This is a genomic window from Microvirga sp. GN3 (assembly GCF_055792825.1).
Genome location: NZ_JBVVAK010000003.1, coordinates 1 through 111,809 on the forward strand (window position 1 = coordinate 1; position 111,809 = coordinate 111,809).

General features: G+C 58.0%; 113 protein-coding genes and 4 pseudogenes (1 of these 117 running past the window's edge). 48 read left to right on the forward strand and 69 right to left on the reverse strand.

Annotated elements, in window-relative coordinates; all coding sequences use genetic code 11:
- Positions 1-118: 118 nt before the first annotated feature.
- Together ACS5Q1_RS02110 and ACS5Q1_RS02115 are read right to left on the reverse strand one after the other, a co-directional pair.
- Positions 119-397: a hypothetical protein gene (locus ACS5Q1_RS02110; RefSeq protein WP_473096640.1), complete on the reverse strand. Its 279-nt coding sequence runs from the start codon at positions 395-397 to the stop codon at positions 119-121.
- Positions 394-738 (reverse strand): hypothetical protein, encoded by a 345-nt coding sequence (locus ACS5Q1_RS02115; protein WP_473096641.1) that lies wholly within the window; start codon positions 736-738, stop codon positions 394-396. The genes ACS5Q1_RS02110 and ACS5Q1_RS02115 overlap by 4 nt, the downstream gene beginning before the upstream one ends.
- 63 nt (positions 739-801) lie before the next feature.
- On the opposite strand from ACS5Q1_RS02115, the pseudogene ACS5Q1_RS02120 reads away from it, so the two are divergent.
- Positions 802-1,185: pseudogene (locus ACS5Q1_RS02120) on the forward strand (IS66 family transposase); the annotation flags it as partial.
- 392 nt (positions 1,186-1,577) lie between these two features.
- On the forward strand, positions 1,578-2,495 hold the full coding sequence (locus tag ACS5Q1_RS02125) for a recombinase family protein (protein WP_473096642.1): 918 nt from the start codon (positions 1,578-1,580) through the stop codon (positions 2,493-2,495).
- A 763-nt stretch (positions 2,496-3,258) separates the two neighbouring features.
- Here ACS5Q1_RS02125 and accD read toward each other — a convergent pair.
- Positions 3,259-4,201 (reverse strand): annotated as a pseudogene (accD, locus tag ACS5Q1_RS02130) (acetyl-CoA carboxylase, carboxyltransferase subunit beta).
- 206 nt (positions 4,202-4,407) lie between these two features.
- Between accD and ACS5Q1_RS02135 the strand changes: the two are divergent.
- From ACS5Q1_RS02135 to repB, 3 genes are all read left to right on the forward strand, one after another.
- A complete protein-coding gene (locus tag ACS5Q1_RS02135) occupies positions 4,408-4,755 on the forward strand; it encodes a hypothetical protein (RefSeq protein ID WP_473096643.1) in 348 nt (115 codons plus the stop codon).
- Positions 4,756-5,632: 877 nt separating this feature from the next.
- A complete protein-coding gene (gene repA / locus ACS5Q1_RS02140; protein WP_473096644.1) occupies positions 5,633-6,856 on the forward strand; it encodes a plasmid partitioning protein RepA in 1,224 nt (407 codons plus the stop codon).
- Positions 6,856-7,980: a plasmid partitioning protein RepB gene (repB, locus tag ACS5Q1_RS02145; RefSeq protein ID WP_473096645.1), complete on the forward strand. Its 1,125-nt coding sequence runs from the start codon at positions 6,856-6,858 to the stop codon at positions 7,978-7,980. Before repA ends, repB begins: the two co-directional genes overlap by 1 nt.
- A gap of 18 nt (positions 7,981-7,998) precedes the next feature.
- On the opposite strand, the pseudogene ACS5Q1_RS02150 reads toward repB, so the two are convergent.
- A pseudogene (locus ACS5Q1_RS02150) lies at positions 7,999-8,106 on the reverse strand (SOS response-associated peptidase); the annotation flags it as partial.
- A 465-nt stretch (positions 8,107-8,571) separates the two neighbouring features.
- Here ACS5Q1_RS02150 and ACS5Q1_RS02155 point away from each other — a divergent pair.
- From ACS5Q1_RS02155 to ACS5Q1_RS02190, 8 genes are all read left to right on the forward strand, one after another.
- Complete coding sequence (locus ACS5Q1_RS02155; RefSeq protein WP_473096646.1) at positions 8,572-9,717, forward strand: RHE_PE00001 family protein; 1,146 nt, start codon at positions 8,572-8,574, stop codon at positions 9,715-9,717.
- A 184-nt stretch (positions 9,718-9,901) separates the two neighbouring features.
- Complete coding sequence (locus ACS5Q1_RS02160) at positions 9,902-10,747, forward strand: hypothetical protein (protein WP_473096647.1); 846 nt, start codon at positions 9,902-9,904, stop codon at positions 10,745-10,747.
- A 60-nt stretch (positions 10,748-10,807) separates the two neighbouring features.
- Positions 10,808-12,547, forward strand: coding sequence for an EAL domain-containing protein (locus ACS5Q1_RS02165; protein ID WP_473096648.1), 1,740 nt, complete (start codon positions 10,808-10,810; stop codon positions 12,545-12,547).
- A 408-nt stretch (positions 12,548-12,955) separates the two neighbouring features.
- On the forward strand, positions 12,956-13,474 hold the full coding sequence (locus tag ACS5Q1_RS02170) for a hypothetical protein (protein ID WP_473096649.1): 519 nt from the start codon (positions 12,956-12,958) through the stop codon (positions 13,472-13,474).
- Positions 13,475-13,686: 212 nt separating this feature from the next.
- On the forward strand, positions 13,687-14,517 hold the full coding sequence (locus ACS5Q1_RS02175; RefSeq protein ID WP_473096650.1) for a GAF domain-containing protein: 831 nt from the start codon (positions 13,687-13,689) through the stop codon (positions 14,515-14,517).
- Positions 14,518-15,287: 770 nt separating this feature from the next.
- Positions 15,288-15,473 (forward strand): NepR family anti-sigma factor, encoded by a 186-nt coding sequence (locus ACS5Q1_RS02180; RefSeq protein WP_473096651.1) that lies wholly within the window; start codon positions 15,288-15,290, stop codon positions 15,471-15,473.
- Positions 15,474-15,517: 44 nt separating this feature from the next.
- The gene (locus ACS5Q1_RS02185; protein WP_473096652.1) at positions 15,518-15,817 is read left to right on the forward strand and encodes an integration host factor subunit alpha; all 300 of its coding nucleotides are present in this window, start codon (positions 15,518-15,520) and stop codon (positions 15,815-15,817) included.
- Positions 15,818-15,855: 38 nt separating this feature from the next.
- Positions 15,856-16,668 carry a hypothetical protein gene (locus tag ACS5Q1_RS02190; RefSeq protein ID WP_473096653.1) on the forward strand — a complete coding sequence of 271 codons (813 nt, stop codon included), beginning with the start codon at positions 15,856-15,858 and terminating at the stop codon, positions 16,666-16,668.
- Positions 16,669-16,742: 74 nt separating this feature from the next.
- On the opposite strand, the gene ACS5Q1_RS02195 is transcribed toward ACS5Q1_RS02190, so the two are convergent.
- Complete coding sequence (locus ACS5Q1_RS02195) at positions 16,743-18,317, reverse strand: hypothetical protein (protein ID WP_473096654.1); 1,575 nt, start codon at positions 18,315-18,317, stop codon at positions 16,743-16,745.
- Positions 18,318-18,888: 571 nt separating this feature from the next.
- Between ACS5Q1_RS02195 and ACS5Q1_RS02200 the strand changes: the two genes are divergently transcribed.
- Positions 18,889-19,362 carry a sigma factor-like helix-turn-helix DNA-binding protein gene (locus tag ACS5Q1_RS02200; RefSeq protein ID WP_473096822.1) on the forward strand — a complete coding sequence of 158 codons (474 nt, stop codon included), beginning with the start codon at positions 18,889-18,891 and terminating at the stop codon, positions 19,360-19,362.
- A gap of 13 nt (positions 19,363-19,375) precedes the next feature.
- Here the strand turns inward: ACS5Q1_RS02200 and ACS5Q1_RS02205 are convergent, their stop codons facing one another.
- The 4 genes from ACS5Q1_RS02205 to ACS5Q1_RS02220 all read right to left on the reverse strand — a co-directional run bounded on the left by ACS5Q1_RS02205 (position 19,376) and on the right by ACS5Q1_RS02220 (position 21,213).
- Positions 19,376-20,167: a restriction endonuclease gene (locus ACS5Q1_RS02205; protein WP_473096655.1), complete on the reverse strand. Its 792-nt coding sequence runs from the start codon at positions 20,165-20,167 to the stop codon at positions 19,376-19,378.
- 123 nt (positions 20,168-20,290) lie between these two features.
- Positions 20,291-20,518 carry a hypothetical protein gene (locus ACS5Q1_RS02210; RefSeq protein WP_473096656.1) on the reverse strand — a complete coding sequence of 76 codons (228 nt, stop codon included), beginning with the start codon at positions 20,516-20,518 and terminating at the stop codon, positions 20,291-20,293.
- Positions 20,519-20,604: 86 nt separating this feature from the next.
- Positions 20,605-20,910: a hypothetical protein gene (locus ACS5Q1_RS02215; protein WP_473096657.1), complete on the reverse strand. Its 306-nt coding sequence runs from the start codon at positions 20,908-20,910 to the stop codon at positions 20,605-20,607.
- A gap of 93 nt (positions 20,911-21,003) precedes the next feature.
- On the reverse strand, positions 21,004-21,213 hold the full coding sequence (locus ACS5Q1_RS02220; protein ID WP_152717194.1) for a cold-shock protein: 210 nt from the start codon (positions 21,211-21,213) through the stop codon (positions 21,004-21,006).
- A 282-nt stretch (positions 21,214-21,495) separates the two neighbouring features.
- On the opposite strand from ACS5Q1_RS02220, the gene ACS5Q1_RS02225 reads away from it, so the two are divergent.
- Positions 21,496-22,296 (forward strand): phosphatidylinositol-specific phospholipase C/glycerophosphodiester phosphodiesterase family protein, encoded by an 801-nt coding sequence (locus tag ACS5Q1_RS02225; protein ID WP_473096658.1) that lies wholly within the window; start codon positions 21,496-21,498, stop codon positions 22,294-22,296.
- A gap of 310 nt (positions 22,297-22,606) precedes the next feature.
- Here ACS5Q1_RS02225 and ACS5Q1_RS02230 read toward each other — a convergent pair whose 3' ends face one another.
- The 11 genes from ACS5Q1_RS02230 to ACS5Q1_RS02280 all read right to left on the reverse strand — a co-directional run bounded on the left by ACS5Q1_RS02230 (position 22,607) and on the right by ACS5Q1_RS02280 (position 29,099).
- Positions 22,607-23,098 carry a hypothetical protein gene (locus ACS5Q1_RS02230; RefSeq protein ID WP_473096659.1) on the reverse strand — a complete coding sequence of 164 codons (492 nt, stop codon included), beginning with the start codon at positions 23,096-23,098 and terminating at the stop codon, positions 22,607-22,609.
- Positions 23,099-23,275: 177 nt separating this feature from the next.
- Entirely contained in the window at positions 23,276-24,091 is an 816-nt protein-coding gene (locus ACS5Q1_RS02235) for a hypothetical protein (protein ID WP_473096660.1), read from the reverse strand.
- A 31-nt stretch (positions 24,092-24,122) separates the two neighbouring features.
- A complete protein-coding gene (locus tag ACS5Q1_RS02240) occupies positions 24,123-25,379 on the reverse strand; it encodes a hypothetical protein (RefSeq protein WP_473096661.1) in 1,257 nt (418 codons plus the stop codon).
- Between the two features lie 38 nt (positions 25,380-25,417).
- Positions 25,418-26,059, reverse strand: a complete 642-nt coding sequence (locus ACS5Q1_RS02245) for a hypothetical protein (protein WP_473096662.1) — start codon at positions 26,057-26,059, stop codon at positions 25,418-25,420.
- A 27-nt stretch (positions 26,060-26,086) separates the two neighbouring features.
- The gene (locus ACS5Q1_RS02250) at positions 26,087-26,371 is read right to left on the reverse strand and encodes a hypothetical protein (protein ID WP_473096663.1); all 285 of its coding nucleotides are present in this window, start codon (positions 26,369-26,371) and stop codon (positions 26,087-26,089) included.
- A 34-nt stretch (positions 26,372-26,405) separates the two neighbouring features.
- Positions 26,406-26,723 (reverse strand): DUF5983 family protein, encoded by a 318-nt coding sequence (locus ACS5Q1_RS02255; RefSeq protein ID WP_473096664.1) that lies wholly within the window; start codon positions 26,721-26,723, stop codon positions 26,406-26,408.
- 178 nt (positions 26,724-26,901) lie between these two features.
- A complete protein-coding gene (locus ACS5Q1_RS02260; RefSeq protein WP_473096665.1) occupies positions 26,902-27,399 on the reverse strand; it encodes a hypothetical protein in 498 nt (165 codons plus the stop codon).
- Between the two features lie 51 nt (positions 27,400-27,450).
- Positions 27,451-28,077 carry a hypothetical protein gene (locus ACS5Q1_RS02265; protein WP_473096666.1) on the reverse strand — a complete coding sequence of 209 codons (627 nt, stop codon included), beginning with the start codon at positions 28,075-28,077 and terminating at the stop codon, positions 27,451-27,453.
- Positions 28,070-28,375, reverse strand: coding sequence for a hypothetical protein (locus tag ACS5Q1_RS02270; RefSeq protein ID WP_473096667.1), 306 nt, complete (start codon positions 28,373-28,375; stop codon positions 28,070-28,072). The genes ACS5Q1_RS02265 and ACS5Q1_RS02270 overlap by 8 nt, the downstream gene beginning before the upstream one ends.
- Positions 28,372-28,650 (reverse strand): hypothetical protein, encoded by a 279-nt coding sequence (locus tag ACS5Q1_RS02275; RefSeq protein ID WP_473096668.1) that lies wholly within the window; start codon positions 28,648-28,650, stop codon positions 28,372-28,374. Before ACS5Q1_RS02275 ends, ACS5Q1_RS02270 begins: the two co-directional genes overlap by 4 nt.
- Positions 28,647-29,099, reverse strand: a complete 453-nt coding sequence (locus ACS5Q1_RS02280) for a hypothetical protein (RefSeq protein ID WP_473096669.1) — start codon at positions 29,097-29,099, stop codon at positions 28,647-28,649. Before ACS5Q1_RS02280 ends, ACS5Q1_RS02275 begins: the two co-directional genes overlap by 4 nt.
- Positions 29,100-29,315: 216 nt before the next feature.
- Here ACS5Q1_RS02280 and ACS5Q1_RS02285 point away from each other — a divergent pair, with 216 nt between their 5' ends.
- Together ACS5Q1_RS02285 and ACS5Q1_RS02290 are read left to right on the forward strand one after the other, a co-directional pair.
- Positions 29,316-30,122, forward strand: coding sequence for an outer membrane protein (locus ACS5Q1_RS02285; protein ID WP_473096670.1), 807 nt, complete (start codon positions 29,316-29,318; stop codon positions 30,120-30,122).
- A 94-nt stretch (positions 30,123-30,216) separates the two neighbouring features.
- Positions 30,217-32,448: a spermidine synthase gene (locus ACS5Q1_RS02290; RefSeq protein WP_473096671.1), complete on the forward strand. Its 2,232-nt coding sequence runs from the start codon at positions 30,217-30,219 to the stop codon at positions 32,446-32,448.
- A gap of 98 nt (positions 32,449-32,546) precedes the next feature.
- On the opposite strand, the gene ACS5Q1_RS02295 is transcribed toward ACS5Q1_RS02290, so the two are convergent.
- Positions 32,547-33,251 carry a hypothetical protein gene (locus ACS5Q1_RS02295; RefSeq protein WP_473096672.1) on the reverse strand — a complete coding sequence of 235 codons (705 nt, stop codon included), beginning with the start codon at positions 33,249-33,251 and terminating at the stop codon, positions 32,547-32,549.
- 91 nt (positions 33,252-33,342) lie between these two features.
- On the opposite strand from ACS5Q1_RS02295, the gene ACS5Q1_RS02300 reads away from it, so the two are divergent.
- The 3 genes from ACS5Q1_RS02300 to ligD all read left to right on the forward strand — a co-directional run bounded on the left by ACS5Q1_RS02300 (position 33,343) and on the right by ligD (position 35,600).
- On the forward strand, positions 33,343-33,879 hold the full coding sequence (locus ACS5Q1_RS02300) for a hypothetical protein (protein WP_473096673.1): 537 nt from the start codon (positions 33,343-33,345) through the stop codon (positions 33,877-33,879).
- A gap of 160 nt (positions 33,880-34,039) precedes the next feature.
- On the forward strand, positions 34,040-34,474 hold the full coding sequence (locus ACS5Q1_RS02305) for a hypothetical protein (protein WP_473096674.1): 435 nt from the start codon (positions 34,040-34,042) through the stop codon (positions 34,472-34,474).
- Between the two features lie 7 nt (positions 34,475-34,481).
- Complete coding sequence (ligD, locus tag ACS5Q1_RS02310) at positions 34,482-35,600, forward strand: non-homologous end-joining DNA ligase (RefSeq protein WP_473096675.1); 1,119 nt, start codon at positions 34,482-34,484, stop codon at positions 35,598-35,600.
- A 5-nt stretch (positions 35,601-35,605) separates the two neighbouring features.
- On the opposite strand, the gene ACS5Q1_RS02315 is transcribed toward ligD, so the two are convergent.
- The 12 genes from ACS5Q1_RS02315 to ACS5Q1_RS02370 form a co-directional block, all read right to left on the reverse strand.
- On the reverse strand, positions 35,606-35,923 hold the full coding sequence (locus ACS5Q1_RS02315) for a hypothetical protein (protein ID WP_473096676.1): 318 nt from the start codon (positions 35,921-35,923) through the stop codon (positions 35,606-35,608).
- Between the two features lie 10 nt (positions 35,924-35,933).
- Positions 35,934-36,833, reverse strand: a complete 900-nt coding sequence (locus tag ACS5Q1_RS02320; RefSeq protein WP_473096677.1) for a hypothetical protein — start codon at positions 36,831-36,833, stop codon at positions 35,934-35,936.
- A 39-nt stretch (positions 36,834-36,872) separates the two neighbouring features.
- The gene (locus tag ACS5Q1_RS02325) at positions 36,873-37,910 is read right to left on the reverse strand and encodes a hypothetical protein (protein ID WP_473096678.1); all 1,038 of its coding nucleotides are present in this window, start codon (positions 37,908-37,910) and stop codon (positions 36,873-36,875) included.
- Positions 37,911-38,043: 133 nt separating this feature from the next.
- Positions 38,044-38,199 carry a sunset domain-containing protein gene (locus ACS5Q1_RS02330; RefSeq protein ID WP_473096679.1) on the reverse strand — a complete coding sequence of 52 codons (156 nt, stop codon included), beginning with the start codon at positions 38,197-38,199 and terminating at the stop codon, positions 38,044-38,046.
- 51 nt (positions 38,200-38,250) lie between these two features.
- On the reverse strand, positions 38,251-38,739 hold the full coding sequence (locus ACS5Q1_RS02335; RefSeq protein WP_473096680.1) for a thermonuclease family protein: 489 nt from the start codon (positions 38,737-38,739) through the stop codon (positions 38,251-38,253).
- Positions 38,740-38,838: 99 nt separating this feature from the next.
- Positions 38,839-39,084 carry a hypothetical protein gene (locus tag ACS5Q1_RS02340; RefSeq protein WP_473096681.1) on the reverse strand — a complete coding sequence of 82 codons (246 nt, stop codon included), beginning with the start codon at positions 39,082-39,084 and terminating at the stop codon, positions 38,839-38,841.
- 96 nt (positions 39,085-39,180) lie between these two features.
- Complete coding sequence (locus ACS5Q1_RS02345) at positions 39,181-39,891, reverse strand: XF1762 family protein (RefSeq protein ID WP_473096682.1); 711 nt, start codon at positions 39,889-39,891, stop codon at positions 39,181-39,183.
- Entirely contained in the window at positions 39,857-40,324 is a 468-nt protein-coding gene (locus ACS5Q1_RS02350) for a hypothetical protein (RefSeq protein WP_473096683.1), read from the reverse strand. Before ACS5Q1_RS02350 ends, ACS5Q1_RS02345 begins: the two co-directional genes overlap by 35 nt.
- Positions 40,325-40,326: 2 nt before the next feature.
- Positions 40,327-40,887: a hypothetical protein gene (locus ACS5Q1_RS02355; protein ID WP_473096684.1), complete on the reverse strand. Its 561-nt coding sequence runs from the start codon at positions 40,885-40,887 to the stop codon at positions 40,327-40,329.
- A gap of 265 nt (positions 40,888-41,152) precedes the next feature.
- Positions 41,153-41,917: an SAM-dependent DNA methyltransferase gene (locus ACS5Q1_RS02360; protein WP_473096685.1), complete on the reverse strand. Its 765-nt coding sequence runs from the start codon at positions 41,915-41,917 to the stop codon at positions 41,153-41,155.
- 793 nt (positions 41,918-42,710) lie between these two features.
- A complete protein-coding gene (locus ACS5Q1_RS02365; protein WP_473096686.1) occupies positions 42,711-43,865 on the reverse strand; it encodes a M50 family metallopeptidase in 1,155 nt (384 codons plus the stop codon).
- Between the two features lie 119 nt (positions 43,866-43,984).
- Positions 43,985-44,272: a hypothetical protein gene (locus tag ACS5Q1_RS02370; RefSeq protein WP_473096687.1), complete on the reverse strand. Its 288-nt coding sequence runs from the start codon at positions 44,270-44,272 to the stop codon at positions 43,985-43,987.
- Between the two features lie 123 nt (positions 44,273-44,395).
- On the opposite strand from ACS5Q1_RS02370, the gene ACS5Q1_RS02375 reads away from it, so the two are divergent.
- Complete coding sequence (locus tag ACS5Q1_RS02375; RefSeq protein ID WP_473096688.1) at positions 44,396-45,286, forward strand: M10 family metallopeptidase C-terminal domain-containing protein; 891 nt, start codon at positions 44,396-44,398, stop codon at positions 45,284-45,286.
- A 144-nt stretch (positions 45,287-45,430) separates the two neighbouring features.
- Here ACS5Q1_RS02375 and ACS5Q1_RS02380 read toward each other — a convergent pair whose 3' ends face one another.
- From ACS5Q1_RS02380 to ACS5Q1_RS02435, 12 genes are all read right to left on the reverse strand, one after another.
- Positions 45,431-46,006 (reverse strand): hypothetical protein, encoded by a 576-nt coding sequence (locus ACS5Q1_RS02380; RefSeq protein ID WP_473096689.1) that lies wholly within the window; start codon positions 46,004-46,006, stop codon positions 45,431-45,433.
- Between the two features lie 264 nt (positions 46,007-46,270).
- Positions 46,271-46,582 (reverse strand): hypothetical protein, encoded by a 312-nt coding sequence (locus ACS5Q1_RS02385; protein WP_473096690.1) that lies wholly within the window; start codon positions 46,580-46,582, stop codon positions 46,271-46,273.
- A 662-nt stretch (positions 46,583-47,244) separates the two neighbouring features.
- A complete protein-coding gene (locus ACS5Q1_RS02390; RefSeq protein WP_473096691.1) occupies positions 47,245-47,631 on the reverse strand; it encodes a hypothetical protein in 387 nt (128 codons plus the stop codon).
- An 87-nt stretch (positions 47,632-47,718) separates the two neighbouring features.
- A complete protein-coding gene (locus ACS5Q1_RS02395) occupies positions 47,719-48,054 on the reverse strand; it encodes a hypothetical protein (RefSeq protein ID WP_473096692.1) in 336 nt (111 codons plus the stop codon).
- A gap of 318 nt (positions 48,055-48,372) precedes the next feature.
- Positions 48,373-50,061 carry a DNA methyltransferase gene (locus tag ACS5Q1_RS02400; protein WP_473096693.1) on the reverse strand — a complete coding sequence of 563 codons (1,689 nt, stop codon included), beginning with the start codon at positions 50,059-50,061 and terminating at the stop codon, positions 48,373-48,375.
- 27 nt (positions 50,062-50,088) lie between these two features.
- Positions 50,089-51,360, reverse strand: coding sequence for a hypothetical protein (locus ACS5Q1_RS02405; RefSeq protein ID WP_473096694.1), 1,272 nt, complete (start codon positions 51,358-51,360; stop codon positions 50,089-50,091).
- A gap of 43 nt (positions 51,361-51,403) precedes the next feature.
- Positions 51,404-52,723 carry a DNA methyltransferase gene (locus tag ACS5Q1_RS02410; protein ID WP_473096695.1) on the reverse strand — a complete coding sequence of 440 codons (1,320 nt, stop codon included), beginning with the start codon at positions 52,721-52,723 and terminating at the stop codon, positions 51,404-51,406.
- A 100-nt stretch (positions 52,724-52,823) separates the two neighbouring features.
- Positions 52,824-53,237 (reverse strand): single-stranded DNA-binding protein, encoded by a 414-nt coding sequence (gene ssb, locus ACS5Q1_RS02415; RefSeq protein ID WP_473096696.1) that lies wholly within the window; start codon positions 53,235-53,237, stop codon positions 52,824-52,826.
- Positions 53,238-53,332: 95 nt separating this feature from the next.
- Positions 53,333-54,292, reverse strand: coding sequence for a GcrA family cell cycle regulator (locus ACS5Q1_RS02420; protein ID WP_473096697.1), 960 nt, complete (start codon positions 54,290-54,292; stop codon positions 53,333-53,335).
- 400 nt (positions 54,293-54,692) lie between these two features.
- Positions 54,693-56,576, reverse strand: a complete 1,884-nt coding sequence (locus ACS5Q1_RS02425; RefSeq protein WP_473096698.1) for an AAA family ATPase — start codon at positions 56,574-56,576, stop codon at positions 54,693-54,695.
- 119 nt (positions 56,577-56,695) lie between these two features.
- Positions 56,696-58,048 carry a DUF192 domain-containing protein gene (locus ACS5Q1_RS02430; RefSeq protein WP_473096699.1) on the reverse strand — a complete coding sequence of 451 codons (1,353 nt, stop codon included), beginning with the start codon at positions 58,046-58,048 and terminating at the stop codon, positions 56,696-56,698.
- Positions 58,049-58,052: 4 nt separating this feature from the next.
- Positions 58,053-58,808 (reverse strand): tetratricopeptide repeat protein, encoded by a 756-nt coding sequence (locus ACS5Q1_RS02435; RefSeq protein ID WP_473096700.1) that lies wholly within the window; start codon positions 58,806-58,808, stop codon positions 58,053-58,055.
- Between ACS5Q1_RS02435 and ACS5Q1_RS02440 the strand changes: the two genes are divergently transcribed.
- A complete protein-coding gene (locus ACS5Q1_RS02440; protein WP_473096701.1) occupies positions 58,800-59,069 on the forward strand; it encodes a hypothetical protein in 270 nt (89 codons plus the stop codon). The two genes, ACS5Q1_RS02435 and ACS5Q1_RS02440, sit on opposite strands and share 9 nt — an antisense overlap.
- An 854-nt stretch (positions 59,070-59,923) precedes the next feature.
- Here the strand turns inward: ACS5Q1_RS02440 and repC are convergent.
- A complete protein-coding gene (repC, locus tag ACS5Q1_RS02445; protein ID WP_473096702.1) occupies positions 59,924-61,225 on the reverse strand; it encodes a plasmid replication protein RepC in 1,302 nt (433 codons plus the stop codon).
- Between the two features lie 731 nt (positions 61,226-61,956).
- Here repC and ACS5Q1_RS02450 point away from each other — a divergent pair.
- Positions 61,957-62,868, forward strand: coding sequence for a helix-turn-helix domain-containing protein (locus ACS5Q1_RS02450; protein WP_473096703.1), 912 nt, complete (start codon positions 61,957-61,959; stop codon positions 62,866-62,868).
- 70 nt (positions 62,869-62,938) lie between these two features.
- On the opposite strand, the gene ACS5Q1_RS02455 is transcribed toward ACS5Q1_RS02450, so the two are convergent.
- Positions 62,939-63,181: a hypothetical protein gene (locus ACS5Q1_RS02455; RefSeq protein ID WP_473096704.1), complete on the reverse strand. Its 243-nt coding sequence runs from the start codon at positions 63,179-63,181 to the stop codon at positions 62,939-62,941.
- Positions 63,182-64,149: 968 nt separating this feature from the next.
- Between ACS5Q1_RS02455 and ACS5Q1_RS02460 the strand changes: the two genes are divergently transcribed.
- From ACS5Q1_RS02460 to ACS5Q1_RS02470, 3 genes are all read left to right on the forward strand, one after another.
- Positions 64,150-64,461: a hypothetical protein gene (locus tag ACS5Q1_RS02460; protein ID WP_473096705.1), complete on the forward strand. Its 312-nt coding sequence runs from the start codon at positions 64,150-64,152 to the stop codon at positions 64,459-64,461.
- Between the two features lie 187 nt (positions 64,462-64,648).
- Positions 64,649-67,591 (forward strand): hypothetical protein, encoded by a 2,943-nt coding sequence (locus ACS5Q1_RS02465; protein WP_473096706.1) that lies wholly within the window; start codon positions 64,649-64,651, stop codon positions 67,589-67,591.
- Between the two features lie 521 nt (positions 67,592-68,112).
- Complete coding sequence (locus ACS5Q1_RS02470; RefSeq protein WP_473096707.1) at positions 68,113-68,706, forward strand: hypothetical protein; 594 nt, start codon at positions 68,113-68,115, stop codon at positions 68,704-68,706.
- Between the two features lie 74 nt (positions 68,707-68,780).
- Here the strand turns inward: ACS5Q1_RS02470 and ACS5Q1_RS02475 are convergent, their stop codons facing one another.
- Positions 68,781-69,083, reverse strand: coding sequence for a hypothetical protein (locus ACS5Q1_RS02475; RefSeq protein WP_473096708.1), 303 nt, complete (start codon positions 69,081-69,083; stop codon positions 68,781-68,783).
- 172 nt (positions 69,084-69,255) lie between these two features.
- On the opposite strand from ACS5Q1_RS02475, the gene ACS5Q1_RS02480 reads away from it, so the two are divergent.
- The 4 genes from ACS5Q1_RS02480 to ACS5Q1_RS02495 are packed head-to-tail and all read left to right on the forward strand — an operon-like array spanning position 69,256 to position 71,540.
- Complete coding sequence (locus ACS5Q1_RS02480) at positions 69,256-69,672, forward strand: hypothetical protein (protein ID WP_473096709.1); 417 nt, start codon at positions 69,256-69,258, stop codon at positions 69,670-69,672.
- Entirely contained in the window at positions 69,669-70,070 is a 402-nt protein-coding gene (locus ACS5Q1_RS02485) for a hypothetical protein (protein ID WP_473096710.1), read from the forward strand. Before ACS5Q1_RS02480 ends, ACS5Q1_RS02485 begins: the two co-directional genes overlap by 4 nt.
- A gap of 44 nt (positions 70,071-70,114) precedes the next feature.
- Positions 70,115-70,990: a hypothetical protein gene (locus ACS5Q1_RS02490; protein ID WP_473096711.1), complete on the forward strand. Its 876-nt coding sequence runs from the start codon at positions 70,115-70,117 to the stop codon at positions 70,988-70,990.
- A gap of 16 nt (positions 70,991-71,006) precedes the next feature.
- The gene (locus ACS5Q1_RS02495; RefSeq protein WP_473096712.1) at positions 71,007-71,540 is read left to right on the forward strand and encodes a hypothetical protein; all 534 of its coding nucleotides are present in this window, start codon (positions 71,007-71,009) and stop codon (positions 71,538-71,540) included.
- A gap of 22 nt (positions 71,541-71,562) precedes the next feature.
- On the opposite strand, the gene ACS5Q1_RS02500 is transcribed toward ACS5Q1_RS02495, so the two are convergent.
- Positions 71,563-72,717 carry a ribosome modulation factor gene (locus tag ACS5Q1_RS02500; RefSeq protein ID WP_473096713.1) on the reverse strand — a complete coding sequence of 385 codons (1,155 nt, stop codon included), beginning with the start codon at positions 72,715-72,717 and terminating at the stop codon, positions 71,563-71,565.
- Between the two features lie 630 nt (positions 72,718-73,347).
- Here ACS5Q1_RS02500 and ACS5Q1_RS02505 point away from each other — a divergent pair.
- Complete coding sequence (locus ACS5Q1_RS02505; protein WP_473096714.1) at positions 73,348-74,100, forward strand: hypothetical protein; 753 nt, start codon at positions 73,348-73,350, stop codon at positions 74,098-74,100.
- A 35-nt stretch (positions 74,101-74,135) separates the two neighbouring features.
- Here the strand turns inward: ACS5Q1_RS02505 and ACS5Q1_RS02510 are convergent, their stop codons facing one another.
- The gene (locus ACS5Q1_RS02510) at positions 74,136-74,903 is read right to left on the reverse strand and encodes a hypothetical protein (protein ID WP_473096715.1); all 768 of its coding nucleotides are present in this window, start codon (positions 74,901-74,903) and stop codon (positions 74,136-74,138) included.
- A 647-nt stretch (positions 74,904-75,550) separates the two neighbouring features.
- On the opposite strand from ACS5Q1_RS02510, the gene ACS5Q1_RS02515 reads away from it, so the two are divergent.
- Both ACS5Q1_RS02515 and ACS5Q1_RS02520 read left to right on the forward strand, forming a co-directional pair.
- Positions 75,551-75,814, forward strand: a complete 264-nt coding sequence (locus ACS5Q1_RS02515; RefSeq protein ID WP_473096716.1) for a DUF6894 family protein — start codon at positions 75,551-75,553, stop codon at positions 75,812-75,814.
- Positions 75,815-76,234: 420 nt separating this feature from the next.
- Positions 76,235-77,466 (forward strand): annotated as a pseudogene (locus ACS5Q1_RS02520) (IS3 family transposase).
- Positions 77,467-77,482: 16 nt separating this feature from the next.
- Here ACS5Q1_RS02520 and ACS5Q1_RS02525 read toward each other — a convergent pair.
- Positions 77,483-77,872, reverse strand: a complete 390-nt coding sequence (locus ACS5Q1_RS02525) for a hypothetical protein (protein WP_473096717.1) — start codon at positions 77,870-77,872, stop codon at positions 77,483-77,485.
- 621 nt (positions 77,873-78,493) lie between these two features.
- On the opposite strand from ACS5Q1_RS02525, the gene ACS5Q1_RS02530 reads away from it, so the two are divergent.
- Positions 78,494-78,832, forward strand: coding sequence for a hypothetical protein (locus ACS5Q1_RS02530; protein WP_473096718.1), 339 nt, complete (start codon positions 78,494-78,496; stop codon positions 78,830-78,832).
- A gap of 69 nt (positions 78,833-78,901) precedes the next feature.
- Here the strand turns inward: ACS5Q1_RS02530 and ACS5Q1_RS02535 are convergent, their stop codons facing one another.
- Entirely contained in the window at positions 78,902-79,594 is a 693-nt protein-coding gene (locus ACS5Q1_RS02535) for a hypothetical protein (RefSeq protein WP_473096719.1), read from the reverse strand.
- Between the two features lie 144 nt (positions 79,595-79,738).
- Between ACS5Q1_RS02535 and ACS5Q1_RS02540 the strand changes: the two genes are divergently transcribed.
- Positions 79,739-80,779 carry a hypothetical protein gene (locus ACS5Q1_RS02540; protein ID WP_473096720.1) on the forward strand — a complete coding sequence of 347 codons (1,041 nt, stop codon included), beginning with the start codon at positions 79,739-79,741 and terminating at the stop codon, positions 80,777-80,779.
- Between the two features lie 16 nt (positions 80,780-80,795).
- Positions 80,796-81,131, forward strand: coding sequence for a Rap1a/Tai family immunity protein (locus tag ACS5Q1_RS02545; protein WP_473096721.1), 336 nt, complete (start codon positions 80,796-80,798; stop codon positions 81,129-81,131).
- Positions 81,132-81,727: 596 nt separating this feature from the next.
- On the opposite strand, the gene ACS5Q1_RS02550 is transcribed toward ACS5Q1_RS02545, so the two are convergent.
- Positions 81,728-81,934 (reverse strand): hypothetical protein, encoded by a 207-nt coding sequence (locus ACS5Q1_RS02550; RefSeq protein ID WP_473096722.1) that lies wholly within the window; start codon positions 81,932-81,934, stop codon positions 81,728-81,730.
- Positions 81,935-82,175: 241 nt separating this feature from the next.
- On the opposite strand from ACS5Q1_RS02550, the gene ACS5Q1_RS02555 reads away from it, so the two are divergent.
- From ACS5Q1_RS02555 to ACS5Q1_RS02565, 3 genes are all read left to right on the forward strand, one after another.
- On the forward strand, positions 82,176-83,531 hold the full coding sequence (locus ACS5Q1_RS02555; RefSeq protein ID WP_473096723.1) for an IS1380 family transposase: 1,356 nt from the start codon (positions 82,176-82,178) through the stop codon (positions 83,529-83,531).
- Between the two features lie 240 nt (positions 83,532-83,771).
- Positions 83,772-84,734: an NADPH:quinone reductase gene (locus ACS5Q1_RS02560; RefSeq protein WP_473096724.1), complete on the forward strand. Its 963-nt coding sequence runs from the start codon at positions 83,772-83,774 to the stop codon at positions 84,732-84,734.
- A 3-nt stretch (positions 84,735-84,737) separates the two neighbouring features.
- Entirely contained in the window at positions 84,738-85,001 is a 264-nt protein-coding gene (locus ACS5Q1_RS02565) for a hypothetical protein (RefSeq protein WP_473096725.1), read from the forward strand.
- 175 nt (positions 85,002-85,176) lie between these two features.
- Here the strand turns inward: ACS5Q1_RS02565 and ACS5Q1_RS02570 are convergent, their stop codons facing one another.
- Both ACS5Q1_RS02570 and ACS5Q1_RS02575 read right to left on the reverse strand, forming a co-directional pair.
- A complete protein-coding gene (locus tag ACS5Q1_RS02570) occupies positions 85,177-85,869 on the reverse strand; it encodes a YcbK family protein (protein WP_473096726.1) in 693 nt (230 codons plus the stop codon).
- A gap of 91 nt (positions 85,870-85,960) precedes the next feature.
- Complete coding sequence (locus ACS5Q1_RS02575) at positions 85,961-88,264, reverse strand: DEAD/DEAH box helicase (RefSeq protein WP_473096727.1); 2,304 nt, start codon at positions 88,262-88,264, stop codon at positions 85,961-85,963.
- A 351-nt stretch (positions 88,265-88,615) separates the two neighbouring features.
- Between ACS5Q1_RS02575 and ACS5Q1_RS02580 the strand changes: the two genes are divergently transcribed.
- Positions 88,616-90,253 (forward strand): TrbL/VirB6 family protein, encoded by a 1,638-nt coding sequence (locus ACS5Q1_RS02580; RefSeq protein WP_473096728.1) that lies wholly within the window; start codon positions 88,616-88,618, stop codon positions 90,251-90,253.
- 9 nt (positions 90,254-90,262) lie between these two features.
- A complete protein-coding gene (locus ACS5Q1_RS02585) occupies positions 90,263-91,039 on the forward strand; it encodes a hypothetical protein (RefSeq protein WP_473096729.1) in 777 nt (258 codons plus the stop codon).
- Between the two features lie 11 nt (positions 91,040-91,050).
- Here the strand turns inward: ACS5Q1_RS02585 and ACS5Q1_RS02590 are convergent, their stop codons facing one another.
- Complete coding sequence (locus tag ACS5Q1_RS02590) at positions 91,051-91,281, reverse strand: hypothetical protein (RefSeq protein ID WP_473096730.1); 231 nt, start codon at positions 91,279-91,281, stop codon at positions 91,051-91,053.
- Between the two features lie 35 nt (positions 91,282-91,316).
- The gene (locus ACS5Q1_RS02595; protein ID WP_473096731.1) at positions 91,317-91,637 is read right to left on the reverse strand and encodes a hypothetical protein; all 321 of its coding nucleotides are present in this window, start codon (positions 91,635-91,637) and stop codon (positions 91,317-91,319) included.
- 271 nt (positions 91,638-91,908) lie between these two features.
- Between ACS5Q1_RS02595 and ACS5Q1_RS02600 the strand changes: the two genes are divergently transcribed.
- From ACS5Q1_RS02600 to ACS5Q1_RS02610, 3 genes are all read left to right on the forward strand, one after another.
- The gene (locus ACS5Q1_RS02600) at positions 91,909-92,385 is read left to right on the forward strand and encodes a PH domain-containing protein (RefSeq protein WP_473096732.1); all 477 of its coding nucleotides are present in this window, start codon (positions 91,909-91,911) and stop codon (positions 92,383-92,385) included.
- A 711-nt stretch (positions 92,386-93,096) separates the two neighbouring features.
- Positions 93,097-93,837, forward strand: a complete 741-nt coding sequence (locus tag ACS5Q1_RS02605) for a hypothetical protein (protein WP_473096733.1) — start codon at positions 93,097-93,099, stop codon at positions 93,835-93,837.
- On the forward strand, positions 93,834-94,640 hold the full coding sequence (locus ACS5Q1_RS02610) for a hypothetical protein (protein WP_473096734.1): 807 nt from the start codon (positions 93,834-93,836) through the stop codon (positions 94,638-94,640). Before ACS5Q1_RS02605 ends, ACS5Q1_RS02610 begins: the two co-directional genes overlap by 4 nt.
- 133 nt (positions 94,641-94,773) lie before the next feature.
- Here the strand turns inward: ACS5Q1_RS02610 and ACS5Q1_RS02615 are convergent, their stop codons facing one another.
- Both ACS5Q1_RS02615 and ACS5Q1_RS02620 read right to left on the reverse strand, forming a co-directional pair.
- Positions 94,774-95,259, reverse strand: coding sequence for an A24 family peptidase (locus ACS5Q1_RS02615; protein WP_473096735.1), 486 nt, complete (start codon positions 95,257-95,259; stop codon positions 94,774-94,776).
- A gap of 115 nt (positions 95,260-95,374) precedes the next feature.
- Entirely contained in the window at positions 95,375-95,587 is a 213-nt protein-coding gene (locus tag ACS5Q1_RS02620; RefSeq protein ID WP_473096736.1) for a Flp family type IVb pilin, read from the reverse strand.
- A gap of 311 nt (positions 95,588-95,898) precedes the next feature.
- Between ACS5Q1_RS02620 and ACS5Q1_RS02625 the strand changes: the two genes are divergently transcribed.
- The 3 genes from ACS5Q1_RS02625 to ACS5Q1_RS02635 are packed head-to-tail and all read left to right on the forward strand — an operon-like array spanning position 95,899 to position 99,404.
- The gene (locus ACS5Q1_RS02625; RefSeq protein WP_473096737.1) at positions 95,899-96,570 is read left to right on the forward strand and encodes a pilus assembly protein N-terminal domain-containing protein; all 672 of its coding nucleotides are present in this window, start codon (positions 95,899-95,901) and stop codon (positions 96,568-96,570) included.
- A 37-nt stretch (positions 96,571-96,607) separates the two neighbouring features.
- Positions 96,608-97,195, forward strand: coding sequence for a TadE/TadG family type IV pilus assembly protein (locus tag ACS5Q1_RS02630; protein WP_473096738.1), 588 nt, complete (start codon positions 96,608-96,610; stop codon positions 97,193-97,195).
- 28 nt (positions 97,196-97,223) lie between these two features.
- Complete coding sequence (locus ACS5Q1_RS02635; RefSeq protein ID WP_473096739.1) at positions 97,224-99,404, forward strand: TadE/TadG family type IV pilus assembly protein; 2,181 nt, start codon at positions 97,224-97,226, stop codon at positions 99,402-99,404.
- Positions 99,405-99,745: 341 nt separating this feature from the next.
- Here ACS5Q1_RS02635 and ACS5Q1_RS02640 read toward each other — a convergent pair whose 3' ends face one another.
- The 9 genes from ACS5Q1_RS02640 to ACS5Q1_RS02680 form a co-directional block, all read right to left on the reverse strand.
- Positions 99,746-101,692 (reverse strand): TadE/TadG family type IV pilus assembly protein, encoded by a 1,947-nt coding sequence (locus tag ACS5Q1_RS02640; RefSeq protein ID WP_473096740.1) that lies wholly within the window; start codon positions 101,690-101,692, stop codon positions 99,746-99,748.
- Positions 101,693-101,876: 184 nt separating this feature from the next.
- On the reverse strand, positions 101,877-102,881 hold the full coding sequence (locus ACS5Q1_RS02645) for a type II secretion system F family protein (RefSeq protein WP_473096741.1): 1,005 nt from the start codon (positions 102,879-102,881) through the stop codon (positions 101,877-101,879).
- Positions 102,827-103,786, reverse strand: coding sequence for a type II secretion system F family protein (locus ACS5Q1_RS02650; RefSeq protein WP_473096742.1), 960 nt, complete (start codon positions 103,784-103,786; stop codon positions 102,827-102,829). The genes ACS5Q1_RS02645 and ACS5Q1_RS02650 overlap by 55 nt, the downstream gene beginning before the upstream one ends.
- Positions 103,787-103,813: 27 nt before the next feature.
- Positions 103,814-105,178: a CpaF family protein gene (locus ACS5Q1_RS02655; RefSeq protein ID WP_473096743.1), complete on the reverse strand. Its 1,365-nt coding sequence runs from the start codon at positions 105,176-105,178 to the stop codon at positions 103,814-103,816.
- Between the two features lie 188 nt (positions 105,179-105,366).
- Entirely contained in the window at positions 105,367-106,653 is a 1,287-nt protein-coding gene (locus tag ACS5Q1_RS02660; RefSeq protein ID WP_473096744.1) for a CpaE/TadZ family protein, read from the reverse strand.
- Positions 106,654-106,672: 19 nt separating this feature from the next.
- Complete coding sequence (locus tag ACS5Q1_RS02665; protein WP_473096745.1) at positions 106,673-107,392, reverse strand: CpaD family pilus assembly protein; 720 nt, start codon at positions 107,390-107,392, stop codon at positions 106,673-106,675.
- A gap of 30 nt (positions 107,393-107,422) precedes the next feature.
- Entirely contained in the window at positions 107,423-108,949 is a 1,527-nt protein-coding gene (locus tag ACS5Q1_RS02670; RefSeq protein ID WP_473096746.1) for a type II and III secretion system protein family protein, read from the reverse strand.
- Positions 108,950-108,980: 31 nt separating this feature from the next.
- Positions 108,981-109,793, reverse strand: coding sequence for a Flp pilus assembly protein CpaB (gene cpaB / locus ACS5Q1_RS02675; protein ID WP_473096747.1), 813 nt, complete (start codon positions 109,791-109,793; stop codon positions 108,981-108,983).
- A gap of 112 nt (positions 109,794-109,905) precedes the next feature.
- A complete protein-coding gene (locus ACS5Q1_RS02680) occupies positions 109,906-110,835 on the reverse strand; it encodes a hypothetical protein (protein WP_473096748.1) in 930 nt (309 codons plus the stop codon).
- Positions 110,836-110,956: 121 nt separating this feature from the next.
- On the opposite strand from ACS5Q1_RS02680, the gene ACS5Q1_RS02685 reads away from it, so the two are divergent.
- Positions 110,957-111,355: a hypothetical protein gene (locus ACS5Q1_RS02685; protein WP_473096749.1), complete on the forward strand. Its 399-nt coding sequence runs from the start codon at positions 110,957-110,959 to the stop codon at positions 111,353-111,355.
- A 54-nt stretch (positions 111,356-111,409) separates the two neighbouring features.
- On the opposite strand, the gene ACS5Q1_RS02690 is transcribed toward ACS5Q1_RS02685, so the two are convergent.
- A protein-coding gene (locus ACS5Q1_RS02690; RefSeq protein ID WP_473096750.1) for a type IA DNA topoisomerase crosses the window boundary here: on the reverse strand, positions 111,410-111,809 show its end. The gene runs 1,958 nt beyond the window's last position; only the last 400 of its 2,358 coding nucleotides appear in the window; its start codon lies off the right edge, out of view — the gene reads right to left on this strand; it ends in the stop codon at positions 111,410-111,412.

The window sequence follows — 111,809 nt, forward strand, 5'->3', positions numbered from 1 at the left end:
CGGCTATATCGAGAGCTACTATAATCGGCAGCGCATTCACTCAGCCCTCGGGTATCTCACACCCGAACAAGCCGAGCGGAAAATGAACTAACCCGGTGTCCGCGCAATCGGGGGAAGATCAGGAGATCACAAGACCGATCCCGTTCAGAAGATCGGTCAGCCGCTCAGAGGTCACCTGGCCTTGCATGTGCAGGGCAAGGCAGAACCGCCGCACGCCGGGCCCGAACCCGCCAGTGAGACCGGCCGGCAATGGTGCAATGATGGTCCGGCCCTGCGGCGTCACCCAGCGCTCCCGCTTGTAGCGCACCACCTCGGCGGCCAGAACCAGATCCCGTTGCACCACCGTCTTGTAGCCTTTGAAGCGCGAGCCGGCCGGAACCTCTGCCCGGATCGTCACCTCGCGGGCACCCGATCCCGTTTGGCGCCGCGCCCAGGGCGTCGGCCCGGACCGGCGGGCCGCCTCTGGGTGGCCTTCTCCATGCCGGACGGCTTGAACGGCGGGCGCGGCGGCAGGTTCTTGAGCCGGGCGATCTCGTCCTTCAAGGCCTGGTTGCTGGCGTGCAGGGTGCCGTTGTCGAGGCGCAGTTGCTCGACCTCCTGCTGCAGAGCCTGATTGTGGGTTCGCAGGTCTGAGAGTTCCTGCTCCAGTCTCTCGATCTTACCGACCAGATCCGAGACCAGCAGGCGCAGGGCTTTCTGAGACAGGGGCTTGGCGACGTTAGAGGGCGGCACCGTCATGCATGAAGTGAATCACGAAAGCCGGTCCGGAGGAATCCCTCGCCCCCTAATCTGCCCCGCTTACCTGCACCGGGCGGGGAGAGGGTGTTTCGGCAGCAATTCGACAAGATCTTTGGCCTGCGCACGGGATACAAGGACCTCGACGCCTTGCTGGCCCGCCTGGCGCGGCGCAAGGACGAGCTGCTGCGGGTGCTCGAGCGGCCGGAGATCCCGCTGCACACCAATGCGTCCGAGAACGACCTGCGCGCCTGGGTGATCAAGCGCAAGATCTCCGGCAGCACGATGAGTGCGGAGGGCCGCGTAGCCCGCGACGTGATGCTGGGGCTTTCAAAGACCTGCCGCAAGCTCGGGCTGTCGTTCTTCGCCTATCTCGGGGATCGGCTCGGGCTGAACCCGGATCAGCCGAAAATCCCGCCACTCGCCGACCTCGTGCCCCAAGTAGCCTAGGGTCATCGCCCCCTAATCTGCCCCGCTTACCCCGAAAGCCACGCTTGTATCCTCAAGCTAAGTTATTGATGCTACGAGCTATAGCTTAGCCAGAAGAAGCAAAGCAAGGCCTCGCTACGATGGAAGCATAGGCGATCCGCGACACGCCAAAGCAGCGTCAGTCTGGATCGAGCACGGTGCGGTCGGCGAGCGGTTCCGGCTCGTTTCCTGATGGCTGTTGAAGTGCTGAAGGGCCGGGGAAGCCCTGATTTTAAGCCATTTTGGCGGGCTCGTGGAAAGCCCTCCCCTCTCCGGCTGGTTAACAAAATGGCTTGAGGAACGTCTGCAATCGATCCTTTCCTCGTGATCGCAAAGTATGTACAAAGGGCTGAGATTTCTCCTGAGATTGGCACATGGCTCCCTCCCCTGCTCGACAGCGCCTGATTGGATACGCCCGCGTCTCGACCGAGGAGCAGGCAACAGACGCCCAGCTAGACGAGCTCAAGGCCGCCGGCTGCGAGGTCATCCACCAGGAACACGGATCCGGCGCCTCCCGGACTCGGCCGGTTCTCTCCCGGCTGATCCGCGAGATCTCGAAGGGTGAAGTCCTCGTGGTCGTTCGGCTCGATCGATTAGCCCGGTCGGTCAGCCATCTGCTCGAAGTTATCGAGACGCTCGAGGAGAAAGGTGCCCACTTCAAATCCCTCAGAGATCCGATCGATACGTCGACCCCGCAAGGCATGTTCTCTCTGCAGGTCCTGGGCGCCGTCGCTCAGCTGGAGCGATCACTCATCTCGGAGCGCACGAAGGCTGGCGTGAAGGCGGCGGTGGCTAAGGGTAAGAGGCCGGGGAACCCCGGTTTGCGTGAGGGACGGCCGGAGGCGATCCACAAGACTGCCCTCGCCCGGGACAAGGTATATCTCGGCGACCTGCTGAACGCGGCCGATGACTTTCTACCGACCGTCCGGCAGATGCGGCCGCAGCATTCCTGGGAAGATGTCGTGCAGGTCCTTAACCGTCGGGGTCAGCGGTGGACAGATCAGAGCCTCCGCCGGGCCGTTAAACGGTTAGTCGCGGAGAAACTGGCAGATCCGATCTTCCTGAAGAAAGCTGGTCGCCGTCCGCCAGACGACAGGCTGCTGACCCTGATTGCCGGGATCGCAATTGGCAATCCCGCTCTCAGCTTACGGGAGATCGGCGCTCAGCTGGAAGGCATGCGGGAACGGACGCCACGAGGCGGGCGGACTTGGACAGCATCGAGTGTCCGGTTCCAACTTGAGAGAGCCCGCAAAATCGGGCTCGCCATCCCTATTCGGAGTGATGTCGCCTAATTTTGCGTCCCAAGTGGGACACTTCGATAGCTTGTGCCACCCGCGATAGATCACGATGACCTGACGTCAGGTCGCCAGTAGGTCGCGGATAGGTCGCCAGTAGATCAAAACGGTCTACACACCTCTGAGCTGATAGCCACGCCGACGCTTCCGCTGGAGCCACTTTTCAAGGGATTCGACCGCCCTGCCCTGATCTTCGTGAATTTCTACCCGTCGGCGGCCGGCCCGTGCCGCCTCAATGGTTATTGTCTGTCCCCAGTCGCTCACCACGTCTCGCCCGGGTCCTCAAACTCCATCAGCTCGCCGGCGATCCGACGAAGGGCATCATCAAGCGGCGACTTTCCTCTGTTGGCTCCTATTGGCCGAAGCCCCCTCCCCTGCGCTCGAGGGAGCCTTCGTTTCACAAGCCGGGTGGCCTCAACCGCCAGATAGGCCAGTTCCTGATCCGGCAGGCCATCCAGAAACTCGTCGATCTCAGGCTTTGTTACCCTTTGACTCACTTTGCCCAACGACAATGGCTCTGGTGCCAAGGTTTCCTCACACGCCAGCTTCGGCGGAGAAGTTCGACGAGCGGGTTTAGCGGGTAGCGGAGGTGTACCAAACAGGTCACCCTGTCGCTCATCGCGAACTGGGTTTCGTGCCATTCCACCTCCAGCCTATTCAATCCTCGTTAACCATATTGTTGGCCTCGGCCTATCCGTTCAATCTAAACGGTGCGAGCTTTTCTGGTTGCATAATGTGAGGATGACCCCTCCCCCTACGGCTACGGGGTCTCGATTGTCTCGGAGGCTGGAGTATTCACCTGATCGAGCTCCGGCTCGGTCTTTGGACGGACTTGGGCAGCTGAGGCTGCTTCATTCGTTGGAAGTCGCATCAGGAGACTGCAGAGGCGAGCCAAGGTGGGGCGCAACTCGTGGCGGTGAACCACCATATCGATCATGCCGTGGTTCTTCAGGAACTCGGCCCTCTGAAACCCATCGGGCAACTGCTCACGAATGGTCTGCTCGATCACCCGGGGACCGGCAAAACCGATAAGGGCTCCTGGCTCGGCGATATGGACATCGCCCAACATTGCATAAGACGCGGTGACACCGCCTGTGGTCGGATTGGTCAGAACCACGATGTAGGGTAGCTTTCGCTCGCGCAGGCGCTGCACCAGAACCGTGGTTCGAGCCATCTGTATCAGGGACAGGATACCCTCCTGCATCCGAGCTCCGCCCGAGGCGGTGAACACGACATAAGGCGTTGCCCGTTCAATGGCCGTTTCGGCGCCCGTGATGAAGGCCGTCCCGGCGGCCACGCCGACAGAGCCTCCGATGAAATCAGGATCGTGGGCCGCAATCGTCATCGACAAGCCCTCCACCGTGCCGGCGCCAACTTTGATGGCATCCGGCAGTCCGGTTTTGGTTCGGGCCTCTTTCAGGCGGTCGGTATAGCGCTTGGTGTCCCGGAACTTCAGCGGATCGGCTTCTACATCAGGCAGAGGAATGTCGGTCCATTGGCCTTGATCGAAGGTCAGCTTCAGCCGTTGGACGGCCGATAGGCGCATATGGTGGTCCGAGCCGGGGATCACACTGGTTGGCCTCGACGTCCTTTTGGAAGACCACTTGCCCGGAGTCCGGACACTTAATCCAGAGGCTCTCTGGCGTCTCTCGCTTGAAGAATGTCTTGATCTTCGGTGGGACGACATCGTTGATCCAACTCACGCTGCATTCCTTCCCTCGCTGACGGCACGGCACGGGCGCCAACACCCTTTGCGCCCTCGCCTCCAATCTCGCCTATTTTCGAGGCTTGGCCCCACGCCGCGACCGGACGTCCGCTCCCCTGGCCGGCTGACACGAAACTCGTCCTAAATTTCATTGTTCATCTCATATGGGATCCGGACCAGAGGCCCGTTGATCTGGCCCATAACATGCCTGATGACGTGATCGAGGACCTGTGCGGCCGAAAGATTCTAAAGGTCAGAGGACCCGATACTCCCAAGATGGTGTCTCAGCGCCTGACCAATTGGTCGCCCCTTCACCTGTGGAAAGGTGTTGAAGCGCCGTTCGACGATCCGAGCATCAGAAAGGCTGTGCGTTTGGCGATGAAAGCATCGGGATGCGCATCCCAACGCATAAGTCGCAAGTCCGTCACCCGCGAGGTTCTCGACCTTCTCTTGGCAACCCGCAGCGGATCAAGAGCCATTGACCTACGCGACCGGGCAATGCTCCTGATGGCATTCGCCGCCGATGGGCGGCGCAGCAAGGTCGAATTTTAGGCACTCCCAAATCAGTGTGGTCGATCCGATCAGGCTTCTGGCCAGTCGATCTCACATCTCCAACTGTGCCGTGCATCCGCATTTCGGTCGGGCGCCCAAAAACGACCACGGCAGGGAAGGGCGCCATTGTCTTTGCCGCAGGACGGGCTGCTGTCGCCCTGCATGGATGGATGCGTTCGGCAAGATCACATCCGGACCGATCCTTCGAGAGGTTCGCAAGGACTGCTCCAGTGGCGACACCCCACTGACCCCGCAAGCGGTCAACCTCATCCTGAAGAAGCGCTGCGGGATGGCAGGACTGGTCCGGCAGAGTTCAGCTCCCACGGCCGCACTTAGGATTCATGGCTAAGGCCGGACGCGACGGGATCCCGCTCGTGGAAACCATGCGCCAGTCTACTCACAAGTCAGCCCTGCAGGCGGCCGGATCTTATAATGAGCAGGACCACGCCAAAGCTTGTCTGTCAGAATAACAGGCGAGCAAGATCATCTGTCTACCGCGAAGCAGGCTGAATAGTTCGCAGCTGCGAATATTTTTTAGGAAGGGTTAGGGGCTCAGCCCTTGAGCCTTGGAGATAGCAGGTCGAACCGGGGAGGAGCTAGCCGCGTTCGCAGCTGCGACCATTGGGCATGTCTCTATTGGTGACTATCGGCAATGCGCCTCGAATCATTCGTGACGTCTGACTTAAGCTTAAATTCGTTGTCCCACTATACCTGTTGGTAGACAGAATGTTCGCAGCTGCGAACATGCGAAATTGCCAAAAATAGCTAATCGCCCCAACTTAGCCCCCCTTCTGTTAACCAATTTTAAGGGATTTTGCGTGCTTTCTAACGGTGAACACCGCTCAAAAGAGCGGTTTGCCGTGAGAAGGAGGCATTAATGGCCCTGCCGCAGATCAAGGAATCTGAACCCGCCAAAGCTCAGCCTACGATTAACTTCGAGACCATGCGGGCCCATGCTGATGGCCTTTCTCAGCGGCTCGATGGGATGCGGAGGAAGCAGTATCCGCCCGATGCTCAGCGCAGCCTTCGAAAGTTCACGTCTGGAGAGGCGGCTAAGTTGATTGGCGTCGATGACAGCTACCTGCGCCAACTCTCTTTGGAAGGGAAGGGACCCCAAGTTGAGGTTCTTCCGAACAGCCGTCGCCTTTATTCCATTCAAGATATTAATCAGATTCGAGAATACCTCGACCGGAACGGAAAGGGTGGTCGGAAGTACGTTAAGCATCGCTCAGGCCATGAGCACTTGCAGGTAATCTCGTGCGTAAATTTTAAGGGCGGCTCAGCAAAGACCACTACCTCCGCTCACCTTGCACAGTATCTCGCTTTAAACGGATATCGAGTTCTCACTGTCGACCTTGATCCCCAAGCGAGCTTGACCGCATTACACGGTCTTCAACCCGAATTTGATATTCAGGACAATCAAACACTCTACGGCTCAATCCGTTACGACGATCAGCTGCAACATCCATCGCAGATCATCCGTAAAACTTACATTCCTGGCCTAGACATCATTCCGGCAAATCTGGAGCTAATGGAATTCGAGCACGAAACTCCTAAGGCCCTTATGCATCGTAAGCCGAACGATGCTTTGTTCTTCCAGCGCATCGCCTTAGTCCTCAACGAGGTCTCGAACGAATACGACGTTGTTGTGATCGATTGCCCGCCTCAGCTCGGGTTCCTGACCCTCGCGGCCCTCAGCGCGTCAACATCCATGGTCATCACCGTCCATCCCCAGATGCTGGACTTGATGTCCATGAGCCAATTCCTCTCTATGGCTTCGAACCTCCTTCGAGTTGTCAATGAAAGTGGAGGCAAGGCTCAGTTCGACTGGATGCGTTACCTCGTAACTCGGTTCGAGCCAGGCGATATTCCGCAAGCTCAGATGGTCGACTTCATGCGGGAAATGTTCGCCGACAATGTCTGCCAGCATCCGATGGTTAAGAGCACTGCCATCTCGGACGCAGGTCTCACGAAGCAAACCATTTATGAAGTCCCGCGGGACCGCTTTTCTAAATCGACGTTTGAACGCGCCATGGATGCGATGAATAACGTCAATTCAGAAATTGAAGATCTTATCAAATCTGCTTGGGGGAGAATCTGATGTCTAAGGCAAACAAGCTGAAACAGTTGCTGGCCTCCGACGCCGTTCCGCATCCTGCCCATCGCATTGACCTCGTCACTAACCCGGCTGCCGGTGCGCCCCAACTGGTAGAGGCGAAGAACGAGGACATTCATGCTGCCAAAGAGTTTCAAGCTGAAGATCCGAAGCCGCGGTCCGCTGCTCCATCATGGTCGCTCAATGTCTCGGGAGGTGCTATCGGAGCAGTTGGTGCCAGCATCAGCAAGGCTCAGCAAGAACAGGTCACCATCATTGACAGTCTCAAGCAGCAGCTTGCGGCCGGCGAAACCATTGTCGAGATTGACCCGACAAACATCGATAGCTCATTCGTAAGCGACCGCATGGATATCTCTGATGAGGAGACGTCCATTCTCGCCCAACAAATCAAGGAGCAAGGGCAGATCGTCCCAATCCTTGTTCGCCCTCACCCAAACAATGAAGGGCAATTCCAAGTAGCATACGGACACCGCCGCGTTCGTGCCGCCACGATGCTCGGCATCAAGGTCCGTGCCGTTGTACGGGAGTTGTCTGATGAAGAACTGGTCGTAGCGCAGGGCCAAGAGAACAACGCACGACAGGACCTGAGCTTTATCGAGAAAGCTGTCTTTGCAGTGAAGCTCGAGGAACGCGGCTTCGACAGGAAGGTTATCTGCTCGGCGCTAGCGGTATCAAGGAGCGACTGCTCGACTCTCATTAAGATCGGATCTCGTATCCCTCGTGCTATCATCGAAGCAATTGGAAAGGCACCTGGCATAGGACGTCCTCGTTGGAACGAGATGTTCGACAAGGTCCAAGAAAAGGGCAATGCCGATCGTTCCGTCGCAATTGTGTCTGATCCAAAGTTCTTGTCTCTTGGGTCTGATGAACGGTTTGCGTTTCTTTTCCAGAAATTATCAAAGAAGGAGGATGCGTCCGGTACTCCGCGTGATCAGACGTTCTGGAGTGATCCTAAAGGCCGCCGTTTGGCCGTCATCCAAATGACCGATGTTAGATGCACCCTTCAGATCGATCGCAGAGACGATCCGGAGTTTGCAAAGTTCGTAATCGACAGGCTAAGTGACCTCTACCGAGATTACGAAGCCTCGAAGTCTGAAGTAGGATCATAGTTCGGCGACCTATCCTAGTTATTCACCCTCCGATATCTCATCCGGAAGAGGTCTCTGAAGTTTCAGAGCTTCTTCCGGTGGTGCGTTCAGCCAAACGTCATATTCCGCAGTCGTAGTCAGGATCACCCTTACGGGACTTGATGACCGGAGCCATCTGTCTTGGGAGAATTGCGAGTAGGGGAGAATGGTTGCCGGTGCTGTCCTGCGAGATGTTTAGTAACTGCCGAGTGGTTGCTAAGAAGGCCTACGTGGGGACTAGACAAGATCTGCTCTGCAAGACCTCGTCGCTGTAGATTTGTACAAAGCCAGAAAATGCCATCAACCGAACGGTTGATGTCGCCGCCAGAAGCTTGTTGGAGTTGTTTTTCGGTCGTACTTTCTTAGGCAATTGGGCGAAATGTGCTCTCTGAGCCGGCCGGGATGGGCCAAAATAGGCCCCAAGCGTCCAAACAGGCGCTGAACAGGCAAAAACCCTCCATTTTGGGTCGTCGGCCGCACATACATCAGGTCGTAGTAAATCGCCGGAACACTTCCGTTGTAGTAGGATGCTTCTTTGTTTAGAGTAGCTTACGAAAATAAGGGAGCGCGAACTTGCAACGAAATTGGGGCGAGGAGGGGTTTGAACGGCCAGCCATTACGCTTCCCGAATTACCGTGGGAGACAATCGTTGGCCGACTTGAGCAAATCGCAATTGCTATCCTCCGCTTTGACGCGCGCTTAGAGGCGTCTGGGCTCTCGGCTGGCTGGCAGTCTCGTTGCGATATGATTGAAGCGGTTCGAGCTCTCATGCTCGACGGCCATCTGGTCGATGTGGGCGATCTGGTGCTGCATGACGCCGGAATGGACGTGCGCAGCCCTACCCATGAACTCACCCGGGCGGCGGCCGCCCTCAGGGCGCGGCGCACTGCGATGGCCCGAAAAGCTCCCTGGCCAGTGTCGTACGATGGACTGGCCGCCCTGAGAGGTGTCGGCGGAGTTGGCTTTGAAGGACCTGCAGGGTCAAGGATCAAGAGGCCAGATCCGGACGATGACGAGGCCTATCCGGCGTACGCCAATGATGCAGACCCGTGGAAGGCACACTTCGCCGAGATCGACGCGCTGTTGGACCGTACCACCAGGGTACTGGCAGGTGAAACGCCGCTGCCCAAGAGCCGCTCGCACCTGGTCTATGACCCGGATCAGGACGAGGCCGAAGCGGAAGACCAGTGGCTGGATTTTGTCAAACGTACAGACCACTGGCCTGCTGTCGCCGCGGCGGCAGTCGCTTGGAATGCCTGGCTCGACCTGAATCTCTATACCCGCTTGCCATGGCTGGGGCTCACGATGGCAGCTTCTATCCTGAGGGCCCGAGGCCTTACTAACCATCTGCTGCCGCTGGCGGCAGGCTTCAAGAAATCGAAGTTCCGCCCGCAGGGCAGGGAAGGGGCCAAGGAGAAACTGGATGGCTTTTGTAGTGTCATCGAGGAGGCGCTTGAGATCGCCAACAAGGATCTGGAGAGGCTGATCCTGGCCCGTGAGCTGATGGGGCGGGTGACATCCAAAACCCGCTCTAACTCCAAACTGCCAGAGCTCGTCGATCTGTTCCTGTCGCGCCCTCTGATGACGGTGCCGCTCGGCGCAAAGCTGCTGAAGGTCACGCCTAAAGCAGTGGACCTGATGCTGGTGCAACTCGGAGGCGCGCTTCCCCGGGAGCTTACTGGCCGTACTCGTTATCGCGCATGGGGCATTGTGAGCTGAGGCAAGGCGGACAGCCAGGGCGCTCCCTTGGGCCTTTATGGCGCATGATAATTTACCGAGTTTCGTTTGTTGAATGGATTTCCGAAAGCTTCTCTGGCTTACTCCAATCGGGACCGGATCGTGCCCGGTAATGTATAAGTCCTGATGAAGTCCCGCCTAAAGAGTTTCTCCAAGAAGTAGCCTCGTGACCTCCATCTCCTGGTCTAAGAACCTGCATGCTCGCAATCCGGTATTGAACGTCTTGGTTCTGGCCGCGATCTTCAACTTGTTTTGCGCGGCCCTGGTTTACGATGAAAGGAAGAACGCGCTCGACCAAGCCAAGGCGTCATCGAGCAATCTTGTTGCTGCCGTGAGCCGGGACCTTTCCCGCAACATCGAGATCATCGATCTGACCATCCAGAAGCTGATTGAACGGATCAATCAGCCCGGCTTCACTCAACTGAGTCCCGAGCTTCAGCGGCAACTGCTGTTCGATCAGGTTGCCATGGCACAATATTTTGCAGCCCTCGCGGTGGTCGATGAGAGCGGGCGGCTAAGACATCACTCCCGCTTCACTGATCTGGATATCATCAACGTTGCAAAGCAACAGTATTTTACCGTACACCGCGATCGCCCCGACGTAGGCCTTTATGTTTCGCTCCCCATCAAGAGCCCGGTCGGGCTTGGATGGGGCCTTGTGTTCAGTCGGCGGCTCTCTCATCCGGATGGCCGGTTCGCCGGGATCGCTTATGTAGGTTTGGGCCTGGACTACTTCACGGATCTGTTCGGCAGAATGGACCTTGGACCGAAGGGCTCTATGTCGCTGATGCGAACGGACAAGAAGCTTCTCGTGCGAGTGCCTTTCAACGAGAAACAGCTTGGTGCCGATGTGAGCGCAGCGGAGCTCTATCGCTACTATCCTGCACAGCGTTCAGGATCCTACGAGGCGACCACGTCTCCGCTCGACGGGGTCCCAAGGCTCTATACCTTCACCCAGGTCAGCGACTTCCCTATGACGATCAGCGTCGGACGCTCCCTGCAGGACGTGTAAGCCGCCTGGTGGCGCCGGGCCCTGACGATCGCGGGCATCGTTTTGGCCCTGACTGGAGCCATGATCGCTCTGGCCCTCAGCCTACGGCGGGAGTTTCGGCGCAGGAGAGCGGCGCACCAGGAGGCGTTGCATAACGAAGCGCTTTTCCGCGGTGCAATGAAGGGGGCCGGGATCGGCACGGCGCTTCTGCGCCTCGACGGGACAGTGTTCAAGGTCAATCCGGCCTTCTGTCGGCTGTTCGGCTTTTCCGAAAGGGAGATGCTGTCGAAGACGGCGGCCGACCTAGTCCATCCCAGTGACGATCCGCCAGACGATGCCACGCTCCTGAGAGGAGTGATCGACCTCGCGGAAAGCGAACATCGCTTGCTGCGCAAGGATGGGACAAACGTGTGGGTCCTTCGGTCTGCCTCCCTCATGCGGGACGAGGCGGGGCAGCCTGCTTTTCTGATCGTGCAGTTCCAGGACATTACAGCCCGGCGCCAAGCTGAAGAACAACTCAGATACAACGCGACCCATGACGAACTGACGGGCCTCCTGAATCGATCAGCCTTCGAGCAGAAGCTTGAAGAAGCTCTCGTGGAAAGCCGTGACACGGGCATCAAGCATGCCTTGGCCTTCGTCGACCTCGACCGGCTGAAAATGATCAACGATTCCGCCGGCCATATCGCCGGCGACGCCTTGTTGCGAGGCGTGGCGGGGGCCTTGCCGGGTTACCTGCGCGAAGGCGACGTGATCGGCCGGCTCGGCGGAGACGAGTTCGGCATCATCCTGCTTGGATGTTCGCTCGACGATGCAAAGGCGATCCTTGAGGATCTCAATGCCGCGGCTAGTGCCATCCAGTTCCCATGGGACGATCGCAGCTATAGCGTCGGGGCCAGCATCGGGGTGACCGAGATTACGCCCGGGTCCCGTTCGCCAAGCGCGGTCCTGGCTCAGGCGGATGTTGCCTGCCTGACGGCCAAGATGGCAGGGCGGAACCGGGTCAGCATTTACCGGCCCGAGCAGAGCGAAGCGGTCGATCGCCATTGCGAGATCGCTGTCGCGGCCGGGATCAAGCAAGCCATAGAAGAGGGTCGGTTACGGCTGTTTGCCCAGAGAATTGTCGCGTGTGCCGATCCGACCCAGGACCGGTATGAGATCCTGGTGCGGATGGTGGACAGGGACGGGGCGATCATCCCGCCGTCTGTCTTTATTCCGGCGGCAGAGCGGTATGATCTGATCGGGGCAATCGACCGCTGGGTGGTACAGGAAGCGTTGAACATTGTGGGAAGGGCAGGAGGTCTTGATCGGCAGACCTATCTCCACCTCAACCTGTCGGCAGCCTCGATCGGGGACGCTTCGTTCGTGACCCACGTGATCGAGGCCCTTGAAGCCTCCGGCGTTGCGCCAGAGATCCTGGTCTTCGAGATCACGGAAACGGCCTTGGTCAGCAATATGGCCGTGGCAACCACGACAGTCGGCAAACTGCGGGAGATGGGGTGCCAGATTGCGCTGGATGATTTCGGCACGGGCCTGAGTTCGTTCAACTACCTGCGCCAATTCCCCGTTGACATGGTCAAGATCGATGGCAGCTTCGTGCACAACATGACGGTGAATTCGGTGGATCGCTACATCGTCAAGTCAATCCACCAGATTGCCCAGGAACTCGGTGCGCAGACGGTGGCTGAGTTCGTCGAGGACGAAGCGACTTTCCAGTTGGTCTCGTCCATGGGCATCACCTTCGCCCAAGGCTACGCGATCCACAGGCCTGAACCCCTCAATACCATCATGGCAGATTACGGGGTCTGGGCCGATGCATAGCGTCCAGACCTATTGGCATGCCCAGGGCATGGTTGAACTTATTCTCAACCATGGCGCAGGTCTGTCATTGTCCGTTCATCGGCAGTGAGTTAAGCCTGCTCCCCGTTCTCAGGGACGGGTTCTCATGTTGGTGTGGAGCACAGTTGTTGCATTCCTCCTTTCGCTGTTAGCGGTAGGACCACTGCGTGGCGTCTCACCGGAATGGCTCCTGTCTGGGGCTGAGTTCCTAGCGGTGATCAGCCTTTTCGCTCTGGTGTGTCTGCTGGAATCCAGCGGCAACAACACCGACCGCTCTAACCCTGCCTCCTGATTGTCGCGCCTCAAATCTGTCACCTTGGCCGTTGCAAGCTTTGGTAAGGGACGGCGGCCTACCGTGCTGCTCTATTGCTCTAGACCGGAGACAGCACCATGCGAGGCCTTCTGCTCGGCTTGCTCGGCATCGTGTTGATGTCACCTGCCGCTCTCTCTGATGGCATCGGCCTGGCAGACACCTTATGGCAGTGCACCCGGGCGACCGATCAATCTGAGTTCGTAATCACGTTCTATCCGGGTGGTGGGGTCGGAGGAGGCGAGTTCGATAACGAAGAGGTGAGCCCCTACATCTTCGATGCTTCTCAGACCAAGCCGGGGGAGTGGCCCGGGAAGTGGACGCAGGCGGGCCAGCGTTTCACCTGGGCCTTTCCGGATCAGGCCGTTCGGATCGAAGGCCGTCTTTCAGGGCCTCGTCAGGCGGAGTTGCGAATTACAGGGACCGAAACCTCACCTGGGGGTCGATCAGTCGTGTCCTGTGCACTTCTGCCCAAGCTCCCGAAGATTGGTGACGGACTTGTGATCCCAAGGAACAGCCGCTTTATTGACCTCGATGGTGACGAAGGCGAGTTGAAAGTGCCCGCTGGGATTTCCCTCCAGCCTGAAGGCCGCCATTGAAGCAAACAGTCAGGTAGTTGATCCTGATCTTCGGCTGAGCATTGAGCCTGCGGCAATTCATCCGGGGAAATAGGGATGACTACGGACTTCCTATTTAGCCCCTGATATGCGAGGCGCATCATCATGCTGGCCTAAGTCATAATTCCTAGCCAGCAAAAATTACATTCCAGCGCCGCTATTGTCCTATTCGCCTCAAGAGATTGCCGTAACGAATGCACTTCCCGCTGCCTTCCAATGAGTCTGAGCGTCTGGATAGCCTTCATAAGCTAGCCATCATGGACGCGCCGCTTTCGCCGGCCATTGATCGGCTCTGCAGGATCACACGGCAGGTGCTGGATGTTCCGGCCGTCTATGTGACACTGGTCGATCAGCATTTGCAGAGGGTCAAGGCAGCCTGCGGAGCTGATTCCGGCTTCGATGTCCCCCGCGAGCACGTGTTCTGCAATTACACGATCCTGCATGATGAGGTCTTCGTGGTGCCTGACGCACACGCCGATCAAACCTTTGCGCCTAATCCCTACGTAGTGGGGGAACCGCACATCAGGTTTTATGCAGGAGCGCCCCTGACGATCAAGCCAGGTATCCGCCTTGGTGCGCTCTGCGTCACTGACAACAAGCCCCGCGATCTTTGCCGAGAGAAAGCAGCGCTTCTTCGCAGCCTGGGCAGGTTGGTTGTGGATGAGTTCTGGCTGCATCATCTGGAGGTCACCGGCCAAGCCGTGACACAGGAGGTTAGATCCAGCGAGGTGGACCTAGGCTTCGACTTCGACACGCCCAAGTATCCCACAAGCGATCAGATCCGTGCCGCTCGAGGTCTCCTGAATTGGTCGAGCCAAGAGTTAGCGAATGCTGCGGGTGTCTCCTTGGCTTCGATTAAGCGAATTGAGACCTTGGGGGAGACGTCAGTCCGCAAGTGGGTCTTGAGTAATGTGGTCCAGGCGTTTGACCAGCAGAGAGTGCGGTTCACCCGTAAGCCTGACGGCTTAATGGGTGTTGAGCGGATGTCGCGGGGAAGAGGCCAACCCGAACGTCTGAAGAATTAAGGCCTCCCCATCCGCCGTTGCCAGGTAGATGAGGAGGCCTCCTAGCCCTGAAGGCCTCGCGACCTTCGGCCGGGAAACTCAATTCGAGGCGAAGCGTTCCGGACGCTTTTGCGAAGCGAGACTGCGACAGAATGTTCGCACGCTATTCCTTGCGAACTATTATATCAGCCCTTATATCAGACTTACCCAGCGGACATTGTTGTGGACTTCGAAGAGCGACGGGCGTCACCGTCAAGCTTCGATGTGGTCGTGTTAGGACGGATGTAATCCGACGTGGCCTGTTCCTGCGCTTGCCTGACGATGCGAGCGCCCGACTGGTACCCAATCAGCCCAAGCCCGTAGTTGGCGAGGCGAGAGATGCGAAGGCATCCCGCCCGTTTGCCCCGGAGCTTGGGCTTTTCCATTTTTTGCTCATGGGAGCGGATGACCCTTCAGGCTGCTGGAGTCGAAAGCCAAGAAAAGGGGCCCGCTCCGTGGGGAGGGGCCCTAAGGGTGACGCCGTTGTTTTTGAGAGAGGAACGGCGATCCTTTCAGACGGCCGAACAGGAACGCACGAACCGTCGGAAGGCAAAACGATAGGGTGGCGCCGCCTATTCCAGCGTAGCCGAAAAGAAAATCGGCCAAACGAATACAGGCAGAGCCGGGACACCGAGGAGTGAAGCGCATCAGTAAAGATATACAGTCGCGCTGAAACTGATCACGGGTGCATGAGTTGCCCCTGGCATACGTTAAATCGGGGCAATGCAGGAAACAGCATTGAGAACTTTGTCATGCAGGAGAGCAACAAGCGAGATTGGGCGCGACAGATCCCACACAGCTTAAATTTCTCTCAGGAACAGGTCGTCTTTTTCCTCGGGCATTCCTTGAGGAGCCTGTACGACGACGTCATCGTCGCTGATATGCCAGAGCATTTGAAAGACCTTGTGCTCAAGCTTGAGGAGAAATATCCCACATAAACCCTGGCATAGCTGAGGGCCTCCGAGAACCGTGGGATGATCTCATGACCAGCAAGAATGTGACCCGAGCAGACCTGGCTCACGCGGTGGCCCAAGCTGTCGGCCTGCCTAAGCATGAGGCCATCACCCTCGCTGAGCAGGTGCTAACTGAGATCTGCGATACCCTAGAGCGAGGGGAGAATGTGAAACTCTCCGGCTTCGGCAATTTTGTAGTCCGCGAGAAAGCCGAGCGGGTAGGACGGAATCCCAAGACTGGCGTCGAGGTTCCGATTGGGCCCCGTCGGGTCGTGAGTTTCACTCCGTCCGACAAACTCAAAAATTACGTGAATAGAGCGGCGACCTGAAATTGCGTTTCCTGGTTCATTAAGAGGGAGGCCTGACCGTGTCTTCTGGTCATGTCGATGTAGGCCCGATACTTGATACTCAGATCGGTCTATCTACTGTGGGCTTCGTGGATCTAACCTCGGGCATTCCTATGCCTCTGGGCTCTGGAACACTCGTAAGGACCAAGACGATCCAAGGATTCCTGACCTGTGGGCACGTTGCCTTGCCGATTTCCCGTCAGAGCGAGATAGGAGTCGTCCTGTTCCCAATCCGGGCGGGAGACCTTCAGCAGATTCGGATTCCTGTCGCGGATCTCATGAAAAACGCGATCATTTGGTACGATCAGCAAGGTGACCAAGGGAGAGATCTTGCGTTTCTCCCTGTGCGCGATGAGCACATGTCCAGCCTAGGCGCCAAGGGGTCAATTGTTGACCTCGATTTCCAAGCGAGGCGGGCCGCTCAAGCTGATCCAGATGACAAAGTGATCAATGCTGCGGCAGGAGTTGTTGGAGAGATGACCCCGCCTGCAACCCAGTATGAGAACAGGATTGTCTTATCTGCAGAGGGATTGATTAACGTTGGCCAGTTCGTAGCAAACAGCCATGGGACAGCTAACTTCGACCTGATCAGGCTTGAGCCTCGTCCTGGTGCAAACTTTAGGCTTCCTTCCACATATGGCGGCATGAGTGGCGGAGGCATGTGGCGGATCTTCGTTCGAGAGAAACAAGAGGGCGGGTACGAGGTGGTTGAACGCCGTCTTGTGGGTGTGTCGTTCTTCGAAACAGCATCACCGAACCGTCATATTATCGGCCATGGGCCGGACAGTTTGTTTAGGCGCTTGTTTCCGGAGATCATTCAGCGCTGGCCTTAGCGGCAGATAGATTGGCGTTTACAGAAAAGGCCGCTGCAAGCAGCGGCCAGAGCTTGAACAAACAATTCGCTGACTTAAGCCGGCAGCATCTCTGAACTGGCTGCTAGTGCCTGTTTCAGAGCGGCTTTTGCCTTATCGGCTTCGCGGTCGAATTCTGCGACGATCGCTGAATTCTTGAAGCCCCTTCCAAAGGTTTCAGCTAAAGCACGATGGTATCGAGTACAGGCGTCGCGCACGTCATGATTTGCGACAAGACGCTTAAGCCAAATCCATGCCTTCGGATGACTGTCCCAGAATGGCCGGCTATAGTGGAAGAACTCCTGCAGTCTCGGCAGTGTCGCATTACCGTTCAAGACCCGTATGTCGCCGCCGCCGGTAAATGTTGGATCGATCGCCTGGATCATATATGGAGAGAGCAGCAAGGCGTCGAACATCGATCGACGTGCTGCAGTATAGTTCTCGTTTCGAAGGTGGTCAGCAACTCGGGATAGGAGCGGCCAAGGGTTTGGGTCGCTGGCTCCGAATAGGGCGCGAACAGGACCTTTTCCACTGTTGAGGTGGAGGATCGCCAGAAACAACTGAGCGCTATATTCGTGCTGCTTCGAACGGACACATTTGTTGAACCATCGTGTTGCGAGAGTCACGTTTCCCGCGTTGAGTGCAATCTTCGCACTCCAGTACAGTGTCATGGCGTAAGTGGCACTGTCTGTGCCGAAGCGCATATGGGAGCTGCTCATTGCTTCAGGTTCGGCTGGCCTCTCTGACTTGCGAAGGAGGTCTTCAAAGAGCTGGATCGCTTTCTTGGCCTTGGGCAAAAGAACTTGCGCGAGCTCGGGGGCAACTTCGACAAAGCGGGGGTCACGGGGATGAGCGCCCGAGAAAGCCCGCTGTACATTGCGTTCATGGGCTTCCCAATCGCTTTGCCAGTAGGGTTGTGCAAGATGCAGAACGTATGATGCAAAGACCCATGGATTGCTCGGGTGCTGTTTCGCGAGGCCATCCAGCTTCTCCTCAAACTCGACCGGATCAAGTTCGTTCCGTTCCGTGAACGATAGCTCGATTTGCTCAAGAGCGTCCTTCACCGCACGTCCCAGCGTTGTGAATTCGAAGATTGCCTTATGCTCTCCGAGCGCTTCGCCCCTATGGGCATAGTCGCTCGGTAGCTTCGTGATAGCTTGGCGCCCTGAACTCGTAAGAATCTCGTACTTTGCCTTTACTCGCTTAAACAGAATTCGATGCTGATCCGGGCGAGCGAAGAGCCCGATCTCCCTTACATCCCAGAACCGAAGCGGCATCGATTTAAGAGATCCACCGCCGTGTTCAGCGACGAGATGAAGGAGTCGGTTGTCGCGTTCAACTCCGCTGACGTTCTTTGCTCTGGGATCGACTTCCTGACTAGGCAGGCTAAAGAAGGCGGCGTTCACTTCATCATCATAGGGACCGCACGGATAGGCAGCTGGATTTTTCTTAGCCTGGGCGAGATCCTGCTGAAGCGAGTGTAGGTCGGGAAACCCGTAGCTCCTCGCCAGCAATTCTTGGCACTCTTGGAGAGGCAAGCCCAGAAGCCAGGACAGGTGTTTGGAGCGAATGCTAAAATCGTCCTTAGACGGGACACGAAACTGGCCGGCGGAACGGGATGACGTGCTCATTAGAGCCTCCGAAAGGTTGATCGGATCGGAACACGAAACCACGGGTGCCGGATTGCCCGAGGGAGAATGTGCTCCGAACCAAGGTTGAACCTGTTCAGAGGACAAAAGCAGATGAGACTTCGTCTGGCCCCCGCACCCGGGGTTCTGCCACTTACGGGAGACCCGTTCCGGCGTCAGCGGCTGCCAGAGCCGCTTCCCTATTATTCATCCGACCTTCTCAATTGCAAGGGCCTGTTGCGGGCCCTCTCAGTAGAAGCTGGGGATCCTTAATCAAAAGTTGCAGGGGCGTCGCGGGTATCAGAAATTGCCAGGTCAATACCGCCCTAAGGTTGAATTATCGGGCTGCGAACGAGGCGACGAAGCGGCACAAGGAACAAATCAACAACCAATTCGAATAGCCGAGCTTGAAAAACTCGAATCATGGACTCATTCTATTTCCGGTCAGCTTAATTCGGCTGACCTGTCCAATGGCCGTGCGGGGCTGGCGGGACGTCTCATCACCTCTTCGTCGTTCAAAAGTCAGTCTGAACCGGTGTGCGTGCATCGGGGCAGGAGTTCAGGAGTCTCTCTTTTGGCTACGCTGAAGCAATTCGAAGAAGCCCTGCGCGCCCAAGGCATGAACATGGCCTTGGCCATCTTGGAGAAGATGCGCAAGGAGGAGAAGAAGACCCGATCGATCGCTCCGGCCCGTCGAGTATCCGGGCGCAAGATGACGCCCGAACTCGCCCGCAAAGTCCTCGAGCTTCACAACACCACTGACATGACCCAGCAGGAGATCGCCTTCCAGCTTGGGGTTAACCAAGGGCGCGTGAACGAAGTTATCCGGCGCGGGAAATGGTTGAACGAAGACCCGCAGTCTGAGGAGGCCCAAGCCCGTGACAAGGCGAAGGCCCGGATGAAGCGCATGCAGTCGGAAGACACGCCGATCCCGCGTAAGCAGCCTATGGCTGCGGGTGCTGAGGAAGCCCCAAAGAAGCCGAAGGCAAAGTCGGCCAATCCGGCGCAGTTGTCGATTGACGATTTCCTCAAGGTCTCAGGCGACTAAATGGAGTCTTATATCAGCGGGAGCCTGCGCCGCTGATGACGATTAGTTCGAGCCGCGGCAGATCGGTATGATGCATCAGCAGCACGCCGTTCTTGTGCGCGAGCTGGTGGGCCGACTTGGTAAAAACTGAGTTCGTGACCACCACAGCATAAGGGGCATCTTGAAACGCCGCGGCGGCATAGGCTTCCTGAACGGCCTTGTTCCCGACCGTGCCGTTGTAGAACTTGCACTGAATCACAACCCGCCGGTTCTCCTTCTCCGCGATGATGTCGGCGCCCTGGTCGCCCGATCCCGGCGTAAGCGAAGCACGCCAGCCGGACCCCTCGAGGACGTCCCGGCAGTAGAGCTCAAACTCCCTGCCGGTCATCGCGTCGTCAAATTCAACCGATGGCTCGGCCGGCTGGTGCTGGTCGATGATCCGGTTTATCCGGGTTCTCAGGCGAGCAACGGACCGTTTCGGATCCTTGGCCAGGAGATGATCGAGCTTCCTGCGTTGAAACTCTGGTAGAAGCGTCTTCTTGATGAAGGAGTTGAGGTGCTTGTCCCAGGTGTCCTCGGAGATGTTCCCATATTCGTCCGGCGCGAGCATATGAGCGCGCTTGGTTGCCAGCGTCCGAACATGCTTCAAGGCAGCCCGGTCCGTCAGATCATAGGTCAGCAGAAGAGAGTGGACCTTCGTCAGACGCAAGAAGAGCAGCAGTGCAAGGCCAGACCAAGCAGCGACTGGCTTCAGATACAGTCCGGCCCCGAATAGGAAGAGCAGTACAGCGCTGAATGCCTTATGCCTCCAGAGGTATCGGAACATTCCCTTTCCCGCGTCCAACGGCGTCCATCGCCATGATCATCAGCCATTTCGATAGCTGAGCGGAGTTACCGGCGGCTTCCTGCCGCGTTAAACCTCAGGGAACTCACAGGATAATTTGGTCGGCTACTGCTTGGTGATGCGGGTTCTGTCGAGCATCTGACCGGCGAACTCGCGCAAATCCTCGGCGGAGCTGATTTCGTCGCGCTGGATTACGAACAGGGCGGTGTGGAGCAAGATCATCAATTCGCGGGCCCGCTGCTCTTCGCTGGTGGCCGCCGGCATGACCTCTGCCATCTTGGCTCTCATGAATGCGGCATCCCGGTCCAACATCTCCATCAGGCGAGAGGTCACGGCGTCTCCTTTCCAGGTGGCAGCGATTGGACTCTAATCCTAGTCAAGCGTCTCCGCTTGTAACCCCCTACTTGCTGATTATCCAATCACAGGGGGTTGATGCCGTTGGCCTTGCAGTAGCCGTAGTACGCATGCTCTCCGGCCTTATGGTAGATTTCCACGATCTCGATTTTCTTGCGCCGGTCGAGAGCGAAGCGGGATCCGATACGCTGCAGGCGCAGATAGGCCTTCGGGCAGGCATCGAGTTTGACGGTCTCACGGAGACGAGGGAACTCCTCAGTCGACATTTCCTGCGGGTAGCCGTCGCGGCCCATAAACATCACGAAGACTCTACGGTGCTCGCTGATGAAGCGATCGTCGCTTAGGAAGTCAGGGGGCGATGTCTCTGTCATGGGGTTCTCCAGTTTGGCGGGCACAACAAAAAAGCCGCCCCGAAATGGAGCGGCTTATCGTTGCGGCGGATCAATCCGCAATTTTAAGAGGTCTTAGACCTGCTGCAGGTTGGTCGCGGACTCTTTCCCCGAGCGACGGTCCTGTTCGACCTCGTAGGAGATCTTCTGACCATCCGTCAGACCGCGGAGGCCTGCGCGCTCCACGGCTGAAATATGAACGAACACGTCCTTGCCGCCGTTATCCGGCTGGATGAAGCCGTAGCCCTTGGTTTCGTTAAACCACTTAACCGTCCCAGTCGCCATTCTTGTCTCTAGTCCCTAGTAGTTCCCCTCCGGCGGAACGTCCTGCTCCGCCCTCCGGTGACCGATCGATCACGCGAAGGAGGCTAGTTGGGCAAGGTAACCGTGGCAACAAAGTGGCGGAAGGATAGTAAATGGCGGAAGATCGGCGGAGTTGCCTCGCACCGGCCCGGACCTACTTCCTAGATCAGGGTATGATCCGGCTAAGGACTGTGCCGTCATCAGTGTGTCACCGGCCCTTGGAAGACCAGCCCCTAACAAGCAGATGAAACGACTGGAGGAAACATGAAGACCCTGTTCCTGGCCGTTGTCCTGGCCTTTGCGCCGGCGATGGTCTCTGCTGCCGACGTGAAGCCTCTTGCTCAAGCTCATGCTCACAATGACTATGAGCATCAGCGGCCGCTCCTCGATGCCCTCGACCATGGCTTCACCGGGGTGGAAGCCGACATTTGGTTTGTGGATGGCAAGCTGCTGGTGGCGCATGAAGAGGCCCATATCAAGCCTGAGAGAACCCTGGAGGCGCTATACCTGGACCCTCTGAAGAAGCGCATCACTGAGAATGGTGGCAGGGTCTATCCTGGGAGTGAGGGGTTTACGCTCCTGATCGATATCAAAACCGACGGTGAGCCGACCTATAAAGCTTTGGCCGAGGTGCTATCCAAATATGCGGACATTCTGACGGTTGTTCGGGACGGCAAGGTTCAGGCCGGAGCCGTCACCGCGGTCGTGTCTGGCAACCGCCCGAAAGACTACATGCTCTCTGAGAAAGTTCGCTTTGCCGGGTATGATGGTCGGATGCCGGATCTGACCTCCGACATGCCCGCATCCTTCATGCCGCTCCTGAGCGATAACTGGACCAAGGTTTTCACCTGGAAGGGCGAGGGCGAGATGCCCTCGGCCGAGAGGGCGAAATTGCAGGACATTGTCAAAACGGCCCATGGCAAGGGTTGGACCATCCGGTTCTGGGCGACACCTGACCAGCCAGGTCCACAGCGTGAGGCAATCTGGAAAGAGCTGAAGGCGGCAGGCGTCGACAAGATCAATACCGACGATCTTGCGGGCTTGCAGACTTTCCTGAGCAAGTAATCCGATAAGCGATTGAGATGCGCGCGTTGTGAGCGTGCATCTCAATCGGACCAGGCCCGTGGGTTAAGCAACGGGCTGGATACGGATTCAAGAATGTCGGTATCCATCGGTTTCGATGCCGATGAACATCCCATGCCAAGTGCCACCGAATATGTTGTCAAAGGAAAGGTGGCGGAATCGCTTCCGAAATTCCCGATAAGTTGGGCTGCCGTCCGGTGAGCGCTGGAACAGTTGGTGGATCGACGTTATCTGAGCCCGGGTGGGGCGACCGCGGTTCATGATTTCCCTCTTCTAAGCGGTTGAGGATGGATCAGTCGGCGAGAATACCAGCCGACGACAGAACGGCCTTTGTCTGGTCCGTGAAAAGGAACTCGACCTTCTGCTCCTCCGTCATGAGACCCCATGCGGCGCGGAACAGGTCCTGCAGGTCTCCCACCTCATGGTCACCTTCGGAATCCTCACCGTGGACGAAGGCGGCGTGGGTATAGGTGTCGGCATCCTTCACGTCGGTAAGCGTGAATGGACGTTTGGTTCTGTCATTGTCAGTCAGAACCGGCTCGAAGAACTTCTTGGCCGGGAGCCCATCACCCTCGTCGAACACGTTGACGATCTTGCCCTCGATGGCGAGGGTCAATGCGATCCCCTGAGATCCCTCGAGGCGCTCAATGCGATCAACGATCGCCACCGCGCCGATCGGGAACGTGAGCTCGTTATCGTCGGCGTCCAAGCCGCTGGTTTCGACCAGCATCTGAACCACGTCGTCTTTCTTGAACCCGAAGGCGTCGGGCAGTTCCTGGGTCATTTCAGGCGTCCTCGATTGATGTTTCTGGGGTTTTCCGGATTGGGATTGCGCCAAGCAAAAGGGCCGTCATCTCTCGATGACAGCCCTCTTGGTCGGCTCGAGTTGGCTCGATAACCCTTTGCTTACCACACCGGCCGCTCGTCGGTGCGGGAGCCGAACTGCTGGGCAGACGCGTCGTTAACCTGTCGTTCCAACTGCTTGCGAAAGGGTTTCGTAGAAGAAGGGGGCTCCGGTTTCCGCATCGTCGCGGGCCTGGCGTGTGACGGCGCACCGGATGTTATGCAGGGCAGGGAAGTAGGACCCTGCTTCCGGCCACCGGCGGCCGTTCGGAGCGATGAGGGCGAAGCCGTGCCCTTTTGCATCGACCTCAATATCGAAGCCGTTTGGCACAAGGCCTAGGGTGCGCTCCTTCAGGAGGTCCGGCTTTCCATGCTCTGAACATTTGCCGTCGCCCCATTGGCCGTTGCCTTCGATGAGCAGAGCCGCGTTGTATGGATCGGTCTTAAGCTTCTGAAGCGCGAGGAGCGCACCAGTGGCCGGCTGCGGACCGTCTTCTCCGGGCTCGGGTAGCCGATAGGTGGTCGCCGGGATCGGCAACTTGCCCTTGTGCTGTTTCCGGCGCTCTGTCAGCAGGGCCAGGAAGGTTTCCTCTGAAGATCCCTTGCGGCTGCTGCAGCCGGACATGAAGCCGGTTTCGCTGATGAACGGCTTGCCTGGGTCGATGGCGTAGAAGCACATCCAACGGTCGGGAGTGCAGATGGCCCGGATGCCGTCGATTTCGAGAATCCGCGGGGTCTTGTCCTCGACACCTTCCAGGCGGTCGGCCCAGGGTTTGGATTGAGCATCTCCGGAAGGAGCCTCGATCGGCTTCCTGTAGGCAAACACTGCATCCTTGACTGCTTCTTTCACAGCCTCGGGCATCGTTGGCTGTGGGGCGAACAAGGCATCGAAGTCGAACGCCATCTGGCTGGCGCCCAAGGAGTTTCGAGGCATTTAACGATCCGTATCGATGATAGGGGAAGAACTAACTACGAGGCCGTGACCGCGAACCGGAGAGGGCCGTCGGAATGACCCGGCCGCCCTGGTGCTGAGAGGCAACTTGCTTGGCCTGAAGGCTACATTTGAGCCCTTTCAGGACGAGGCGTGTCCCATCGGGCAGCCGGTCCCCGGGTTTCGCCTTACGCCATCCCGGGGGCTCGCCAGCGGCCTGCTGTGCTTCCACCGAGCGCCGGTAGAGCGTTTCCACGATGGCACGGAAGCGGTTCTTGTCGATGCCTTTCCCATACACAGACGAACGGCAGATGTTGGCATCGGCGCTCAGATGCGTCGGCTCATGGCCGGCCCCAGCGATGATCTTGAGCTTCGGGTCTAGGGTCTTAGAGGACGCTGCCCCCAGAAAGTGCAGGCGGCTGGGACGGGTTTCACGAATGAACTCGCGGAGTTGGTCGGGGGTCATCGCCCGCTCATTCGAGGGTATCCCGGTTATGAATTCATCAGTTTGCAGAACAGCGACGACGCGGGCAAACGCCTGCGACAGGGTCAGCGCCCCAACCTGGATCGGAATGATCGGCTTGGATTGGTTCTGCTCAATCTCTTCCAAGATCCATGCCCGATAGCGTTCGATAAGGGCAAGGCTTGCGGCCTGGTCGCCGACAACGTCGGGCATCACGAACAGCGGCCGAGGGTAGCCCGGATGGTCCGGGGTGGCTGACCCCTCGATGCCGCTATCGCCGTTGAGGTAGTAGGCGATGGTTGCCTTGATGGCCTCATATCGTAGCCAACATCTTTGGAAATCGATCGTCCGGCAGGAAGCTAGCAACTTCTCCGTCTCGTCCGCGAAAAGGTCATGGACGATTCCCTTCGGTTGGGACGGATTACGAAGGCTGCGTTTGAATTCGCTGAACGCTCCGGAATCGACGAAGATCTGGGTCTTGTTGAGGACGACGGCCTCGGCAATCGCCTCGATAGCGGTTCTCGACAATTCTCCAGCCTCAACACCAATCCCGCGAGATCTGAGACTATTCCAAGCGAAGGTCCCAGCATCCAGGTCGCTAATGCGGCTCATGCCGGACGCAAAGATCACGAGTTTCTGCTTGAGAACCTGCAGCAAAGTGTCAGCGGTGGAACCAACTTGGTTGTCGTTGTCGGGCCGGGGAGGCGTCGTGAGGCCGGCGCCGATGATTAGAGGCTGGATCGCAGGAGGAGCGACCACCACGGGTTCAGCGACGAAGACGTCGAAGTCGAAAGTCGTTTGGAGGAGGGTTGCGAGATTTCGGGACATCGCGAGCCTGGTATGCAGGAGGGAAGGGGCTGGGCCCCTTACCAGGAGCCTCGCGTGACGACGCGCCGAGCTGTATCGATCCAATCCTGATCGCCATAGCCGCAATAGCCTGCAATGACGTGGGCCCCGGCTGGAGGAGTGGCATCCTTGTCGAGCAGCCTGATCTCGTCACCGTAGCGATTGAGCAACCGTTCGTCGTAAAATACCGAGGTCTCGCCCTGAGTGACGCTCATCCGGTGTCGCTCAATGCGGACTTTGGACGGGTCGAAGTCAGGCAGGGGGCGCTTGGTGTCGTTGATCACCTGAGCCCATGCTTCGGTGGCCGTGTAGCGGCCGATGATGGTGCCTAAACTGTCCTTGATCGTGTGGCGCCCATCGGCGTTCGTCAGCCCATCCCGCTTGTGCGAGAGCCCCCGAACAGCCAGGGCTTCATTGAGGGTCGGTTCCCCGATCAGTTCGACTTCCAGATCGTCTCCGAGGGTCCGGACCCGGAACTTGTATCCCTCGTGCTGAAACTCCACCCAGGGATTGTCGCCGCTTGACGGCGTGGCATCAAAAATCCCCTGAGTGGCCATTGCTCGGACCGTCTCGCGCCCCTGAGGCCCGAGCCGATCATGGAGCTTGGCACGCATGGAGAGGAAGGGGTTGTCGGTCCGTCCGGCGATGTGTTCTTGGAACATGGTTTATAGCTCCTGGCGTCACGTGGCTCAGTCGATGGTGGAGAGTTGAGAGGTGTCGACGCCAAGATCATGGAGGCGCTCATCCACGGATCGCAGCCGGTTCTGGAATCTCCCCCGCAGGGCATTGAACACGGCGTCGAGATCATCGCCGGTCTCAATCACGAGCTCACACGTCTGATTGGCCGCATCGGGGGTGAATATCTGCACCCGTGAACCGATGGTGAGCGATGCGGCGATCTCGTCGTGAAGAGCAATGATAGCTCCGCGCTGCGCCAGTGCGTCTGCGGCGGATTGGACAGATTGGGGCGTCATGGAAACACCTCAGTCGAAAAAGGAGTGGGACGGATCAGTGCTCGAAAACAGGGAGCACGTTCGGGTCCGGATCAGCCTCGTTGTCATAGAGAACGTAATCGGCGCCGAGCTCACGGGCCTTCTTCATGGCGTCGACGATCTCTGGCGGGCATTTGGGATAAGCCTCTAGGTCAGCCTCGTGCGGGGCATAGACCAGCCAGCCATGCTGGGTGACGCCGCCCGAGAACGGCAGATCGTCGTTCTCAAGCGTATTCAGATGTGCAAGCGTTTCTGGCCGAAGGTGCGCGGTGGACAGGTCCAAAAAGGCGCGCAGCGGGTATTCCACCGCTGGTTTGAACACAGGGTCGGTCATGGAGATTTCCTGGGGTTTTGAATTGTCGCTCTCAGCCAATCAGGGCTTCGGGAGATGCAGACCTTCGCTGAGGAACACTCAACTCAGCGGAAAAAGAAAGGGCGAGGAGTAGCTTGATACTCCTCGCCGCTTACGGTGTATTGATCTACTGCAGTAAAGCCGGACGATCGTGTCGGGTTCAATCCCCAAAGGCTTCGTATTTGCCGCTGATCGAGAATGGCAAGCCGCATGGATTGGCCGAGTTCTTGCTCACTGCGACGGCCCCGCCACCTGACAATGCAATCTCGACCGTGTGGCCACCGGGGAAAGTACCTTTAAGCTGTTTGCCATCTTTGGTCAGCCGAGCGGTGACCGTACAAAGGTCTTTCCGCGTGATGAGGCCGTCGGGACTACGTCCCTGCTGCTCAGCGCTAAACTCGACGGTATAAGCCTTCCCGCCGGCGACGGGATCAATAACCAGTTCGCAGTTTATATTTCTGGCGCAGACACCGTCATTCCCCGAGTATCCACCTGCGAACGGATCTCTTGCCATAGCAGGAGAGACCGCGAAGGTGAGCGCTGCTAAAGCGAGGCCAAACTTCAACTTCATATTTACGCCTTTGATTGTGATGATGCGAATTAAACCGACTGCAGCGAGCTTATTGAAGACCTCATGCGGATTGTCGAGGGCCGGCAAGCAGCAATCAGTGGACAAGGGATTTCTGCTGCGCGCAAGAGGTAGATCTACCTACTGAACATCCCTTCCGATCGCCTCAAGCCAAACCGCCTCAATGCCGAGGCCCATCACCGTGGTCGGCCAAAAGTCGCCGATCTCGTCACCGTGCGAGAAGGTTTGCACATATCCCGGGTCGGATCCGGGACCCTGGCTCTGCCCGACGAAGGTGATTTCGGCGCCAACGGGCAACTCGACCCGTTTCATAATCATGCCTCCGCTTGGATGCGGTTCCCAGCGGCCCAAACGGGACCCTACTTTGGCAACCCGGTACCGGGCTCCCTTCATAAGGTCCACCCTTTGAGGCTTCGGCCGATCGCTCTTTGGAGCGGGGGAGGACTCAGGCGGGAAAACGAGTGCCGTGTCGAAACTTCTGACAATTTCAGCGATCTTCTCGGCGGTCAGAGATTCTAGGGTGCCGCTCAGGACCGGGTTCGGGGACGTCTCAATCTCGCCACCTGGAACCCTGGTTGCCCGGTATAGGGCGTAGAACGCGCCTTCCTCTCGGTTGATCGTGATGACCACGGCGTGATCGTTGTTGAGCCAGTGGTCGAAATCCTCATAAGGCGGATAGTTGTGGTAATTGGAGAAGCCGGCAGCTTTCAGAACCGCGCGGGCATTGTTGAGGTCGTTTTCATGCATCTGCGGCGTCCTCCCGGTTGCTTGCCGCTTCGGAATCCCAGTCGCCCTCCGGATCAAACTGATCCAACGCGTCAGGACAGGGCTGTCCCTCGAAGGCAGGATTGAACGGAGCACAGGTGCCGGCGAATGCTACTCCCTCGGCGGAGGCGTCCCCTGCAATAACGCCGAGTTTGTCGGCAATCGCGGCGGCCATGGTCGAACCGATGGTTTCGAGTTGACCTGCCCAGAGATCAGCGTTCGGAAGGCCGATTTCCTTGGCGCAGTCGAGCATTTCGTCAAGGTTCAAGAGTTTGGTCACTGGCTGGTCTCCTTGTCGCTAAGGCCGATGAGGCGGGGCTCTTCGATGTCTCCCTCGAAGATCGGCATCAGGAGATACCGGGGATCGCCTCCAAGTTTTGCCATGGCGGCAACCGCATAGGCGGGTGTCATGATCTGAAATGACATGAGGTTGAGAGGGTCCTCGTCGTCGCCCTGAATGTTGTGTCCGGACTGATCGGCAAGCTGGAACCCGAGTAATTTCGAACCAGAACTGACGGCGAAAACGCCAGTAGCCTGAGTTGCAGTCATGCTCACGGGGTCAGCCCTTCTCGTTTGGCGGCCTGGAGTGCTCTCGAGGCTCGTTTGATCGGATGGTCAGCGGTCAGGCGAGCGCATCTCGCAGCACCACCGATCTGATCGGCAGCCCAAAGTCGCAGCATCAACAGGGTCTCGACCAAGCCTTGCGCTGTCTCACGTGAGCAAGGGCTTCCGGTGACAAACTCCTCGGACAGGCGAAAAGGAATGGGTCCTTCGAGGACCGGATCCAAGTCACACCTATTGTCCGAGAGTTTCCCGCCAGGCCGGATGCCGGCAATGAAGCTGGCACTCGGATCCCACGATTCGAGTTTGTAGCGATCAACCCGCCGCCCATCGGCGAGGCGAATGGCGCTCTCGCCTGCCTTTAGGGGAGTTTCTGCCTTCGTGACGAGTGTCTGGACCCTCCAGGCATCATAGAAGGCGACGGTGACTGTAAATGTCTCCATGGGTGCGCCTCCTGGCGCGAGTTCAATTCCTTGGAAATTCAGGGGTTTTGGAGAGGATTCGTCCAAGTTCGGATACGTCGTCAGGGAGGACGTGCGGGCCTTAGCCAAGCCGATGAGGTTTCCCGCATTTTAATTCGTATCATGACTATTTATTGCAGACAGAGCCGGGGCGATCGGATAACAGCGGCCTATCGAACACCAGGAGTTTCGCAAATCATGAACAATCATCTGAAGGGTTTCCTTGCTGCCGCAGCGCTGGCTCTTGCCAGCACCTCTTCGATCGCTGCTGATCTTTCTGCGCCTTCGTTTTCGTCCATTCTGCCGTCCGCGGTTCAGGGCCTGAAGCCGGGCTTCGTCTGGACCGGTGCGTATGTCGGCGGCAACGTCGGGCTGGCTTATGGCGAGAGGCAGGGTCACTTCGGCAGCGATACCGTTGTCTCAGAGCTCGGCGGCTGGGTTCGCCCGAAGGACGATTTTCAAACCTTCATTGGCGGTGCCCAGGCTGGTTATAACTGGCAGACTGGACTGTTGGTTTTCGGCGTCGAAGGAGACATCAGCTATCTCGACGACGTGAAGGCTCTGAACATGCCCCGCACGGTCGAGGGCGCGACATACACCGCCAACGGAACCGTGACAGTCCTGAACAGCCTTGAGTGGCTGGGCACCGTGCGCGGCCGCGTTGGCGTGGCAGCCGATCGGTTCTTTGTCTATGGAACCGGCGGCTTAGCCTTCGGCGACGTGCAAAACCGCGCTCGCGTTGAGGGCACCGTGACCACGGGTGGCATCGTGACCCCTCTGGAGCCCATCAGCGGGAACGGTGACGAAACCCGCACTGGCTATACCGTCGGCGCGGGCACCGAATACGCGATCACGAACAATCTGACGGGCAAATTCGAGTATCTCTACTACAATCTCGGCACGTCAAAGTATGATGTCGGCGCCGCAGGTGAGGCCGCCGATTACCACGTGCGCAGCGACAACACGGGCAACGTCGTTCGCGCCGGCCTGAACTTCAAATGGTGAGCTGCCAGCATTGCATGATGATGAGGGGAGGCCGGGCATAACGCTCGGCCTTTTTCTTGATAAGCCCAATTCCACCCACGCGGACGCTTCGACAATGCTTCCTCTTTTTGCCGCCACCATTTTCCTGTCTGCCTTCCTGCTCTTCGGTGTGCAGCCGATGTTCACCAAGATGGTGCTCCCCATCTTGGGCGGTTCTCCGTCGGTCTGGTCGGTCGCTATGGTCTTCTTTCAGGCGCTGCTGCTGGCGGGCTATGCGTATGCGAACCTGCTGGTCACGCGGATGCGCCGGGGCGTTGCTATTGCGATCCATGTGGCATTGCTGGCCCTAGCTATGGCAGGGCTGCCTATCACGGTCATTGCAGTTGGGAATCCAGAGCCGTCTGGAGCGACCGCGTTCTGGCTGTTGGGCGTGTTCGCTGCGTCGGTCGGACTGCCGTTCTTCGCCTTGTCGGCAAATGGCCCGTTGCTCCAGGCGTGGTTTGGCCAAGTCGGGGACAAGCAATCTTCGGATCCGTATTTTCTGTATGCCGCCTCGAATGCAGGATCGTTCCTCGCTCTCCTGTCTTATCCCCTCCTAATCGAGCCATGGCTGCGGCTGGGGGAACAAAGCCTTCTATGGGCATCGCTATACGGCTTGTTGGCAACGGGCGTCACACTTTGCGGCTTCTTCCTGATCCGGCGGGGTCGAGCGATGACCGGCAGTGTCGCCGCGGATGAGCTTGAGGAAGCCCCAGTGCAATGGTCAGACCGTCTCGGATGGATGGCCATTGCCCTAGTGCCGTCTGGTCTGCTGGTTGCTGTCACGGCCCATATTGCAACTGATGTGGCTTCTGCCCCTTTCCTATGGGTCCTCCCCTTGGCCCTGTTCCTGCTGACCTTCATCATGACGTTCCGCGAGAGGTCGTTTGCCTCGTCGGGAAAGTTGAAAGCAGTTCAGGTCTGGGGCATCGCATTCGTATTCCTGATGCTGCTGAAAGGGGCGGAGACACTGGCCCTAACAGTGCTGCATCTAGGGGTTTTCTTCATCAGCGCTCTGATCGCTCATCGAGCTCTTTACGAGCGTCGCCCCACGGCCCAGAACCTGACCTCGTTCTATGTGTGGATGTCCGCCGGCGGGGTGCTGGGCGGCGTGTTCAGCGGCCTGCTGGCGCCATTCCTGTTTTCTGGGGTTCTCGAATACCCGATCCTCCTGGTGGCGGCCCTCTTTGTCGGACGGAAGGTCACACGAAAGGATTTCACCTCCAAGGACGCTTATCCGGGCCTCGTTGCGGCTATTCTGCTGGTGGGATGTGGCGTTGTGATCGTCTCGGTCGAGCGGCTGAGCGAAACGATCCTGTTCATCACAGGGGTGTTGCTGATCATCCTCCTGATCATCACCTGGAGAAAGACCGTCGGCACAGTCGTTGTTGGAGCTGCCTGCGCCCTCACCGTAACGGTTTTCTCTGATCTGGTGGTCGGGACAACCTCATACCGGTCATTCTTCGGCGTCAATAAGGTCTATGAGTCTCCGGACGGGCAGTTCCGGTACATCCGCCATGGCAGCACGATCCATGGCGCAATGAGGCTTCGGACTGCGGAAGGCATGCCGGTAACCGGCCGGCCCGAACCCTTGACCTATTACGCGTCGGCCGGATCGAACGTGCTTGGGATCGAGGCTGTTCGCCGTGCCCAGGGGGGACGTCTCAATCGGGTTGCCGCGGTCGGACTGGGAAGCGGCAGCATCGCCTGTTCGGTTAAGGGTGGAGAGGATTGGACCTTCTTCGAGATTGATCCAGTGGTGACCGGAATTGCGACGGATCCATCGCAGTTCACGTTCATGGCAAGATGTGCGCCCAATCCGAGGATCGTCCATGGCGATGCAAGGCTTACTCTGCAGAGAGAGCCAGATCCGTTTGACCTGATCTTTCTGGACGCCTTTTCGTCGGATTCGATTCCGGCTCACCTAATCACTGTCGAGGCAATACGCGCATATTTGGATCGAATGAGCCGGAACGGGGTCATGGTGATGCACATTTCCAACCGGCACCTCGATCTACGAGCAATCGTTGCACGCGCTGCGGCCGAGGCGGGCCTAGTCACCTATGCCGGTGCGACACAGGCCAGCGGTGAGGCAACAGGAGCAAGTGTTACGCTCGCAATCGGCCACAGGGCAGAGGACATGGGAGACATCGCCCGGACATGGAAACTGATCCGTCCAGACTATGCCCGGTCCCCCTGGACTGACGATTATTCGAACATCCTTGAGGGGATCAAAGACAAGTGGTTCGGGCCAGGGATGGACGACGTCTTGATCCAATCTGGGAGAGCGGTTGAAGCATCTAACTGACGCCCGGGATTGCCGAGGCTCTTATGAAAATAGGCGGCGGTGACAGTGACCGCCGCCTTTCGAATCTTTGGCATCTCCTTGTGACTAGATCCGCTCTGCTAGGTCCTCTGGGTAATCTGCAATACGCTTTCACATGCATCCAGATCGAGCCAATCCTTCTCGTTCCGAATGCGGGTTTCCATATCGATCCAGAATGGCTGCCCAGCGGAAGCCCGTTTGATGGCTGGGAGCGTACTTGAGAGCGTTTCCGGGCCCAGGCCGCCGGCGAAACCGCAGATTTTACCTTCAAGGGGCGGTAACCATTCGGATGCCTCGATCCCGCGCCCTCCCGAAGCGTCGAAGAGCACCTGGTGGTTGGGGGCCCCGATGGCGAGGGCAACCCCTTGATTAGCGCCATGCTCCTGCGTAATCACGGGTTTCGAGAGGGATCGTATCGCCTGGTCCAGATCACGAAGGGAAAACTTCGCCCGTCGAAATGCAAAGTTCAGTTGGATTCGGGAAACAGCTGGATGGCTGGCGAGGTGAAATGCCGCCTCATCCTGGAATTCCCGATTTTCCGAGTTCGCTGCTCGAATGAAAGTTGGCACCGCCGCGCCGCACAGATGAATGGCCCAGCGGACAGGACCGGCGTCTAACATGGTTAGGATAGATTGGAAGGCCGGAAACCGGTGCTGGCGTCCCGAGCGCTCGGGGGAAAAGAGGATCGCAAACTCAGCCTGGGGAAACCGGCAGGACAGATCGATGAGCTTGGACAGATCTGTCTGTTGATCCACGCCTGTCAGGGTGCAAGAAATAAGGTTCATTGCGTTTATCCTTTTGGCGTCGGGTTCGCTGCTCTTGAGCGGAGGTGACGCTGGGGATTGAGTGGTTGTTTCGAACAAGCTGGGGGTCGGAATGGAGGAGAAGTACAATGGGCACATCCTCAAGGGCTCAACCCTACGGGGGCGGCCGGAAGTTGCGGTTTTCCTGGGACGGGAGCGATTGACGATCGTTGATGGCGCAACGCTGGAGGAAGCTCGATTGAAGGGCCGAGCCTTCATCGATTCTCAGAGGGCCGGTGAAGCCAAGGAGCGCCGTAGCCCTAGGGTCGGCACGACCCAGGAGTACATCCGGTACTTTAAGGCCAATCCTCCGCGGCCGCACGAGGAGAAGATGCTGAGGGCTAATGCGGCTCGGCCTTTGACTGCGACCGAATTAGCCGCTGCGGCCGGATGGGACAGTTATGAAGGAGCAAATGCCCATTATGGGGCGTTGGGAGCTGAGGTCGGCAGGACTATCGGTCTGGAATTCGATCGGTACAAGGATGGTTCGGAGTTCTTTATGAGTGCCTTGGTGAGGGAACTGGAACACAAGGATCCGGAGAGTGGTCATATGCTCTTTGAAATGCATCCGGAACTTGTTGAGGCCGTAAAAAGCCTTGGACTCGCTTGAGATTGATCAGTTCAGAACTCCGAAAAGGGTACAAAGGATTGTCATGAGACTCGTTCTGACATCATTCGCGCTTGTTATCCTCGCGGCTGGGACGGCCGCTCAGCCGGCTAGCGGTCTCCAAGGGAAACCTAGTGCGAAGCCTCTGCCCGACTGGTGCCAGATGGGCGAGTGCATCACTCCGACAATCGAGTACTCGGAGCCCGTCCTTTTCCACTCGGCCGGTGTGCTGTTCCGTGTCGAAGGAGAGAGCTGGTCTTATTCGATGCAGTCGCCAAGGAAGAAATCTCGCTTGCCGGTAGCGGGCGCCACGTATGTGTTTTGCTCGAAGCAAATGCCTGCGGTGGTGTCTCCGTTCGAAGGGAAGTATCTGGTAGACTTTCTTACGCTGCAGGATGATATCCGCTATGGGCATGCCAATGCGGTATCCATGTCCCAATACTTTGCCGTTTGTCATGGCCGGATCTTCGATTCCGTGATGACCGGAGCGCCTGCATTTGCCCGCTCTCTGGGATACAAGGTTGAGGATCGAACGGACCAGCCGACGATCAGTACCCCTCAGGGGATTCTCAAATACCTGCCGGCTTCTGTACGGTAGGAGGGGATTGTTCGGACTGTCACAAGAAGAGCCGCAGGGGATCAGGAACCTGCGGCTTTTGGTATGTTTTGGAACCTCTTTGAGGGCAGCTTGTTTGTTTCAGGAAATGGTCAAGCTGCGTACCTTCGTCAAAACTATCAAGACGCTCGGACGGGCCTCTGGTGCTCCGCTTCCAGGGCGTATTCCTGTTGAACTAGCCGTCCTTGAGAAGGAGGCCCCGGATGGAGATGACTGGCTCCATGAAATAAAATTCGATGGGTACCGGATGTTGGCACGGATTGATCATGCGCTGCCTCGTCTTATTACCCGAAACAATCAAGATTGGACTGATCGCTTTCCGGAGCTGGCAGCGTCTTTCTCCGAGCTTAGACTGTATGAGACGGTCATTGATGGAGAGATCGTGAAGCTGGAAGCGAACGGCATTAGTTCGTTCGCAGGACTGCAAGATGCCCTCTCGAAGGGTGATACGGCTGACTTGGTATATGTTGCGTTCGACCTCTTGTTCTTAGGTGGGGCGGATCTCAGGGACCTTACGCTCGATCAACGCAAAAGTAGTTTGGCCCACATCCTTGCCAAAGCGCCGACCAACATCCGCGTGAGCGAGTATCGCGTAGGAAGCGGCAAGGATCTGTACACGAAAGCCTGCGAGCTCCGACTGGAAGGCATCATCTCCAAAAGGCGCGCTTCGGTCTACCGAGGGACCCGAAGCGACGACTGGTTGAAGGTCAAATGCCTCAACGCTGAGGAGTTCATCATCATCGGGTACACCGAGCCACAGCGATCCCGTGTCGGTTTCGGGGCGCTGTTGGTCGGCTATTATTCGCCGGAAGGGGAGATCCGCTATGCGGGGAAAGTCGGCACTGGATATTCCCGCGAGTTCCTGATCGATTTTCAGCGGCGCTTACAGAAACTTGAGCAGGCTAAACCGACTGCAGTGTTGCCGAAGGGTACCTATATGCGGGCAAAGGTGCATTGGGTGAAACCGCGCCTTCTGGCGCAAGTCGAGTTCACCGAATGGACGAGGGATCGAATTCTCCGGCACCCCTCATTCCTTGGCTTACGGGAGGACAAGGATCCGCGGGAGGTGGTGATCGACATGGAAACTCCGGATTCGGTGCCAGAGTAAGATTCTCACTGGCGGGAACGGAACGCCCGTCCCCAGAGCCACGCAAGCGCAGCGCAGACCAGATAGAGCATGTAAGCTGTAACGAGAGCTGCGGGCCAGAAGTAAATTGCGTGCGCGGTATTGTACTCCAGTCCGCTGGGAATAAGCACGAAGCCGGTCTGACCCAGAGCCCAGGTGAGGGCTACTCCAAACGCAGCCTCGGGATAGGTTGCCAGGAGCAGACCGAGATTTGCTAAGCCATCACGTGCCGTATTGGTGAAGTCGACCCAGACAAACACGGCAAAGGCCAAATATGCCGCGGGCGGAAGATAGGTCCATCGCATTAGTATCCCCTCAATAATCCGATGGGGCCTCAAATTTGAGAATGGAGTGAGGGCTGGTCTTAGTCGTCTCCAAGATTGCACAGGAGTCTTTGGCGCGACGCGGAGCTGCCCCCTTCATCGTAACCGACCACGCATTGTACGTTCCCGACACCTGATAGGGGGCCGGCTCGCAGCCCTTCTTGAACACGTAGGCAGTCCCGCTGACCGTTCCCCGCGCCTCGAGGCCAGGAGCGTTCTTGAACTCGCCACGGAACAGCACAGTGCCTTCCTTGACGGTTCCCGAGATCGACTCCTTCGGAGCCGCATACCGGATGATCCCGGTACCCATGTTGACGTACATCCCCGAGCCGTTGTGGATGTAAAGCTCGTCGGTGTCCCACCCGAGGGTATCTTCGAGTCTCTTCGGCTGCGAGCCTCCGACTTTCCACGAAGAGGCGATGACCAGCTTGCCCTTCTGGCATTGCTTGTAAATGTGATACTCAGTGGCGTTGTGCCGCCAGACTGGCCAGCAATCCCCGGCTAGGTCAACCGCAAGATCCTGGTAGCCGTTAGACCGGTCAGGAAGAGCCTTGATCTCCTGAGCATCGAACCCAAGGTTGGCTATCCACTCGCCTTTACGGTTCCTGATCATCAGGGTCTTGTTCATTCCAAGATGGCTGAAACATGCCGCGCCCCCATTCTCGTGGCTGGCCGTAATCATCACCTCCTCTACACCGTCGGCGTTAAGATCCATAGGCGTGACGTCTAGCTCGACGGGACTTCCCATCTCGATGCCACATTCAATGTAGCGACCGACAGGCCCAGCCTTTGCAGCTTTGATGGCAGCTTCCCGATCTGTATCGGAGAGTGCCAGTGCAGAGGTAGAAGCGAGGAGAAGAACGGCGGTGGCCGATTTAAAAAGAAGCTTCATGGCGATAGGCTCGATTGTAGTGGCGGCTGGGATGAATGCTTATTGCTGCTGTATTTGAAAGCAGACGTCCTCGGGCCCGATGTCTCTTTCACCGTGGCGCTTAAGGGTTTGTCCGGCCCATTCCAGGTCTTCCCTCATGCAGCGGCCGCTGTTTTGCCAGAAAGCAACTACGAGGCGGCTGTTCAGGCGATAGTGCAGGTCGAGGTACATGTTGTCCTCTCCTCCGAGTGGGAAGTTGTAGACCTGGCCCGTGGAGACATCAGCCACGTACGCGAAGCGGCAGCCTGCGCCGCACCCAATCTCGATCATCGCGAGGCGCCCGGCGAAGTTGGCGCCATCCTTCATGCCTTCCCGGATCCTGGTTCTGTAGCTGCTGGCGTCGCGGTCCCGGCCTTTGAAGTCCGGGAATTTGACCGGTCCGCGGTAAGAGTCGGCGAGAGCATATCGGCCGAAGTCCGCATTGCCAGGAGCCTTAGCTGCCGAACTCTGGCTGGCCGTGAGCTGCTCTTTGGGGGCGGCACTCCGGGACATTGTTGAGCCGCTCGGTGGCGTCGCACCGGAGCAGCGGGCCTGGACTTTCTCGATGACTGTCTTTGCGCCTCTAAGTGAGATCCAGTCTCGTTGTCCCCCGGGCTTTTGGTACTGAGCATCCTTCTCGATCTCAGCGATGAGGTCGCCTTTGAGAAGGTCGAAGAGGGCATGCCTCACGGGCTGCTGAACCGACAGGTCCCATTCGCCGGTACTAACGTTCTCAACAAGTGATCCTTTGACGCTTACTTCCTTGCCAGCGCGTCGGAGCGTGATACCTGCAGGACCGCCATCGCCCTGCTTGCCTTCTGGCATCGGCGCGTAATTCGCGAATATGACATCGATGGATCCCTTCTGGCTACAGGCAAGGGTCAGGACGATGTCGTCAGTGTCCGGCGTTCCGAGTGCGGCAGAGGTTTGGTCCTCAGCGGCTTCCCAGACATGGCTCGGGCTAGGCTCACGGATTTCCACCGCCAGTGAGGCTATCGAGATGGACGAGAGAATAACGGCAGCTACTGCCACCTTCCCGGAATACCTGAAATTCAACACGGTTAATGCCCCAACTACGAATTTCCGCGTTTTTAGGTGCGGTCGCCCTTTTCCGCATCATAGCACGGTTTATGCCGAGTTAGACTGTAGTCTTTGCCCGCTTCCTTTGCTGATTTGCGGACGCAAAGGATACTTATCCTCTCGGGGCTCGCCAGCCGGCAGCGAGGGCTTCGTCTTCGGAGCAAAACCAGCGTTCGCCGGCTCCCTCGTTGATAGCGGTGCGCTCATAGCTGCCGCTTCTAGGCAGATGATAAATCTTCTCGCCCTTTGCGCTGATGTTGCCTTTCATCTTGCAACCGCCGGCCGCAGCGCTCGGACGGGCGGTGGTCGGACGAGAGGGCTATGGCGTGGAGGCACCGCGTTCTCTACGCCGCCAATCCCATGGCGGGGTAAAGGATCCTGCCCACAGACCGCGCTTCGCCTTGCGAGCGGCATCCTCCTGGGTGACGTAGTCGGTCCCGTACTGGCGGTACGCAAGAGCATAGCCCTGCTCGACCAGCCATCCGTTCAGGTCAACGCCATTGGCCGAGCACTGGGCGACAATGCGCTGATAGCGGTCGATATCCTTCTGACGACAGGTGACGTTCGACGAGCCGATTTTATCGGATAATGCGAGAGCCGCCTGCTGGCCGCAGCGATAAGGGTTTCCGTGAGGGCCCTGACAGGATTGGGCACTCTCTGGGGCGTCTGCAGCATGGAGGCGAATGCGAGTGCCCCGAATTTCCAGGGTATCGCCGTCGATCACGCTAGCCCGGCCGGTAATGGACTGGGCCATAAGCGGGGTCACGGACAAGACGAGCGCCGTGAGAGCAATTGAAGTTCTGAGCATCTTTGATCTGTGGATTGATCCGAGGAAGAGGGACGATAGCGTGGTTGTGGAGGAGGATCATCAATTTGAGGAATCTCGTCCACGGATTAGATCAGGAGCTTAGGCCGATTTGCTGAATTCCTCTACGGTTCCAGCATGATTGCAGGAACGGCAGATGCACCGGCTGGCATCGTCCCAGTCATGGCTCCGGTCTTCGGCAGCATCCGGATCAGTTCCGAGTGGCGTCTGCCGAACCCAAACCAAGGCGGCGATGTCGATCCGGCTGGTGTTCTTGCATCCTGGGCAGGTGAGGGGTGCGAGGTTATCTGTCCCGTTGTCGGCGATGAACCCGTTGGGATGCGTCATGGTTGCGATCCTCGTTTAAGGGGTTGCGGGGTTTGGGAGGCGAGCCTTTGCGTTGGCGATTGCTTGGTGTGCCGGACAGCGGCTAGGCATCGGATCTCAGCCTGGCACAACCATTCTGTAGCCCTCCCGCCAAATCTCCCAAAGATCGTTTCCGACGAAGTCGGTTTGCAAAATCCCATCGGATCGTAAGACCGGGTACGAGAATGGATTTGCGGAGATTTTGGCCCCGGCCGCTGCCGCCGATCGCCCCATCTCAAAGGCGGCGTTGTCATTGTGAGCCGCTGGCAGCAACTTAGTCCAGCGGAGCCGCGGCAGGCCTAGGGATCGCTCCGGACGGACGCGAGAGGCGTTAGACCAGGACTTCGGCTCAATGGGCACGATTTCTCGTTTGACGCCTAAGCCGTGGCGAATGAACCGGGAGTGGTGCTGGACGTCGAGGCGCCAGCCTGCAGCCCGGAGGGACGCTCCACTCTCCGATACGCGCGTGTAGGTGGTCAGGCGAAGGATGGCACGGCCCCGGAGTTTGATGGCCTGTGCTTCCCTGGCCAAAGCGCCGAGGATGGCCGAGCAGGCGTGGGCAGTCCCGTCTGTAGCAGTCCGGGAGACCTCGAGGGTCAGCCCATCGTCCAGAATCTGTGAGACAGGCCGGCCCAGGATGCCGACCCCAATGACTTCCTGGGATTTGCGGTCTCGTACAAGGATTTGTCTTACCGACACCCCGATCTCGGAAGAGTGTCGGTGGAGTCGCCTGATAATAGCGTTGGCGGTCGCCTTATCCGTGCTTTCGAAAAGGAATCGCTTTGCCAAAGGGAGCTGGAAGTGTGGGAGGGATACGAACCAAGGGGAGAGAGGCTAGCTTCGAGAAATCCGTCGAATTGAGGATCATTGCTACCTTCTGGGCGAGAGCCAGATTGGCGTCGAGATCGTCTGTATCGAGGATTTCAAGCCGAACGTCGCCGTCGATATCAAGGATAAGGACACCGTTATCATCAGGCCCTGTCCCTTCCGGGCGATCGACAATCCAGTCGCCGTTCTCGTGATACTCAGGCAGATCAGTCCCGGAGTTGAGCTGGTCAAGGATCAGGTTCGCCAAAAGGCTATTTCCTGGAGTCTTCTCATCAGGTGCGAACATGATGCGGGACTCACCCTTGTGCCACAGGACATGCATGCCCTCATTGTGGGGCAGCGCCCAGAAGATTGTCCATTCAGTTGTCTGTGTCATAGCGGAACTCTCACTCATACTCACGCTACAAGGGCAGGGGCCAACTTGAAGAGGTTGACGTGGCGTTTGACGGCCTGCGACGTGGCCTTGGTCCATGTATCTGCGGATCCGCCGTCCTTCACTCCGCCGGCGCGGCTGTCGCTGAAGCCGGCATCCCCCGGGCGGAAGTCCACGGCAGCGGTCGCGGATGTCCCGAACGTGAAACAGAGCATCGCACTCGACCTTGCGACATCGCTGTTCCGGTTTTTAAAGCCAGGGTTCACAACAAAGCGGGCGCCCCGCTCCTGCGCAACCGCCAGATCGCGAAGCGTGTCGCGGTTCAGTGCGCGGGAGAAGATGTCGTGATAGTAGTTCGACGTCTTCCCCGGATTGAACTGGATGCTGGCATCCGGAACGAAGCGACGGCCGTCGAACTCTGCCGGAATGTAGAGCGTGAGGCTCTCAAGGGCTCCCTGAAGAAAAGCCGTGACGGCGCAATGATCGGCCCAGGCTGCGCCGCCGGAAATCCCGTGCTGAATGTCGAAGTCATTGATGGCGCGAAATGTCTCACGCATCATCAGCTCGTAAAGATACGCAGACATGCGGGATGCATCATCTTTGCGACCCGCGGTACCGATTACCGAGAGGGTCTTATCAAGTGACATGCGGCGGCTGGCAAGACGTCCGATCATAATAGCTCCCGGGGATTAGTCTCTGTTTCAGATCACCCGTTTAGATCGCCAGATCTTCAGATAAGTTCTGTACGATTTGTGAGTCTTATTATCGTCTTTTACGCAAGCAGGATCTATTGGCCGAAAACGCTATCAACTGCCTTCTACTTGTTGATTCCTCGCGTGGTTAACGGATTCACTCTGCAGCAATGAGCGACGGCTCCTGTCGTTGCATCTTTTCAAGTTTTTTGCGCTGCGTTGGCGAAATCCATCCTGGCACTGACCGTTCAGCGAGCAGAATGTCCGTCCCCAACGTAAGGCTTTCTCTGCAACCCGGCGGAATGAGGAACGTTGGGATGAAGAATGGCTGGCTCTGTACTCGCGGCCATTGGCCCTGGTCATCTCGCGTCCAGACGTACCAGGCGTAGGCCGTAGCCGTTGAGAGTTTTGGGTCCCACCCTCCAAGGCACATAGGAAGCCGTTCGGTGAACACGGCTACAACAGTTGGAGGGGTCTGCGTCCATAGGCTGTTATATCGACCCTGACTTTCGAGCCATGCTAGGCGGACGAGGAACGCCACTCCCCTGCGAGCGATCCGCATTGCCTGCTCGAGGAACTCGTAGGCATGATCGAAGGGTGGATTGGTAATCACCCAATCAACGAGCGTTGTACGCGGATCGGCCTTGGTAAAATCGATCTGCGCGTCGAGGTGTGGACCGTAGGGATAGATGTCTGTGGCCAGCGTCATCTGCGAATATTCGGAAAGTGGGAAGCTCATATGGCCGAACCCCGCGGCCGGTTCCCACACCGTGCGAATGCGCGGCGGGAGCTGGAGCGCCGGCATGACATGTTTGAAAAGCGCTCTTGTCCCCCAGGGAGGGGTCGGAAACAGATCGAGCTTCCGCCACTGATCTGCATCCGGCAGAGCGTGGTCGGCGTCCTGGCCGAGACGATGAGCCATCACCGATGTGCCACCCCGAGGACTTTTACTCATTTTGAATGCTGTTCCGAATTTAGGAGAGGGCCTGAGAAAGAAGTCGAGTAGCTTCTACCAGAGTGATTTTGATTTGAGTTTATCGTCTGGGATCCAACCGCTTACGGGGGCGTGAGCGCGGTCGGCGCCGTCGGGGGATCGGATCATTGAGACGGCCGAACAGGGCGAGCAGACCGCGTATGCGGGCTTGATCATGGAAGCCTCGACGTATCTCTTGAAGCTCCAGGTACAGGCGAACTTTCGCCGGAAGCGATCGGTCACTCAGAAGAATATCAAGGAGGCTATCTGAGGCTTTTTCAAGCTTTGTAGCGTTAGCATAACCCGATGCAGCATCTTTCAGGACATCGACGGCTTCAAGTAGAGCCGTGTTTTCGGGCATGGGTGTACCTCCCTTATCATGGGATCATTGCGCGAAACTTTTCTGAGGTGACGTCACGAGAAGGCAGGCGAGCTGCAGTCGTGCGTTTGCGACGGCGAACTTGTAGCGAATGCCGAAAGATCGGGTGAGGGCGAGGTTTAGTGCCTCAAGCCCTCAGTCGATTGTTGGTTATAGGTGTTTAGCCCGCACTATCTCACAAATGGAATCCGGCTCTCTCACCTAACGAGTGTATTCTTCGAGGGTGAGCCCAAGAAACTCGCGGAGTTCAAGGTCGTTGGGACCGGTATGCCATCGCTCAACCCAGCGATCGATCTGGTCTCGGCCAGCATCGCTTGGATGGCAGGCCCAGACGAATGTTGCGTTAGGAGCCAGCCGATTTTCCTATTTGAAGAAGAGGTGAGCAACGTCGCTCAAGGTGGCAAAGATCATGAGCGACAGCACGAAGGCCAATCCAACACCGTAGCTGAACTGTTCGACTTTGTTGTTCGGCCGCTTTCTTGCAATCGCTTCATAGCCGAACATAGCAAGATGACCGCCGTCAAGGACGGGGATCGGCAATAGGTTCATGAACCCAATCGACACTGACACGAAGCCGATCAAGAGGATAAGGCCCTCAATGCCGTGGTTCTCGGCGTAGGAGCCGGAAATCGCCGCCAGCCGGACCGGGCCGGATAAGTTCTCGATTCCTTCCTCGCCAGTAATCATCTTCTTGAATGTCACTGCGGTGATTTCTGCCACCCGATAGGTAACTTTGACCCCATTTACGATCGCGTCACTGACGCCCATAGGGACATAGAAAATGTTCTCGGGTGTCGTGGCGAAACTAAAACCAACTACCGGATACGATTCCACGATCGTTCCATCATCGTTTCGTTTGGTCTTGAGTTCTGCGGTAACGGTAAGATCGAGGGTCTGCGCTTCGCGTCGAATTGTCATGACCATGGGGGAGTCACGATGTTGCTGGACGGCAGCGATGATATCCTCTGCGGCCGGCGTCTCGACACCATTTACGGCTGTGATGATGTCACGGACCTTGATACCGGCCTTCTCTGCAGGAGCTCCGCGGTTGATGCTCCCAACCTGTCCATGAAGGGTCGGTTGTCCCTCGACAAAAGCGATCACCCCAAATGCCAGCACTGCGAGAGCAATGTTTGTGAGGGGGCCAGCCGCGATTGTGCAGGCACGAGCTACGAGGGGAGCGTGGAAGAAAGTTGCCCGTTTTTCGGCATCGCTCATCGCGGCAACGGCTTCATGGGATACCTGGCTGGTCGCATTCTTGTCGCCGGCGAATTTCACATACCCGCCGAGCGGCACGAGGCAAATCCGCCATTCGGTGCCTTGTCGATCGGTTCTTGCCCAAAGACATTTGCCAAATCCAAGGGAGAAGACGTCAGCCTTGATGCCAAATGCTCGTCCAGTGAACAGGTGCCCTGCTTCGTGAACGGCAATCACGACGCCGAGTACAAAGACGAAAGCGGCGAGTGTCAGAGAAAGCGATAACAACGAGGAAAATGCGGAATTGAAAAAGGCGGCCATGATTTGAGAATTCCTATTTCGCGTTTTAGCGTTTTAAAGCGGATTGCGCGAAATTGGCAGCCTGATCCGCGATGTTTCTCGCCGATTGGCCGGGAAAACCCTCGGTGGAGTCAGGAGAGTTAGAAAACGGTGAACCGCGCTGCCGCGGTGTCCCGAACCTTCGGCCCGAGGGATGTGTCCTTAGCCAAGCGTGAAATCGCGAAGCCTTTTGCTGCGAGCTGGTCAAGGATAGCGTTTGCCGCGATTTGGTAGCCGAGATCCTCCTCGTGGTCACCGTCAGGTGTTCCTGTAGAGTCGCATGCGGGTGTCGAGGGTCCATTCATCTCCGTGAGAATGCGTGCAAGTGCCGCGACAGCATCGGCGTCGGGGATTGGCTGCTGTTCGACACGAGAGAGACCGCTGCGCATGATGTTTTACCTTTTGGGGTTTGACTGTGTGACCTGCTGCATCAGCTAAATCTGGTTGAGAATAAAATGCTGTTCAGCTATCTGGACTCCGGGGCTATTCACAAGCGTGCCTAGGGGCTGAAGATGCTTAATGGAACGAAAGTACAGCTTACTGTTTACTCGCCGGAGCGCGACAACCCGATCACCAAGCCGGCGTCGGTTAAGATCTCGGCGAGCAAGATCGAGTTCAACAATTCGAAGTTCTACGAATTGAACGGGAGCATCTATAATGTGGTCCCTGCGCAATTCGATATCTCCGGAAGTCGCTTTAGCTACAAGGTCATCAGCGGCTATTCTGGAACCTTTACGGATGTACCTGACAGAGGCGGGTTCAACGGATACGGCCTGAAGTTCGACTCGCTCGGTGCGGGGAAGAGCAAGTCGCTCTATGCAATCGACATTGTAGCGGCGGATACATCTCTGGAGATTACCAGGAAGAACATCAGCTTCACGAAGAACGCGCTCTATGTGAATGCTGATGGCTTGGCGTTCGATGATGGAGACACGATCGCGATTGAGCTTGGGTTCGCGATCAGCGGGAACTCGGCGGCGAACCGGCTGGCGGGCGGCAACGGCCAGGACAAAATCATGGGCAACTCTGGAAACGATGCCATTTTCGGATCCGGCGGGAGCGACAGTCTTTACGGCGGAACTGGAAGGGATGCCTTCGTGTTCAAATCCATTACGGATTCAACGGTCGACAGTAACGGCCGCGACACGATCTTTGATTTTTCCAAGGCTCAGAAGGACCGGATCGATCTGAGAGGGATCGACGCCGACGTCACCAGCGCAGGGAACGGAGTCTTCAGCTTTATCGGCAGCACTGCGTTCAGTAACAAGGCTGGAGAATTGCGGTTCGATAAAGCGGCCTCTGATACCTACATTTATGGCGACGTGGATGGCGACGGCGCAGCCGACTTCTCCATTCGTTTGGATGACGCTGTAAGCCTATCGAAGTCCTTCTTCATCCTCTAGGCCTACGACACGAGACCTCCCGCACTATCGGATAAAAGTTCCCGGACTGTCCGATGTCGGAAAGAAAGAACACCCGCCTAAGGCGGGTGTTTTCCTATGCCGGTGGCGCTGAGCTAAAAGCCTCTGGCGCTGACTTTCTTTGCCCTACTGAATGATCTTCGTGACGTTTTGCGGAGGAAGCGTGCCTTCGAAGAACTGAGTTAAAACCTCGTCCCACTTCTTCAGCAGCATGGTATATTGCTCACCAATCCCGAACCCCAGGAAAAGCTCTGGGAAGTCGATATTGTTCGTCTTGATAAACATTCCCGAGTTAGCAGCTGCCTGCGCCTTTGCTTTGATTGCTTCCCAGTCGGCCTTCATCTGGGCAGTCATAGGGTTCGTGGAGAACGAAGTCCACGAATAGCCTTCGACCCGCCAACTCCAATCCCGGATATCGCCAGCGGTCAGCTCGAACGTTGTTGGCGTGCCGGAAATGTTGGTCTGCACGATGATTGTCTGGTTAGCGATATCGACGCCGATCCGCCCTCCTGGGGCCTTGGTGTAGTAGTCAAGTTTCCTGCCTTGCCCATGCATATAGTCCAAAAAGGGATCATGGGCCTCCTTGGTCTTCTTTTTTGTCGTCAGTCCCACGACCAGACCAATGCCGAGAACTATCAATATTCCAGCTTCGCCGGCGGCCATCCAGCCAACAGCGAGCAACAGGATTGCAATGATCGGCATCCAGCGAGGCCCTGTTCCTAGCTGATTTGCCCGAGGCTTGGACTCGCTCGTTTTCTGTTGGGTGGTGCCCCTATGAACCTTCATTTTTTGTCCTTTTGCCAGCTTGCGCCAACAACATATGCTGCCTGACCAGAAGCTTGCGGATTGTGGGCGCTTTTATCTACTTTGCGGCCAGACTAGCTTTATCGCGCAATGTTTAAAGTAGGTTTATTCCTAGAGGCGGTCCTAGACGAGGGAGCTATTTGGTGCGTCTGGAATGCCCGGTCAGGAGTATGCTCGTCGCCTCTCTTCTTCCAGACGCTCCTCTTCTTGACGCCGCTCCTCCTGGGCCCGCTCCAATTCTTCTCGTAGGCGCGCTTCTGCCTGGAGGCGGGTGTTTTCCTGGGTGCGGAGGGTCTCTTCCTGAAGCCGGCCCTTCTCTCTCCGAAGCCGCTCGGCTTCGACTTTCTCTGAGGCAATCTGGCTGCTCAATCCTTTCCGGATGATATCGGCCGAGCGGTCCTGTACGGCTGGTGTACCAGAGCCGAGTTGGCCCTTCTGCTTCGAGGCGCCGGCCAAGCCAGTGAGGCCTATCACCGCCTTCCCTGAGATGGTGCCACCTCCGCCTCCGGAGGACGCGGAGGATCGCGTTCGGCGGCGGCTGCTTGGCTTCGGGGTAGGGGCTTTCAGCTCTTGAGCTTTAGGGCGGAGGCGGATCTTGAGAAAGCGCATGGAGCCGATGCCCATGATACGAAGGCAAAGCCACACAATGACAAGAGGTGCAGCGTAGATAAGCAACAGGAGATGTTTCATGGATTCGCGAAAGCTCTATCGTTGTCCCCACTTTTAATTCGGATCGGGGACAATGGGTAGTGGTGGGATCACGGACGGCAAAAAGAAAGGCCGCCCAGAAGAGCGGCCTTTCCTACGCGGGACATCGGTGGGGGCAAGAAATTGTCACCAGCGTTTCTGATATGGCCGATCTATCGCTCCCGTTTGACCCGGACAGGTACCAGTTCGGGTGCAGGACTGGATGCTTTCTTAAAACTCCAGAGGATGAAACCGATGGAAAGACCTAAAAGGCAACATTTGAGAAGCATCCGATTATCCGTCTATGAGCGGAAGAACACCAGATAGCCGGATCCTGCTGCCATCGAAAGCGCGACAAGAAGTGGAAGCAGTTTGGACATTTCGCTCTCTGCGACCAGACGATCCGGCACCGAACTAACCGATTTCCAGAGTGAGGTGACGGCGCTAAGCTAATTGAGATGGCGCCCAGCCTCGCGCTCACGGTCGACGACTGTTTTCACGCTGCGCGCAAGGTTCTGCATCTTGTTCTTAGGGAACGAGAGACCAAAATCCTTAGCGAATTGAGAAATCGAGTTGCATACGCGGCCAAGACCCTCGCGGGCGTGTATTTTCGCGTAGTGGGTCGCAGCGAGTCCGAAGGCTTGCTCAATCGTTTTCCCGGTTGCCAGGTACCGGAGCATATCGCGTCCGAAAGGCGTCCGAGAGGCAACAGCATTGAGAGCGGCTCGCTGAGCGATTTGCGCATCTTGGAGAGTCTGTTGGCTTTTTTGGAGCAAAGCAGCCTGGGCGCGTGCGGCCTCCAGATCGATTGGTTTGGTGACCATAGCTAAATCCATAATCTGCGCTCCTATTGGCGAATTATGGATAACCCAAACCGAATTAAAATGCAATGAATCAGCCTGCGCCGCGGCTCGTTTGAGCCTTTAGGCCGGGATCGCCAGATCCTGAGCGGAAGGCTGTCTTGTTGTGGTCAATCCAGCAAAGAATTGGTTTGTCTCTACAACGAATCCGGCATTTGCGAGAGCCGTGACAAGCCTCTGGGCTTCCGCAGCAGGGTCCGCGACATCCTCTTTCACCCACGCCTCCCGGTGGTGATTATACGAGAACCCGTGCTTGCGGACCTTCGCTTGAAGCTTGTTGCGACGGGTTTCAGAAAACTCACCGATGTAACCGAAGCGAAAGGCGAGGGGACGCCAGAGTAACCCGTAGGCCTCATCGCGGAAATTAAGCTGCACGGGCGGGAGTGTCTTGGTTTTCATTGTGAACCTCAAGCGAGCGAGTAGAGCTGTTCGACGTTCCGGCGCGGCAGGACTTTCTGATCGCGCGGGCGATGTGCTTTGCGTAGACGGCGCAAGCTTTCCAATATGCCGCCATGGGGCCCTTCTTCTTGAGCCAAGAGGACTGAGCTTTGGCTTCCGCGTCTTTGGAAAGACTGTCCAGGAGGCTTGCAAGGGCGAGTTTTGTATCGTCTGGGAGACTATACACCGCCTTAAAAGCAGGAAGCGCCAGGATTGGGTTGCGAACCTCGATGCGGCTAGAACGGGGGACAGAAGAATTCATGTGAGGGTCCTTGTCGCCTAGAATAGGCTTAGTTGGGTCGGAGCCGGTTTGATCAGGCTCATCAACAGACCCACCATCTTAGCAGCCTCCTCCCGGCCCCTCGAAGAGAGACAGCTGTTTCCAGAGGTGATCTGGTTCTGGAACCAGGTTTTCGCCGCTTCGGCGTAGAACAGGATCGCATCGTCCTTCTGATTGAAGGCGATCCTGTCCCAAACGGCAGGGGCGCACCCCGCACCTCCGATGCTGTTACGATAGTCATAGCCCGTGAGCCAATGGCCGCGCCCGGTCTGGGCAACTTTGACCTTCGCTCGAGACTGGCCTACTTCGGCCAGGACAATTTCTTCATGGTCGAGGATCACGCCATTGCGGTTCGTTTCGACTTGGTGCCAGTTGGCGAGGGTGATTGTAGCTGCGTCGTAATCGTCGCCTCGCAGCCCGTAGCCGCCGGCGTGATCGATCAGATGGGCTAAGTTGATTTGCGGGACCATCGTTGTCCTGTCCTCTGATTTGGCTGGATTACGCAGCCAGGGCTGAGGCCTCTTTGGTGAGACGCTCGACGCTGCTGCGAAAATATGAGGGCGCAACCTCCACCCCACCGAGTTGCGCCCTGCCTTCATGGCGGCGAGCGAAGTCGTGCCAGAGCCGCTGAAGGGGTCAAGGACCGTGTCGCCGGCGAAGCTGAACATTCGGATCAGCCTGTAGGGGATCGAGACGGGGAAGGGAGCGGGATGATTCTTGTGAGCCTTAGCTCCGGGGATTTCCCAGATTGGCTTATACCAAGAATTGTATTCGTCCTTTGAGATGTGGGACGCTTCCTGCTGGGCCGCGGAGGGATTCCGGTATGGTCCCGGCTTTCTCATCAGCAGGATGTGCTCGAGTTCGGACCGTATGACATTGTTCGGCTGGCCAGGTTTTCCGAGAACTCCTCCTGGGCCGCCTTCGAAGGCCACGTTTGTACGCTTCTGCCACATAAGCCCAGTGAGGGTGTCGAAGCCAATGTTGCGTGAGCGGACGAGGATGTCGGCATGAAGGGGGAGGACGTGGTGGCGGCCGTGGGCCTTGCGCGAGCGAAGAACATCGCCGACGTTGCAGGCCAGGCGACCACCTGGCTCCAGGACGCGGTAGCACTCCCTCCAGACCTGATCGAGTTGCCGAAGAAACTCCTGATACGAGGCGATCTCCCCGAGCTGACCTGGCGCGGTTTCATAAGCGAGTAGCGAGGCGTACGGGCAGGACGTTACAATGAGCGGAATTTGCCCATCGTCTATCCAGGAGAGATCCCGGCTGTCGGAGTTATGGAGCGTGTGCACGGTTGGGAGGCCAACCGAGATGTCGATTGTCGCGGAGCGGGGCTCGTTGGTCTTTGGATCAACCATCACGATGACGCGGATTGCAGCCGAAGCGCTCCGCATTCCGGTCTCGCCTTCATCTGTGACCTGCCAGATTCCTGTGCCAGCGGATGATAGGTAGCCCATTGCGGCCGCCTTCTGACGGGCAAACCGGACATGTCGCTGCCAGAGGTTCACAACCTGACCGTCTCCGGTGGTGACCGTTTCTTCAATGAGGGTCCGTGGGAGCCGAAACCGGCTGGCAAGAGACATTCCCACATCCTTGGCCCTGCCTCGACCGCCCATCTCCTGTAGTGCTTCAATCAAGGGGAAGACGAGCTGGGCCTGGGTCGGCTTGTTGGTCGAGACAGGGTGCATCTTGGCTCCATGGAGTATTGAGAAGGTTCAGTCCTTCTTCTCGATCAGGGCAGCGAGGTTCGGGTTCTGGCGAACGACCTCTTTCACGATCCGGCGCATGGCTTCTTCGATGATCTCATCGGATGTCGCCTTATGGATCGCCTCCTGCCAATCGTCGTTCGTGTCGGCGAAGTGGTCGGGAAAGCGCTGCATCGCAGCCTTGAAGAACCGGTTCTCGGCATTGATCTGACGCTCCGATCCCCAGTCATCGTCGGTCTTGCACTTCGCCTGCTCGGCCAGCGTGAGGAGCGTGTTGTAGTTTGGCGCCGTCCCGGTGGGCGGAGTGTAGTTATCGATGAACTCCCGGACCAAAGCCCAGTCGTCTGCTGCGTAAAGGTCCTCCATTGATCCGTCGTCGAGCTCCCGGCAAACACCGAAGCGGAGGTGTTCAGTAATCTCGCGCTCCTGCGGGTCGGGAAAGTCGACCCAAAGGACCAGGTCCCTCATGATGTCGTGGAATCTCGGGCAGGCGTCGTTGTGCCAGGAGTAATCCTCGAAAGTCGGTGGAAGCTCGGGAATCCAGTCGGCCTGGAACCGGGGGAACTCCCGCTGCCACTGGGGCTGTTCGGCCGTTCCGGGAGATTCCGGTGCGGTAAGGATCGCCGCGATAGCCTCGGCCTCCTCAGGAACGAAGTACCCAGAGGATTGGGCGGTTGCCAGGATGTCGCGCAAAGTCGCGATCGTAGCCTCCTGCCCGGCGGCGTAGCGGGCCTTGGCGAGGACGACAAAGGATCCGATGATGCTTAAGGCCTGGCGCGGCGTGGCACTGGAGTTGAGCCACCATTCCTCAGTCGGGTGATACGCGCCGATCTGACAGGTCGGATCATCCGGGTTGTCCGGGAGAGATGCCCCGTCCTCGGCGGTGAGCCAGAAATACCAGCCGTCCTCAAAGTGACGGGCATAGGCAAGGCATCCGCCTCCGGTATGGTCGACGTCGAGCTGATATTGTTCGGCCAGCGCTTTCATGGAATCGGGCTGACGCTGGATCTTGTTTTCAATCGCATCCGAGAAGTGATGGGCCGCAATCTCCCGATCCACTCTGGTTGCCGATTCTGCTGCGATCCGAACCATTTCCATGATCTGGGGAATGCGAAGCGGTGTCACCGCGGCCCCGGCTCCTCCATAATCCGCTGGGAAGATGTCGCGGCGGAATGCATGGATCTTGGCTTCCGGACTCTTGGCATATCGCTCAAGTGCCTCGAGAATGGTGGCGACGTCGTTCAGGTCGAACTCGCCGCTAAGCGGGAACTTGGGAAACATGGGCTGCCTTTCCAAAGACAAGCAATTGACGGAAGGGACCGCGTCAGGCGGTCGGCGCTGTCAGGCCCTCAGGCGAAGGGTGGCGACGGAAGTCTGGTCGCTGATCGAACCGAAAAGCGGAGGCGCCGAGATAGGCCAGCGAGGGCTCGGACGCGATGAAGCGCCGGCCGAGATCCAGGGCGACCTTTCCCGTTGTGTTTGATCCGGCCATGGGGTCGTACACAATCTGACCGGGTTCGGTCGTGAGCAGGATCACCCGTTTTGGGAGAGCCTCAGGGAAACGTGCCGGGTGCGGAGGCAATCCTGCCTCTCGACACCGACGACTGAATTGATCGTTGCCAGGAGCTCCAGCGGCGACGATCAGATTGCCGGGCAGTGGACCATCACCGGTTGGAGCGAAAGCCTTCTCATTGATGTTGTAGCCGCAGGGCCGCTTGCTAGACGGTCTCCGCTGCGCTCGCTCCCAGGCGGCGACTGTCGATGCGGCATAGGGCTCGAGCGGCAGCCGACGGGTGTCCCAGTTTGGATTAGCGCTAGGGCTGAAGAACAGAAGGTGCTCGAGGGTATTGCGTGGACGAAGGCGCGTCTTAGAGGCCCACTGGATGTTGCCCATCTTTGTGGGGCTGTGCCAAACACTTCTGCCAGAAAGATGGAGTCCCAGTTCGTCAATGCAGCTTAGGGTAAGCCGCTCGACATATGGCGAGAGATTGGGCGTCCCGCTGACAAACGTATCCATGAGATTCAGGCAGATCGTCCCGTCAGGGGTCACCAGGGTCTTCCAATTTTCGATGAGCCGCCTCATCCACGAGAGCCATTCGGGAACTGAAAAGCGCCCATACTCGCGAGACACGGTCGGGTACGGGGGACTGGTGAAAATGAGATTCAGCGAGCCAGGCTCAATTGCCCGAGCCGCGTCCTCGGCATGAGCCCAGAGCGCTACTCCATCATCAAGCGAGTAGATCAGGACGGCGACACCGCGGCGAACCTTTTTCAACTTGGCGTAGCCGGGATCGGCGAGTTCCCAGATTCCACGCTCGCCTTTGTGGATCAGGCCAGCCAGCACGGCATTCTGGCGAGCCCATCGAACCGCCTGCGGAAAGACCGAATAGGTTTGGCCGTCACCGCAGGTGCGCTTCTGGGAACGAAGATCGTCGGGAACATCAAGCCGGTCAGCAAGCCGCTCATAGAGATCGCTCGGCTTAGCGCGCCCACCGTGAGCTTCCAGTTCTTCGAGCAAGGGCAGCTGCAACAGTCCCTGAAGCGAGGGCCGTGCGGTGAAGGTGCGGGCGCACTCCTCGGTTTGGATGCCCTTTTCGACGCGTCGGGCGCGGGCTCGCGCCGCCGTGGCTTCGGAAGATTTCATGTTAGGTACTCAGTTTGCTGAACCAGATCCCGACATGAAAAAAGCCGGACGAATTACGTCCGGCTGAGTTGACCTCTTCTCTCAGGGGGAATCAGAACTATTAGTCCTTCCACGGATCGTCTTCGTTCCCACCGAAGCCGTCCGTGCTGCCGCCACTCTCCGCGCCGTTGCCGTTGCCGAGAAGTATCAAATCGCCTCCGAAGCGCTGGAGGACTAGATCGGTGACCTGCTTCTCGACGCCCTTGCTGTCCGTGAAGGTGCGATACTGGATCTTCAGGCCCATCAGCTGGATGGGGTCGCCCTTCTTGACGAACTTCTCGACTGTCTCGATCAGGTTCGGATTGTAAATGACGACGTTGTGCCATTCGGTCTTCGACTTGGTCTCGCCGTTCTGCTTCCAAGTCTCGTTGGTGGCAATGCGGAGGTTGGCGACACGCTCGCCGCTGCCCAGAGTGCGGATCTCCGGGTCGCGGCCGACATTGCCGAGGATCTGGGCTTGGTTGATCGACTTCATCGCGGGGTCTTTCCTGGGTTTCGACCACTAGGTCGGTGTGAAGAACTTTTGGGGATTAGGTTAGACGATGACCAACTTTCGTTGGGTTTGAGGCTTCAGCGGAAAACGATCCCGTTGCGCATTGAAAATGCGGACATCTTGCGCTTGGCGGGCTTGTTCGCGGCTGCAATCTTCTCGGGCTTCTCGTAAGCGAGAGAAGCACAATGCTCGCAGTATGGTTTGGCGTTCATGGCCGGTTCGCTGCAATAGAGCATCGAGACCCCCGTACCGCTCACGGGGAAGCGGCAATGCCGGTCGCGCAGATCGAAGATCGTCAGGCACTTCGACAGATCACGCTCTGGCTTAGCCTCTGCAACCGGAGGAGCTACGGATACCACAGGTGCAGGCTCGAGGACCGGAGTGACTACCGCGGGTTCCGGAATGGCGGTGATCTGTGTGACAGCTGCGCGGGGTGATACTGTCTTTTTAACGGAAGGCTCGATGACCTTCAAAGTATCGACAGCGACCTTGGCCTTCTCGGCGCGCTTCTTGTAGCGGCGGATGAACTCGGCGCCCGAAGTATTCAGATTGGTGTCCGCTACTGCCGCCGCCTGGAACAGAGGCAGGTCAGGGACGATTGCCGGTTGCGATTTACGAACGCTCGGCTTGCGGATGATCCGTTCACCTTCGACTGTGCGGAGTTCACGGGTATCCGGGAGTGCGAGAACGACCTGTACGTCGGATTGCCCCCGCTTGAGGATGCGCTTCCCGATGGTGCGTTCCTTGGGCACATGTTTGCGCGAAGGGCGCTTCTGGCCTACCGGCCAGCCACGACGCCAGCAGATGCCGAGGATTTGGGAGCGGGTGACCGGAACTTCCGGCGTTGATATGGCAAGCGCAATCGCGTCTGCTGTGAGCTTCTGCTGGACAAGCTCTTTGATCTTATCGACCGTTTCGTCGTTCCAAATGCCATTGACCTTAGTTGCCTTGGCAGGAGGAGTTGACGTTTGTGAGGCGATGACCGCGGAGAAGCCGCCGGTCCGGTGAAGATCCGTGTATTGCAACGTTTTCATCATATCGACCTTGTTTACGCAAACGTCCGCTTTCGCATTCCGTCTCTCGGGACGGGCGTTTGTGTCGTGCATCGATGATCATGAACTGCGCGCGGGGCGAGGCCTGATCCTGGTGAAGCCTGTGAGCTTATTGTTTTTTGGTCTCACAGGTGAAGCTCAGCCTTTGACTCCCACTCCGTCATAGAATGGTCAGCTTGCCAAAACCGCCGGATCATCTAGCGGCTTGCCGTAGCTCCAATGTGGCCGAATTATGCCGCCTAGGCTTCGAACCGTCAAGGCAGAAACGAATTAGTAAGTTGTCGCCCGAATTAGAAAGCGGCAACTAAGCGGCATGATTCGAAGTGATCCGGGCGGGTGCGCAGTGTGTTCCACGCATCCGCCATTTCCTAAAATAGCTTCATTATCAATGATGTACGAAACCCATCCGGAGGCTTTTGGCTTTCTTGTGGGAAAGCTCATCCTGCAGGGCTGCGACAAACCAGCTCGCGTCATCCTTAATTCGGAGGACCGAAGCTTTCTGCAAAACTACGTCGAAGTCGCCTGGAGTGAGGTTTGTAAGATCCAGGACTGCGGGCGGAGCCGGCATGTCGAAGAACCGGGTGAAGGCCTTGGCTGCCAATTCAGGCGTCAGAGCCTCGAATTCCAGCTTGAAGACGAAGCGTCGAAGGATGGCCGGGTCGATATCCCGCTTGTGGTTGGTCGAGCAAAAGACGGGAAGATCGTGGCTGTCGAGATGGGTTAGGAACGCGTTTGTCAGCGTCTTCTGGTAATCATGGGTCGCCATCTCCCGGTCGGAGAACATCGTTTCGACTTCATCCATGATGATTGCGAAGTTGTGTTTCCGGGCATCGGCAAACATCTTGTCGACGGCTTTTTCGGATTCGGAGAGCCAGCGGCTTGTGAGATCCGAGTAGCGGAAGACTTTAGATTGGTAGCCCATCTGCTGGGCGACGTAGCGCCCGAAGGCACTTTTCCCGGTTCCGGCAACGCCATCAATGAGAATGGACATGCGTCCGCGGGGCGCGTCGATCATCTTCTGAATGAGATCGGGCAAATCCTGCTTGCAGACGTACAGAGACATGTCGAGGTCAGCGACGGCGATCGCCGGCGTCACCGAGGCGGAGGACCGGGCGATGACCTCCAGAGCCGATTGCGCCGACCCTGTCATCACGGTCGAGTAGACCGCCTGGCGCCGTTGAGCCGGGGTGAGGTCGAGCCGCGCGATCGCCGCAACATCGGTGTCCGGCATTTGCAAACCAGACAGCGTTCGGGCGACAGCTTTGATTTCGGCGAGCCGTTCCTCGTAGGAGGGTTGAGGCAGCTGATAGGCGAGGGTGAGCCGGTTTGCGATCGTCGCAATCAGGGGTATCTGAGAGCGGGCAGGACCGATGACTGGCGTCTTACCGTGTGTAATGATCGACCCGAGCATCATGTGAGCGAGGTTCGGCCCAACATCGTAGCCTTTGATGACCTCAGGGTCGTCTGGGCCGATCATCGGCTCGTTCGAAGGCGAGGCCTCGAAGAGCGCGGGACAGGTCGGGACGAGGATCGCAGCCGGCAGATCTGCATAAACGGTTGCCAGAATAGCGATGTCCATAATGACGTCGCGGGTTTCCCGGTAGTGCCGATGAATCGTGATCGGGACCACGCTATGGGCGGACAGGACTTGTTCGATCCTGGCCGCGGCGTAGTCGAGATCTTCGCCAGGATGGTATGTCGAGACAAAGCCAGGAACGGACGATGGGGCGAGGCGGCGAAGGGCATAGTACCGGAGGAGGGCAGCGGCCAGCTTGTCTTGCGCGCCCGGAACAGGGCGATCTTGTGCCGTGGCGGCGTTCTCAAGTGCAATCGAGAGAGAATGGAGATTGTGCTGAAGGCTAATCACTCCCTCCTCAATCGAGAGGATCTTCAGGAGGGTACAGGGCAAAGAGGCAAGCTCGCCCGCCAAGACATCTGCGTCGGTAGCCCAGTTGGCCGCATCAATGGAATTCTGAAGGAAGGCCAGGGACGAGACAAGGATACCCTGTCCATTGGCTCCGTCCGCAGGAGTAGGCCGGAACAGCGGAGCCTTGCGGTCTTCCGTGGTGAAGGCCGATAGCACCTCGGCGAACGCCGGATACCGGCGATCCATCAGGACGGTGAGGATGGGCCACTGGAGAGACGGTTTTCCGTCGCTGACAATAAGAGAAAGCCGCTCGATCGCTTTCAGATCGGCGGCAAAGAGGTGATCGGATTGAGCTCGGCTGGTCCATTCTCGGTGAAGGGCGGTGGCTTTCTTTTTATTCACCGCCTGTTTCGGCATTACACGCGATAACATTGCAAGGAGATAGAGAGCAAAATTCATTGTGACCCTTGGCCTGTGGCGGGCTTCTTCTGGGGATTGGAAAGGGTAGGCTGCGGATTAGGTCAGCGTCGACCTAAATCCGCCTGAGCCTGGGTCTGGGGCTTCACTGGAATGCGAGCAGGCGAGTTGTTCACCTTCGCGTCCTGAGCAAAGTATTCTGGCGGGATCCCGTTCTCGAATATCGCAATCCGGCAGTCGGGGGTGAGGCCGAGACGTTCGATTTCATTACCCCGCAGAGCGACGATACCGTCAGCTTTCGCCACCTGGACGGGAAGCTGCTGGCGAGGCTGAACGCTCTTCAGCATGCCGGCAATGTTCCCGTTGCGTCGGAAAGATATGAGATCGACGGCGAAGTTCAGATCGCGCGTCATGAAGTCGAATGTCGTCTCTGCACTCAGGATCGTTGCAAACCCCGTGGACGGGGCCATGGTGGTACGATGGGAGAGGCCAACGGCGGCCCGGACCGGGGAACTTGCGAACTCGACTGCGATGGGATGCATGGCGTTGGGGCAGACGAAGGCGGCAGCCCGAATGACGTTATTCGTGAAGCATCCATCCATAGACGGTTGCTGCGCACACATCGAGCTATCGCGAGTCGGCTCGGCAGGCGATCCGGATGTCAGCGAGACCCGCGAGATCAGGTCGTTCTGAACCCGCGTCATGATCTTCTTGGCGCTGGGAACAGCCTCGAGGACCTTTGTCGGGCTTCCAGCGGTCAGAACGAGCACCGCGGCCGTCGCCATGGTTCCGATCAAGACAAGGGAGCCACGGCGCTTCTTTGGCGGCTGGTTCTTGTTCATCAGGCGCTGCCGCAGCGCTTCCTCTTCGTTCACCGAGATTCCGGTCCCCCAATCATGGTCGTAGGAGACATTGACCTCGGAGACAGCGGTGCGGCTCCACGGCCAATGACGCGTCTTGCGGACATCAGGAGCATGGTATGGGCCCGGAAGGGTATTCCCTGCGACGGAACCAAGGGTGGGAGCGGCTTCGGCGGAAACCTGGTCGGGGAGAGGGCCAAAGGTCTCGAGATAAGGATCGTGGACGTCGATCACAGGGTTATCTGGATTGACGGATCCAGCGGCACCAACTTCGGCAGATGCCTCACCCTCGGCCGGGTCGGCATTGGTCAAGGACTCCACCACGTCAGTGGCATTGTCATCAGATGGAGGAGCTTCAACCTCTCCCAACGGCTTGCCAGTGAAGCCTCCGGCCAGAACCACGAAATCGTTTGCATGGATATCGTCCAGATCCGGTTCAGGAGCTGGATCTTGGGTTGTCGGCTGGAGCTGGCCTCCGACCAAAAGAATGAAGGAATCGTCGACCACATCGGATCCTGCTGGCGTCGACGGGTGCGCCTGCGCGGCATCTTTCGAGGTGGCACCAGACTTCGATGACCAAAAGCGAGTCAGGTTCATGATCTTATGCCCGCTTTGCAGACTTGCCCTCTGAACGGGCATTTGGAGAACCGAGGCTCTTTAGGTAGGCAATGTGCGCGTCAATCTCGGCTGCAGCCACATCTGACTTCAGGAGATCCTTGGCCTCTGCTTCTTTGCCAGTCATCACCAGGACGACGGCGAGGTTCTGGCGGACCTTCTGGTCGGCGCCGGGAGCAACAGAGGCCTTACGAAGATACTGCTCTGCCGAGGTCATATCGCCGGTCACCGCATAGGATAGGCCCATGTTGGTCAGGACCATCGGGTCATCAGGCTGGATCTTGAGAGCGGCCGTATAGAGGGAACGGGCGCGGTTATGGTCGCCGGACTGATCCGCGATCACCCCTTGAGCTGATAGAACTCTCCAGTCGGGGTTGTCCGGGGTATGGGCGCGATCGAGGACATTTGAGGCGAGTTGGGTTTTGCCGACAGCGATCAGGGACTTGCCGTAGGCCGCGATAACACCCTTGTCATTGGGGAATCGAAGGGCCGTCTGCTGGAGAACTGCCGCCGCCTCATCGTTCCGATCCATGGAGTTGAGAGCCTTGGCATAGGCGAGCGCAGCTTCCGGATTGTCCGGCTGGGAACGGTAAGCCTCTCCCAGACGCTCAGCCTCTGAGAGAACCTGGCCTTGAGAGGGCTGGGCCGAAAGTCCAAGGCTCCCCGTGGTCGTGGTGCAAGCGGAGGCCATAAGCCCTACGGCGCTGATCAGCGCAGCACGGAGGATGAGGCTGTGTCTCATATCAATGTCCCGGTTAAATCTACGATTCGTGTTTTTCTATTTCGGCCCTTGTCGCATTTTTCAGCCGCGAAGGGAAAGGGCTTCGAAGCGTTCCGCACGCTAATTCGCGGCCATGATTGGCGGCAAAGCCATCTGGTCGGGCCAGAACTGGAGGTCCAGCCGATGTTCAGTGCCAGCGTCCGGCTCCTGGTCCGCCGCCAAAATCTCAACAAGTCCATCGGTTTGAGCCAAAGCGAGCGGCGACTGGAGCACCAAGACTGATGAGCCGATTAAGCATGTTTGAGGGAAGTCGACTGGGGTTGTGGTGATAAGGGCCTCAGGGTGGTCCTGGCTCAAACCGACTGCAGTTCGCTGCGCTGTGGCCCCGTCGAGTGAAGCAAACAGCGGAATAGTGCCCGCTGCGTTATGCAAAGCGACAAGATATGTGAGCATGATTCGAGGATGTCCTATTCGTGTTTTAGTTGTCGGACGGGCAAACTGCGGTCTGAGTTGCCAGTTTCAGACCGAATGTTACTTCTCAGACGAAAAAATTTTGTCAGGTATTCCCGACGCAATTGCCGATGAGGACTATTGCTAGCACTCGAAGGATGGGTAGGGGCGAGCATCTACATCATGAAATCTAAACGTTGTCGCTTGGTTTAGACCAACTCAGAACTTTCGCATTCAACCCCAAATGAAGCGCATTTTATTTCGGCCGTTTGCGCAACTAGATTCCCAGAAGCTTTAAACTCTCGAAAGAGATCCCTGACGAAGCCAGACACCAAGTTGAACGAGATGTCGTCCAATCCAAGGCTTGGTACAGAGAGAATAAACTTCGATCCTGTTCTGACTGATTTAAGTCTGATCCCGAAAGGGGATTAGGTATTGTTCCGTCGCAAAAAGTATAACGTGAGCCTTAACTTTCCGCGGTAGAAGTTATCGCTTTGACTTGTCACGGCAAACCCGGCTTTGTTCCGCTTGCCGGACATAGTTCTGCACTTGCTCGATGTTGCGTTCTTTAGTTCGCGGTGGCATGTTCATGGGGAACCCGACAATGTCGCCTCTTCCTGGTGAGCCAACATTGTCGAAACGGGTCTACGCCCGTCTGACTGGGCGGAACTGACAGCTGTTGATCTTCATCCGGCATGTCGTTCCGCCTCTTTTTTTCCGAACCACGGCGATACGACGAACGATCCTGAATTGGCCGTCCGGGCTGCGGCCATCTTTGCGATGACGTCACCCATGTTCACGTTGTGGGGGCTCTTCTTGGCTACGATGCTGTGGAGATAGCCGCCCGGGTTTGAAATCCGGCCATCTTCGTGACCCTGCAGAATGACCAGGAGGCTCAAGGAAGCCTCGAGAGCGCCAAGGGAGCGCTGAGCCTCATCCCATAACTTGCCGGAAATCCCTAGAAGCCCTCTGAGCTGGTGGACGCTTAGCGCGAGCTTTTGAACCGACGAGAAAGCGTCGGGATAATACTGGGATAGGGCAGGGATGGCGCGTTGAACCTGATCGAGGTCCAATGATGTCTCTTTAATTCGGTCCTGCTGAAACACGGATCCACGGGAGGACGGGGCGGCGCTTGTGCCAGTCACATCTCCGGTAGCCTTCTGATTCAAGGAATAATCTTTTTTATGAATCAGCTTAGGATTCTGGGTGAATCCTTTGTCGCCTTCGGATGATGAATCTTCGACCATTTCAGCTGTATCGAGATGGTGGTTCCAAGCTGATTGCGCCGACACTTCGATCGTGATGAGCGATGACAGGAGGGTATGCAGGTCAGCCAGCGAGGTCTTCACCGTCCGGGTCGGCCGGGACAATGCCATCCCGTACTGTTCGCCAAGACGAGCAAAGGTGGCAGAGAGCTCGGCCCAGGGACCGGCGATACGGCTGTCCTGGCCGCCGGCGATCAGGCGGATGACCTTGATCCTGGTTTCGGAAATGAGTTGAGAGATCTTCTTGCGCTCGGCGATCTCAGCCTGGTGAATCCCGGCGAGTTCAAGGAACTGCTCGCGGCGGATCATCAGGGGAGAGAGATTGATGCCGCAGGCCTGGACGATGCGATTGTTGACGCGTGTACCGAAGCGTTTACGGGTCGCACTGTCGCTATGGGTGATCAAGCCCAGTTGGACCAGCCGCCGGAGATGAACCTGAATGCTGCGGACGTCGACACCGACGCGATCAGCCAGTGCGGCATTGGATGGCCACACCACCGGGCCGATCTTGCGATCTTCCCAGTCAATCGGGTGTGAGAGATCACAAAGGACACTGAGGAGCCGCCAGGTCGTCGGGCGGAGTTTAAGGGCAGGCGCTGCCTTCTTGAGGGCGTAGAGTACCGCCGACTTGGTCGTTGGCTTTTCGTTAACGAGCTTCTCTTTCACAGCCCGCTCAACACGGGCGTGGGCAGCCGACATCGGCCGCAATCCTTGCGGATTCATGGTCTTGACCCCGATTGTTTTTGGACAAGCGAGACCGATCGCCGAAACGACGTTTCCAGTTGACAGGGTTGTCGGGGGGGTCTAAGAACATTGACGCCAATCACGTTCTTAGTCCGGTCCCGTTGGGTTCAGTCCTTCCGATACCGGCCTCTTCAAAACCCCTGCCGCGCCAACGGCGGGGTTTTTGATTCTTAGGCCTTCTTCAAGCCGTTCATGTCCTTGTGTGTTGGATCGATCCGAGAAAATGCCGCCAAGCATTTCGGGCCGACTTTTAGATGTGAATACTGGTCCAGGACTCTTGCTCTAGGCGGGCCAACGCCTAAATTCCGAATCTGATGGGCCAAGTGGATTCACACCGGCAAGGTGGGTTGAGTCAAGGGCAAACGAATTAAAACGCGGATTGCCAGAAATAGAGTTAAAAAGCCCCACACCGATTTGCACACCCGTCAATTTATCCCGATCAGAATTCCGGTTGCGATTCCGGATAGTTGACAGCTTGGCAGCTTGCCATTTCCGAATTCTTGTGCTTCGTAAAACCGTTCTCAAATCAAAATTCGGTTTTCCGAAATGGGAACAATGAGGAACGGGAAAGCGTCGAGCCTGCGAGCACCTGGATTAGCCAGGGGGAGCGCAACTTTAGATCGCTTTGGAGATCGTCTCGGGGCCGGGTCGCTAAACCCTACCTGCACCGGAGACGCTTCAGGGTCTGAGTATGGTATTTGGGGGAACGGATGAGCCGTAGGGCGTTTTCGGAAGATGATTTTTCTGAGAGCAACACGCTCCAGAATGTGAGTGCGAACCTTAAGACCATTAAGCGAATGATGGGCTGGGGCACGACAGAGATGTCGAAGCAGATCGGCATCAGCGACCGCCATCTGGATAGTCTGCTTCGGATGACGTCAAATGTGACCGTGCTGGTCCTTGAGAAGATCGCTGAGGGTCTGGGAGTACCTTTCCAGCGGCTGACCGGAACCCGGATTGTTGTCCGAGGCAACGTGGCTGGCGACGACTTCCTTAAGGAGCTCCAGAAGGAGGCCTGGCACATCAGCAGCGAGGATTTCGAGACTCCGGCGGCTCGCCCCGTCCGTGAGGCTCCTTCGCGCAAGCCCAAGAAGGATACGAAGGCCGCAGAACTGCCGGCCGTTCCTCCGGGGATGGAGGGCATCTTCCAGCGGCTCGTCGATGTTCAGGAACGCCTGACACAAGATCAAAGCAACCTGAGTTCGAAGGTCGACAAGATTGCCGATCAGGTTCAGGGCCTTGCGAGCGCGATAAAGGGTCAGTCCCCATCCGCTGCAGCTGCGACAGGCGTGTCGGGCCGCGGGGCCAAGGGGACGCGCCAAGGAAAAGCTGCCTCTAAGGAGAGCGGCCCCAAGACAGGGAAGGGTGGTCGCGGTGCCGCTGCCCGGTCCAGCTCTGGGGCGACGGTTTCAAGCGGACGACATACGGATCCGGACGGGGACCTGTTCGACCGGAACGCTCCTGAGGCTCCCAAGCGCCGTGGCCGACGGCCCGCTGTCGAAGGCGCAGGACGGACAACCCGTGAGGCCGCGTTGAACTCCCGGGGCCATGACAGCGTAAAGAAGGCGAGCCCTTCCAAAGCAGCGGGGGCAGCGAAACGCCCCTACAATCGGAAGAAATAAAAAAAAGCCCGCTCGGTGAGCGGGCTTTCTTGTATCGGCGGAGGATGGACCGGAATTCCGGCTCTCTCAGTTAGAAGACCATGGTGAAGACGTAGGCGATCGCGGCCACGGCAGCGAGGAACGTTCCGATCTTCACGACCGTCCAGCCGAGGACAAGCGCCATCTTGATAGCGCCCAGCACCAGCAGGACGCCAAGAGCGCCGAAGACGCCCTCGTTATACACCCACATGATCATCGCATGGGCGATCACGATGAAAGCGACAGTGGGGGCCAGGGCCTTAAGCTCGACCCGGAGAGCTTCCTTGAAAGTCATGGCAGGATCCGTTTCTTATTCTTTTTATTGGATCCAGCGCGGGGATGTCTAGGCTAGCGTCTAGTCCGTGCTGGTTCTTATTATTATTTTTGGCACGGCCGCTTTAGCTGCCGCTTTTTTGGGGTTTCAGGCACCCCTTCTTCACTCTCCTCAAAGACAAAGCTTCAAGAAGTGTTTCCCTGACCAGACCGGTCAGGGGCAGCGTTCACCAGGGCATACCGAAGTAGAGATCTTGCTGCCCTGCTTTTCGGTCGTTGTCCCCGCGTGGCGGTTGTTGCTTCTCGAATGAAGGTCGAGGGGCCACGACGTAGGGGATTGTTCCTAACGCTCTTACAAGCGCCTCAATGAGACTGATCTTATCCCGGGCCAAATCCCCGGATCCAGGCACGGCAACGATCGTGGTTATGGTCCGTCCAAGGATGGTGTCACCATTCCAAGCGGCATCAGGCGCAGCCTGAACCCGAATTGGCGTACCAGGCTCCGGAAGAGAAACTGGATTGAGCCCGTTCCTGATCGAGAGCCGGTCCGTGTCGATGACTGCTCCGAGGATAGAGTGGGCCGACCCGAGATCGCTGAGACCTCTGACCTCTATGACGTCACTGATAGCAGCCGGATGTCGGCAGCGTTCAGCCTCGGCAGCATGCACCGCGCGACACAGAGCGACCCCATACTCCTTTAATATATGGCGCAGCTGGACCTGAGGGTCAGGCTCGACGAGGCGGAAAGGGATTGTGACCTCTGCTTGGCCGGGACTAGAGGTGGGCAACGCACATATTAAGATAGCAAACCGAATTAGGCAGCGGTATTTTAGAGGCGTAACTCGGCGCAGCCGTTCTCGAATCATAAAACGGGAGCCGGTTTGGCCTGAGGCCCGCGCACGCAACGTCTCCGAGGTTTCTATGGACAACGATCTGATATCCAGCAGCAAGCCTAGTAATACCGATCAGGCATCGGGTTCGAAAGGTCTGTTGAGCTCAATCAAAGGGACTTTGTCCGAGGTGGGCAAGCAGGCTGTCGATGGCGCAGTCGACCTCGTGACACCCGAGGGTCTGAACGCATTCTCCGGACGCATGCATCTTCATGGGACCGACGGCACGGCGCCGGCCAGCCTGAAGGACGTTGACAACGTACTCTCGAAAGCAGGCTCTAAGGGGCTCGATGCCCTCATGGGGCCAAACTTTGAGAAGCAGGCGCTGCGAGGAGCCGAGGAGGTATTCTCTCGCATGGCCCATGGACGTGACCGTACTCGGGCCCGGGACGGTCATGACATTGGCGGCTGATTTTGCCGGGAACCGGGTTACCTCGGTTTCGACGGCAGCGAGACGAGCCGTGCGGTCGTTCGGACGGCGGCTGCCTGCTTATGAACGGTTGCGCCGGTTGTATCGGGGAATCGCCATCGCAGTGGTCGCAGCCGTCCCAGTTTGTCTCTGGCTTGGACCGGGTTGGGGCATCTTGTCAGGATTGGCCGTGGCTTTGATCGTTGATCAGAGTCTCTGGCTCGGCAGAAACTTCGTCGCCTGGACGACGACCTGGTTCCTTGTTTGGTCGATCTCGGTTCAGGTCGGAGCCTATTTTCTACCGCTTAACGGCGAATTCTTGCTCGTTCTGGTGGAGACCTGGAAGGCGAATGGGACTGTCCTATCGGAAGTTGTCCTGCCGCTGCTGGCCTCGCCAACGGCGTGGTTTGTCCTTGGCTTCCCTGGGTCGAAGGGCCTCGACCTGCTTTTCACGCATGTTCGGCGGGATCTCGTCGAAAGACCGCTTCTAGTGGCCACGGCCACTGTTTTCACTTTCAGCTGGTCGGCGCCACAAACCCCAGGCGCTGTCCTGATCGGCACCACCATATTCGCAGGGATCATCGGCATGGTTATGAACTTTCTCAGGCGCGGGCTGCTTAAGAGCGCGGCAGCAATTGACGACAAGATAGAGGCTTTGGAGACAAGGCAAAGCGGCACGCAGGTTCGTGAGATCAACGTGCTGGCACTTGGACAACCCGGCCGCCCGAAGCGGTTTGTCTTCGATGACGAGGAACCGGAAACCGAAGGCGCACCGCTAACTTCAGCCTCCTACTCGGCACAAGCGACACAAGCAGTCGCTCGGCCTGCCGCTCTGCCGGCCGTTCCTGTGGCGGAACCTGTTGAACTCACCCCAGACGCAAGTCTGTGGGACGAAGACGGCGGTGACGAAGCCGATGTTGCGGCACCGGTTCAGAGCGAGGCCGAACGACAGGAGGCGGAGGAGTCCGCTATTCCTGAGGATCTGGTTTTCGATGACTCGCTCTTTGCAAGCGACAATAGCCTCGGATCTGAGGCGGGGCACCTTGGGGATGAGGTTACGGGCGATATGAATCTCGATGCGGGAGAGACTGTGGACGACGACGCTCGCCGGGCTGCATTCATGGATGCACGCAAGCTGGTCGATGCCTATCACCTGTTGTCGGAGCAGGCGGCGACCAGCGACGATCCGGTTTCCGTTCGGGAGGCAGTAAGCACCCTCGCCGACATGATCTCGAACACGACGCAGCTCTCGCGGGATTGCCTGCTGGAGATCGACCATCCTGAGGTAATCGACGGGTGGATCCTGTCCGCAACACTGGACGAACATGCAGACATCGAGCGTGAGATCTACGACCACTTCATGAGCCCCGCGGTGGAGTCAACAGATGAGTTCGCCACACCGGTCCTGGGAAGTGGCGAGGACCTTCCCCCTCAGCCCGAGGTCAAATTCACCCAAGCTCCTGAATGGGAAATGGGAACAGCAATTGTGATTGAGCCCTCGCCAAGCGGTGAGCCGCAATCTGAGGAAGTGGCTGTTGTCGTTCCTGTTGCGATGACCTCGATTGACGAGGAGGCGGTGGCTGTGGCGGAGCCAGAGAAAGCCATAATCCCGACGCCCCTGCTTGATGGCGACCTTAGCGAGGACGAGAACAGCCTTCTGGAGTCCATCTTGGAGGATCAAGACCTCCTGGAGAATGGATTGCGGGCGATCTCGGGCTACGATTTCCGACCAAAGTCCCTGAGCCTCCTCAGTGGGCGTGTTGGGGCGCTCTTGAGGGCGCGCTGGAGCGAGGTGGTCGGGGACCTGAGGCTTCAGCGGGTCTTTATGACCGTCCTCGAGCGCGTCGATGACGAGCTCTACGAAAGGGTTGGCCTCCGGCGCAGCATCTGCTCAATCCGCTTCACCACGTCTCTCGTCCAAGAGGAGACGGAAGCGTTCATGATGGACGTCGAGGAGAAGCTTAATGCCGGGATCGACACAAAAGAGGATTACGACTTCCTCCTGGGATGTAGGGATCGGCTGGAAAGCCTTACCGAAGCGTTCGGGGAAGTTGTTCCGAGCCTCAACGACCTGGCTCAGCGCTTCCGCAAGGACCTCGACTCATCTGGTCGGGTCTATGCCGAGCCTCTGACGCCGGTGGTCACTGAGTTAACGGGTGTGCACGCGATCGATCCGGGTTCGATCAAGCGGGGCATGGGTCATGTCCTGGCATCGAGTCTGGATCAGAACGATCGCGACTTGCTCGACGGCTTCATCGCCGTCGCCAAGTCGGTGAAGACACTGGAACAGCGGGTCATGATGGAATCGATGCGGCGGCAGACAGACGTGTCGACCCATCCCCTGTACGACTCCGTGATGGCACTTAAGCAGGAGGCTCTTGCCAGAGCCAAGGCGTTGCAGGACCGTGTAACGCTCTCGGGAGGTGGGGAGACCCGCCTCAAGAACATGCTGCTGTCTGGCGGTGAGGATGCCGCGGAGGTTTTTGCAAAAATCCTTGGGTCTGCCCAAGAAGTTGAAAACTACCGCATCGACGGGAAATCCAAGAGTGCCCTTCTGGCTAGCTTGGAGTCCCAGATGGCGGCGCTTAATCGGCTGAATGAGGAACACGCCGTCGAGAAGCGGGAGCTTCGTAAGCAGGCCGATGCAAACCTGACGAGCGACAGCATCGAGGCCCATATCAGCCTGCTGGCGGAGGTGTTCTCGCAGAAGAAGAACGCAGGCAACCACAAAATGGTCACGGACGCGGAGACGGTCCTGACCCGACCGAAAACCGGTCCAGCCCAGGCGATCTATCGCACCAAGGACATTACCTACGCCTTCTGCTTCGTTTACGGGCAGAACCGTAACGACTGGTACATCAAGGACGCAGAAATGCTGCTCTGCAGGTCGAACTCTGTAGCAATCTCGCTCAAGCAGGCTCGAACTCAGGTCGGCGGCCTTGCCGAGGTGCAGACTGAGAAGGTGCGAATGCGCTTCATCATGGTTCACGGAAACGTGGAGGCGGGGATGGGCATTGCGTTCTCGGCAAAGCAGGCACTGGAGCAGCCGGAGTCGATGCTCAAGCCGAGCGAGCTAGATCGGGGGCTGGAAAAGGTCTCAAGCGATGAGCAGGAAGTAAGGCCAGCGGCGTAACTGCCGGTGGCTTAACGAGAGGGGTGCAACAATGCAGTGCGAGCCGGTCCGCCCGGGCGACCGTTTATCCTGTTGCATCCCTCATTGCGGCCGAACGATCGCCAAAGCAATCGCTGAAGAAAACCGCTGGGGCGAATGGATCTGCGGCGCCCACTGGCACATGGTTCGCCCTTCCTATCGGCGCGTCCACGCACGGATCCTTCGTCGAGGGCGTCGTGGTCTGACCATGCCGGGGGCGCGGGCCGCGCGCATATGGGCCCGGGTCAAAAGAGCGGCGGTGGAGCGCGCCGCAGGATTGAGCTGAGCACTCAACTGGAGGCCTTTGAGCCTTCCGCAATAAAAATCAGCAATACGCATTAAAATGCGTTTTTCCGAATTGTTCTTCTGAAAACTTGTGCTAGGATTCCTGTGCTCGTCCTCGACGGGTGCACTTGTACGCCTGGTGTGGAGGTTCGTCCGCTGGGTGCGTCCTGTGCAACATACCGAGCCTCATGCTCGGTCCAAGCCAAAGGTGTCCAGCAATGGCTGACAACCAGAACACGGAAGTGAAGAAGCCCACCGTCTCGGAGATCATCGAGGGTGCGACCGAGCACGCTAAGACGATGTCTGATCGCAGCCCGGAAGGCCTGGATGGCCGGAAGGCCGCTGCGAAGGTGATCAGCGACAAGCTCGACTATCAGAGGGACTTTAAGGGTGCCCCTGGCGTGAAGAGCCTCGCTGGTTTCCAGACTGTGGTGACCAAGGAGGGCGATCTGAAGCTGCACTACGCGAAGAGCGAGGTCGAGATGGCCAAGACGATCGCGGCCAAAGAGCAGCTTCCGGAGGGGCAGAAGCCGACCTCCAAGGTTCGTTTCCTTGCATTCAACATGAATGCAGCGGTCAATCGCACTGCGAACACGACAGGTAAGGACGCTCTCCACGAAAAGGATGGCGGCGTTATCTACTTCGACACCAAGGTCCTGCAGGAGAACGTCAAGGTTCTCTCTAAGGCCTCGCAGCGTGATGCCATGTCCTCTGCTCTGCAGGATGCGATCGACTCAAGCCGCTTGAAGTTTGCTGAAATGCAGGCTTTGCGGGGTCGCGCGCAGCAGCAGCAGCAAGGCGTGGCCGCCTAAAAAGGCTTCTCTTCCCGGCAATAAGGGGGCGTCCAGAGAGATCTGGCGCCTCCTTTCTTTTGACTAGCCTCCTATCAGCGCAAGCGGTCCGACCCGGTCAGGATCAAGGCCGCGCCAAAGATCGGGTCAGCCGAGGAGATGCCCCGCGTTGCATAAGCCGCATCGCGGATGGCAATTGCGGACGTGTTCAGGGGCAGCTTCTTGCGAGCGTGGTCTTCGTCCACGATCATCTGCGCAGGCTCACCCTCGTAGCTGTCGACGCCGCTGACGATCTCAATGCCGCCGGCGTTCAGGGCGGAGCACGCTTCATCAAGATCCCGGGGAGCAGCGGCAAGGGCGGTTTTCTCCCCGTCGGCGCTGATAATGAAGCAAGGCATAATCAAATAGCTCCTATGGTGTTGTTGTCTATGAATTAGACCAGAGTGGACGGTTTAGCAATTTACGAACTGCGGTTCTTTTTTACCGCTTTAAAGGGCGGTATCACGGGATAGAATGCAGCAGGTTTCGCGAATCGTAATTTTCTACGATTCGAGAATTTGGAGAGCATGAATGTTGATGACGCCAGAAACGATGGAGGCGTTGGAAGTAAGACGCAGCCGTCTGGTGGAGATGTTTGCTGGGTGCCTCAGGCGACCTGACGTTCACCGTGTTTATGCGACACCTCTTTCGCGCCGTCAGAAGACGGCGGAGACCCCGAAACACTTCGCTCTCGGCGGGCTGCCCGATGCTGCGGTCGAAGGCGGCTTGACCAGTGACTTCATGGCTCTTGCCCATGTTGCGTCTTCGGATGCAGTGGAGCCGGACGACATCCGGTTCCGGCGGCTGTGGAAGGATGTCCGGGAGAGTGCTCACGAAGCGGCCTTGGCCCTGCGTCAGCGGTTGCATGTCGAGCGCATGATGCGGTTGGGCAGCACTCGCATCAGGACGCCCTCTCAGGCCCAGGAAGGAAGCGGAGGTCCCCAATGACGGCTCAGACTCTAGAGCCTGATGCTACGGCCGGTTCGGCAGGGCCGCTGCTTCAACGGGAGTTCGCCCCGTATAGAGTAACTGAGCGGGTCGAGATCCAGACCAGGGTGGATGGCCGATTCACCATCATTCTCTTCGGCGACTATGTGCCGGAGGAATCTCACATGGGTGGAAGGCTTGTCCTGTCCCCCTCGCCAAGCAGAATGCGGATCTTTGTCCGGCACTACATGGACGAGAACTACGACGAAGGCACCGTACTAATTGCGGAATGCCCCGATCCGAAACCGGAACTTCTTGAGGTTTGTCGAGCGCATGAGTTTCTCGATGTGCTGATCTACAACCAGACAAAAGATCCTCTTGAGTTCCAGAACCTGTTGGCATGGGTCGACGAAAACTAGCGATCCCAGCCCGAGACGATGCAAACATTCACGAAAGGCTAGCTATGGATACCCTCGCGTTTACAACAAGTCAGAAACCTTCGATTATTGTCGGCACCCGAACTGGCGGGCAGGGCAAGACCCTGATCTCGCAGGTCATCCAGTACATCTTCGACGGGCGCGGTCAGCCGTTGAGGGTGATGGCCGCAGACACTGCCGGGGATGAGGGCAGCGCGACGAAGTCGAAACTTGCACGCTTCCTGGAAGGGGAGGAGACCGTAGAAGAACTCGGCATTGGTGTTTCCCTTACGTCGATCCGCTCTGATGAAGATGCGGGTCTGCAATACTGGGAGCGTCTGGGCCAGGCACTGGAGCAGGGCAATGTACTGGTTGATGTCGGCGCAAATGTTCTGCCCTCGATCTGGAATTGGGCAGTCGAAATTGACGCGGGACGCGTGTTCGAGACTGCTCCCCCGATTTGGCTGATTATCCCGGTCACGGCCCAGGCGCAGAGCTTGGTGGATGCTGCGGATCTAATCCGCCTTGCAGAGACGAACCGCAAGTTCCTGCCGATTGCCAGGTACGTGGTGGTGTTCAATGAGCATGAGGGTAAGTTTGATAGCCTCTCCGACACCTCTGAATACCGCGATCTGATGAAGTTTGTTGCCGACCATGATGTGACGGTTGTCAAGCTCGGGCGCTGCAAGAGCTCGGTGTGGCAGAAGATCCAGGGCAACTGCATTTCGCTCAAGGCGATGAAGAACCTCGACTTCCGGGCTTATGCCACGAAATTCGGAATCAGCTCCTTCATGGCATCGGCTGCGGAGAAAGACTTTTCGGGCTGGCTCACTGAGACCGTGGGTGCATTCCGTGAGGCGAAGCTCGTGCCGGATGACCTGGCGGTCGTTAGAACGGTAGACGAGTACAGCCTGAATGGCTGATTGTCTGATGGACCCGGTGAACGATTTCTACGAAAGCCATGATCGAGGTTATCGGGAATCGCTGGTCCGTCATGAGCAGATGAGCAGGGAGCGGGAACGCTCTCTGCTTCATCTCCTAGAGCAGGCAGTTCTGGATGGCGGCAGCGACAAAGTCGTTTCAATCATCAAGGGGCTGCCGGAAGAGGATCGGGAACTGATCGTTGAGCGTTTTCCCGATCTTCTCTCTAGGCTGACCGCGACGGCTAGTCGGGCGTCGGTGGGCTCCGGCGTTGATCTCGGTGCAGCGTTTCGGGCGATCGAACTCATTCGACAGGCAAAGCAAGAGATCGAAACCCCGCCGGCCTCAGATCCTCTCGGCGTGTCGATCAGTCTTCCTGATTTGATCACGTTGGCCGGTAAGGGAAGGATCACAAGCGCTAAAGGCCTGATCGCAGCTCGGGACCGGGCAGAGGCCGAAAGGCAGGGTATTCTGGCCCTCGTCAGCTTGGTTGTCCGACGACAGGCGTGGTTTTGGTGGATGCGGTTAAAAAAAGGAGCCGGAGCCCATTAGGCTCCGGCTCTTCGCTTTTGGCTCAGTGGACTTCGGCACCCCGGCGCAGGAACGGTGGGATGTCCAGATTGTCTGCGCTGACGATGGTCACCTGGTCGGCCATATCGGTTTGATCACCAAATGGGCCGTCGACATCGAAAATGCTTTCGTCCGGCTGGTCGGAGTGCGCGAACTGGCTTGCCGTCAGGCTAGACGCTGTATCAAGGACGATGATGGAAGCGTCCTGGGCCAAGTTCAGATCAGCCTCAGGCGAGCTCATCTCCTGGAGACGCTGGTCTACAGTTTCTTCGTAACCATTCTCCCAGCTTTGGCGCAGCGGTCCTGGAACGTAGGGGCAGGTGCTCTTGGGCTCATTGGCTAGAGCCGCCTGAGCGCCCTCATCTCGAGCCTTCGACAGAAAGATCCCGTCAGGCGAGAAGGTTACCACCTCGTCGTCCTGTTCGACCGTATCGGCGGTGGCAGGAGCGGATGCCTGTTGGGTAAGGGCTTCAAACGTTTCGGAGCCCGCACCGGTCTCCTGAGCGGGAACGGTCGGGTCCTTCGAGACGGCACTGAGTTCGGCGGCCTCTTGGTTGTCTTGCTTGGCGTTGAGCTCCGCCGGATCGCTGGCGGCCGGCGACTCTGCCGGAATACCAGTCGAGATAACCGTTTCTTCAGCGAGTTCAGCGTCCTTGTCCTTGGCGCCAGCGTCATAACCCTGCGCGTAGGCTGTCTGAGCGGAAGGTCGCTTGTAGAGGTTGATGTCCTTCACCTGGCCGGTGATCCCGTCATCATAGCCTTTCTGATAGGCCGAGCGGGAGCGGGGAACGTCATCCCCGTAGGGGTTGTTGGGAGCGGGCGTCGAGGACACCGGGGCCGCCGCGGGTGCGTCGGACTGGAGCGCAGCGGGTTGGGCCGAGGGGCTGGACACTGAGAGGTCGACATCCCCTCCGATGAGACCGAGCTCGATCAGCGCGCTGACGCGCTTCTGAATCATGTCGTCGAAGGCAGGGCGCGGGAGGTTCGTCTCGCTTGTCGCGGAAACCGCGAGTTCATCGTAGTTCGTCTGGGCAACAATCAGCGCGGAGCGAGCGGCCTCGATCTCAAGCTGCAGCCTGTCCATCGTGCGCTGAGCAAGGATGACGGCGATGTGGGACTGTTCGCCCTGGGAGACAAGAGCGAGGATTTTGTCGTTCATGTTGTGCTCTCTAGTTTTGGGGATTGAGAAATCTCGTGATGTGCACATCGGATTGAGATGTGGATTTCATGTTTGGGCCGATGATCTGAGATCGGGGGCCAGGAATGGATCTCTTGGGGATTGGCATGAGTCCCGCACAGCCAAGGACCTTGGAAGCCATTCGGTTTTCTTCGCTATTGCTTTTCGTGTTTCACCCTACGAGTGGCTGCGTTCACGAAGAGGTAAGGAAACACGGAATTAAGGTTCGACAGTACCGAATTAGATAGTATGTTTTGGAAGTAGTTTAGCTCCCCAGGTGCCGGCAGATGCGCAAGAGGCCGCCTCACGATAGTCAACCCAACCCCATACTGGCTCTGCTCATCGGTGGAGTATCGGGCGGGGTGGGGACCGGCGCTTATCTTATTTACACCGGGGTCCGCGGCCCCCAGATGGACACGTTTAGCGGGTCAGTGGAGACAGACCTACTCTTAGGCACCGGTCTTGGCATGGGCTTGGCCAGTGTCGTTCTTCTGGCGAAACACTTGAGGAGTCGGACGCGCTGATCGCCGGCAGATGAGAGAGCGGCCACTATGCAAATCGTGAGCCAGTGTGATGAGATGCGAGGGTTAAAGTCCCGGAGCCGGAGCGTGCATGTCCAAGTGCCTGATCATAGCAGTGGCGGTTGTCGGCGTAGCACTTCCCAGTCCTGGGCAAACGGCTCCGTCACGGCAGGAAGGGCGCATTCGCTATAATCCTGGTTGGGTTGAGGCGACCTGCGAGCTGGAGAAGGTTGATTTCCTGGAAGCTGAAAAGCGGAAGGAGAAGAGGCGAGCGTTCTTCGACCGTCCTTATCCTCGCGAGCTGGAACGCTATGTCCCTGGGGTCTTCGAGTATGCCGAGCACATTCTGACAGCGATCCCCTGCTATGCTACCACGTCGGTTGAGGTACGACTGCCAGAACGCTTCCGCTGCCGCCTCGATCGTGTGATTTTCCGGGATCCTGAAAAGGGCGAGGAGCTGACAGCCAAGGGAGGAAGCTACAGCTTCCAATTCGTGTATCTCGATCCGAATGGTGAATCGGTCGAGGAGCAGCCTCGGGCTTTAGGCAAGGGAGCCCCAAACCTGGTGGGCCGGGTCTTGGTCCGAGGGGAGTTGGCGGGCAAGTCCTATACCGTCACCCGCGAGTGGATGGACGGGAGCCCCGCTGAGGCGACCGGCTCTCGAGAGACGAGAGATGGAGATCCGAAAGATAGCATTTTGCCAGCAGACAAACTGCCGTTTGTGACGGCCTCAAACGCCTCGATGTTCGTGTTTGACCTAAGGAACGATTCGCCGATCGTAAAGGAGCTCACCGGCGGGCCGCTCAAAGAGTACCAGTTCATTCCGCATAGCTGTCAGGGATAGGACAGGCGGCTCGGCTGTACTGGCAGTAGTCTGCATCAACACCCAGAGGCGGATCGGATCCTCTCGATCCGGACGCCCTCGGGGGTTTGGACAAGGTTAACCGTTGCCTCGCCATTGCACGGCTTTCGCCCACTTCGGTAGCGATACCGGACCTTAACCTGCATTGGCCCCGCCTCGTCGGCCGACAACAGCTTGAGTGGCTCGTCGAGGGCGCCGTAGAACTTGGTCAGGGCCTGAGCTGTGAATGGACCACTCGCTTGCTTCTCTGCGATCACTCGTGCCGACGCTGCTCGACCATCCCCGCGCTCGAGTGCTCCATAGAATTCGCTCACTAGGGCCACAGCCGTTGCCGATCGGGGCGTCATCGGCTCAGAGGCCTGGGACCCCCGGCTCTCCGGTGGTGTCCATCCAGCAAGCATCTCGGCGGCAATGGCTGGGTACAGCGCGGCATCGTTGCCAGAAAGTCGGATCTTCAGGAGGCGGACGGACGGCTCGACAGCCGGATCTCCGATTAGGAAGACGAGACCACCAGTGGCGAGCGGCGGGACCGGCTCCTCGCCATCCGTGCCGAGCCCACTCTTTCCGGCTGGGGTTGTATAGCTCACCACATCCTGCGCCAGGTGGCGGATTTGGTCCGATGGCCAGGGTGCAAAGACATAGGCGTTCACATCATCCATGCCTTCGTCGCGGACGCCTTCAGCAAATGATCGGGCCTGCGGGAAAACCCGGGCAATGACCCGTGCGACGGCAAAACGTCCCGAGGTCCCGCCTTCCGAGAACCGTCGGACGATCTGCGGTCCCATCCAGGGATCGTCGAAGTTCGCAGGTGCCTCGGGAGGGGTGACATATAAAACGTCTCCGTCACTCCCTGATACGGCTTTGCAGGACCATCCTCTTAGGCCGAGAACGCCGCCACGGCCCGATGGATTGGCTGTGTAATAGGCCAGTCTTTGAGCCGTTCCACCAGGGATGAGGAGCCTTGCCGTTTTTGGAAGGGCAGGCGGCTCACGCAAGCCCATCTGTCCGTCCTGAGGACACCCTATGAGGGGCACTTCAGCACTGGTTAAAGAGGCCGAGATCTGTGTATCGGGAAGGGTCTGCTGGAACGCCTCAACCAATTCCATGGCAGTTTGGCCGGCAACTTCTGTGGATGCGAAAAGGGAGGCGGCGGCAATGGTAGATGCAAGTCGGATCGTTAATCTCACGGAACGCTCGTTAGCCTAGAGGCAATATGGAGCACGCTAGTTGAGATCAGGCTCGTCGCCAATGCCATGCGAGGCATCGGGTGGAGAATTCCGACACGCTTCCAATCAACTCGGCCGAGGGAACCTTTTTTGGTTCCATACTGTGTCCTAAGCGGTCAAGCACGGCTCCTTGGTCGCGCTAAACTGATACAATGGAAATGCCGTCTCGAAGGGCAGACTTGCCCCGATCAGCCCATAGAAAGCCCATGCCGCGTTTCTTTTTTCATGTTCGGTGCCACGGCGAGACATTGAGCTACGACGACTTGGGCCTCGACTTCCCCGATGCAGTGACGGCTCACAACGAGGCTGTGCGCGCTGCCCGGGACCTTGACGGTGCATTCATAGCCCGAGGCAAGGACCCCAAACACTGCACCATTGAGGTCGAGAACGCCTCAGGTGAGCTTGTTTTCAGCGTCTCGTTTGCCGCAATCTTCAATGGGCAAGCCAAGCCCTTCGGCCTCCGCCCGTAGTTCGGCCGTTCCATACTGGGAGATACGCGCAACTCGCCGGCTATTTTCCGGCCAGGGCTTTGTAGAGGTGAACCACCAATTCGCTTTCTCAAAGCGTCCCTATCTGCGGGCGAAGCGGGCTGTAATCCTGAGTTTGTTCGGAGGCATATCCTCACAGGCAACATAATTTCTATGGATGTGTTTCAGGACTTCCGTGTCGCTTTCTAGCTTTGCCTCGCCTGACATCGTGCCGCTGACAAGAATTGGCCTATCGTAGCTGCGGCTAAATGCTTCTGAGTTGATGAAATCACCAATACGGGAGCAGCTTATAGGGCTGTAAAAATCTATCTTGTATTCGACAGTAAGCGGACCACGACTCCACTTGTCCTCTGCCCCACAGTTTCCTGAGACATCCTGTAAGCGGACGGAATCCGCAGAAGGGTGACAATGATGACAGAGATGATGAAGGATGCGGCCGGTCCGGGCCGCGGTGGGCGCATGTCGCGCCAGCGCAAACGGGAGGCGGTTCTGCGTCTGCTGCGCGGTGAGGATCTGGACACGATCTCCCGCTCCCTGGGCGTGACGGCCGCCACCCTCAGCGGCTGGCGCGACGCCTTCCTGGCTGCTGGCGAGGCTAGTCTCGCCACCCGCCCGGCCACCGGCGAGGTCCTGGAGACGGAACGGCTCAAGGCCCGGCTCGGCGAGATGCTGCTGGAGCGCGAACTGCTGGAGGCCAAGATCGCCGTGCTGGAGAGCGACCGCCCTTTAGCTCGGAGGAGGTCGAGGTGATGAGCCGGGCGATCTCACCGAGCAGCGGCCAGCCCTATGGCCTGGCCCGCGTCTGCCGGATCTGGCGGGTGGCCCGGGCGAGCGTGTACCGGCATCGCAGGCCGCCGCCCGACCGGCAACGCCGTGGCCCTGCAGGACCCATGTCCGATCCAGTGCTCACGACCGAGATCCACGCCGTCCTGACTGCCAGTCCGTTCCATGGCGAGGGTCATCGGAAAGTCTGGGCCCGCCTGCGTGTGAAGGGAATCCGCACCTCGTTGCGGCGGGTGTTGCGGCTGATGCGCGAGCACAACCTGCTGGCGCCGTCCCGGACGGGTCCGCCGCGTGGACCCCGCAACCATGACGGCACGATCATTCCGGCGACGATCGACACCTTGTGGGGCACCGACATGACCACCGGCTGGACCGCCGAAGGGCAAGCCGCCGTGTTCGTGGCGGTGGATCATCACAGTGCCGAGTGCGTCGGCATTCATGCCAGCCGCCAAGGCACGCGCTTTGAGGCTCTCGAGCCCCTGCGTCAGGGTGTGCGCGAGCATTTTGGCGGCTTTGCCAAGGGGATCGCCTCAGGCCTGTCGGTCCGACACGACCACGGAAGCCAGTACATGTCACGGGCGTTCCAGGATGAGCTGCGCTTTCTTGGAATCGAGAGCTCGCCTGCTTTCGTGCGAGCCCCGGAAGGGAATGGCTGTGCGGAGCGCTTCATCCGCACGCTCAAGGAGAACCTGCTGTGGGTGCGCCGCTTCGGGACTATCGAGGAGCTGCGCCAGGCGCTGCTGGCCTTTCGGGAGAGCTACAACTCCACTTGGCTGATTGCGCGGCACGGCTTCCAGACGCCGACCGCCGTCCGCCACAAGCAGCTTCCATCCGCGGCGCTCGCCGCGTAGGTTTCAAGCCGGTGTCTCAAATACTGCGGGCAGTACACTTGTGACTTAAGATCAAGCCGCAGGACTGAGTTTTCAGCTCATCGATCCAGACCAGATGTCGATCATCACGTTCGGCCTTCTGTAGATTGGCTTGCAGAGCCTCTTTGAAGAGCTGGTACGTCTGATCATTGCATTTGCGTTTTGGAGCAAAACTATGAGCGCGTACGCCTGTGTCCAGATAGAGGATTGTTCTTTCGATATAGCGATCAATAACTTGACCGATATCGCCGAGCCGCCACGTGCCGATGTCATAGCCATGGATCGTATTCGCCGCAAAAGCACTGTTCCCTTTGGGGTCTATGGCTACAAGGATAAAAGCTGCGATTGAAAGGTAGCGCAGGGCTACCTTGCTCTTACTAGCCATCATGTTGGAACCTGATCGTCGATCTAGTGGATTGTTCTTCGCTATTTAGCCTAGCCTACTCAGGTTCCGTAAACGGCCTGCCGCGAAATTCTTGCCGTAAGCCATTGATGGATATAGCACGCAACGGCTCCACGCTCGGAAGGTCCCAAAATGGGACGAGGCCGACCTTAGCTTAAGGTCCGGGGTTAGACCGCAAGCGGAAATTTAGGCGAGAGTCAGTCTTCAGTGCAATTTGGGTCACACTTCTGCGCGACAGAGTCAGACATATAGGTTCCGAGACAATATGTTCAGGATACTAAAAGTCTGACTCAAGTTCGGCTTTTGCCTCAATGGCGTGACACTAAAACTCAGACCCAACTTTCATATAACTCTGACTCGCCATGATCCGATTAACCTAGAAGCCTAACTCAAGCGAAGTCGCGGGCAATCGGGCGAGCGAACGTCTGATGTTTGGCGCAGAGCGAACCTTCCGAGGCGTAGGCTCTTGGCCTCTTCCACACCCAGAGCCAACCATTGCATAGGGCTGCATCCCATTACGCCCCGTTTCGCGAAAAAGCCTCGGACCATCCCGGCGCTCGCGTTGCCGCGGCAGCATTGGGCGGATATCCCTACCCTAAGTAGGGAATGAACCTGATGATCCGAGTAGCCATAGCCACCGATGCAAGCAATCTCGCGGTTCTATCCATCCAAGTTTGGCTCCATACCTACGCCAAGAGCGGGCTGCGCAGCGCGCTCTCCGACTACCGCGGCAAGGATTGGCGAGTCGAGGCCAGATGCGAAGCCTATGACCCCAGCACGAAGGCCTGGTTGTTCCAGACAGGCACAGGGATCGCCAAGCGCTCAGAGCAAGGCCTGCGGGCGAACGTTAACAACCTGGACGGCTTCTTCATCAACGAGAGCAGCGTGGTCTTTGGCACACTCTTGTGCCCCTCGGGCCCGTACAATGTCGGCACGGGCGACTGAAGATTAGACCAACCAATCCTTCATCATTCACAACAGATCGACCAAAGATTCGGTGGTGAAATCGTTGGTCTAACCGCCTTTGTTCTCGGGCAGGCCGCGGCCTGTCAAAAAGAACAAGAAGTCCTTTCCTGCTGGCGTCAGGATCACTCGGCTCTCATCGGTCACCGGGTCGTCGGGGATGACGACGAGGCCTTGGTCGATCAGGAACCCACCCCAGTTCTTGAACGGGAACGTGGCGTAGAGATCGGGGAAGGCCCTCTCTGCCATCCCGTAGATCTCCTGGGCCTGCGCCACGGTGATGAAGCCGCGGATGTTGATCTCCTTCAGGGCCAGGATCTGGCTGCCAAAGATGATCCTGTAGGTTTGCTCATGATTTCTCTCGACGGTTGCCTGGGCGGCGACCCGGATGGCCCACGCGAGCTGGGTGTCCTCCGCTCCCGGGAATGCCGCCTCGACCCGGCGCTGGAGGTCCTCTTCAAGGTGGGCATACAGCGGGTTCGGCGGCGGCAGGGCGGGCAATCCACCGGCCTGCAGCGCGGGCGTCGGCAAGGGGTTTGGGGTGTCTTTGTGCGGTTCCTTCTGGGCCTCGATCTGGGCCTGGGAGCCCGAGCCTGAGAGGTCGACGCCCCGGTTCTCGCCAACCGAGACGGACTTGGCCCGGCCGATGGCGTCCGAAAGCGGCTTCTTGAAGGTGAGGAGGGCTACGCAGCCGAGGGCGAAAGCAACGCCAGGCCAGGCAAGGATCTGAAGAACGTCTGTCATGCTCCCGACATCGCAGACCTGGGGGATGTGCCGCAAGTCGGGGCGCTGCAAATCCTCACGTTTCGTGCCGCGTCCACAGTTTTCACAGGATCCTTGCTGCCTGACGTCAAGCTTTGCTACGGTCTCCTTGGGGACGGGGCCGACATGACGACGGGTACGCTTACGAAGGAAGACGCGCTCACATTCGCGAAGGAATGGGTGAAGGATCGCACTGATACGCCAAAGTATTCGTCGACTCTCTCCAGCCAGAAAAACTGGTTGATGGGCCAACTCGCCGCCCGCTGCGTGGCCGAGGCCATCCGGCAGGGTGACACCCAGTGGGAGCTGGAAGACCGGCTTCAGCGCGCCTGGGACCTGCTCAACACGATCCAAGTCAACGCCCGCCACCAAGCCCTCCGCGATCTCATCTGGAAGAAGTCCGAGCGGGACATGACCGACGAGGAGAAGAAGCGGGTCGATGCCGCTGAACACAGGGTTTGGAAGCGTCACGATCCACAGCGCGCGTACTTTGAAGGCGAGTCCTCGGAACACACGCCTGGGCTCCAGAAGGGCGATCTCCTGGCCGATTGCGCCGACTACCTGGAGAGGCCTTGGCTCAGCCACCCCGTCATCGATTGGATGCTGCTCGACATGCTGATCACGCGAGAGCTGATCGCGTTCGGCGAGCACATCAAAGAGAATATGCTCCCGGGGCCGCGCGGCATTCTCGGCGTCAACGAGCGCTACATCGAGGCCAAGGGCAACCTGGAGAAGATGCAGAAGATCAGGTGGGGCGAGCTCGGCGAACGCCTGTGGGTGACAGGGTTCTGGACCATCATCGTCCCGGTGGGCGCGATCATCCTGTGCTTCGTGTTCGGCGCCGAGGGAGCGGGGGAGTCCCTGTTTTCCATCTGGGGTGGCCTGTGGGCGGCATTCTTCGGCCTGAGGATCCTGCGCGGCGCCGCCCGGCTGGTTGGCCTCGGTCGGTTCGTCGATCCATCCGTCAAGGCGAAGAAGCTCTGGCAGGAGATGTACCGGGTCTGGAAGCTGCTCGAAGGCCCTGTCATCAATCCCACGGTGTTCAGAGAGGCGCTGCTGAAAAGCAAGGATGCCGGGGCCGTCTGGGACATGCCGGCCTATTCGATCATCGACAAGGTCGTAGCGAACGATCCCGCTGTGTGGGTGGTGGATCCTTCAAAGCGCTGAGACAAAGGGGCAGGGAATGCGTAGAGTTGCGTTGAGTGTCGCCCTGATGCTGGCGGCGACGTCGGCCGGGCACAGCGAAAGCATGTGGGTCAACGGGCAGGAGTTCGCCCAAAACCACTGTGAGAAGAACCAGGTCGCCGCGAACCGGTATGTCGTTGGCCTGATGGACGGCTACGCGACGGGGTCAAAGATCAGCAAGTCACGCGGCTACTGCACGCCGCCCAGCGCGACGGCCGGCCAAGCAACTGCGATTGCCTGCAAGTACGCCCGCGACAACCCCAAGCACTGGAATGTCCCAGCTGCCTACCTGATCATCCAGTCGCTGCAGGACGCCTGGCCCTGCACGGATTAGGGTCAAGACTCAGTCAGCTTGAATACCGCGAGCGTCTGGAACGGGGCAGTCAGCGGGCCTTCAATGATACCGCTCGACTTCCGGGTCTGACGCACTGCAACCATCCGGTGGCTGGCCGGGTGCTGAGGTGTTATGGAATGCAGTGCCAGCAGCATTCCATAACACCTCGTTCTGCGAAATTCGCGGACAATTTTTCCGCGCGCACGCAAGCCTGCTCGGACGCGTTAGGTATTGTTGAGGAAGTCTCTTATAGAACGGAAGTAATCGCTAATAGAATATGATCGGCTTCGCAAAGCGAAGATTGCTCCATAGTATGCGCCAATAGGCATCCCAATCACAGCGATAATTATATTGATGTTTACCGGCGCGAGGGTGCCGAATGGCCGCCATAGCCCCTCGGTCAGCATAACTATAAGGAGGCCAAACACAAAGAATACTGGCAGCGCCAAAACTGCTCCAACCGCAGAGAAGCAGATGATTTTGAAGGCCATCATGGTGGGGTCTGATCTTCGATCCAGTGGACTGTCTATAGCTATTTAGCCGAGCCTACTCAGGTTCCGTAAAGGGGCTTCTGCGAAATTCGCGACCCTCAACCGCTACTTTGATGGTGCGCGAGCCTTGGTCGGATTTTTCGAGGTGTCGAGTTCGGGATGGTTGCGGACCAGCCTCTCCCGCTCGATGGCCAGATTGTCCCAAGTCCGGGCCATTTCCAGAAGCTGATTGCGCTGCTCGCCCTCGGGCAGCTGCTTGGCAAGCACCCGGCATTCTTCAGCGTGTTTCCGATACTCTGCTGCGGTTTTCATGTCTCAACCCGTCTTATTTTTATGAAGCGGAGCCTTTTATGGGGCGCAAAGGGAGAACGGCAACAGGCCTCGCGGCTTGATTGGAGTTCAGCGTTCCATACACGGCCTACCGCGAAATTTCTGCCGTAAGTCATTGACGGGTATAGGCCCGCATTCGCCGGATGACACCGTAATTCGCTGCGGTTCTGTCGCGATTCAGATATAATAATCAATAGCTTAATGTGGATCGCACGAGGCCATTTTGGATAACCCAACGGGTGAATCGGCCGATGGTCCTCTCCGGCTCGATTTCGACCGCCGCGTGAGGCTCGAGTTCCATGGCTCCCGGATCACCTCCGATGCCGGATTGCTCGCCTATCGCGAACTCGATGACGCCCTCGGTCTCAGCACGATGGCCGGCGATGTGCTCGCCGATGCGCGCACCGGCAGGAACGGCCGTCATGCGCTGGTCGGGTTACTGCGGCAATCCGTGTTTGGGCGTCTCGCCGGATATGATGACGTGAACGACGCCGAACGCTTGCGCCATGATCCGGCGATGCGCTGGATCGTCGGTGGCAAAGCGGCTCAGGGTTCTGCGGCCTCGTCGAGCCAGATGGGCCGCTTCGAGACGAAGTGGCTCGCAGCGCCTGACAATCTCTCGGCACTCACCGACCTCTCCGGCCAATGGATCGACGGCGTTCATGGCCGCCGTCCGCCGCGAGGTATCGTGCTCGACATGGCTTCGAGCGTCAGTCCGACCCATGGCGATCAGGAGATGAGCGTTTGGAACGGCCACTTCGCCTGCACCTGCTACCACCCGCTGTTCCTGTTCAACCAGTTCGGTGATCTGGAACGATGCGCGCTTCGTCCCGGCAACGTGCACAGCGCCGACGGCTGGCACGACGTGCTCGCCCCGGTCGTAGCACGCTATCGGGGCAAGGTCTTGCGCCTCTATTTCCGCGCCGACGCGGCCTTTGCCATGCCAGGGATCTACGAGTTCCTGGAGGCCGAGCGGATCAAATATGCGATCCGCATTCCCACCAACCAGGTTCTCCAGGGGAGGATCGGCTATTTGCTGACGCGCCCGGTCGGGCGTCCCCCGGACCATGTGCGGCGGTTCCACGCCAGCTTCACCTATCAAGCCGGAAGCTGGACCAAGCCGCGCCGGGTTATCGCCAAGGTCGAGTGGCATCCGGGCGAGCTTGTTCCGCGCGTCGGCTTCATCGTCACCAACCTGTCGCGCCCGGCTGAGCGGGTTGTCGCCTTCTACAATCAGCGCGGCACAAGTGAGCACTGGATCAAAGAGGGCAAGGGCGCGATCAAGTGGACGCGGTTGTCATGCAGGACGTTTGCGGCCAACGCCGTGCGGCTTCAGCTTCATGCGCTCGCCTACAATCTTGGCAACTTCCTGCGCACGCTGGCGACACCGGAGCCGATCAAGGAGTGGTCTCTAACGAGCCTGAGGGAGAAGCTGATCAAGATCGGCGCCAAGCTCGTCAGCCACGGCCGCTATGTCGCTTTCCAAATGGCCGAGGTCGCCGTGCCGAGGAGGCTCTTTGCCGAGATCCTGCGACTGATCGCCGAACTGCGGCCGCCACCTGATCCTGCGCCAGCGTGAACAGGCCGGCGGCATGAATTCCAGCGGAAAACCAAGGGAGAGGTGCGTCTTGGCGAGGACCAGATTGGAGTTTCCGGCACGGAACGTGCCGATACCACCGGCCTCCCAGACATTTGGGCGCTCGCGGCGAGGTTCGGGCTTGCCAATACCCGTCCCAGAGCGTCAATCTTGCCCCAAAGAGCCGCTCATCCGGCAGATGTCGGTCTATACGAACTATAATCACTTGCCGAGGGAGGGAATATGCGAGCGATTCGGGTAAGCGAGTTCGGGGGCCCAGAGGTTCTAAAAGTTCAAGAGGCGCCGGACCCGGTACCGGACTCGGGTCAGGTGCTTGTCCGGGTCATGGCTGCCGGCGTCAACCCGGTTGACACATACATTCGAGCCGGCGTTTACGCACGGAAGCCCAATCTACCTTACACGCCCGGCACCGATGCGGCTGGAATTGTCGAGGCTGTCGGGCCGAATGTGAAGCGTGTGAAACCGGGTGATCGCGTTTACACAAACGGCTCGATCACGGGTGTTTATTCCGAACTGGCGCTATGCGAAGAATCGCAGGTTCATCCTCTTCCACCGAAGACTTCATTTGCACAGGGATCTGCTTTGGGCGCGCCCTACGGCACGGCGTATCGAGCGCTCTTTCAGCGCGGACATGCGCAGGCTGGTGAAACGGTTCTCGTGCATGGCGCCAGCGGCGGCGTCGGCGTCGCATGCGTGCAGTTCGCGCGGGCGGCGGGTCTGACGGTTATCGGAACGGGTGGCTCCGAAAAGGGCCGCGCCCTGGTTGCGGAACAGGGCGCGCATCATGTCGTGGATCATCGTGCGGCGGATTATGAAAAGCAGATCATGTCGATCGTGGAGGGCCGCGGCGTCAATCTTGTCATGGAAATGCTCGCCAACGTGAACCTTGCGAAAGACCTGATGATGCTGGCTCCGGGAGGCCGTGTTGTTGTTATCGGCAACCGCGGCTCGATCGAGATTAATCCGCGCGAAGCAATGGCGCGTGAGGCCGCGATTCTCGGCTTGATTCTCTTTGCCGCCACCGATGCGGAGCTGGCTTCGATTCACGCTGCCATCGTTGCCGGTCTCGAGACCGGCACCTTGCGGCCCGTTGTCGGCCGCGAGCTGCCGCTGGCCGAAGCTCCTCAGGCGCATCAGCTCGTTATGGAGTCCGGCGCCTACGGAAAAATTGTTCTCGTTCCATAACGCGTGAAAAAGAATCTAATCAAGATCGGGCTCATCCAGATTAATAAGTCCTCAAGCGGCCCCGGCGCTCTCCAGCTCGATCCGCCCAAGGATACTCATCACCCGTTGGAACATGTCCGCGCCGCGCTCTTCCACAAACCGATCCGGGGCGCGGATGACTTTGGCGTCGACTCCTACGGCAACGCCGGACAGCACGGCGCGCGAGGCGTCCTGCATGGCGCCGCGCATGACCTGCACGGCTTCCTCGATCCGGTCGATGGGGGATAGGACGCAGCGGTCTCCACACCAGGAATGTCTCGAAATGGCACGAGGCTGACCTAAGCTGAAGGTCGGTGTTCGGCCCGTAAGCAGAAGTTCATGCTCGAGTCAGACTTCTCTGCCATCTGAGCCAGTTTATTGCGGCATTGAGTCAGACTTATAGGTGGTTGCACAAATAGGAATATTATCCTTCCCAAGTTCTAATAGCACCGGTGTCGACGTGTGTGAATGCCCTATAGCGCCCAATCCCACCGATGCCGATTGCCTGAGCGTACTTAGCGATTGTCTCGGCGGGCATCTTATTGACGACGATGTCGGATGCCTGAGAGTGCATATGGAGGGAATTGATCGCGGATCCCTCGGCGCGGAGCAACTCATTGGTGTCTTTGGTTCTAAAGCCCGACGTGATGATGATGGGCTGCTGGAAGTTGATCCGGTGCTGGATCGCCCAGAGAAGATGAAACAGCTTGGGGTCCATGGCCATCGTTACGTTCTCACGCCAGTCCCGAAGCATGTGGCAGAGTTGGGAATAGGACTGCTTGTCGTAAACGCCCTCCTTCCAAAAGACCGTCTTCACTTCCTCGTTGGTGTTGTAATTGACCAGCCAGAGGCCCCGATGAGCCGGAAGGCCGGCCTGGGTCAATGGAGCCTTGGACGTGATTGCGGCCAAGTCCGTGTTCTTCATCTCGTTCGGCAGGGCGGGGGCCTCTGCAGAAGGTTCGAAATCGAACGACGGCATCTCGAGAGTTTCGGGGCCGGCAAGCGACGGGATCAACTGAGTGCCGACGGGGAATGCGACCTGTGCGCGGGCGAGGGTGCTGTGGGCGAGGCCTGCCGATGCAGCAAGACCGGTGAGGATTTGGCGGCGGTTAAGCATGGATCGTCCTGGTAGCATGATTCGAGAATCGAAATTCTCGCTCTTCGTCTTTTGAATTAGCGGGGAACTTATCAGCGTTTTAATTCGGAGGCTAGGCGGCAGCTGCCATGGCGAGATCGCTGCCGACGGCGCTATAGATTTTGTCCTCATCACCATAGATCTCATTGGCGATGCGAAGCTTCGTGTCGACGATGCTGCAGATGTAGGCGTCAATTGACCCCTTGATGACCATGTACCAGACATTGACGGGTCTGGTTTGGCCATGACGGTGGGATCGATCCTCGGCCTGCAATAAGGAAAATGGGTCCCAGTCTAGCTCCACAAAGAGAACTTCAGCCGCCCGGGTCATCGTTAACCCTGTGCCCGCGGCTTGTATGCCAGCGACAATGACGTCGATCTGGCCCACCTGGAACTGGTCGATGAGTTTCTGCCGCTTGCGGGGTGTGTTGGCGCCACCGTGGAGTTTGGCGACCTTGGGCCCAAAAGCGGAAATGATGTCCGCGAGCTGGTCAATGATCTCTTGGTGATGAGCAAAGACAAGCACCGGCTCGCCTTGCTCATACTTGGTGATCACCCACTCGACGGCATACGCGATCTTGAACGAGGCTGTTCTTCGCCGCAGCGCGTTGAGCTTCGTCATGATCTTCTTTTTCTCGACCTTGTTCTCGGTGTTCTTATAGGAATCGAAAATCAGGTTCTCTTCCTTGAGGAGGTCCACAAGGGAGGGGTCCATCAGGTCGAGTTCGATCGGCCGGCGCCGCTTGGGCGGGAGGCCTTTCTTAAGACGGCGCAGCATGATGGTGCCCATGACGATGCGGCCAAGCGTCTTGCGCCTCTCCCGCCGCTCCTCATTGTCGGAGTCCAGATCGCCAAGGCCATAAACCTTGGAGAAGCGGCCGTAGTCATCGAAAGCTTGCGGGAGCGACAGATGGAGCGGGGTGAAGAGGTCTTGGGGTCGGCGGGTTAGGGGCGTTCCGGAGAGGAACAAGCCGCCGGATAGCTTGTACCCGAGCCGCTCGATGACGGCTCTCGCACGCTTTGCCGTCTGGTTTTTCAGCTTATGGAACTCGTCAAAGACCGCGTAGTCCCACGGGTAGTCGAGGAGTTCCGGATTGTTGAGGATGGATTCGTACGAAGCAACCGTGACGCCTGGCTGGACCGGCGTCTTTGCAAGATTGGTAAACAGGTTAACGTGCGGCTGGTAGGAGACCCAGTCTGTGACGGCTCTCGCGAATGAAGGTGTGACTGAAGCAAGAGTGAGGATCAGCACATAGCGGGGACGAAGCACGTCGATGACGCCAACCGCCTGCATCGTTTTGCCGTAACCCATGTCGTCCGCAGGAACTGCCCAGGGCCGTGTTGTGGCGAAGTTGATGCCTGCAATTTGGTCCGACGTATAGCTCTGGCCCTTCAGGGGAGCCGGAACAGGTGCCGGGATTCTTGCTGCCGCTGCCGCCGCGTACTCTTCCGCAATCAACGTCTGGATCGCGATCTCGGTTTCGTCGTCGCCCCACTTGCGGTAGCGAGAGGCAGCAACCGGGTCGGTCGTCATCCAGACTGCGTCTTTGGCCAGCGACCATGCATTATCGTTGGCAGCCTCGGCGCGAGTTGTGAAGAAGCGCTTTTGCTTTTTGACAAAGCGCAACTCGATCTTGAGAGCCCGGTCCGCCTCAGACTTTTTCTTGCTCGGGTTGTTATCGCTGGAGACGATCTGCCCAAGAAGCGCCGAGATGTCGATGGACCCGATATCGAGGAACTGAAGCTTGGAGGCAATGGCAGCCAATCCGGTCGCGAGGACGGGGTCGGCAAGATGCGCCAATTCGCATGCCACCCGAAGGTTTTGGGTGGTGAACCTGCCGCTGAAGCCTTGCCTGGTGCCAAGTGTCATGCGGGCCCTGAACCCAAAGGGCTCGAGAGCAGAGCGCAGATCCTCGTCGCCGTGGACGACAAGACGCTCCTTCCGGGGATCATACGTCATCCAGGGACGGCCAAACGTGAGCCCTTTCTTGACGGCGGCAAGAAGTTTCAGGCAGCCGAGTTCCTCGTCGATCTTCGTCCGGGCCTGAGGCGTTGCGAGCTTATAGAGCCCGGCTGCCTTAAGAGCGGAGTCAGTGTACCAGAGCGATCCGCTCTCGCTAAAAGCCCATCCTGTATTCTTGGCCCAGCCTCGGTGGCTAAAGCCGCCTACGAAAATAAAGAGGTCACGACCTTTGAGATAATGGACGCATGGCGCGGCGATCGGCTCTTCCAGGACGTCGAGTTGTGGGCATTTGGCTTTGAGCTTGCGCCGGTCTGTATCGGGAGCAAAGCCGCCCAGGAGGCCGACCTCTCTCAGGGAAGGAACCCGCCAGGCATGCCGTTGAGCGTCATATTTGAGCCCAAGCGCATGAGCCAAGGGTGAAAAACGGGGCGATTTAAGAAGAACCCTCCAAGCGGTGACATCGTCAGGTTCTCCGTCCAGGAGCAGAATTGCTCCATAGTTCTTTCCGGTGATCCATTCGCTAGCGGGGTATACCGCGGGCAGGTCATCCTCCCCCCGCAGGGCGCGCTGCAGGGCATCATTCTCTTTACGATGCTCGCTTGGGAGGGATGAGGCTTGGGGCATTACCATTGGGAGAGTGTGAACAGGTGGAACGACCCGACCGGAGAGCCATGGCTTGGTCCGATGGAGTGAAACATCCTGAGTCGGTGGAGCGCAGGCTATTAGCTCTCTCGCTTTCGTCAGGGATGTATTATAGGTCGCACTATGACCATTTTAAAACGCGAATCGTCGATGTATTTCGGAAGGGTCTCCATCATGCCGACCGTGCGGATGCGCAATCAGGCTAAAAGCGGCATGACGTTTGGGGGATTTTTGGTAGTAATGGCCCTGGTGACAGGGCTTGTCTCCACTCTTGGGATTGGTTCGGCCTACGCTCAGACCCCTCCTGCCCAGACCCCTCAGGTAGGTACGACTGAGTGGCTCCAGCAAAAATTCAATGAGAACCGGGACGCGCTGGTCAGCAAGGGCAAGCAGCTCAAGGACTTCGCTGAGGCTTATGGTAGCTGCGTCCTGAGTGGATCATCGGACTGCTCGGCCGACAAGATAACCAATCAGCTTATAGTGACGAACTTGCAGAATGAGCTCGCGAGTTCTGGCAGCTGGGTTCGGGAGGTGGTCTCGAAGCTGGATGCAAGCTGCTGGTCCTGTGAAACCTACACGGCGATCTTCGGCGCTCTTATGGGGCTTGCAGGCGAGACGTTCTCCTTCTTTGTCGAAACCAAGGAAATCGTTGCTCTCGCTGTGGTCGTTACGCAGATCATCCTGGTAATCAAGGTCTTCCTGATTATCAGTGCGCCCGCGGCCCAAGACTTCAACTCGGCTTACGGGGACGTGTTCAAGTACATAGGCCGAGTAGCGGTGATATTTCTTCTTTTCCTGACGCCATTGACCGCGCAGGCGTTAAAGACAAGCTCCAGTTCTGGGAATGAACATCCTGCCAAGGTTCTATTCGTGGACGGGCCGCTCCTGCTCGGAACCCAGGTCGGGAAAATGCTCGTTGAAGAGACGGGTCAAATTACGAAAGCAAGACTGCAGGACAGGACTTGTGCTGATCCGACAACAGGATCCGGATCGCTTTCCGATATGGCAAGGGAGCACCTCAAGATTGCTTGCAAGATGCTGTGGTCTTTCCACTCGATGGGCGTGGCGGGGATTGCCTCGGGCACCTGGCTCGTTACGGAGGCTCCGAGGTCGATGAACAATCCATCCTGGGGAGCTCTCGGCGCAGTGATCGTGGCGGGACTCATCATGACAGTGGCATTCCTATTTTTCACGATCACCTTCGGGCTTCGCTACCTTGACGCTCTCGTCCGGGCAGGTTTGACCCTGGCGCTCCTTCCGGTCTTCCTCTTCTTCTGGATCTTCCAATCCACTCGGAGCATCGCCCATGCTGGTTTGCGGTCACTCCTTTACATGGGAGCTGTGTTCGCAGCTTCGGGCTTCGTCTTTGTGATTTGCAATGAAATCATGAACTTCGGCTTCTCAAAGGCGCTTGGGTCCAGTGTCACTGCGGACGGAAGCCAGGCATTCCTCAATGCGATGTCCCAGGGCGGATTTAATTGGTTCGTTGGAACCGGCAGCGGTGGGGACGAGGCCAACTGGCTATCTTTCTTCTATCTGATGGGCGCGTGGGGCCTCTCGACCAAAGCGGCTAGCATCGTATTCCAGCTTGCGGAAGAGATTACCCAGTTTCAGGGTGGCTTGACCGGTGCAGGAAAAGAGACCGAGGCCGACCTGAAGGACAAGGCAAGCACCGGCATGAATATCGCAGGGGGCGGCGCGAAGATGGTGGGGTCGGGCGCGATGTCGCTCGGCTCCGGCGCCGTCCGGATGATGAGGTAAGGAGCGGCCATGCAAGACTGGGTTCTTGATGCTCAAGCCGACGTCGCCATGTGCCGAGATCTGGCAGCCGGTGCATCCTATTATGTGAAGAAGAGCGGATCAGACCTTTCCCTGACGATTGAAGTACATCGGCAGGGAGGGGCACTCTCCCGCCTCACTCTTCTCCCTTTTGGCCACTTTGGTGTCGCGGTGGAGACGGCCCTGATGTGGCGCTCGGAAATGATGGGCGTCGAGAGGATCTCGGTTGAGGATACCGATCTCCGGATCAGCCGGGGGAAGGTTCGCAAGCCCGAGGCGCAGCACGTAATCCGGCTGGGAAACTGGATGACGCCAAAATTTGCCTGCGGGTTGATTGTGCGGGCGTTTACGGCGGCTGATCTAGGGCGGGATGTGACCGCTGCCGCCAAACGATACTCGGATAGGTACCGGGAGGAGAAGGTGGATACCGGGATCGCTTCCGGCTATCGGCTGCAGCGAAACATCTTCGGGGATGGTGGTGCCGGACCGGGCCAGAAGGTGGAGCAGGCTTCATCCATCGCTTCCGCTCCCGAACGCCCGCAAAAGCCCAGGGTTCAGAAGCCCGTGGCGCTGCCCGATCCGGCCCCAGAACAACCAAGGCCCGTCTTCCGCGCCCAGCCGCCGATCCCAATCTATGAAGTCGTCCACGAACGGGCGCCGATCGGCGTCATCTACAAGCTCGAGGTACGCAGAGCGGAAAAAGAAGAACCGCGACAGGAGGCGAGGGTTTCGCTCCTGTCGCGGTTCCTGAGTGGGCGCAGCAATTAGTACGGCTGGCCTCAGTATTTGCGGACCAATGCCTTTTCGCGACGGCCGGTGTTTTTCACCGGCTGTTTTTTGATGACAGGCGGCTTCAAGCAGTCCGCAGGCGTCTGATACATCCAGCAGTAATCAGCGTAGGGGCCGTGCTGCACGTAGATCGCGTAGTTCGGGAGCTGGGTACGGTCGGCACAAGCCGATAAGGTGGCGGCTCCGAGCACAACTGCCGTAAGGGTCAAAAGCTTGTTCATTAGGATATCCTTGGTGGGTCGCGGGTGGTTTACGGTCAATGCTTGTTGCGCCTGACTTCCTCCTCGAGGAAGGGCCTTAGTTCACAGCCAGATGCCGTCGCCATCGTGATAAGCCTTCCCATGCTCTCATGCCGGGCGATTGTCTCCAGGAGAACTTCGGCAGCGACTTTGGATGCGAAGGTCGCGGACGAGACGTTGAGGTATAGGCCCAGGATGTCCTGGCATAGGGCCGCGTCCGTGTTCCTGGACTGAACCCGAGCCGCCGGCTCTCCGGCGGGAGCTTGTGCGATCCTTGGCCCATTGCCGAAGCGGCCCGAACCTTCGATCGCGTGAACTGGGTTTGCGACGGTCAGCATGAGGAAAGCAGTTCCAACGGCTTGGGACAGCCGGTTTGATTTGTGTTTTGCCAGGCGCTTCATGAACTTGGGTCTCGACATTGTTCCCGATTTAGTAAGCTGTATAATACACCTTAAATTCGGCGCGAGCGACTAATCGTTCTGCCGATTGCTGACTTTCAGGGCCGGGTTGAGAAAGATGTCACTAATGCAAAGCCGCATGGATACCGAGCTCCACGAAGGGGTGTCGGAGGAATTCCACGACACAAGCAGGCCTCTGAGGGTCTTTAGATTGTCCAAGGTCGTGTTCATCAGCCCGTTGGTCGTAGGAGGTGTGTCGTTTGTTGCAGCAGCCTATGCACAGGCACTTACACAACCATGGCGACTGCTCACGCCGGCCACTTGGACGCTTATCTATGCGGGCTGCGTGGCGGCCGGGGCGATCGCAGTCCTCCTCGTCTATGTCCGTTGGCATACCACCCAGTTCATCATTTACCCGGATCGTGTAGTGGCACGCTCGGGTTTCATTCGCCGCTATGCGCAATCTGCGTCACTTCGAGAGATTATTGGTGCGGAGCTAAATCAATCGATCGACGGTCGGATGATGGGCTATGGTGACATCGCGCTCGATACCAGCGGCGTGGTGAACATCCGGATGAAGTCGCTCGGGAATGCGCGAGAGGCCGTAAACCTGGTTATGGGCCTGCGCGGGGAGTTGGATTCGAGGAGGGAAGGCCCCTCCCGTTATCGCAACCGCTTGGGGTCGTAGTGCGTCGGATCCAAAAGCGGGATTTCAGCGAGCGACACATCGCGGAGTCCCTTGCTTCTTGATGAGGAGGGAGCCGGAGTAGCGAGTTTAGCCTTTGGACCAGAGCTGCCGGCAGGAGCCGCCTGGGACATGCTCGCGCTTTGCTGCTTCTCCGCATTGAGGCGGCGCAAAACCCAGGAGTTCGAATTGCCCGCTACATCGATCTCACGCTTGCCTGTCGCGGCAGCAATCGCCGGCAGTTGGCTTTGGCCGATGTTTCCAACCTTCGGGCTAGTTGTAACAAGTGGCTCATTCGATGGGAGCGACACGGACTTGGTCTGGCATCCCCCAAGAGCGAATGCTGTGGCGACGACGGAAAAACCGGCAGCGCGAATTAGTGTGCGATGACTGGTCGGTATACGCATGGTACAGCCCTTAATGAAGAGACGCATTAGAAAGTGGCCTACACTTATGATTCGCAAATCAAGAAGTGCAGTTCGGATTTTAGCAGTTTGCCTCGCATCAGCGATACTGTCGGGATGCGGTGATCCAAGTATCACTGGGACAAATCATGAGGAGCTTTCGAAGAGTGTTAATGAGGTCGCTCAGGATCTCGCGTCCCGAGACAAGGATGGTCGCGGGCGGGCACAGGCGTTCTTGAAAGCTTTGTATAGGGCAGCCAGCCCCGTCTCGTTTGAGGCTCCACCTGACGAGTTCAACGGAAAGGAAGGGTTGCGGCTCATTACTGACCGCGGCACTGAGCCAGCCTTCGGCACTCCGGCCTATCTGGACGCGATCCTCAAAGGTGGAGTGGGCAAGTTTGACCAGATGAGCCCTGCTGCCATCGTTTCGGTATACGTGGCCCAGGACTCCCGCGCGCTCAAGGAGCAACTCGACTGGATCCGTGAATACCGCCGACGGGAGCGCAGGGACGTCAGCAGCCAGCAGTTTGACGAGGAACGCCGACGCAACCTCCTCGGAAAGGTCACACTGGTTCGCACTCGCTATTTCTGGTCTGAAACAGCGAAGAGTAAACCCTACATTGGTTTTTCGATCTTCAATGTTCTCGACGTCCCGATGTCGGGTGTCGAGGTCTCTGTGGACCTGGTGAACCGGAAGGGCAACGTCGTCGCCTACGGGCGTGTAAAGCATGAGCCGCCCATTCCTCTCGCTCCGGGCGTCCAGACGGTGATGGAGGTGGACCTTACCCGCATTCCGGCATTGTCGGATCCGAGGCTCGCGGCAATGGCTCCCGAGCTGACCGCCAGGATCAAAGTCGACAATCTCTATGTCGGTCGGGGCGAGGCCCTGATCCGACCTGGCGGGTTCGACGGATCGGCGTTGGCCTCCCGAATGGAGGCTCTTGGCGATCTTGAGGTCCGAATTCAGGAGGCTCGCGATAATTTGCGGGTCTACCGTCTGCTGTTCCCGGAAATCGACTCTGGCGACGGTAGCTCGGAGGCAGGATCATGATGGAAGCCGTGCCGGTGGACCGGAATAGCCGTATGCCGAGAGGCAAAGGGCCAGGGAGGATCGGGTACGGCGCCAAGATGGGGCTGTTAGTCCTGTCTCTCGCAGCCGTGGCCCCGTCGTATGCTCAGGAGGCGCCCTCTCGCAGCGAATGGAAGGGTGTATCCCGGACTGCGTCTGACCCGCTCAAGCTCTCCCTCTCGATCATGGATAGAATTGCCAAGAGGAAGGATGTGAAGGGCCATTTGAAGGATATGGCCTGCGGGTGTCAGATCGATACCCGTCAAGGGCGAGTGGGCCAGCCTTTCGAGTGCAGGCCCGTCATTGAGGCAGCAACCGAGGATGCAGCAATCCTCAAAGCTGTTCGGGTGGTGGGGGAGGAGGAATTGGCCGCAATGATGCCCTGCTTCAAGCAAGGGATCTCGGCCTGTCGCAAGGATCCTGCCTACCGAAGTGCGCTGGCCGACCCGCATTTGGTCTTTGTCGTGCCCGCGCCGGTCGCGGATGCTCTCGATGGCTTCAAACTAGGGACGATCGAGAAACCCGTGTCCCCTGTCGCCGGCTGTGACGTGGTTGTGGATCGGGAGAAGGGAACCTATGCGCTGGATCAGCGCTGGCATGGATTTGTGGCACGGGCGCTGTTGTATGCCAGCGAGCATTACAAGGTCAGAACCAGGCTCTTGCCTGGCGAGCTCAAACGGATCTCGGAGCAACATCCTCCCACGCCGCAGGAGCGTCTGATGTCGATCGAGGGCAAACCGTTGGGAATACCTCAGGAAATGATCGATGCAGCTACTGGCGGATAGTGAAAAGGGCGGCTCCAGATGAGGGCCCGCCCTACTTCTTTGGAATTTAGGGGATTAGTGGGGTCAATGCCCACTTAGCGATCCAGCCAATCAACTAGCTCTGCTGATCGTTTGAAACCCATCCGTTCTCGAATCAAAGTACCGAGCTGCGCAGCGTGATCGCAGCTGCTGCAATCGCCACTCCGTAGGGCACACCCTTGCTGGGATTGTAGAGGGTGGCCGCCCACTCCCAGCCCTTCACCAGGGTAGGCAGAGGCATGTGACGGTAGCTGAGGATCGCAAGAGCCAGGAGGCCGCCGTAGAAAGAGAACAGAATTCCGAAGGTAATGAGTTCCTCTCCGAACCCGAACCAAAGGGCAATGGCCGCAATCAGTTTGACGTCCCCGGCTCCCATGGCTCGGAAGTTGTAGGGAATAAGGGCGATGAGCAGAACGACGAATGCGGCCACTACGTGCAGAAGGACATCCTTCAGAGCCATTCCATTGAGAACCGCAAACACAAAGAAGGCGGCGAGGCAAAGGCCTACCAGGACATTCGGAATCTTCATTCGGTGAACATCGGTGAAGATCGCGGCACACATCAAGATAACGAAGGTGCCAACTTGCATGTTCTGTAGCATAGCGATGGTCCTGAACGATCTTGGGAAAAGAAAACCCGGTCCTTTCTTCAAAGACCGGGCTTTGGCATCCGAAGCCGAAGGCTACTTACTGGCCTTCATCCGTAGCGAGATCAGATTAGCTCGCCTTCATGTTGCCGGTGGCGGTGGTGAGAGCCGTGCCGATGTTGGTGAAAACCGTCTTGAGCTGGGAGCCCATCGTGGTGACTGCGCCAATCGCGACGACAGCAATGAGGCCTGCGAGAAGGCCATACTCCATGATGGCGGAGCCATCCTCGTCCTTCACGAGGCGCTTGGTGGCGGCGGCGGTGCGGTTGATGATCTGCTTCATGGTTCTACGACGTCCTATTGATGTTTTCGGGAGTCATTACCCGCTATCGACGGGAATCATTCCCTGCAGAGGGGTGTTGAGGTGGCCGCCGTCACGCCGCAGCGTCTGCTCTTGGTTCATGTGAACGGCTCACCAGTCGGTTTTACTGCCAGCCAAATTCCGGCGCAAGGCTGATTAACGTTTCATTTCGTTTTTCTGCGTTCCTCCTCCCCTTTCCCCCTTATATTTCGTCGTGTAGAAAGGCTTTAGTTCGTTGGCCGCTGGAAGACGGCGCGACTTTAATGAAACTCAGACGGAAAAGGTAATATTCAATGAGGCCTCTGGCGAATACTCGAATCATCGCGAGCGCAGTTTTGATTTGCGTTTCGGCAGGTGCAACCCAGGCGCAGGAGAGAGGTAAAGTCCCTCTGCTCGGACCTACCCTGCGGGCCTCGATGGATAAAGCCGTTCTGGTGAAGGTGCCGGAAGGCATAAGAACAGTAGTGATCGGGAATCCTGCCGTTGCTCATGTGAACTTCGATAAGTCCGGCCTAGCCGTGGTAACCGGCCGGAGTTTCGGCGAGACCAACTTGATCATCCTCGATGATCAAGGCGACATCATCGCCGAAACGGACCTGATCGTTGGCGATGACCGCAAGTCGTTGGTGAGTGTCCAGTCAGGCACTTCGGGTAAGACCACCGTTTCTTGTGACCCTCGGTGTCAGCCTATCGCCGTGATCGGCGACGATGATAAGTCCTTCTCGGGTGTTAGCGGCCAACTCAGCACATTGACCAGTGCGGCACAGCAGGCTGCTCAAGCGTCTGCAGGATCCGCACCTCATGCCGTGGCCCAGGTATCCGCACCGACACCCACCGCTGTCCCTTCAGCGCCTGCCAGCGAGCCAGGGCCATCGAATGCCCGTCCCGGCCGGACTGATGGCTTAGAGGTTATTCCCGCTCGCCCTGCCCCCAAGATGGAGGGGGTTTCTGCAGAGGCGCACTAAGTTCAAACCGATCTTTTACCCGGGAGCAGGCAGATCCATGAAAGCGGTGTTCAGGTCGCTCAAAATTTGGCGCATGATTCGAGAAACGGAGGGATCCGTCGCGATAGAATTTGCGATGGTCGCCTTCCCATTTTTCATGGCGATCTTAGGATTGATCTACATAGGGTTGCTGTATTGGACGAGCGCAACGCTCGACAAAGGCTTAGAGAAGGTCGCCCAGCTCATGTATGAAGGGCGTCCCTTATGCGGTCTCGCCCCTGGAGCTGCCTCCCCCTACAACCAGTCATGCCTCAGGGACCGGCTATGTGAACAAAGCCCACTCGTTCTTGTGAGTGAAGCTAAGTGCAAGTCCGGCGCGCTCTTCTTTGATCTGCGGATCCTCAAGGGAGATGGGACCGACGCAATGCCTGTCCTTGTTGCGAACGGAAACGTAAATACAGGAGCGTTTGTCGATCAACCGGGTGCAGTACCGGGAAAGCTGGTGATGCTTCGCGCCGCTCTTGAGGTGCCGAACCTTGCGTGGGTTGGGCCAGGTGTATCGACAGATGCTGGGAAGCGAGTCGTGATGGCTGCTTCTGCTTTCCGTATGCGTGCGCTCACCGAGTACATGAACGCTACTCACTAAATATCATCCTCGCCTCAAGAGACTTCCCATGTTCATTCGTGCTCTCCGCAAGATCCTGAAATCAGAGAGGGCGTCTGCTGGCGTTGAGTTTGCGCTCATTGTGCCTGTGATGCTCTTTATCTATCTCGGAGGCTCGTATGTCTCCACGCTCGCCTCGCTGAACAAGAAGCTTCAAACTGCGGCCTATGCAGTAAACAACCTAGTTCCATATCCCAGAGACTACTGCAGCTATCGCGCGTTTGTGCGATCATTCCATGCCTCAGGCGGTTCCAAAGAGATAATGGGCCAGTTCGTTGCTCCCTATCCGGTCGACGGGCAGCCAACGATGGTCCAGTATACCGAGGGCGCGCCGGACGTTGATAATCTGGTTACTGTTAAGGCCACGGTCCGCTACTCGTTCAACACTGGGTTTTGGGGCGTAGTCAACAGTGTTGCGGCGGCCACTCCTGGGGCATCGAATTCCTCTGGAATAGTACCCTCGGTCTTCAGTTTAGGCGCGACCTCTGCGGGCGTTACCGTCCATAAGAATCCTGCCACGACATGTGCATCAGGTCTCGTTCGCCTCGTCGGTCCTGCGGTGACGGAGTTTGTTGCCGATGAGTTCAACAGCTTCTCGGTACGGGCAGAAGAGGGCATCCCGTCTTACCAGATCCGACTTAAATCAACTCTTCCAGTTGGTTTGAGCTTCACGCCGAACGGCGCAGACGCGGACATATCCGGGGCGATCACTGAGACTTGCACAATAGGTCCGTGTGACCCTGAAACATTGAATGTGACGCTGGAAGCGGAGGACTCGAGCAGCGAGATTTGGGCGGGAACCGCAAACACTAGCGTCCAGAAGACGTTCCAGATCAGCCTCATCCATACCTTGCGTTTAACGGTTCCCGACGAAGTTGGCACCGCCGGGGCGTTCTTCCGAAGCACTGCGCCAGTCAGACAGGGAGGCAAACCGGGGTACACCTACTCGATAGCCAACGCGCCCCCAGGTCTGACAATCAACGCAGCGACAGGAGTCGTCGAGGGAACTCCGCAGGCCCCGGGTGTTTATGATCAAGTTTCAATCACGGTCCGGGACGCACGTGGAACTGTCGTAACCGACAGTGACTTTGTCTACGACATCAAGCCGCCGGCGCTGACTGCCTGGGCAGATGGACCTTTTCAGGCGACCGGCGGGGTGTATGCCGCGGTGGGCATTCACGCCCGCGGCGGGTGGGGGACGATCACTGTATCGTGCTCCGGCTTCCCAGTTGGTATTGTGTGCGGACCGGGCGCCAAGGCTACGCCTTATGATGGAACTGTAAACGGCGCTCCGCAGCAGTTGGGCGAAGGGTGGGGGACGATCACGTTCAGAGATTCCTCCAACCAGACCCAAGCGGTCCAGATGTATTGGAACGTCAAGCCGCCGGCTCTGAGTGTTTGGGCAGAGGGCAGTTTGAATGCGGCAGCCGGGGGCTATGCGCGAGGCGATATTGTCGCAAGTGGAGGCTGGGGGAACCTCACGATTGAGAGTATGTCTGGTACTCCAGCCGGCATCTCTTGGGTCCATGTCGGCTACTGGCGGTGGGCGATCCATGGATACCCTTCAGCTCCTGGCAGTGGGCCAATCACAGTCGTGGTCCGTGACGATGCAGGGCAACGTGCAACAGCGGTTATATGGTACAGCTTTACTGCTCCTCCGCTGACTACGTCGAAGAGTGGTGACTTGAATGACGTGCGGTGCTGTGATCGCTCGTATACCAGGTATGTGTATTCCTCTGGAGGATGGGGCGCCAAGACTGCTTCGCACACCACCTTGCCACCGGGCATGTCCTTTGGATGGGACGGGAATACTGCCTGGATCACAGGTGAGCCGAGCAAGCCGACCAGCCAAAGCTCTACTCGGATTACTATCCGGGACTCGATCGGACAGGTGAGCTATCAAGACATCATCTGGGACTTCACGGCGCCTCCGATGACGGGAAGTGTGACCAAGCTCTGGCAGATCCACTGTAACGGCTCCGCGTGTAACATAGGCGTTCTGTTCAAAATTACCGGTGGTTATGGAAGTAGAGACATCGTGAGCGTAACGGGATCCGGGCCACCGTCCCTGAAGAACTGGAGCGGTACGAACGGAGAGTTCTGGACAAACCCAGTTTATCAAGGCGCCACCTGGACCGTTAAGGTCAAAGATGCCTCAGGGCAGACCTACAACTTCCCTATTAAATGGTGAGAAATGAAGAAGGCCACCGAATTGGTGGCCTTCTTGTTTTGCGGTGGCACTTGATGGTCTTGGTCCAGGCGTAGTACTTGCCTCGTCCTGATGACTCTGGTCGCAAGGATCTGCTTCCAACTCACATCTTAGCTGGTCTCCACTTCCGAATAGCAGCAGCCCTACCGTTTCAAAGTGCTGGTACTGGGTTAGCCTGAAGAGTGAACTGGGACCGGCGCTTGGGCTATGGAGATTAATCTCCAACCACCATCAGGATCTAATGTCAGGGATTCCCAACTGGAATAAAAAAGGGGAGGTAAAAACCTCCCCTTCGTTGATTGTGATCCGGATGTCTCTGAGGCTTAACTGGTTGGGTTCCCATTGCTGTCGAAACACTGAACACCCTGCGAACGAGTCATGCCCCATCCATTGTCCCGCTTCCAGTAGGCACAGTAAGGTGGCGGTGCTGGTGGCGGTGCAGAGTTGTTGAACTCTCCAATGTCAGACACGTCGTTTAATTGGACGCTGCCACAGGAGGATCCTTGACGGCCACCTAATAGGACATCGCGGTGATAGTCGACGAAATCGCACATGTCTTTCCGAGCCCAGTCACGCGCGGCATCCATTTGGGATTTGGAGAGATAGCGCGATGAGTATCTCCTGCCGTATTCGGCGAAGTCGACGTTGTCAGGCCCGGGCCCCATGATGTTCAAATCAGTGTCGGAGCCACACGAGACATAAACACGCCTTTGATAGCCGCAACCATACTTACAGTGCACGGACAGATAGGTAACATCGACCCAGGCAATCCACTTCTCCTTGCCGCAGTCGTACCGGGTGACCCTGTTATTGGGGGAGAGCTCGAACGTCACAGGGAAGGTAAATGTTCGCTCTGTATCGTCGACAATCGTGACATTAAACGTGCCAGACATTTTGTTCTTGTCTGTGGGGCGACCATAGACTGTGCCGTCGAACCGGCTGTCGGTTCCGTTTCCACCGCATCTCAACCCGGCGGGAAGGCCCGAGCAATAGGCGCGAAGTGTACCCCATCCACCGGTTCCTTCGAACACGTTGTACATGAGGATGTCGTCCTGGATTTCACCAGTAACCTTCTTGAGTGCACGCCCCGACAGCACTGGGAGACGAAAGTGGTATGGGATCTGGGTTGAGGCCGTCACGCCGCGACCATCGCGGATAGTCACCGTGATCACACCCGAAATCGCCTGTAGAGCATTGGACAGCAGCGGCTGGCCCTTGATGACGCCGGTAGTGGCATCGCAGGTAAACGGATTGTTCGGATGACCCGCCGGGAGCCCAGAGCAGGAGTAGGTATAGGATCCCTTGCCACCGGTACGGATGGGTGTCTTCGTATATGTATACTGACCTGCTGCGACGACGGTGTCGAAGCTATCACCCGTGTACGCGAGGCCGAGCGGGTGCACAATGGTGAAGACGACGTTGTGATACGCAGTCTGCTTGTTGATTCCTCCTCGAGCAGGATCGCCGCTGTCGGTCACGCCAAACGTGGTTGCAGGGAGGATCTGAGGATTGCACGGTGCGGTGCAGCCTATTGCCTGGGCCTGGCCACCGACTTGGCCGCTGGTGGGATTGACCGTAAGGCCTGCCGGAAGATTGGTGCCTACACTATAGGTATAGGCCGGCCACCCTTTCGATGCCTGGAGGGTAAAGGGAAGCGCGGGCGATGGCACTCCCGCCCAGATCTCAATCGCTGTCGGGCCGGTCAGGGCGAGTTGATCCGCCTGAGCGAATGCGTTTGAGGTGATCGCCGACGATGAAGCCGAAACAGTGCAGTCCTTCTTGAGGAGGGACATGAACACGCATTTGTAGCCAACCTGAGCGTTCACGACGTAGCGGCCGGTGTACTTATCGATTTCAACCGATCCAACGATCTGGGGAGGGCTAGCCGGGTCAAACCCCTTTTGGCTGAAATTGGATGCCAGCAGGGTTTGGGCCTCTGCCTGCGGATCGAATGCGCGGCGATCGGCGCCGTACTGCCCTGCGTTGAGGCAGCCGTTGTCCAGGGTGTAGCCGCCAGCCCCATTGTCGGTGCGGATGGTGTCGAGACAGGCGTTGATTCGCTGGGTGATGGTCTGGCTGATCGAATCCACCGATCCCTGCAGATCGTTATGAAGGGCGGAAATACGAGAGTAGTCGTAGGCGACCCCTGCCGCCGGGATGAGGATGGGAAGGGTGAGGGCAAAAATCAGAGCGACGTTGCCCCGGGTGTCTTTAGCGAAGGATCGGATCGCGCGAGCTCCCGACCCCGCTGCTTGGCGGCGGATATCCATGGCTTGTCCTAGTCATTGGGAGGTCAGAGCCGGCCAGGTCACTCGCCAGCGATTTGTTCGATGGGATTATAGGCCAAGTTTAACGAATTATGAAACTCTATTTGGCCAGTCTAATGCGGAAAGAGGGACTTAAAGCCCCTCAAGAACCGCAAATTGTGCAAGGCACGGGTATTCGAGCATACGGTTACAGACCGCCGGTCAAGACCTTAATTAGCAATGGGCTGACAATGATCGTAATCAGCACCGGAAGGAGGGTCAGGATCATCGGAAGCGTCAGTTTCGGACCCATTGCGGCTGCCCGACGTTCTGCCTCGTTCATCCGCTCTAGGCGCCCTTCGTCGGCCAAAGTTTTCAGAGCATCACTAACAGGTGTACCGTTTAACTCGGCCTGGATCAGGGTTGACGCAAAGTTGCGGATCGGACCCAGTTCGACTCGCTTATGGAGGTTCTCGTACGCCTGACGGCGGGAAGACAGGTAGGCCATTTCGGCAAGCAGGATTCTGAACTCCTCGGCCAGTGGGAATGATTGGTGCCCGATTTTATCCGAGACCTTGCGGATCGATTGCTCGACCGAGATGCCGGACCTCACACAAATGTTCAGGAGATCAAGCGCGTCGGGCCAAGCCAATCGGATCGACTCCTGACGAGCCCGGATCGTTCGGCTAAGAAAGATCTCGGGAAGCCTTAGGCCAGCAAATCCCATGAACATAATCACCAGCACCTGCTGAAGCAGATTCCCAGCAAGGACCCCAGTCAGGAACAGGTAGGACGTCGTGAGGACGATCAAGGAAACAGGTGCGATGAACCTGGCGAACAGAAAGCTGACCTCGTGGGCGGGGGAGCGGTAGCCCGCTTGGACGAGGCGATCCCGAGCGTCTTCCGTACCGAGATAACGGGCGAGATTGAGGCGGGTCACGATGGTCCGAACTTGACGGCCTGGCATGAATTTGACACGACCCGGGCCCTCAGTCTGCCCGGCCAACCGAAGTTTATCCGGCGCCGTCTCCTCAAGCCGCCGCCGGCGAACGTTGCCTACGCTCTCCGGTTCGAACATCTGCATGACGACCATGCCTACGGTCGTAAGTGCTATCGTAATCAGGCCAATAATAAGAACTTGGTGCATGGCAACACCTCCTAGATCTTGATCTTCATGAACGACTTCATGAGGAGAGCACCGAAGCCAGCCCATAGGATACAACCACCAAGGACCACGTGTCCGAGCGTGGTGTAGAATAACGGCTCCAAGTACTCGGGCGAAATAAACTGGACAGCGACCATCACGACGACTGGTACAGCCCCAATAATATATGCGGACACCTTTGGCTGCGCCGCGAGGGACTTGATTTTCTCCCGCATCTGTTTACGGGCCCGCATCATGTTTGACAGGGTTTGAAGCGTCTCAGCGAGGTTTGAGCCGGCGGCCTGCTGCACCTCGATGAGGGTGATGAAGAAATTGGTTTCGGGCGAGGGGACGGTCAGACGCATCCGGGCAACCGCGTCAGCGATTGTCATTCCAAGGGACTGGGCTTGCATGACAGCCTGAAACTCAGATCGCAGCGGCTCTTCAGCCTCTGTCGCTATGGTGACCATACAGGTCCGGATTGGGAGGCCGGATTTGAGGCCCCGAATGATGATATCAAGGCCGCTCGGGAACTGATCGAGGAACTTCTGAATGCGCTTTTCCCGGAGCCGAGCGACGTACATCTTTGGCCAGATCATAGGCGCAATGAGAGCCGCTATGGCCGTTGCGAGGAGGCTCATGGAAAGGAGGTACACGGCGATGGACGTTACAGCCAGGCCGGAAGCCATCATCAGGTAGTATCTTTGGTTCGTCCAATCCAGGCCGGCTTGCCGGATGAGAACATCGATCGGGATATTCTTCCGGCTTTTCTCCTCCGCTTGGAGGTCTTCGAGGTTATGAACCACTGCGCGCCGGCGCCGTCGGTCAAGGACCGTCTTGGCACCGGCGGCAGCGCCCTCCTTGGTGAGCTTTGATAGGCGGGTGGCCGCCACGGACTCATCAGAGATCTTTGGTGATAGAAACACATAAGACAGCGAGCCGATGGCAACAAAGCTGCAGAGGCCAATGATCACTTGAGATGTTTGCATGAGAACCTGACCTTATGCAGCGCCCGAAAGGATCTTCATCAGCCTTTCGCCTTCGCCATAGAACGCCGCTTTCTCGTAGATCTTCGGCTTTACCACGCCTTGAAACTCGTGACGGCCAATGATGCGCCTGCGCTCGTCTTCACCTTCGATCTTGTAAACCAGGAGATCCTGGGTCGAAATCACATCGCCCTCCATACCGGTAAGCTCTGTGATGTGGGTGATGCGACGTGTGCCGTCCGGCAGTCGGTTGACCTGAACGATTACGTCGACGGATTCATGGATCATCTTGCGAACGTCGGATTTGTTGAGGTTGGGTCTGCCCATGACCACGAACGACTCCATCCTGGTTAGTGCACCTTTCGGATCATTGGCGTGAAGAGTACCCATCGAGCCAGGGTGGCCGGAGCTCATGGCCTGAAGAAGAAAGAACATTTCCTCGCCGCGGACTTCACCGATCAGTACGCGGGTTGGCCGCATGCGGAGGGTGGTCTTCACGAGCTTCTCGATATTGATCTCTCCCACCCCCTCGATGCTCGGCGGGCGCGCCTCCATGGGGACCACGTGGGGCTGCTGAAGCTGGAGTTCAGCCGTATCTTCCACGGTCAGGATGCGCTCCTTGTCGTCGATGAAGGCCGATAGACAGTTTAGGAGAGTGGTTTTTCCGGAACCAGTGCCTCCCGAGACGATGACATTGAGCCGGCACTTCCCGATGATTTTGAGCAACTCAGCCGCGTTCGGAGAAATACTCCCGAATTTGATCAGGTCGTTGAGTGTCAGGCGTTCCGCTCTGAACTTTCGAATGGTGATGGTCGTGTACTTTGTGATCGGCGGAACGACGACACTGAGGCGGGAGCCATCTGAGAGGCGGGCTTCACAAATAGGGTTGGCTTCGTCGACACTGCGGCCGCTCTGACCTACCAGTCGCTGGGCGATGTTGAAGACGTGGCCCTCGTCAATAAAGCGGCAGTTCGGCACAAGCTCCATCTGGCCCCCAACCTCAATGTAAACCTGGTCGGGCCGGTTCACCATGATGTCGGCGATATCCTGCCGATCGAGCAAAGGCTGGAGGGGGCCGAAGCCGAGGATGTCATCAACCAGATCGCGAAGCATCTGGTCCTGTTCCACCTTCGAGATTGCGATCTCCAGCTCGGCCATGATCTGCCTAGCAGTATCCTGGATCTCCTCGGCTGCCTGGGAGCTTTCAAGGGCCCCAAGTCGCTGCATCAGATCCAGGTTGCCGAACAGCTGATCCGAGACCCGCTTCTTCCACTCGAAGTAGTTTGCCGACATCACCGTCGTGTTGGCCGGCAACGTCGATACGTTTGCCTTGATCTGAGCAGGGGAACGTTGTGGATTGGCCGCGGCGGGAATAGCCACCACTGTGCCCGGGCTAGGCTTGGTGGTTTGACCGAAGCCGCCGGGTGCCCGAGGTCCAGAGCTGCCGAAGGCCGCCGGTGCCATCCTTGTGGCGACGGGCACCGTTGGCCTAGCAGCTTCGTTGACTGAGCGAGGTTCAGATTTCTTGGTGCCAAACGCCATGACTGTCTCAATTCAATTGGTTTAATTCAGTTGGACTTGGCTCTGCTCGGGAGAGCCTTAGAAAGACGGCCGATCAACGACGAAAGCCCTGACGGCGTGGCATTGCTGGCCTGCTCGACGGCGTTGGACGGAACAACACCTGCCAGAGAACGTGCGATTTCCCTGAGGCTATGAGATGCGGGGTTGTTCGGCTGAACCTGGGCCAACATCCGGGCGTTTTCCGAAGCCTCATGGTGCAAATCGCGGTCATAGGCGAGTACCGCATCGGGCTCCAATCCGCTCAACGCCTTGGTGATGTCGGCGATAGAGGGGTCTGAGCTCTTCGGGCCGCTATGCTGATTAACGATGAGGCGAGGACGCTTTCCGAGGCGATCCAAGGCTGCCACAGTCTCCTGTGCGTTTCGGATACTGAGAAGCGATGGCGTGGTAACCAAGACCACCTCGGTAGAGACCTGCAGCGCGAGTAATGTCCAGTTCGTCCAGACGCGCGGCATGTCGAGGACAAGATTCGTGTTGTCTCGTCGCAATGTCTCGATAATCCGGGAGACGGCATCCTCACGAACATCCCAGGTTTTATCGAGCGTAGCGGGGGCAGGAAGGATGGCGAGATTGTCGTCACACTGAACGAGGAGACGCTCGAGCAGGTTGGCGTCAATCCGCTCTGGGGTGGACAAAGCCTCGGAGATATCCTGCTTTGGCTCCTGATTGAAGTTGAACGCAGAGGCTCCAAAGCCGAAATTCAGGTCGACGAGCACCGATGACGGTACAATACTGGCCAGGCTTGCAGCCAAGTTGGACGCTACTGTTGTCACCCCGGCGCCGCCAACGCTGCCGATGACAGCGGTGACATGCCCATGCCCTACGCCAGAATCTTCCGAATAGATCCGGGAAATCGCCCGGATGATGTCCAACCGGTCGAGTTCCTCAACCACGAGGTAGTCACGAACATTTCGATCCTGCAGGGCCCGGTGGATACGGACACTATTTCTGTGACCTATTACGATGACGTTTGTGGTTTCGGCGCAGTGTGTGGCCAAGTCGTCCAGGACGGGAAGGAAGTTGTCCTCGTCCGGGCCAATCTCCAGAACAATGACACTGGGAGTGCCGCTTCCGGTGGAATAGTACGCGATAGCGTCGTGCAGACCGCCTTCCAGGAGATCGGTCTTGGCTCGGTTCAGGATTGGATCCTTGAAAGCCTCCGCAACGAAGCGAGCAACAGTCTTGCTCTGGCAAAATGCGTCGACGGTGATCCGCGGCACCGGAGCCAGTGGGGTGGCCATAGAGTGGGTGAGGTGAGGGTTCATGTGGTTCATGAGAGGGTCCTTACCGAGATCAATTCGGAACCGAGGATGACGTGCTGCCGTCTTCAGAACCCGATCCGCCTGTTTGGGTAGAAGTCGGCTGGCCGGCAACAAAACGGCGCAGCATCAGGACGCGCTGGGTGGAGTCGGGAGCAGTTTCACGCGCAGGACGGACTGCATCCATCGGGTTCGCCATCTGGGCGGCGAGGTTCTGCTGGTGCGCGCAACCGAAGTTAGCCGGAGTGAGGTTCTCCATGCTGTTGATCAGGCTTCCCGCTCCGAGGTCATCGGGCCAATCGCCACAAGCGTGAGGCACGCCAGCGTCGAGCTGCACATAGGAAAGCTTGACGGGTTCGATCCGGTCGAAGTCGAGACTTTGGTACTTCCGGACCTCAATAGCAGAGCGGGGAACCCCGGCACCGACGAGATCCTTGACGATGACGCCAGCAAACCGGTCGACAGCAACGTTGTCGGCAGCCTGTCCCTTATATGGAGAGGAAACGACGAGGGACGTCTTGCCTGCCGGGATGTAGGCCCTGGCAAAGTCCCGAAGATCAACCTTCTGGCGCGCATCAAGGCCTGTGACCTGGGTCGGATAAAGATCCAGGGTCGCAAAGTCATTTTTCAGGACGATGGGGTGGCGATCACGAATATCGGGGGCGTAAGGGAGGGCATATCCGGGTGGGTCGCGATCGACGCAGCCAGCCGCAAGAAGGGAGAGGCATGCCGCCGTGGAGAGCTTCTTAAACATGGGAGATCCTTAGAAAGTAATCGGGCGGCGTCAGTTGATGATGAAACCGGGCTGCTTGAAGATCGGCTTGGCCTCTCTCTTTCCGGTAGTTTTCCGGTTCACCTGGCCAAGGAACACCGCATTGGGATCGGCCGCCGGGGCAAAGCCATCGTCAGGACGAGCGATCTTCTGGGGCGCAACCGGCTTCGCGAGGTACGGGTTGACGATGATCACGAGCTCCGTCTCCTGACGCTGGTAGTCGCGGGAGCGGAAGAGCGTTCCAAGGATGGGCAAATCCATCAGACCGGGAAGACCGTTAACCGCCTGCTTGGTCTGCTGCTGGATCAGGCCGGCCGTCACCAGTGCGCCACCGGAGGGCATTTCAACCGTGGTGTCCTGCTTGCGGACCTTGAAGCCCGGGATTGCGAGGCTCTGGTTGTTCCCTGCCGGAATGATGATCTGGTTGTTTGGATCGATTTCGGAGACCTCAGTGCCGACCTTGAGGTTGATTTTCCCAGACGACATGACCACCGGCGTGAAGTTGAGGCTCACACCGAACTTCTTGTAGGTGATGGTCGGCTGGCAGTTGCTGCCTCCGTCACCGCTACACGACGTGCCGCTGGGAACCGGCATTTCGCCGCCGACAAGGAAGCTAGCGGACTCGCCTGAGATCGCCGTCAGTGTTGGCTCGGCGAGGGTGTGAGCAACGCCGGCCTGCTCCATGGCTTCAAGATTGATGGCATCCCCACCGGGCCAAGTGGCTCCGAGTGCGGTCTTTGCGAGGGCGGAACCGGCCACAGGATAGGCGGGCGAGAAAGCCGCATTAACGGTTGCGTCCTGCAGGTTCCAGGATCCGGTCCACTTGATGCCGAGCTGCTTGAGGACATTCCGCTGGATTTCCGCAATGGTCACCTTGAGCATGACCTGATCGCGGCCTTTAATCGTTAGGGCGCTGATCACAGGGCCAAGGGAACTTTCGGCCGCTACTCCAGAGGACATACCCGCACCTGAGCCGCCGCCCGAGTCAGGGGACCGGACCCCAGCAGTCATATAAGCCGTTGCCACATCAACAGCTTGTTTCGCTTGAATATCGGAATCGACCTCGCCGGAGAGGATCACGGAGTTTCCGATCATTTTGGTCCGGATGGTCGACCCGGGAATGACCTCTCGAAGAACCTCCTCAAGGCGCCCGGTGTCACGGGAGACCTGAACCGTATAGCTGGTGATCCTGCGGCCTTCTGCGTCCATGACGTAGATCTGCGTCTCGCCCTCACCGAGGCCGAGGAGCATCATCTTGCGCTCGGAGCGGATGGTTGCCTGGACCACGTTCGGATTGGTGACAATCACGTCACGGGCATCGGCCTTGAGGTCGAGGAAGGTGGACTTTCCGATACCGACGGTAATGGAACCTCTGGCGACGTTTACGGCGGTTGCACCGCTCAAGGGGTCGGCCACGGGATCAGCTGCCTGAGCCGAGGAAGCCAGACCGATGCCCAGCCCGAGGGCAAGGAGCGGCGCTGCTCCGCGAAAGATTGCGCCCTGAATATTCCAAGCGCTCGGGTTCCTGGTGATTGTCATTATCGTTGTCCGAATTTGAAAGGTAGCAGTGTCAGTTCAGAGCGGAGGAGACGCCGAACCGGATGAGCTGGATGTCGGCAGCCTTTGCAGACGTGGGGACAGAGGAGGCCTCGACCGTCGCCGGCTGCTTCTCCCGCATTGGGCGGAGCGCGAACGAGAGAGTTCCGTTTCTCTGGGCCTTGTTGACCGACACGATTTGATCGGGAGTAAGCTCCAAGGTCGCCGTGCTCCCGATCATGGCATGGGTTCCATCGGTCTTCTCGATATTCTGGTCGATAGCGATCACCCGGATGTCCTGCATCAGGATGGTGGAGTCGATGTCGGATCGCCCGGGGAGAGGGGCCTGGCCGGTGACGTAGATATCGACACGATCGTTCGGCAGGATCATCCCGCCGGCAGCGTTCGCGCCACCCGCGTCAAGCCGGATAGAGAAGGCTCGGTATCCTTCGGGCAAGGCTGTTGCGACGAAACCGGATTTGTCGGCACGGATCAGGCGGGCCTCAGCGATGAGTTCACCCTTCATCAGAGTCGCGGTTGCGGTAGCCTTCTCATAGGTGGTGAGAGCCTCAGGTTGGTTATCGCGGGTGATGGCGTGAGGAGGAACCGACGTCTTCGGCCAGGTCTGCCAAGTCATCATCGCCGGATTGATCTGCTGACCAATCTTGATGTCCTCATTGGCCACCAGAACCTCCGTTAACTCCCGCGGATCAGGAGCAACTGGGGCCTGGACAGTGTTCTCAGGCGCCGGGGGAGGGGGCTCCGGCGTCATCGCGTTCGAGATGATGAAAGCGAAGGAAGCCGATACGGCTGCAATTCCCAAAAACAGTGCGTTCTTCTTCTTCATGAGCCGTATCCGATTTCCGTTATGATTCGCGTTCGCCGAATTAAAGCGCTGTGTTCCTCCTTTTATATCTTTTTGCAGCACAACAACTCGGTTTTTTGTGAGGGCGGCCCCTTTATTCAGCGTTCCAATGGTTAACGGTGAGCGCTGCTGCGGTGGCGGCGGCGAGGGTCAGGACGGGATCGTCAAATATCTGGCTCTGCCGCTCGACGGCGGCATATGTCTCAACCGCATAATCGTAGACAACATAGTCACGTCCACGCTCGGCCGCGGCGCTTTGGCTTTCGTGGGGATTTGACTGGCTTGCCACATCTTTGAGGGTGAGGAGCGTGTCCAGAAGCTCCATCTCCGTCAGTCCGCGTTCAAAACCTGCCTTGATGACGGTCGTGCTGGCCTCGTGGGACAAACGGAGGAGGGAGTGGGACCAAGGGAGGGTTAGACGGAACCCCCGCCCTGAAGGTCGGATCGTGCAGCCGGCTCGCAGGATGATGCCTGTATCGGGGCTAAACCACTGACACGGCCTGCAGATTGCAGCGAATGCGAGTGCTTGCGCAGTAACGGTGAGGTTTGCATCAAGGACTGCCCCTGTTGCGGCCTTTCGGACACTGGAATCCCAGACGAGATCCCTTAGGCCCGACATGGCCGGCGGCAGATCGACCGTAAGAGGCTTAGTGCCGGGCAGCGATAGGGACGAGAGAGCGAACTGGGTGCGCTCGAGGACTCCGTCTGTATCGTCGGCTGCCAACAATGCCGAGCGTGCGTGACGCATGATTTGCGTCTGGGCAGCGCTGGCGACCTTGCCTTCGTCGGATAGAGCCAGGGCCGCATAGACATAGCGCATGTCGAGAACGTCATTTTCGTTCTGGGCAGTCGCACTGCGGTTGACGAGGAGGCTCATGGACCTTGCAAGGATCTCGGCGGAAGCGGCGCGGCCGCTCAGGAGCGCTGGCTCGTAATTGCCATCTGAAGAGGAACTCACCCCTCGGTCATAGACGATTTCGAAGCTCGATCGCAGGAAAGGGGTACGGGAGGACTCTCGAATCATGGCGCTTGTTCTGCCCTTTTTTGGCTCAGATGAACGCCAATATCGCGCATTAGGGGTGTCGCGCCATGCGTTTTAATGTGGTATTCAGAATTAAAGTTAGCGCCCAAAAAGGAGACAGTGAATGGCTGACGAAACCTTCAGCGATGTCCGGGACCTGGTGCCGATAAGCGCCACGGGTGACGAGGAGCCAGCTCCATCGTTCCCTGAGGATGTAACTGAGAGACTGGTCCCGGCCGAGGCTGACCTGCCCCCTCCGGAAGGGTTCACGCCCAAGGAAATCCAGTCCTCAATCTTCGGTGCGTCAGCACAGATCTATAATAGCCGGCAGGATCATCAGGATTACGACGGCAAAGTCCAAGCCGTCACCGACGCTGCAACGTTGTTTGCACTTTGCGGCAACAAGCAGCTGATGGCGACGATGTTCGAGGAGATCACCCTCCAGCATGCTCACCCATACGATGTGTTCGCCCGGGCACAGAGTGAAATCGAGGGTATGTTCACCCTCCCAAGCGAGAGCTAAAGAAAAGGCCGGGGAAACCCGGCCTTCTTCGTTTTGGATAGATCGGTCTGCGGCCTATTTCTTCGCACCCGCAAACCGTTTGGCTGGTGCTCCCGCCGGCCGCTTCTGGGCTCCCGCCTTTGCGGCAGTTGGCCTTGCTCCAGAACCGCCGCTAGGGGCTTTCTTGGCGAACGCAGCATCGAGAAACTTACTCGCCGTTGCCTTCGATACAGCGTGGGGGTAGCCCTCAGGTGGAGTGGCGCCCTGATCGACGAGCTTCTTGACCCAGGCCATCTGGCTGTCGCTGGCGGGTTCGGAACCGCGTTTCTTGTCAGCTTCGTCGACGAACTTTTTGAGGGCCGCGCGATCCTGCTTGATGGAATCCGGCAGGGGTGTGTTGGTGGCCTGGGCGAGCCTCTGGGCTTTGTCGAGGAGCCAGTCGCCACTTCCTTCCCCATTTTGGGCCGTTCCGGTG

Coding starts and splice junctions, on each gene's coding strand:
- ACS5Q1_RS02305 (WP_473096674.1), top strand. CDS start 34,040: ATGGGCGAGTGCATCACTCCGACAATCGAGTACTCGGAGCCCGTCCTT.
- ACS5Q1_RS02410 (WP_473096695.1), bottom strand. CDS start 52,723: ATGAAATCTTCCGAAGCCACGGCGGCGCGAGCCCGCGCCCGACGCGTC.
- ACS5Q1_RS02640 (WP_473096740.1), bottom strand. CDS start 101,692: ATGGATATCCGCCGCCAAGCAGCGGGGTCGGGAGCTCGCGCGATCCGA.
- ACS5Q1_RS02380 (WP_473096689.1), bottom strand. CDS start 46,006: ATGCCGATCATTGCAATCCTGTTGCTCGCTGTTGGCTGGATGGCCGCC.
- ACS5Q1_RS02515 (WP_473096716.1), top strand. CDS start 75,551: ATGCCGCGTTTCTTTTTTCATGTTCGGTGCCACGGCGAGACATTGAGC.
- ACS5Q1_RS02115 (WP_473096641.1), bottom strand. CDS start 738: ATGACGGTGCCGCCCTCTAACGTCGCCAAGCCCCTGTCTCAGAAAGCC.
- ACS5Q1_RS02230 (WP_473096659.1), bottom strand. CDS start 23,098: ATGACCCAGGAACTGCCCGACGCCTTCGGGTTCAAGAAAGACGACGTG.
- ACS5Q1_RS02250 (WP_473096663.1), bottom strand. CDS start 26,371: ATGACGCCCCAATCTGTCCAATCCGCCGCAGACGCACTGGCGCAGCGC.
- ACS5Q1_RS02420 (WP_473096697.1), bottom strand. CDS start 54,292: ATGATGAAAACGTTGCAATACACGGATCTTCACCGGACCGGCGGCTTC.
- ACS5Q1_RS02195 (WP_473096654.1), bottom strand. CDS start 18,317: ATGAGCACGTCATCCCGTTCCGCCGGCCAGTTTCGTGTCCCGTCTAAG.
- ACS5Q1_RS02215 (WP_473096657.1), bottom strand. CDS start 20,910: ATGACAGAGACATCGCCCCCTGACTTCCTAAGCGACGATCGCTTCATC.
- ACS5Q1_RS02170 (WP_473096649.1), top strand. CDS start 12,956: ATGCGAGGCCTTCTGCTCGGCTTGCTCGGCATCGTGTTGATGTCACCT.
- ACS5Q1_RS02560 (WP_473096724.1), top strand. CDS start 83,772: ATGCGAGCGATTCGGGTAAGCGAGTTCGGGGGCCCAGAGGTTCTAAAA.
- ACS5Q1_RS02625 (WP_473096737.1), top strand. CDS start 95,899: ATGAGGCCTCTGGCGAATACTCGAATCATCGCGAGCGCAGTTTTGATT.
- ACS5Q1_RS02340 (WP_473096681.1), bottom strand. CDS start 39,084: ATGACGCATCCCAACGGGTTCATCGCCGACAACGGGACAGATAACCTC.
- ACS5Q1_RS02300 (WP_473096673.1), top strand. CDS start 33,343: ATGGAGGAGAAGTACAATGGGCACATCCTCAAGGGCTCAACCCTACGG.
- ACS5Q1_RS02360 (WP_473096685.1), bottom strand. CDS start 41,917: ATGGCTCATCGTCTCGGCCAGGACGCCGACCACGCTCTGCCGGATGCA.
- ACS5Q1_RS02590 (WP_473096730.1), bottom strand. CDS start 91,281: ATGAACAAGCTTTTGACCCTTACGGCAGTTGTGCTCGGAGCCGCCACC.
- ACS5Q1_RS02245 (WP_473096662.1), bottom strand. CDS start 26,059: ATGTTCCAAGAACACATCGCCGGACGGACCGACAACCCCTTCCTCTCC.
- ACS5Q1_RS02540 (WP_473096720.1), top strand. CDS start 79,739: ATGACGACGGGTACGCTTACGAAGGAAGACGCGCTCACATTCGCGAAG.
- ACS5Q1_RS02375 (WP_473096688.1), top strand. CDS start 44,396: ATGCTTAATGGAACGAAAGTACAGCTTACTGTTTACTCGCCGGAGCGC.
- ACS5Q1_RS02500 (WP_473096713.1), bottom strand. CDS start 72,717: ATGAACGACAAAATCCTCGCTCTTGTCTCCCAGGGCGAACAGTCCCAC.
- ACS5Q1_RS02225 (WP_473096658.1), top strand. CDS start 21,496: ATGAAGACCCTGTTCCTGGCCGTTGTCCTGGCCTTTGCGCCGGCGATG.
- repA (WP_473096644.1), top strand. CDS start 5,633: ATGGCCCTGCCGCAGATCAAGGAATCTGAACCCGCCAAAGCTCAGCCT.
- ACS5Q1_RS02165 (WP_473096648.1), top strand. CDS start 10,808: ATGATCGCTCTGGCCCTCAGCCTACGGCGGGAGTTTCGGCGCAGGAGA.
- ACS5Q1_RS02135 (WP_473096643.1), top strand. CDS start 4,408: ATGCCTGATGACGTGATCGAGGACCTGTGCGGCCGAAAGATTCTAAAG.
- ACS5Q1_RS02295 (WP_473096672.1), bottom strand. CDS start 33,251: ATGAACCTTATTTCTTGCACCCTGACAGGCGTGGATCAACAGACAGAT.
- ACS5Q1_RS02665 (WP_473096745.1), bottom strand. CDS start 107,392: ATGTTTAAGAAGCTCTCCACGGCGGCATGCCTCTCCCTTCTTGCGGCT.
- ACS5Q1_RS02330 (WP_473096679.1), bottom strand. CDS start 38,199: ATGAAAGGCAACATCAGCGCAAAGGGCGAGAAGATTTATCATCTGCCT.
- ACS5Q1_RS02645 (WP_473096741.1), bottom strand. CDS start 102,881: ATGGGCTGGCTTCGGTGCTCTCCTCATGAAGTCGTTCATGAAGATCAA.
- ACS5Q1_RS02390 (WP_473096691.1), bottom strand. CDS start 47,631: ATGGATTTAGCTATGGTCACCAAACCAATCGATCTGGAGGCCGCACGC.
- ACS5Q1_RS02685 (WP_473096749.1), top strand. CDS start 110,957: ATGGCTGACGAAACCTTCAGCGATGTCCGGGACCTGGTGCCGATAAGC.
- ACS5Q1_RS02630 (WP_473096738.1), top strand. CDS start 96,608: ATGAAAGCGGTGTTCAGGTCGCTCAAAATTTGGCGCATGATTCGAGAA.
- ACS5Q1_RS02545 (WP_473096721.1), top strand. CDS start 80,796: ATGCGTAGAGTTGCGTTGAGTGTCGCCCTGATGCTGGCGGCGACGTCG.
- ssb (WP_473096696.1), bottom strand. CDS start 53,237: ATGAAGTCGATCAACCAAGCCCAGATCCTCGGCAATGTCGGCCGCGAC.
- ACS5Q1_RS02660 (WP_473096744.1), bottom strand. CDS start 106,653: ATGAACCACATGAACCCTCACCTCACCCACTCTATGGCCACCCCACTG.
- ACS5Q1_RS02430 (WP_473096699.1), bottom strand. CDS start 58,048: ATGAACCTGACTCGCTTTTGGTCATCGAAGTCTGGTGCCACCTCGAAA.
- ACS5Q1_RS02290 (WP_473096671.1), top strand. CDS start 30,217: ATGCTTCCTCTTTTTGCCGCCACCATTTTCCTGTCTGCCTTCCTGCTC.
- repB (WP_473096645.1), top strand. CDS start 6,856: ATGTCTAAGGCAAACAAGCTGAAACAGTTGCTGGCCTCCGACGCCGTT.
- ACS5Q1_RS02505 (WP_473096714.1), top strand. CDS start 73,348: ATGTCCAAGTGCCTGATCATAGCAGTGGCGGTTGTCGGCGTAGCACTT.
- ACS5Q1_RS02320 (WP_473096677.1), bottom strand. CDS start 36,833: ATGAAGCTTCTTTTTAAATCGGCCACCGCCGTTCTTCTCCTCGCTTCT.
- ACS5Q1_RS02610 (WP_473096734.1), top strand. CDS start 93,834: ATGATGGAAGCCGTGCCGGTGGACCGGAATAGCCGTATGCCGAGAGGC.
- ACS5Q1_RS02370 (WP_473096687.1), bottom strand. CDS start 44,272: ATGCGCAGCGGTCTCTCTCGTGTCGAACAGCAGCCAATCCCCGACGCC.
- ACS5Q1_RS02220 (WP_152717194.1), bottom strand. CDS start 21,213: ATGGCGACTGGGACGGTTAAGTGGTTTAACGAAACCAAGGGCTACGGC.
- ACS5Q1_RS02680 (WP_473096748.1), bottom strand. CDS start 110,835: ATGATTCGAGAGTCCTCCCGTACCCCTTTCCTGCGATCGAGCTTCGAA.
- ACS5Q1_RS02240 (WP_473096661.1), bottom strand. CDS start 25,379: ATGTCCCGAAATCTCGCAACCCTCCTCCAAACGACTTTCGACTTCGAC.
- ACS5Q1_RS02255 (WP_473096664.1), bottom strand. CDS start 26,723: ATGACCGACCCTGTGTTCAAACCAGCGGTGGAATACCCGCTGCGCGCC.
- repC (WP_473096702.1), bottom strand. CDS start 61,225: ATGAATCCGCAAGGATTGCGGCCGATGTCGGCTGCCCACGCCCGTGTT.
- ACS5Q1_RS02185 (WP_473096652.1), top strand. CDS start 15,518: ATGACCAGCAAGAATGTGACCCGAGCAGACCTGGCTCACGCGGTGGCC.
- ACS5Q1_RS02530 (WP_473096718.1), top strand. CDS start 78,494: ATGAACCTGATGATCCGAGTAGCCATAGCCACCGATGCAAGCAATCTC.
- ACS5Q1_RS02535 (WP_473096719.1), bottom strand. CDS start 79,594: ATGACAGACGTTCTTCAGATCCTTGCCTGGCCTGGCGTTGCTTTCGCC.
- ACS5Q1_RS02285 (WP_473096670.1), top strand. CDS start 29,316: ATGAACAATCATCTGAAGGGTTTCCTTGCTGCCGCAGCGCTGGCTCTT.
- ACS5Q1_RS02620 (WP_473096736.1), bottom strand. CDS start 95,587: ATGAAGCAGATCATCAACCGCACCGCCGCCGCCACCAAGCGCCTCGTG.
- ACS5Q1_RS02595 (WP_473096731.1), bottom strand. CDS start 91,637: ATGCTGACCGTCGCAAACCCAGTTCACGCGATCGAAGGTTCGGGCCGC.
- ACS5Q1_RS02315 (WP_473096676.1), bottom strand. CDS start 35,923: ATGCGATGGACCTATCTTCCGCCCGCGGCATATTTGGCCTTTGCCGTG.
- ACS5Q1_RS02235 (WP_473096660.1), bottom strand. CDS start 24,091: ATGCCTCGAAACTCCTTGGGCGCCAGCCAGATGGCGTTCGACTTCGAT.
- ACS5Q1_RS02470 (WP_473096707.1), top strand. CDS start 68,113: ATGGCTGACAACCAGAACACGGAAGTGAAGAAGCCCACCGTCTCGGAG.
- ACS5Q1_RS02205 (WP_473096655.1), bottom strand. CDS start 20,167: ATGTTCCGATACCTCTGGAGGCATAAGGCATTCAGCGCTGTACTGCTC.
- ACS5Q1_RS02280 (WP_473096669.1), bottom strand. CDS start 29,099: ATGGAGACATTTACAGTCACCGTCGCCTTCTATGATGCCTGGAGGGTC.
- ACS5Q1_RS02125 (WP_473096642.1), top strand. CDS start 1,578: ATGGCTCCCTCCCCTGCTCGACAGCGCCTGATTGGATACGCCCGCGTC.
- ACS5Q1_RS02265 (WP_473096666.1), bottom strand. CDS start 28,077: ATGCATGAAAACGACCTCAACAATGCCCGCGCGGTTCTGAAAGCTGCC.
- ACS5Q1_RS02355 (WP_473096684.1), bottom strand. CDS start 40,887: ATGTCTGCGTATCTTTACGAGCTGATGATGCGTGAGACATTTCGCGCC.
- ACS5Q1_RS02395 (WP_473096692.1), bottom strand. CDS start 48,054: ATGAAAACCAAGACACTCCCGCCCGTGCAGCTTAATTTCCGCGATGAG.
- ACS5Q1_RS02180 (WP_473096651.1), top strand. CDS start 15,288: ATGCAGGAGAGCAACAAGCGAGATTGGGCGCGACAGATCCCACACAGC.
- ACS5Q1_RS02580 (WP_473096728.1), top strand. CDS start 88,616: ATGACCATTTTAAAACGCGAATCGTCGATGTATTTCGGAAGGGTCTCC.
- ACS5Q1_RS02405 (WP_473096694.1), bottom strand. CDS start 51,360: ATGTTTCCCAAGTTCCCGCTTAGCGGCGAGTTCGACCTGAACGACGTC.
- ACS5Q1_RS02400 (WP_473096693.1), bottom strand. CDS start 50,061: ATGCACCCTGTCTCGACCAACAAGCCGACCCAGGCCCAGCTCGTCTTC.
- ACS5Q1_RS02525 (WP_473096717.1), bottom strand. CDS start 77,872: ATGATGGCTAGTAAGAGCAAGGTAGCCCTGCGCTACCTTTCAATCGCA.
- ACS5Q1_RS02365 (WP_473096686.1), bottom strand. CDS start 43,865: ATGGCCGCCTTTTTCAATTCCGCATTTTCCTCGTTGTTATCGCTTTCT.
- ACS5Q1_RS02485 (WP_473096710.1), top strand. CDS start 69,669: ATGACGGCTCAGACTCTAGAGCCTGATGCTACGGCCGGTTCGGCAGGG.
- ACS5Q1_RS02175 (WP_473096650.1), top strand. CDS start 13,687: ATGCACTTCCCGCTGCCTTCCAATGAGTCTGAGCGTCTGGATAGCCTT.
- ACS5Q1_RS02635 (WP_473096739.1), top strand. CDS start 97,224: ATGTTCATTCGTGCTCTCCGCAAGATCCTGAAATCAGAGAGGGCGTCT.
- ACS5Q1_RS02570 (WP_473096726.1), bottom strand. CDS start 85,869: ATGCTTAACCGCCGCCAAATCCTCACCGGTCTTGCTGCATCGGCAGGC.
- ACS5Q1_RS02550 (WP_473096722.1), bottom strand. CDS start 81,934: ATGAAAACCGCAGCAGAGTATCGGAAACACGCTGAAGAATGCCGGGTG.
- ACS5Q1_RS02435 (WP_473096700.1), bottom strand. CDS start 58,808: ATGAGACACAGCCTCATCCTCCGTGCTGCGCTGATCAGCGCCGTAGGG.
- ACS5Q1_RS02335 (WP_473096680.1), bottom strand. CDS start 38,739: ATGCTCAGAACTTCAATTGCTCTCACGGCGCTCGTCTTGTCCGTGACC.
- cpaB (WP_473096747.1), bottom strand. CDS start 109,793: ATGAAGAAGAAGAACGCACTGTTTTTGGGAATTGCAGCCGTATCGGCT.
- ACS5Q1_RS02450 (WP_473096703.1), top strand. CDS start 61,957: ATGAGCCGTAGGGCGTTTTCGGAAGATGATTTTTCTGAGAGCAACACG.
- ACS5Q1_RS02585 (WP_473096729.1), top strand. CDS start 90,263: ATGCAAGACTGGGTTCTTGATGCTCAAGCCGACGTCGCCATGTGCCGA.
- ACS5Q1_RS02670 (WP_473096746.1), bottom strand. CDS start 108,949: ATGACAATCACCAGGAACCCGAGCGCTTGGAATATTCAGGGCGCAATC.
- ACS5Q1_RS02510 (WP_473096715.1), bottom strand. CDS start 74,903: ATGGGACCGCAGATCGTCCGACGGTTCTCGGAAGGCGGGACCTCGGGA.
- ACS5Q1_RS02455 (WP_473096704.1), bottom strand. CDS start 63,181: ATGACTTTCAAGGAAGCTCTCCGGGTCGAGCTTAAGGCCCTGGCCCCC.
- ACS5Q1_RS02350 (WP_473096683.1), bottom strand. CDS start 40,324: ATGAGTGAGAGTTCCGCTATGACACAGACAACTGAATGGACAATCTTC.
- ACS5Q1_RS02480 (WP_473096709.1), top strand. CDS start 69,256: ATGTTGATGACGCCAGAAACGATGGAGGCGTTGGAAGTAAGACGCAGC.
- ACS5Q1_RS02475 (WP_473096708.1), bottom strand. CDS start 69,083: ATGCCTTGCTTCATTATCAGCGCCGACGGGGAGAAAACCGCCCTTGCC.
- ACS5Q1_RS02490 (WP_473096711.1), top strand. CDS start 70,115: ATGGATACCCTCGCGTTTACAACAAGTCAGAAACCTTCGATTATTGTC.
- ACS5Q1_RS02615 (WP_473096735.1), bottom strand. CDS start 95,259: ATGCTACAGAACATGCAAGTTGGCACCTTCGTTATCTTGATGTGTGCC.